Source organism: Embleya sp. NPDC001921 (genome assembly GCF_053594475.1).
In genome coordinates, this window is the sequence record NZ_JBSFEO010000052.1 from 1 (window position 1) to 83,924 (window position 83,924).

Below are 83,924 nucleotides of genomic sequence, written 5' to 3' on the forward strand. Positions count from 1 at the left end.
CTGGTAGATCGGCGGAACCACGGCCCCGGTCAACGGGTCGGGTTCCTGCCCGGCATGGATCGCCAGGGTCTCAAAGCCGTGCGATTGGGTCATGACCAAAACGTTAGCCGTCCCGACGGCCTCCGGCGCACTTCCAGCCCCCGGGCGGCACCCCGGACCGGGCCCGGGGGTGTCCGACCGCGCGGTGGCGGCGAGTTCCCCGGGCCGGGCCGGGCGCCCGATCAGGAGCGCAGCAGGCGGTCGAGCATCAGCCGGCCGGCCTGGCCGGCGCGGGTGCGTACTTCGGGAAGCCGGTCGGCGGTGGGGCCGCTGTAGTAGGAGGACATCACGACGGTGTCCTTGCGCAGGGTCAGCACGACGTACGGGTACGGTCCGCCGCCGGCCTTGGGGTACATCAGGCCCTCCTCGGCGAACACCTCGTCCGCCTCCGGGAACGCGGGCTGTGACGCGCCCGGGGTGTCCTTGGCCCGAGTGCCGTCCGGGTAGGTGCGGGTCGGGCAACGGTCCTTGACCTGGCGCGCGTTCTGCGCCTGCTCGCGCGCGCCGCGCACGTCCTTGTGCACGATCACGGTGGTGCTGCCGCTGGAGAGCTGCGCGGGTTGGCCGGGATCCGGCAGTTGCACCTGGCGTACCCACTGTCCGACGATGCTCGGCGCCAGGGGCACGGTCTGCTGCGTGCAGTCGGCGGCGTAGTCGGTCCAGGTCTCGCCGGCGAACTCGTACGTGCTCTGCCGGACGAAGCCGCTCCCCCAGTCCTCCGGGCCGAGCGCGAGCGAGGTGGCCAGCGCCTGTGCCTGTTCGGGGGTACGGCTCGGCGGCGCGGTGCCGGCGACCGGGCGGGTGGCGGAAGCGCTCGGGCGCGAGGGGGAACCGCTCGGCCCCGGGCCCTTGACCATCGGGTCGGCGCTGGTGGGCGCCGCCTCGGGAGCCACCGCGAACGGATCGTCACCACCGTCGGCGCAGCCCGCGAGCAACAGGGCGCCGAGTATCGGACCGACCGCGTGAACCGCCACTCTTGTGATGCCGTACATCCCGATGCCCCCCGTGTGCGTGAACCCCCATGGTATTCACCACGCTTGGCGGGGGTCAGCGCAGTTGCACCCGGGTGCGCGCGACCATCTTGGCGAGAGCGTCGACGGCCTGGTTCTTGGCCGACTCGAAGGTCTTGTCGCCCCGGTCGACGACGGCCGCGGTGAGCACCATCTGGCCCTGACGGGCCGTCACCCACACGTACTGGAACGGCGCGCCGCCGCGTCCGCCGACCCACTGGGCGCGTGCGACGTGCACCTCGTCGATGCCCTCGACGGTCAGGTCGAAGATCTGGATGCCGGTCAGCTTCTCGTCGCCGGCGAGCACCTGGTTCGGGCAGCGCCGCCCGTCGTCGATCCCGATCTTCATGTCGGTCCGGGCCGCCTCCGTACTGGCGTACACCGTCGCGGAGGAGGTCGCGAGCGTCTTGCTGAGGTTGTCCACGCTCGGCTGCCCGTCCGGGATGTACACGTAGCGCGCCATCGTCGCGAGTGCGCCCGGGGTGGTGCCCTGGACCACCTGCTTGCAGTCGGTGCCGGTGATCACCCGGTCCAGCGCGGCGTACTCGTAGTTGCGTTCCTGCGGGACGTAGGTCGGGCCCCAATCCTTGGGCACCAGTACGACCGCCGCGACCAGCGCCTGCGCCTGCGGGGTGGTGAGCGCGACGTCGGCACGCGTGGTCGCGGTCGGGCGCGGCGTGATGGACACCGGCGGTGCGGGGGTGACCGGATCCGACGAGGGCAGGGCCGGCGGCGGGGGCGGATCGGTGGGACCCCCCTGGCTCGCGCTCGCGGCGGGCGGGTCGCTCTTCAGGCCGAACGAACCCCCCTTGGACGAACCGCCCTGGCACCCGACCACGAGCGCGCCGCTCACGATCAGGGCCGCCCCCACAGCCACCACGCGCGTCATGGATCGCCCCCGCTTCCGAAACGTTCGCCTCGACAACCATTGAAGCCGGTGGCGACGCCTCGCGTGCGGGAACAGCGCTACTACGAGGGCCACTTCGACGCCACGGGCAGGCTCGCCACCGGCACCGCCCGAGCCCTGGCCCGGGTCTACGCGGGTTCCATGGGAATTCCATGTGAGTGCACACGCGAGGCGCCGACCCGCCCCGCGCACGCACTCCCTTCGACCGCTTCGTCCCGGTGCGAACGCCCACCACGAACACGGTCGAGTGAACGACTCGGCTTTCGACGAGTGAACCGAATCCAGTTCATAGCATCAACGCTATGAACTGGGGTACCGTTGAATTGGAACCGGACGTCCGGGTATGGCTCGAAGGTTTGCCGGTCGCGCATTTTGCGACTGCGGCCTTCTACATCGACCTGGTCGCCGCCCAGGGCCCGCTGCTCGGCGAGCCGTACACGCGGCAGCTGGACGGAAAGCTCCGTGAGCTGCGGTTTCACCTCGACGGCGACGCCATCCGAGTCACCTACTGGATCGCCTCGGGGCGGAGGATCATTCTGCTGACCGTCTTTCGCAAGACCCGGATGGTACAGACGCGCGAGGTCGAGCGCGCTCGGCGTGCGCTGCGACGGTGTGTCGAGCAGGCTCACACAGCCGACGATGACGAGGAGTAAGCGTATGAGCGGCCGCAGTGACTGGCAGGAGATCCGCTCGCGGCGAATGGCGGAAGCCGGCGCCGAAGAGGCCTACGAGGCGACTCGGATCGCGTTCGAGCTCGGGCGCAGCGTTCGGGAGATGCGCGAACGACACGGGCTCACGCAGGCCGTGCTCGCCGACGCCGCCGGGATGACCCAGTCGGCCGTGGCTCGCTTCGAGGCAGGTGGGACCGTGCCGACGATCCAGGTGCTGGAACGGCTGGCGAGGGCGTTGGACGCCGAGCTGATCGTGCGCCTGGCGCCGCACACGGCGGCCTGAGCGGGTGGTGGTGGGCCGCTCCGGGCAAGTCCGTGCCGACTCGTGTCTTGTCCGCGGCCGGATGCTGTGTCATATATGTCTAGACCAATTTGCTCTCCTGGAGAGAGGCATCGTGGCGCGACGAATGGCATGGATCGGCTTGCCCGGGTTGGCCGTTGCGCTGGTGGTGGCGGGGTGTTCCGAGGACGGGAAGGACACCTCGGCGCCCGCGGTGCCCGGCGAGGTCACCGCGCTCGCGTCGAGCTCGGTGTCGGTGCACGTGATGTGGCGCGCGGATCCGGACGTCGCGGTGTTCGAGGTGTACCGCGGGGACACGAAGGTGTTGGACGTGACCGGCGGGCGGCACATGGTCGACGTCGGCGGACTGACCCCCGGGACGGCGTACTCGTTCTCCGTGCGGGCGCGGGACAAGGCCGGGAACGTGTCGCCGGCCAGCGTGGTCGTGCCGGCCACGACCTTGTCCGTGGCCCGGGGCGAGCGCGTGCCGCCGACCGCGCCGCGGAACGTGCGGGGGCAGGCCCGGGGCTCCGGCGGTGCCACGCTGTCCTGGGAGGCCGCCACGGACGACGTGGGGGTGACCGCGTACGACGTGTGGCAGGCCGGTGTGCGGGTGCACAGCGTCGCGGGAGACCTGACCACGGCGGTGGTCAACGGGCTCCGGCCGGGCACCGAGTACAGCTTCACGGTCACCGCGCGCGACGCCGCGGACAACAAGTCGCCGGAGAGCAACGCCGTGGCGGTGCTCACCGAGCAGGGCACCGGCGACGGTCGCGACACCGCGCCGACCGGGCTGCGCGCGGTGCCCCGGGTCGCGGTGGACGGCACGTACGTCGACCTGAGCTGGACGCCGCCGGACGTGGACGGGGCGGTCGCGAGCTACGAGGTGTACCTGGACGGGAAGTTCCTGACCACGGTGATGTGGGGGGTGGCGCCGCCGTCCGGGACGGCGCAGTACAGCCTTCCGCTGGGTGATCAGCCGGTGGCCGGGCGGGTGCTGAAGATCCGGGGCCAGTTGCCCGACGGCAAGTGGGGCGCCTTCTCCGCCGACCTGACCCTCACGGACGCGCCGGCCGGCGGCACGGACCCGTCGGCGCCGTCGGCCGGCCCCTGAGCGCTTCGCCGGGGTGGATACCCGGGAGCCGGTCCCGGCCGGCCGGGACGGAGGCCGTCAGCGCGACCGCGACGCGCGGGTGGCGCGCGCGGACCTGGTGGAGCCCGTCGGCTTCTCCGGGATGGTCGGCATCGCCGAGCGCGGAGTGCGGGCCGCGCGACCGCTCGGCTTGGCGACCGGGCCGATCTCGCGGGTCAGCCACAGGCAGATCACGTTGACGACGTAGTTGAGCTCGGCCTTGTCGAGCTGCCGGCCCTGCGGGATCGCGTGCAGCTCCTCCAGGCAGCCTCGGCAGCACGTGCCCGTGGCGTGCTGGGCCACGAAGACCGGGTGGCCCCGGTACGGCGTCTGGCGGCCCTCCTTGCTGGGCCGCGCCGGGCCCAGGCGGCGCGCGACCAGGTCGTACGCGTACCAGCGCACGCCGGATTCGCCCAGCGTCTGGGCGACCGTACGCTCCCGGCCGGGCAGGTGGAACTTGGCGCGGGAGGGGAGCTTGCCGATCGCGTCCAGGCAGGCGTCGAGCGGCTCGGGCCTGGCGCCCTTGGAGGTCTTGGTTGTCATATCGCCTTCAACGGTAACCGGTCCCGGTCGGCCCGCTCACCTTCAGCCCTTCAGCCCAGTTGCTTGTGGAAGATCGTGGTGGACCGCAGCACGCCCGAGGGGTCCGCGGCGTAGGCCGGGATGGCGCCCGACTCGATCCAGCCGGCGCGCTTGTACAGGCGCTCCGCGCCGCTGCCGGTCGGAGCGTCCAGGGTGAGCAGGCTGCGCCCCGCGGCGGCGGCGAACCGCTCCGCGGTGGCCAGGAGTTCGCGGGCCAGCCCGTTGCCCCGGGCACGGCGGTGCACCAGCAGCCCGGCGACCGCGGCGCGATGCCGGCTGTCGGGCATGCCGGCCAGGCGCAGCCGGATGGTCCCGGTGACGCCCTCGTGGTCCGAGGTGACCCAGACGATGGTGCGGTTGCTGCGTATCTCGGCCCCCTGGGCCGCCCACCATTCGGCGGCCGCGTCGATCGGCAGCGGGGCGAGGAAGCCGACCCCGGCCCCGTCCTCGACCGCGTCCACGAGCAGCGCGGCCAGACCGGGGGTGTACGTGACGAGATCGATCGCGGAAAGCCGGACGGGCGTTGTCATACAACCATTCTCCCGCGCCCGCTCCACCCCTCGAACCGCCCCGGAATCCGGTCCCGAGCGCGCCGGAGCCGGGGCCGGCGGGAACGGCAAGTGGCGCGGGACCCGTGGTGGGGGGTCCCGCGCCGCTCGGTGAGGGGGCCTGGGGTCAGGCCAGGGCCGGCTCGCGTTCCTGGGTCGGGGAGGGCGACGTCGGCTCCGCCGGGGTGAACTGGTTCTCGCGGGCTCGCTTGGGGAGGAGGAAGCCCAGGGCGAAGGCAACCGCGGTCAGGCCGAAGGCCAGCAGGGTCGTGCGCTTGACCGCGTCGATCGAGGAGCGGGTGTGCGTCTCGGCGCCCGCCCTCGCGACCGGCTCGGCGGAGGCCGGGGTGACCGGGACGGTCGTGCAGCTCGCCGGCAGCCGGTCCGGGTCGGTCGCGTTCTCCCGGGCGTCCACGCACGCCCGCAGCCCGGCCACGATCGCGTCCTGCGTACCCACCGGCACGCCCGCCGCGGTCAGCTCCGTACGCAGCTTCGGTGCCGCGCTCTCGTCGAAGTTGTGCGTGGCCTGGGCCCCGATCACGCCGAAGAACACCGTGCCCAGGATCGCGATGCCCAGCGAGGCGCCCAACTGCTGGACGGATTCGAGCACACCGGAGGCCGAACCGACCTCGTGGTCCTCGACCTCGCCCATGATGATGTCGAACACCGGCACGAAGATCATCCCCATGCCGAGCCCGAACAGCCCGAGCGGCGCGAGCAGGTCGCCGGTGCCGATGTCCGCCCCGGCGTCCGCGAAGACCAGGTACATCCAGGCGATGCCGGCCGCCATCACGGCCAGCCCGATGTGCAGGATGCGCCGGCCCAGCTTGCCCATCACCGCGCCGCTGAGGCCGGAGCCGAGGAACGCGCCGAGCGCCCACGCGCCCATCGTCAGGCTGGCCCGGGTCGGGCTGTAGCCCAGGCCCAGTTGGAGGAACAGGCCGATCGCCATCGAGATCCCGACGATCGCGCCGAAGAAGACCATCACGAACCCGACGCCCGAGGCGTACGAGCGACGCCGGAACACGCCCAGCCTGATCAGCGGCACCTTGCCGGCCGCCTCGCGGCGCAACTGGTGCACCGCGAACGCCGCAAGCACCGGCAGCGACGCCGCGCACTCGACCAACGACCAGACCGGCCAACCCAGTTCGCGTCCCTGGACGAGCGGGTGCACGAGCATGAAGGTGCCGACACCGGCGAGCGCCATGCCCACCACGTCCAGCCGCCCGCCCGCCTCGCTCGGCGCCACGTCGGGCAACATCCGCCACCCCGTCAGCAGCGCGAACGCGCCCAGCGGGACGTTGATCAGGAAGATCATCCGCCACCCGGTGCCGAACAGGTCCCCGTCCACGAGCACACCCGCGACGATCGGCCCGAGCACCGTGGACAGTCCGATCGCCGGGCCGAACACCGCGAACGCCTTGCCGATCTCGGCCGGCGGGAACAGGTCCCGGATCAGGCCGAACGTCTGCGGGATCATCAGCGCGCCGACCAGCCCCTGGAGCACCCTCGCGATGATCAGCGTCTCCGGCGACCAGGCGATCGCGCAGGCCACCGAGAGCACCACGAAGCCGACCACGCCGACCATCAGCATGAACTTGCGGCCGTACATGTCGCCGAGCCGCGCGCCGGTGAGCAGGCCCACCGCGAGGGCGAGCGTGTAGCCGGCCGCGATCCACTGCAGGCTCGCGTAGCTCCCGCCCAGGTCGCCGCGGATCGCGGGCGCCGCGACGCCCACCACGCTGGAGTCGAGCAGGTTCATCAAGGTGGCGGCCAGCACCACCATAAGACCGAGCCAGCGCTGCCGCGGGCCTACCGGGGACTGGGACGTCGGGGTCGCGAGGGTCTTCTCGCCGCTGTTTTCCACAACCCCGAGACTAGATTCGAAACAGGCAATGTTCGTTCCTGTTTGATCGGCCCGGAGCCGGCAGACTTCGACGCATGCTGGAAACCTCCGCGCGACTCCTGCGCATGCTCTCGCTCATGCAGACGCGGCCCGACTGGACCGGCCCCGAACTCGCCGAACGGCTCGGCGTGAGCGGGCGGACGGTCCGCTACGACATCGAGCGGCTGCGCGGCCTGGGCTATCCGGTGCACGCGCGGCGCGGCGTGGTCGGCGGCTACCGCCTCGGCGCCGGCAAGGCGCTGCCGCCGCTCCTGCTGGACGACGAGGAGGCGGTGAGCATCGTGGTCGGACTGCGGATCGCCGCCGGCAGCGTGGTGGACGGCATGGACGAGGCGATGCTACGCGCCCTCACCAAGCTCGACCAGGTGTTGCCGTCCCGGCTGCATCGCCGGGTCAAGGCGCTGCAGAAGTACACCGTCCCGGTCCGCCAGACCGGTCCGGCCGTGGACATGGACGTGATGACCGTGTTGGCCGGCGCCTGCCGCGACCACGAGCAACTGCGCTTCCGGTACAGCTCGCACGACGGCAAGGAGACCTCGCGCGTGGTCGAGCCCTACCGGCTCGTGCACCGGATGGGCCGCTGGTACCTGGTCGCGTGGGACGTCAAGCGCGAGGACTGGCGCACCTTCCGGATGGACCGGATCACCCCGCGTCCGCCGCACGGCCCCCGCTTCACCCCGCGCGAACTGCCCGCCGACGGCGACGTGGCGGCCTTCGTGAACCAGGGCGTGCAGAGCGCGCGCGGGCAGTTCCGCGCCCGGGTGCTGGTGCGCGCCCCGATCGGCTCGGTCGCCGAAAAGGTGCCGCCCGCCTTCGGCGCGTTCGCGGTGGTCGACGACGACACCTGCGTGTTCGAGACGAGCGCGTCCAGCATCGAGAACCTGGCCGTCTACATCAGCCTGCTCGACGCCGACTTCGAGATCGAGGACCCGCCGGAACTGGTCGCCTACATCCGCCGGTTGGCCCGACGCTACGGCGGCGCGACCCCGATCGCCGACGCGGCGGACGCGGCGGCGCGTGCGGCGGCGGACGGAGCGGCGGCTGTCGCGGAGGGCACGACCGCGACGGAGGCGAGCGGCCCCGCGGTCACGGCCACCGCCGACATCCCCGGCCCCACCCCCGCGCCCGAGACCGAGACCGAGCCCGCCGAAGACACCCCCGCCCCTCCCCGCCGGTGAACGACAGCGCCCCCGATCCCTTCGGCACGAGGGGATCGGGGGCGCCGGTCGAGCGGGAGCGTCAGACCGAGACCGGTTCGCGCTCCGCCGTCTTCTGGAGCGGGACGTGCGGCGTGGCCGGCTCGTCGGGCGCTTCCAGATCACGCGGGTTGTTGTACTTCTCCAGATCCAGCGTCTTCTCCCGAGCGGAGACCAGGATCGGCACCACGACCTGCCCGGCCACGTTCGTGGCGGTGCGGATCATGTCCAGGATCGGGTCGATCGCCAGCAGCAGCGCGACGCCCGCCAGCGGCAGGTTCACCGTGCTGAGCGTGAGGGTCAGCATGATGATCGCGCCGGTGAGACCGGCGGTGGCCGCCGAGCCGATCACCGAGACGAACGCGATCAGCAGGTATTCCTTGATGCCCAGGTTCACACCGTAGACCTCGGCGACGAAGATCGCGGCGATCGCCGGGTAGATCGCGGCGCAACCGTCCATCTTCGTGGTGGCGCCGAACGGCACCGCGAACGAGGCGTAGTCCTTCGGGACGCCGAGGCGCTCGGTGACCTTCTGGGTGACCGGCATGGTGCCGACCGAGGAGCGCGAGACGAACGCGAGCTGGATGGCCGGCCACGCGCCCTTGAAGTAGTTCAGCGGGTTGACCTTGCCGACCAGCGCGAGCAGCAGCGGGTAGACCACGAACATCACCAGCGCGCAACCGATGTAGATGTCGGCGGTGAAGGTGCCCAGCGGCTTGATCAGGTCCCAGCCGTAGGTGGCGACCGAGGTGCCGATCAGGCCGAGCGTGCCCAGCGGGGACAGCTTGATCACCCACCACAGCGCCTTCTGGATGATCTCCAGGACCAGTTCGGCGCCCTTGACCAGCGGTTCGGCCTTGGCGCCGACCGACAGGATCGCGGAGCCGAGCACGACCGCCAGGAAGACGATCTGCAGGACCTTGACCTCGGAGAAGGCGGTGACGATGTTGGTCGGCACGATGCCGGTGATGAAGTCGAGCCAGTCACCGTTGGTCTTCGGCGCCTTGCCCGGGTCGGCCGGCAGCTTGAAGCCGTCGCCGGGGTTGGTGACCAGGCCGATGGTGAGGCCGATCGCGACCGCGATCAGCGACGTGATCAGGAACCACAGCAGCGTGCGCGCGGCCAGCCGCGCGGCGTTGTTGACGTTCCGCAGGTTGACGACGCTGACCAGGATCGCGGTGAACACCAGCGGCGGTACGGCCAGCTTGAGCAGCTGGACGAAGATCGTGCCGATCTGGTCGAGCGTCTGGGTCAGCCACGAGACGTTGTATTCCTTGGCGATGAAGCCGAAGGCCACACCGAGCACGAGGCCGGCGGCTATCTGGGCCCAGAAGGGAGTTCTCTTCAGGGTCTTGAGTGAATCGACTGCAGACAAGGCAGGGCTCCTGAACGGGCACCGTGGGGGACGGGGGTGGCGGTACGGAGCGGCCGTGAACCTGCGCATCAATAGGCACACGTGTGCCCGCAGGAAGGACTACGAGGAAGCGATACTTCGCGCAGAACGGCCGCGGAGGGCCGGCGTGCGGGCGGTCGGGGCGACGAGCGTGGAGACGTCAGCCCGGCAGGGGCACGGCGGCGGTCAGCCGCGACACAGCGCGGTGGCGCAACGGCCCAGGTCGACGTGCCGACGGGACACGAGCGGGAAACCCACCGCCGCGTCCGTCAACTGCGTGTCGCCTGCACCAATCATGGGAGTGAGGATAGCGACACTAAACCGATAAACGCAAAGAATTACGGAACGGACACCGCCGGACACCCACGGACACGGCCGGCCACACCTCGCTTAAGAGGCTTCCCCGACCGGAGGGGTCGCGTGCCGCCGGGTTCCCGACCGGGAGGCCGAGGAAGGCCAAGGGAGGCCGATGGTAGGTGAGGGAGGCCGAGGAAGGCTGCCTAGGAGGCTTCCTTGGCCTTGGCGATCCGGGTGATCGGAGCCACCGCCTCGTCCTCGGCGTGGTTGTCCTCGGCGATGCGCTGCTTGGCCCGCTGCATGCGCTCGTACAGGGCCTCGGACATCGCGTCCCGCTCCGCGTTCAGGAACTTGTAGCTGATCACCGCCGACGCCGCGGCCGCGATGGCGATCGCGATGAACACGTTCCCCCGACCGTCCAGGTCGAAGAACCCGAACACGACCATGACCACGCCGAACAACGCGGCGAAGATGCCGAGCCGGTAGAGCGAGTAACGCAGCGCGGGATTCGACATGGTCACCTTCGGTTTCCCTGGCCGGAGCAATTCGAGTGGCGGCGGGCGCGAGCCGGGCCGTCCCCTCCAGTCAAGCATCCCGTATTCGGGACGCCGAGCCGGGCCCCGACTCGGAACCCGACCGGCCGGATCACGGGCCGAGGCCGTTGATGCCGTCCAGGATCATGTACTCCCAGTAGCCTCCCGGCCGCGCCCACGCGAGCGGATCGACCGACGACAGCAGGTCGACCACGATCGGCTCCCACACGTCGTGGATGCCGATGCCGAACCGCTCGCCCTGCCGACGCATCCGCCCGATCACCCACATGGTGAAGGCGAGCGTGGACAGATCGGTGTTGAGCGTGTCCATCTCCGGCTCGTCGCCGCCGGTGTACCAGCGCCGGACCACGCCGGTACGGCCGTCCACGAGCAGGTCGCCGTCCTCGCTGACGTAGCCCAGGACGACCAGGTGCTCCGCGTCCGCCGGCGGCTCCGGTTCGTCGTCCCAGTCGGCCCGGCGCTCGGCGATCAGCTCGGCCAGGGTCGCCAGCGGCTTGTCGTCGCTGCGCATGTCCAGGTAGGCCCACGCGTCGATCAACCCGATGTCGAGCAGGAAGCGCCGGGTCGGCTCGTGCGTGATCGCGGCGGGCAACTGCCGCTCGTCGTAGCCGGAGAACTCGTTCTCGTACACCAGGTCCAGCATCGCGGGGGTGATCCGCACGGCCAGGCCCTCGCCCGGCACCGCCGCCCGGCGCAACTGCCACAGCGCGAAGGACGTGTGCCAGAACGAGTGCCTCGGATCCAACTCGGGTTCGGTCTCGCCGAGCAGGTCGATCAGTTCCTCGCCGGTGCGCACCGGTCCGCGACCGGCCCGGATCGCCTCCACCAGGCCCGCGTTGCGGACCAGGGTGGACACGTCCATCGACATCGGCGTCGGATCGCCGAAGCGCTGCTCGACGAACACCCGACCGGTCGTGCCGTCGAGCAGCACCGCGTACGACGGCGTGTGCGGCGAGCCGTACGTGCCGAGCACGATCAGCCGGCCCCGGGTGCCGCCCGGTTCGAACCGGATCAGCGCGGCCTCGCGCGGCAGACCCACCTCGGCCAGGAAGCGCCGGGTGGGCGCGTGCGCGATCTCCGGCAGATCGTGCCGGAGCACGTCGCCGAACCACTCCTCGACCTGCGCCCGGGTGAGCGGAATCCGCAGCGCGTCAGCCATCCGGCAGCCTTCCCGAGCGATCGTCGAACGCGTTCGGCCACGGCGGGCGGTCCGGGTCCGGACGCACCGGCCGGGCACGACACTCCCCCATACCCGGTCGTCGTCGCCGGCGCGAGGTCGAAGCTTCCTGGGCCGCGCCTCGGCCACCGGCGGCGGCCGGACCACGGCGTCGCCGGCGCGAGGTCAGAGCTTCATCGGCTGCGGCGTGTCGCGGCGGGCCGGGTCGGGGCCCTCGTACTCGCGCAGCGTCTCGTAGCGGGTGTTGCGCTCGACCGGGCGGAAGCCCGCGTCCCGGATCAGGTCGAGCAGGTCGTCGCGGGTCATCTTGTTCGGCGTGCCGAAGTCGTCCGCGTCGTGGGTGATCTTGTACTCCACGACCGAGCCGTCCAGGTCGTCCGCACCGTGGTTGAGCGCGAGTTGCGCGGTGGCCAGGCCGTGCATGACCCAGAAGCACTTCACGTGCGGGACGTTGTCGAACATCAGCCGGGAGACCGCGAACACCTTGAGCGCCTCGGCGCCGGTGGCCATGCTGGTCCGGGCCTGGAGCCGGTTGCGGACGATGCCGTCCTTGCTGTCGTGGAAGTCGTGCTGGTAGCGCAGCGGGATGAAGACCTGGAAACCGCCGGTCTCGTCCTGGAGTTCACGCAGTCGGATGACGTGGTCGACCCGGTGCCGGGGCTCCTCGATGTGGCCGTAGAGCATCGTGCTCGGGGTCTTGAGGCCCTTGGAGTGCGCGAGCCGGTGGATCCGCGACCAGTCCTCCCAGTGCGTGTCGTGGTCGACGATGTGCTGCCGGACCTCCCAGTCGAAGATCTCCGCGCCGCCGCCGGTGAGCGACTCCAGGCCCGCGTCCATCAACTCGTCGAGGATGTCCGACGCGGACAGGCCGGAGATCTTCTCGAACCAGTGGATCTCGGTCGCGGTGAACGCCTTGAGCGCGACGTTCGGCAGCACCTCCTTGAGCGCGCTGAGCGACCTCGGGTAGTAGCGCCACGGGAGGGTCGGGTGCAGGCCGTTGACGATGTGCAGTTCGGTGATCCCGTCCGGCTCCATCTCCTTCGCGAGCCGTACCGCCTCCTCGATCCGCATCGTGTACGCGTCCTTCTCGCCCGGCTTGCGCTGGAACGAGCAGTAGGCGCACGAGGCGTTGCACACGTTCGTCATGTTGAGGTGACGGTTGACGTTGAAGTGGACCTTGTCGCCGTTCTTCACCGTCCGCACGTGGTGCGCGAGCCCGCCGAGCCACGCCAGGTCGTCGCTCGCGTAGAGCGCGATGCCGTCCTCACGGCTCAGGCGCTCCCCGGCGAAAACCTTGTCCTCGATCTCCTTGCGCAGGCCCGCGTCCATGTGTCGGCACTCCCTCTAGGTCTTCTCGTCCGCCGCAGCACGGCTGCTACGAGGTTACGCCCGGCATGCCGGGCGCTCGCTCAGGCCATCACCTCGGCGTACAGCGCCGGGTCGACGTTGCCGCCGCTGACCACGGCGACGTGCTCGCGGCCGGCGGGCAGCGCGTCCTTGCGGAAGAGGTAGGCCGCGGTGGCCACCGCGCCCGAGGGCTCGGCGACCAGGCGCGCGCGCCGCCCCAGGAAGCGCATCGCCTCGCGGATCTGCTCCTCGGTCACCGTGACGATGTCGTCCACGTACGCCTGGATGTGCGCGAACGTCAGTACACCCACCGAGGTGGCGCGCAGGCCGTCGCCGATCGTGCGGTAGGTGTCGGTGGTGGACCACGTGGTGCGCACGCCGGTACGGAAGGACTCGGCCGCGTCGGCGGCCAGTTCGGGCTCGACGCCGATCACCTTGGTATGCGGGCTGGTCAGCTTGACCGCGGCGGCTATGCCGGAGATCAGGCCGCCGCCGCTGACCGGGACCAGTACGGTGTCCGCGGTGGGCAGGTCCTCGATGATCTCCAGGCCGGCGGTGCCCTGGCCGGCGATGATCCGCGCGTCGTCGTAGGGCGGCACGAACGCGTAGCCGTGCTCGGCGGACAACTCGCCGGCCGCGGTGTCCCGCCGCTCCGGGGTGACGAAGACCACCTCGGCGCCCAGCGCGCGGGTGGCCTCGATCTTGACGGTCGGCGTGGTGTCCGGCATCACGATCACCGCCCGGGCGCCGAACAGGCGGGCCGCGTAGGCCACCGCCTGCGCGTGGTTGCCGCTGGAGTGTGCGACGACCCCGCGCGAGCGCTCGGCCTCGGTCAGCCCCGCGATCGCGTTGTACGCGCCGCGGATCTTGAACGCGCCGATCACCTGGAGGCCCTCCGGCTTGAGCCAGAGGGGTCGGTCGGCGTCACCGTGCAGGGACGGCAGCAACGGGGTGCGTACGGCCGTGCCCGCGATCCGCTTCCGTGCGGCCTCGAGGTCTTCGAGAGTCACCAGGTTCGTCATGGCCGCCACCCTACGAGCAGGCGTGGGCGCGCCCGCCGATCTTTTCGCCGGCACGGCCGGCGCGGCCGCTCGGCGGGTCGGGCACGGCCGTGCGGGGTTCGGCGCGGCTATTCCGTGGGTTCGGGCAGTTCGGCCGCGCGGTACTCCCACTTGGTCGAGAGCACCACGGTGGTGCGGGTACGGGCCACCCCGCGGGTGCCGGAAAGGCGGCGGACCACGTTCTCCAAGCCCTCCATGTCCGAGACCCGGACCTTGAGCATGAACGAGTCGTCTCCGGCGATGAACCAGCAGTCCTCGATCTCGTCGAGATCGCGCAGCCGGCGGCTCACGTCGTCGTGGTCGGCCGCGTCGGAGAGCTGGATCCCGATCAGCGCGGTCACGCCCAGACCGAGCGAGACCGGGTCGACGGAGGCCCGGTAGCCGGTGATCACGCCGCCCTGTTCGAGCCGGTTGATGCGATCGGTGACGCTCGGCCCGGACAGGCCGACGAGTCGACCCAGCTCCGCGTACGACGCTCGCCCGTTGCCGCGCAGCGCCTGGATCAGCTTGCGGTCGACGGCATCCATGTCCGTTTCCTCCAGGTAATCGATGGTGTCCACCGGGGGGCGATCAGGGGTCTGCGACATGACAGGGGCGCAAACCCACGTGAGGCCTGTAATTCATTGGACGATTCTGATTCTAACCCTTAGAATCAAAGGCATCGGGAGCTACAAGCCTCCGATGACGATTCGTGGGGAGACAACACCGTGTACACCCTGGAGATGGCCCGCGCACACATGCAGGAACTGCATGCCATCGCGGAACGCTCACGTGCCACCCAGCCGTCCGGCACTCTCAAGCGTGTGAAGCGTCTGGTCGGCCGCCGCAAGTCCGGGCGCTGATCGCCCGGCAGATCCGGCAAGACCCTCAAGGCTCCCGTCACCGCGGGGGCCTTTTCGGTTCCCCGGCCGCCTCGCGTCGGGCGCCGCCCAGTTCGCCGTCCCAGCGCCGGTAGAGGGTGTGCGCGACGCCGAGCGAGTCCAGCGCCTTGCCCGCGACGAAGTCGACCAGGCGCCGCACGTCCTGGGCGCCCGCGTAGAAGGCCGGGGAGGCCGGCAGGATCACCGCGCCGGCGTCGTCGAGCCGGACCAGGTGGCGCAGCGTAGTGCCGGTGAGCGGCGTCTCGCGCGGCACCAGCACGAGCGGGCGACGCTCCTTGAGCGTGACGTCCGCGGCACGCTGGAGCAGGTCCTTGGACAGGCCGATGGCGATGCCCGCGACCGAGGCCGTGCTGGCCGGCACCACGACCATGCCCTTGGCCGGGTACGACCCGCTCGCGGGCCCCGCGCCCAGGTCGCCGGCCGCCCAGTAGCGGACCCGCGCCAGCGCGTCCGCGTCCAGCTCGGTCCACGCGGCCAGGTCGTCGCGCCAGTGCGCGTCGCGGAACGCGATCCCGGTCTCGTCGATCAGGGTCAGCCGGGCGGCCCGACTGACCACCAGGTCCACGTGCTCACCGGCGTCGAGCAGCCCGCGCAACACCGCCGCGGCGTACGGCGTGCCCGAGGCCCCCGAGACGCCGACGATCCACGGACGTCGTCCCGAACTGTCCCGCTCCTGGTCCATGGCTCCTATTGTGGCTTCGTAGCGGCGGCACCGGCCGCAGGGGAGGGGTGCGCATGTCCCGCATATCCGTGTCGGGGGTCCGCGACGCGGCCCTGATCACCGCAGTGCTGATCGGCGCCGTCTGGGTCGTCCAGCTCGTCAACTACACGAGCGACGACTCACTGCTCACGCACGGGATCACCCCCCGGCGGGCGGACGAACTGCCGGACATCCTCAGCGCGCCGTTCCTGCACTTCGGCACCGGACACATCGTCTCCAACACCTTCCCGCTGATGCTGCTCGGCTTCCTGGCCGCGCTGCGCGGGGTCGCCCGCTTCCTCGCCGTACTGCTCACCATCACCCTGATCGGCGGTCTCGGAGTGTGGCTGACCGCGCCGGACCGATCGAACACGGCGGGCGCGAGCATCCTGGTCTTCGGCCTGTTCGGTTATCTGATCGTGCGCGGGTTCGCCGACCGCCGGGTGCTGGACGTGCTCATCGGCTTCGCCGTATTGGGCCTGTACGGCAGCTCGTTCGCGATGGGGGTCACCCCGCTCGCGGAGGGAGTGTCGTGGCAGGGCCACCTGTTCGGCCTGATCGGCGGCGTGTTGGCGGCGCTGGCCTTCCGCCGCCGACGCGATGTGTCGCAGCTCTCGCCCGCGGACCTGCCCGTCGGGTAATGGGGTGGACATCGCTGCCTACCATTCGGGTAGGCACTCTTCGCCGTGCCATCGATCGTTTCTCGACCGGGAGTTCAACTGTGCGTTCGCTCCGGATATCCGCCGCGGCCCTGACCGTACCGCTGGTCCTGCTCGCCGCCGGCTGTGGCGAGTCGTCCTCGGGAGACCCCTTCAACAGCCTGGGCGGTGGCGGTGACGCCCTGGACCCCCAAGGCCCGTCGAACGAGGGACTGAGTGTCGAGGCGCTCTCCAAGCAGGCCGAGACCGGTTTCGACGACCTGACGAACCTGCGCATCCAGGGCACCGGGAAGATCTACGACACCCCGCTCGGCCTGGACGTCAAGATCGGCACCCCCGAGCAGGTCGAGGGCAAGATCACCCTCGGGGACAAGCCGGTGGACCTGATCGGGGTCGACAAGACCGTCTACGTGCGGATCGCGCCCGGCACCGTGCAGACCCTCGTGGACCTGGGCAAGCGGGCCGAGGCCGCGTCCGGTGAGGCCCCGTCCGCCGGCGACTCGGAGCTGGGCGACGAGTTCACCAAGATGTTCGTCGAGGGCGCCAAGCTGGTCGAGGGCAAGTACATCAAGCTCGGCGACGGGAGCGCGGGCAAGCTCGGCCAGGACCTGCTCAAGGGCGGCAAGAAGCCGTCGCTGGACGGGCTGTTCGGCGGGTCCGACGGCTCGCCGTTCGGCGGCTCGGGCAGCTCGCCGTTCGGGTCCGACTCGGACTCGGACTCGGGCGACTCCTCGGACTCGGGCGACAAGCCGAAGCTGACCAAGGGCGAGACCACCGAGATCAACGGGACCAAGGTGATCCCGCTGGTCTCCAAGGACGAGGACGGCGCGACCCTCACCATCTACATCGCGGCCAACGGCAAGCCGTTCCCGGTCCGCGTCACCGCCGACGACAAGAGCGACGGCACCAACGAGGTCACCCTCGACCTCAAGTACTCCAAGCTCTCCGGCGGCATCTCCCCCAAGGCCCCGCCGGCCGGCGACACGATCGACCTCAACGGCCTCCTGAAGTCCTTCGGCGGCGACGGCGGTCTGTTCGGCGAGAACAAGACGGCCTGACCGAAGGCGAATCCGCCCGCTCGGGCGTCGAAGGGCGAAGGCGGCAGCGCAGCTACCACCGTCGCCCGTACGAGCCCACCAGGGATCGGACCCTCCCGCCCGCGCCCCGCGTCGACCCCGGCTGCCGGAAGGCCCCTCACCCGAGGGGCCTTCCGTCTGCGCGGCGTGATCCGGCCGGTCGTTCGTGCACGTCGTGCGTGCGGCGGGCCACGTGTGGGCGCACCGTCGATGGGTCGCGCGGACGCCGGGCCGGTCGGTCAGCGGGCGCCGCGGACCAGGCGGCCCGGCCGCGCGCCGGTGTCGATGCCCGCTCGCCTGGTGACCTGGCCCGCGACGATCGTGGCCACGTAGCCGGTCGCGTTCTGGAGCATGCGGCCGCCGCCGGCCGGGAGGTCGTGGACCATGCGGGGGCGGTGCAGGGTGAGGGCGTCCAGGTCGATCACGTTCAGGTCGGCGCGCTTGCCCTGGGCCACCACGCCTCGGTCGGACAGGCCGTAGAGCGCGGCGGTGTCCATCGTCTGCTTGCGGATCAGGAACTCCAGCGGCAGGCGCTCGCCGCGGCTGCGGTCGCGGGCCCAGTGGGTGAGCAGGAAGGTCGGCTGCGAGGCGTCGCAGATCATCGAGCAGTGCGCGCCGCCGTCGGCCAGGCCGAAGACGCTCGCCGGGTGGGTGAGCATCTCCCGGATCGCCTCGTGGTCGCCGTCCGAGTAGTTGAACATCGGGACCATCAGCGTGGTCCGCGCGTCGTCCTCCAGTTGCAGGTCGTACAGCGTGGACAGCGGGTCCTCGCCGCGCGCCCGGGCGATCGCGGTCACCGTACGCTCCGGCAGCGGCTCGTAGTCCGGGACGGTGTCCATCGGGTACATCCGGTCCAGCATGAACTGCATCGCCAGGTTGACCGAGTCGCCCGGGACGGTCGGGTCGCTGGGCAGGTCGGTCTCGGCCAGGATCGCCGCCTTGACCTCGGGCCGGGCCAACTCGGCCGCGAACGCCGCGTCGTCCAGCTCGCCGGCCGCCCGCCGGTCGTCGATCGCCCGGAACGTCGGTCGTTTGCTGAACGCGTTGCGGGTGCCGAACCCGGTCAACATCCCGAACGGGCGGCCCGCGATCTGCGGATGCAGCCGCGCGCCCGCCTCGTTCGCGGCCTGCGACTCGGCCATCAACTCGCGCCACAACTCGGGCGCCGCGTTGACCTGGAGCAGCGCGAACGACACCGGCATGCCGATCTCGGCGGCGAGTCGACGCATCCAGGCCACCTCGGAGGCGGGCTTGACGATGTCCTCGCCGGACGAGCCGGTCGGGGCCAACTCGAAGACGGCCCGCCCGCCCGCGGCCATCGCCCGTCCCAGGCCGAAGAGTTCGTCCTCCGTGGCGAAGGTGCCGGGTACCGGCTCGCCGCCCATCGCCTTGTGCGCGACCGTGCGCGACGTGGAGAAGCCCAGCGCGCCGGCCTCGATCGCCTCCTTGACGATCACCGCCATCGCCTCGATGTCCTCGGCCGTGGCCGGCTCGTTGCGCGCGCCGCGGTCGCCCATCGCGTACGCGCGCACCGCGCCGTGCGCCACCTGGACACCGATGTCGGCGGCGAACGTGCGCTGTTCGAGGACGTCCAGGTACTCCGGGAAGGTCTCCCAGCCCCACGTCATGCCCTCGGCGAGGGCCGTTCCGGGGATGTCCTCGACACCCTCCATCAAAGCGATCAGCCAGTCCTCGCGGCCCGGCCGAACCGGCGCGAAGCCGACCCCGCAGTTCCCCGAGACCACCGTGGTCACGCCGTGCGACGTGGACGGGTCGAGCACCTCGTCCCAGGTGGCCTGGCCGTCGTAGTGGGTGTGGATGTCCACGAAACCCGGCGTGACCAGGTGACCGGTCGCGTCGATCGTCTCGACCGCGTCGCCGTCCAGGGCCGGATCCGGGCCGTCGTGCCGGCGGACCGCGACGATCAGGCCGTCCCGGACACCGATGTCACCGACGAACCGGTCCGCGCCGGTGCCGTCCACGATCGTGGCGTTGATGATCTTGAGGTCGTACATATGAGCCTCCCCGGTAACGTGGGCAGACCGTACGGCTGCGCATTGTGCGAGTCAAGATGCGCACTATGCGAAAAGATCCAGTAGGGTGCCGGCCATGGCCCCACGACCGTCCCCGCAGACCGACCGACTCGTCTCGCTGATCGACGCGATCGCCGAACGGCCGGCGGAGGGACTGACCCTGTCCGAGATCGCCCGGCATCTCGCGGTGACGCCCGCGACCTGCCATCCGATGCTCGCGAGCCTGACCTCGCTGGGCTGGTTGATCCGCCATCCGACCCGGCGCACCTACCGGCTCGGCCCGGCTCTGGTCGCGGTGGGCCGGGCCGCCGCGCGCGGGCTGGGCGTGCTCGACGTCGCGCGGCCGATCATGGCGCGGCTGCGCGACGAGACCGGCCTGTCCTGCTTCGCGATGACGCCCGGCGAACACCACGTGGCGATCGCCGAGGTGGTCCGCGCGCCGGGACCCGAATCGCACCGGCTGCGGGTCGGCGCCCAGGCGCCGATCACCCCGCCGCTGGGCATCGGCTACGTGCCCTGGGCGGACGAGCAGACGATCCGGCGCTGGCTCGACGAGGCGGACGGCCCGGCCGCGCGCGGGCGGATGGCGCGGGCGATCGACAACGCGCGGCGCCGGGGGTTCGCGATCGAACTGGTCACCGACGTGGAGACCCGGCTGGGCGAGACGCTCGGCGAACTGGACGAGCACCTGGAGGGGCTGGACACGCTCGGCGCGGGCGCGTCGGCGGCCCGGCTGCGCACACTCCTGGAGGAGATCGCGGCCGAGATCGGCGGCTCCGACGGCGGACAGATCGACGAGTTGGAACCGGACCGGGACTACCGGGTGGGCGCGATCAGCGCGCCGGTGCACGACCGGGACGGCGATCTGGTCCTGATCCTGAGCCTGCGCGGCTTCGCGCCCCGGACCGAGGGACGGACGCTGGAAAAGACCGGCCGGCTGCTCGCGGACGCGGCGGCGGAGGTGGCCGCGGCGACCTGAGCGGCCGAACGCCGCAGCCCGCACGCCGCAGCCCGCAGCCCGCCGCCCGCCGCCCGCCGCCCGCCACGAGTCGAACGGCCGCGCCGCGCGCACGACGCCGGACACCCGGACACACCCGGACATACCCAGGCACACAAAAGCCGGTCGGGCCGCGCTACGCGTCCCGACCGGCCGTGCGGCCGAAGCCCGGCTCAGTCCTTGTCCTTCGCGCGCCCTTCCGGGTTGTCCTGGTCGGGACTGCGCAGGTCGTCCTCGCGGTGCTTGAGGTCCTCTTCCCAGCGCTTGAGCATCTCGTCCTCGTCGCTGTTCGACGACGGGTCGCTCGGCTTGCGGTTGTCCTTGCTCAGGGACGACAGGAACTCCGGGTTGTCGTCCGGGGCGAGCTGCCGGCCCTGGTTCCGGCCGCCGAACCCGAAGCCGCCGGAGCCGCCGGGGGTGTACTCGCGCTTGGGGCGTCCGGCGGCGAACCAGCCGATCGGGCCGAGGAAGACCGGCCAGAAGAACAAGATGATGAAGACCCAGGCGATCTTGGGCAGGCTGCGGACCTTCTGCTCATCGGTGGTCAGACAGTCGATGAACGCGTAGATCCCGACGGCCAGGGGCAGCAGAAACAGCAGAACCCTGATCATGTGGCGGTCTCCCAGGCAGGTACTCGGCGCTTGGTACTCGGATGCGTCTCCTGTCCAGCGTAAACGGTCGGCTCCATGAACACCGGATCCCTCACAGCCCGGTGACCTTGCCCGACGCGTGCAGCTCGTACACGAGCGTGATCCGGCGCCGCTCGCCCGCCGTCAATCGCACGTCGTAGCGGACGATTCCCTGCTCGTCGACCGCGTCCGGCGCCGGTTCCGACAGGTCGCCGCGCACCTTGACCTCGACCGCCGACACCTCGGACACCGGCACCCGCTCGCGCAGCACCACCGTCCCGGGCGACTCGGCCCCCGGCGCGGCGATGTGCGAGAGGAAGACGGTCACCGTACGGGTGACCACCGTGCGTCCGGTGAGCGAGGCCGTCGTGCGCGACTCGGTCACCTCGCGTACCACCCGGAAGTCGTCCTCGCTGCCGAACGGCAACCGGACCTCCTCGCCCGGCGCGGCGAAGTCGAGTTGTCCGCGGCCGGTGTACCCGCTGCCGCGGACCAGTTCCACCGGGCCCGCGAGCAGCGCGTGACCGGCGTCGTTGGCGAAGCGCACCACCTGGCTCACGTACTGCGACAGCTCGGGCGCGCAGGCCGCCTCGGGCTCGCACGCCGCGGTGAACGTGGTCAGCCGGACCCGATGCGGGCGGCCGTCGGAGGGCACTTGCACCGGCGCGGGCGCGGCCAGCACCCGGACCTCGCCGCCGTCGTCCACCCCGGGCAGCTCGGTCGAGCCGCCCGCGACCCGGCCGACCGTGGCGATCTCCTCCTCGCGCAGGTCCACCTCGACCTGCTTCCTCTCCACCTGGGTGCGCTCGCGCAGGGTCAGCCGGTCCTCGACCAGGCTCGGCGGACGCGCGGCCAGGGTCGGACGCGCCGTGGACAGGGACAGCGCGACGCCGGACCAGTCCTCGCCGGTGCGCTGCCACACCACCGCGTCGCATTCGATCTCGATCGACCGGCGATCCGGCGCGAGCGTCGCGCGGTAGGCGGGCCGCCACAACGCGCACGGCACCAGGTGCACCACTCGCAGCTCGGCCGACCCGGTGCGCTCGGCCTCGATCACCACCTCGACGGTCGCGGTCAGCTCCGCGGGCTGCTGCTCGGCCACCTCGAGCGCCGCCCGCGCGTCGCGCAGCCGACGTTCCACCGAGGACTGCTCGTCGGCCAGGACGTGCAGTTCGGCGTGCCGGTCCTCGGCCTCGGCCGAGAGCCGGTCCAGCTCGGCGGCCCAGCGCTCGGGCTCGGCCGTACCGAAACCGGTGTGCTCGGCGATGTCGCGGCGCAGTTCGGTCCGGGCCTGCGCGATCAGCGTGAGCCGGGTGTGCAGCCGGTGCATGTGCCGGGACAGCGCGACGATCCGCTCGTCCAGGTCGTGCACGAGGCGGCGCAGCTCGGAGGCGTCCGGGCCGGGGCCGATCGCGGGCCTGGGTGTGTACACCCGCACCACACGCGCGTCGATCGCGGTCGCGGTGCCGTCGTCGGCGATCACCTCGACCCGCAGCGACCGGTCCACGGCGAGCGGGGTCACCGGGCCGACCAGCACCCGTTGTACGCCCTCGGCCACCTCGATCCGGCCGGATCGGGTCACCTGCGCCCGGTCCTCCAGACAGGTCACCGCCGTGATCGGCAGCGGTTCCGGCTTGCTCTCGGCCGGCGTGCTCCGCGCCGGCGTCGGCTGAGTCATCGTCAGACCCTCCTGTTCCCGCCGACCACGGCCTTGGCTGCCGGGATCCGGATCTCGTAGCCACCGGTCAGCTTCTTCCGCTCGCCAGGGGCGAGTTCGACGTGCCACACCCGCGCGCCCGGGACGTGCCGCCCGTCGCGCAGCTCGGTGTCCTCCACCCAGCGCGGCGCGCCGGCGTGCTCCTCGATCTTGACGTCCTTGTCGTCGGTGACCGGAACGCGCTCCAGGATGTCCAGCCGGATCGGCCGGGAGAGGTGGTTGACCGCCTCGATCTCGATCCGGTGGTCGAGCACGGCCGTACCGCCGCGCAGACCCGCCGTCGACTCGCGCATGTGCGCGTTCCGCGACACCTGCACACTCTCCACGACGCCCACGCCGACCCGTTCGCGCGCGCCGGGCGCGAGCGTCGGCAGCGGCACGGTCATCAGGAACTCGCCGGCCACCGAGACGTCCGCCGGACCGCGGAGCAGCGCGTGCGCCGACGCGTTGGCGAGCACGACCGTGCCGAACACCGCGTCGTCCAGGGCCGGTACGCAGACGAACTCGGGTTCGAGCGAGACCTCGATCTCGCACACCGGGATGGTGTGCCACACCCCGTCGGCGGCCACCTCGGCGGGCGCCGTGGTGTCGAAGCGATAGTCGTACGAACCGGCCGCGTCGCGCGGCGCGAGCGCGTGCTCGGGCAGCGTCAGCCGGGCCGGCTCGTCGGCGCGCCGGCGGTACTCCATCGCGACTCCGCCCGGACCGTGCGGCGCCGAGCGCAGTCGGCCGCGGGCCTGGGCGTCGTCCGCGCCGCGCAGTTGCAGAGCCGCGTAGTCGAGGAGGTCGCTGCCGGGCTCGGGCTGCGCCGGCGGGGCCGATTCGGCGCTCGGCGAGATCGGGTCCTCGTCGGCGGCCCCGTCGAAGCGGGCGAGTTCGAAGGCACCTCGGGGCGCGGAGCCTTCGGACGGGGCGCTTCGGGCCCGATGTGACTTCGCGGCGGGGGGACGCGGCGCGGGGGGCGGCGCGCCGAAGCCGCCGGCGGCCTGCATCGGCGGCGCCATGGCCGCCCCCGGGGCGGCCGGGGTGATCGGCGCGGGCATCGGCGCCGCCCGATACAGGATCCGGTCCTCGGCGGCGAGCGTCTCGGCCGCCGCCCCCGCGTACGCCGGTCGCGGCGCCGCCGGGCGCTTGGCCACACCCGCGTCGTAGCCCGCGAACAGCTCGGCCAGCCCGGCCGGTGGCTCGCGCCAGCCCGCGTGCGCGGGCGCGCTCTGCCGGCGGCCCAGGCGCAGCGACTTGAGCTCGGGCAGGTCGGTGCTCCGGGCCAGGTCGGCGGTGGACAGGCCGAGCCGCACGCCGGTCCAGTCCTCACCGGTGCGCTGCGCGACGCAGGCCCGCATGACCAGCGTGCCGCCGGTCATCGCCTCGTCCAGGCGCAACTGGTACATCGGCGCCCAGCGCGCGCCGGGCACGTGGTACTCCACGGCCAGCTCGACCGGGCCCGCCTCGCCGCTGTGCTCCAGGGTGACCACCGCGGTGCCGGACGCCTGGGCCCGTTCGGTGCGCTGCGCGCCGGACGCCGCGTTCAGCCGGGCCCGGAACAGCTCGGTGTCGCGGACCGCCTCGCGCAGTTCCGCGTCGCAGACGCCGATGCGCTCGTACAGCGCCTCGGCCCGCTCGTCCGTGAACGCGGCCAGCTCCAGCAGCGCGGACACCGGTGCGGGGCGCGGCGGATCACCGCGCCGCACGGACGGCCGTACCGCCTCCAGCCCGGTGATCTCGGCCAGTTCCTCGGCCAGCCGGGCGCTTTTCGCCTGCAGCGCCCGGACCCGGGACTCGGCCGCCTCCAGGTCGAGCAGCACGGCGGGCAGGTCCGTCTCCTCGACCACGTCGACGTCGACCACGGGCCGGATGTCGGTGACCCGCACCCCCGCGCCGCCGCCGATCACCCGCGCGCGCAGCCAGTCGCCGTACGCGGTGAGCGGGAATCCGGTCACCCGCACCCGGACCGGACCCGGTGGGCCGGCCGGCAGGTCCACCTCACAATTCCGCACGCACACCGCCCCCACGGCATGGACGACCACCGAACGCAATTCCGAAGCGACCGTGAGCATGTACCCCTCCTGCTCGGCACGAGGGACCAAGGTAGCCCGACCGGCCGGGTGCGCGTGCGGGTCCGGCGAGTCCGTATCGGATACTGGCACGCATGGCATACGGGACCTTGCGCGCTTTCCTGAAGGCACTGGAGAAGCGTGGTGAACTCAAGCGCGTACGCGCGGAGGTCGACCCGCGTCTGGAGGTCGGCGAGATCACCGATCGGGTGAACAAGGCCAAGGGTCCGGCGTTGCTGTTCGAGAACGTCAAGGGCAGTTCGATGCCGCTGGCGATGAACGTCTACGGCACCGACGAGCGCATGCTGATGGCGCTCGGGCTGAAGAGCTACGACGAGTTGTCGGAGAAGATCGGCGGCCTGCTCAGGCCGGAACTGCCGCAGGGGTTCACCGGGATCCGCGAGGCGTTCGGCAAGCTCGGTTCGGTCGCGCACATCCCGCCGAAGAAGATCAAGGACGCGCCCTGTCAGCAGGTCGTGCTCAAGGGCGACGACGTCGATCTGGACCGCATCCCGGCGCTGTTCACCTGGCCCGAGGACGGCGGATCGTTCTACAACCTGGGCCTGACCCACACCAAGGACCCCGACACGGGCGTGCGCAACCTGGGTCTGTACCGACTCCAGCGGCACGACAAGCGCACCATCGGGATGCACTGGCAGATCCACAAGGACAGCCGCAACCACTACCAGGTGGCCGCCAAGCGCGGTGAGCGGCTGCCGGTGGCGATCGCGTTCGGCTGCCCGCCGGCGGTGACGTACGCGTCGACCGCGCCGCTGCCCGGCGACATCGACGAGTACCTGTTCGCCGGCTTCATCGGCGGTCGGCGGATCGAGATGGTCGACTGCGTGAGCGTGCCGCTCCAGGTCCCGGCCGAGGCCGAGGTGGTCCTCGAAGGCTGGTTGACCCCGGGCGAGATGTTGCCGGAGGGGCCGTTCGGCGACCACACCGGCTTCTACACGCCGCAGGAGCCGTTCCCGGCGCTGACCATCGACTGCGTGACGATGCGGGAGAAGCCGCTGCTCCAGTCGATCGTGGTCGGCCGGCCGCCCACCGAGGACGGGCCGCTGGGCAAGGCCACCGAGCGGTTCTTCCTGCCGCTGCTCAAGATCATCGTGCCGGACATCGTCGACTACGACCTGCCCGAGGCGGGCGGCTTCCACAACTGCGCGATCGTCTCGATCGACAAGAAGTACCCCAAGCACGCGCAGAAGGTGATGAGCGCGATCTGGGGTGCGCACATGATGTCGCTGACCAAGCTGATCGTGGTGGTGGACGCCGACTGCGACGTGCACGACTACCACGAGGTCGCGTGGCGCGCGTTCGGCAACACCGACTACGCGCGCGACCTGTTGTTGACCGAGGGGCCCGTGGACCACCTCGATCACGCGTCGTATCAGCAGTTCTGGGGTGGCAAGGCGGGCATCGACGCGACCCGCAAGCTGCCCGAGGAGGGCTACACGCGCGACGGCGGCTGGCCGGAGATGGTCGTGTCGGATCCCGAGACCGCCGCCAAGGTGACCCGCCGATGGAAGGAATACGGACTGTGACGTCCGCCGCGCTACCCGCACCCGGGGCACCCTCGGAGGTGGGCCGGGTCAAGGCGTTCCTGCGCCTCGTGTTGATCGAGCACTCGGTCTTCGCGCTGCCGTTCGCCTATATCGCGGCCTTCACCGCGATGTACGAGAGCAACGAACGGCTGCACTACCGGGAGCTGTTCCTGGTCACCGTGGCGATGGTCGGCCTGCGCACCTTCGCGATGGCCTGCAACCGGATCATCGACCGCGAGATCGACGCGCGCAATCCGCGCACCGCGTCGCGCGAGTTGGTCACCGGCGCGGTGTCGGTGCGCACCGCGTGGATCGGCGCGCTGGTCGCGCTGTTCTTCTACCTGGTCGCCGCCGCGCTGCTGAACCCGCTGTGCCTGGCGCTCGCGCCGGTCGCGGTGATCCCGATGGTGATCTATCCGTACGGCAAGCGGTTCACCAACGTCCCGCACGCGATCCTGGGCATCGCGCAGGCGATCGGGCCGGTCGGCGCGTGGCTGGCGATCACCGGCGAGTGGTCGTGGCAGGCGGTCGTCCTGGGCCTGGCGGTGGGCACCTGGATCGGCGGCTTCGACCTGATCTTCGGCTGCCAGGACGTCGCGGCCGACCGCGCGCACGGCGTCAAGAGCGTGCCGGCCAAGTGGGGCATCGCCGCCGCGCTGAACGCCTCGAAGGTCACCCACGTGGTGACCACGCTGCTGTTCATCTGGTTCGGCGCGCTCACCGGCGCGGGCTTCTTCTGGTGGCTGGGCCTGCTGATCGTCGGCGCGGCGTTCGTGTACGAACACTCGCTGCTCAAGCCGGACGACCTGTCCAAGCTCAACCGGGCCTTCTTCACCACGAACGGTTTCATCGGCATCGCGCTGTTCGTGTGCGCGCTGTTGGACCTGGGAGTGCGCGGGCTGCGGCCGTAGGCCGCGGGGTGAGGGCATGCGGCGTGGGCGCCGCTGGGGCATCGGCGATCGACCCGCCGGGCGGATGCGGGGCCGATCGCCGGGCCGCCGATGTCCTACGAGACACTGCCGCCCGCGCTGAGCCTGCTCGCCGACCAACTCTCACCCCCGCCGATCTCGCCGTAGGGCGACGGCGAAGCCGGCCACGCAAATCCCCGTCGCACCGGTCGGAACAAGTGGCGGAACCGGGAGGTACTACAGGGACGCTTCGATTGCCTCGAAGATGTCAGAGCCGGTCTCCCGCTGCCGACCGGCAGTTCCGACCAATCGGCAATGTAGCCGGGCTTCGGACCCTCAAAGTGGTTGAACATCTGCGCCGTCCGGAGGCCACGACGGAGCAACCTTCTATCCACGCGTCAACCTGGCCGCATTCCTCGCACCGAGGCCCCGAAACCGACGGACCTGTTCATACACGGCGCCCGCCGCTTTGCGACACCGCCCTCGTTCAGACGTCCGCCCAGACGAATGGTGGATCGTTCCGGGCATCGTAGACCTTGATTACCTCCTCGACGAACCCTTCGAAAGTCACCACCTCGGCGGGCGTTGGACGCCGACCGAACGGCGGCTTGGGACGATCGACGTCGTAGAAGTCCACCTTCCCCCGGTCAGGCCCCGAGTGCTCGTACAGTGCGATGTAGAACTTCTCGAAGAGGTCAGCCGGCGCGTTGACATGGTTCCTACCTGCGCGGTTGCGGAAGTAGCGAACAGCCGCACCGAAGGATGACGGGGCGTCCTTGTCTCCACAGTCGTCGGCTGCGTCGTACGGGAGGAAGAGCACGCCGATCATGACGGCGTACGGCTGCCGCTCGTGGTAGTCCATGGCCTCGGAGCGAAGCTCGTTGTCGTTCCGGCTGTAGTTCTTGGTGTACCGCTTCGTCTTCGCGTCACGCTGGTGAATGTGCTTGAGAGAGACGCCCAGCCCCAGGCCAAGCTCGGGAGTGGAGTAGTTCACATCCAGCTTCTTGAACCCCTTGGCAGTTCGGGCCCGAGACTCCTGTCCGGTTCCATCGGCATGAGGCAGGATGCCGACGAACGTGCTCCGCAGACGGTCGGCAAAGAGCACTGCAAGCTTGTTGGCGAACTGTGTCGCGTACTTGGTACGGGTGCCCTGTGCCGCGTCCTCTGCCGGACGCGGTAGTGCATCTAATATGTCCGCGAAGGTTTTGAACTCTGACGTCATGCCCTTGCCCTCCTGGCGGGATGTGGACATGACCTTAGTGGATGCAGCCTGATAGCCCTTTCATGTCCATGCATCCCCGTATAGACCAACCCTCTGCAGGGGCCATGCGAGCGGTCTATCGGAGACGAGAACCAGGCCGGGTCGGTATGCCTTGCCTGGTTGGCTTTGGCCTCAGGCTGCGTTGGTCAAAGAGCGCCTAGGGCCGACCCTGCTCGGTTCGTCTGCGCCGCGGCAGCTTTCCGGGTCCATCGACTCGACATGCTGTTTCATGTCGATGAGGAAATTTTCATCGAACTTCAGTTTTGCCTTCTGGGTGCGCGAATAGAACCCAGCGGCGGCACGGTGGCTTAGCGGCGTGAGGCCACTGTGCTCGACCAGATCCATTAGGTGTGTGTACGGACGGTGCTGGGGCCACATCGTGGCGCAGGAGCGCCACTTCCTGCCCTTCCTGCCCCAAGCGGCCGTAGGCCACCGAGCACTGTCCGACAGCCTGTCGGCTTCGGACTCGTCGTACTCGCCTGGGTTCACCAGTCGCTCGCCCAGCCACTGCGAGACACCGACCGTGACCGCATTGCCGACCAGCTTCCAGCGGTCGCGGCCACCTTTCCTGTCAGCCGTCGCGTCGGTCAGGGTCCACCCCTCGGGGAAGCCCTGCAGCCGTTCGGCGTCCGTGATGGAAGGCGTCACGATCCTGCGACCCACAGGATTCCCGGGAACCCAAATCCCTGGCGGTGATGGGATGCTCAGAGCCGAACCACCCTTGACTGTCGGCACTGCATCCCGTGCCCAGCCCAGGCCACGGAGACCCTCGGTCCAATAGAAGCCGTGCGCATCCGTGGCCCGGTTGCTCTCATCGGGTTCGCCGGCGTCCTCAGCGAGGAGAACACCGCGCGGATCTTCGGTGAGGCTGGCGACGAAGAGTACGCGCTGGCGGCGCTGAGGCACGCCAGTGAATCGAGAGTCGACGAGTCGGTACGCCCAGGAGTAACCAAGGGCTTCAAGCTCCTGCACGAGGTGGAGCATCGCTTTGCCCTTGTCGAGCACGAGCATGTTCCGCACGTTCTCAAGAACAAGCCACCGTGGGTGATGCTTCTGGAGAAGCCGAAAGACGTGGGAGACGAGCCCAGACTGTTCGCCCCCGATGCCGGCGGTACGCCCGGCCTGTGAGAGGTCCTGGCAGGGAAACCCGGCGGTGACGACGTCCACGTCACCAGGAAGGGCCTTGAGATGCTGTACGTCGGACTCGAGTGGGGCGTCGGCAAACTGCTTGGCGAGAACAGCTTGGGCGGGTCCCCATACCTCACAGAGCATGGCCGTTTCGAGCCCAGCCCGCTTGAGGCCGAGTTCAAGCCCGCCGATGCCTGCGAATAGACCCGCGACTCGGAGGGGCATTTGGCTCCCGTCTTTCTGACTGCTCACGACGCGATCCTGTCATATAGGTCCGTCACAGCAGGACCGTACGCATCGGCCGTGCTATCCGATTGGTATCCCTCAAGCCCACCCACCCGGCACAACCTCGGCGGGCGAGATCAGCATCACATCGACCAAGCGCGCATGGGCCGCGCGTGTTCCCTACACGTTCCGTTGCGGCTGCCCAGGCGAGTTGCAATCCGCCGACCGACGGCTGGGCAGACGGCCGCACAAGAGATTCTTGTTCGAATCGGTGCTGTCCGCGGCCCCGTAGGGCTCTGGAGTGGCCCAGGGATGTACACGCTCTCGTATGAGCGGATGCTCAGTGCACCGCGCTCCAAGGTCATCAGCCGGTGCAGCCGCTCGGGGACTTCATCCAGGAGCCGCACCCACTCTCCGTCCTCCTGCGCGCGACGGGCGGTACGAACCCCAGGCTCGTGATCGGAGGGTCAAAGAGCGCTTCGACGACGGCCTGGTAGTCGGGCGTCGGCCAAGGCGGCTCCGCCGACTCCCACGTGCGAATTCGGCGGACGCTGACGCCGAGTCGGTAGCCGACCTCCAGCGCCTTGGCTTCGAACGCGTCGGCGAAGCGCTGCTGCGAGATGAGCCCCATAAGCTTCCGGGCGCCTACGAGTGCGGGGTTTACGGGCTGCGGTTTCGGACGTTGCATGAAGACCCCCGAGGTCTCTCGATCCCAGACAAGATCCCAGCCGAGGCCCGCCACAATCCAACGAAGCACCTAGCGACGAGGTGCGGAGGCGATGGCAGTGGCCACAGCAAGCGTCGGGATTCCGGAAGCATGGATGCATCGCTGTTCCCACGAAACGGGTCTGCCCCGTCGCCCCGCAAGGGCGACGGGGCAGACCCGTTCGATGCGAAGGAGCCGCAGCTCAGACGCCCGCGTACGAGTGCAACCCGTTCACGAAGATGTTGACGCCGTAGTAGTTGAACAGGAAGCAGGCGAAGGCGACCAGGGAGACGACCGCGGCCTTGGTGCCCTTCCAGCCGGCCGTGGCGCGGGCGTGGAGGTAGGCCGCGTAGGCGACCCAGGTGATGAAGGACCAGACCTCCTTGGGGTCCCAGCCCCAGTAGCGGCCCCACGCGTTCTCCGCCCAGATCGCGCCGCAGACGATGGCGAAGGTCCACAGCGGGAAGATGATCGCGTTGACGCGGTAGGCGGTCTTGTCCAGGGACGCCGCGCTCGGCAGCCGGGCCAGCTTCTCGTCGAAGCGGCCGAGCTTGTCGCCGCGGGCGATCCTGCCCTCGTACTTCTGCCGGAACAGGAACAGGATCGAGGCGAGCGCGCCGATGTGGAAGGCGCCGAACGAGACGATCGCGGACGCGACGTGGATCCACAGCCAGTACGAGTCCAGCGCCGGGACCAGTTGCTCGGAGTCGGTGTACAGGACCGTCACCGCGACGCCGAGCGTGGTGAGCACCGGCAGCGTGACGAACAGGCCCAGCCAGCGCACCGGGTACTTCCACAGCAGCACCAGGAAGGCCGCGACCACCACCAGCGAGACCGAGGTGGAGAACTCGTACATGTTGCCCCACGGCGCCCGCTCGACCGAGATGCCGCGCGCGAGCACGGAACCGGCGTGCAGCAGGAAGCCGAGCACGGTCAGCGAGACCGCGACCCGGCCGATCCGGTCGGCGCGTTCGTCGCCGCCGGCCACGTTGCCCTGGTCGTCGGCGCCGGCACCGTCGTGCCCGCCCTCGCGCAGCACCACGACCGGCCGCTCGGCCACCGCGACCCCGCCGGCCGCGCCGGCGTTCGCCGCCGGCTCCAGGACCTCGATCGACAGGTCGGCCGAGCGTTTGGCCACCGCACCGCTGCTGCCGAAGGTCCATTCCATGCAATAGGCGAAGAACGCCATCAGGTAGACGGCGATCGCCGAATACATCAGCACATTGCTGAATTGGGCGAGGTTCTCGTTGACGCCCACGCTCACTCCTTGACCTTGGTGCCGGGTGAGTTCGCCGGCGCGGCCTCGCGCAACGCGTCCACGAACTCCTGTACCTCATCGCCGAGGCCCCCACCCTCGGTGCGGGCGAGCCCGCCGACCTCGACGACCGTGTGGCCGTCGGGGCCCTCCACCGCGCGCACCCACATCCGGCGGCGGCGAACGAACAGTGACAGCACGAGGCCGACGATCGCGGCCACCACGCTGAAGAGCGCGAGCCCCTTGCCGGGCTCACTGGCGACCTGGAAGTTGGCCCAGGTCTTGACGCCGTCGAAGGTGATGGTGCCGGCGCCGTTGGGCAGTTCCACGGTGTCGCCGACCTTGAGCGCCTTGCGCCACACGTCGGAGCCGTTCATGAACTTCGACATCTTGTCGGCCTTGAGCGCGTAGATGTTCTGCGGGACGCCCGAATCCATGCCCAGGTCGCCCTCGTAGCCGCTGATCATCAGCCGGGGGTTGAGCAGCGAGGGGAACACCGAGATCGGACCGCGCTTGGGGTCGACCAGCAGGTTGCCGTCCTGGTCCATCGGCGCGCTCGGCAGGAACTGCGCGTCGAAGCCCAGTTGTTTGAGCCCGGCGCTGACGTCGGGGACCTTGATCACGCCGGTCGAGGTGCGGTTGCCGTCCTGGGGCAGGAACACGGTCGGGCCCTTGTAGGCGATCTTGCCCTTGGCGTCGCGTACGGTCACCTCCGGCGCGTAGCCGGTGGCGATCATGAACACCTTGGTGTCGCCCACCTCCAGCGGGTGGTTGACCTTGATCTTCCCGGCCTTGTCCTTGCCCTCGTGCCCGTACCAGGACTCGATGTTCGCGGTGAACGACCTGGGCTCGCCGCGCTTGGCGCCGGTCGGCTGGAACGTCTGCTCGACCGACTTGAGCCGGAACCCGAACGGCTCCAGGTTGTCCGCGTCCACGAGCGCGCCGAACTGGCGGTCGTCGTACTGGGTGAGCACGTTCGCGAAGCTGCCGCCCTCGACCACGATCTTGCCGCCCTTGACGCTGTACAGGCTGCCCAGGGCGAACGCGACCAGGATGCCGAACAGCGCGATGTGGAAGAGCAGGTTGCCGCTCTCCCGGGCGTAGCCCTTCTCCGCCGCGATCGAGTCGGTGCTCGGGTTCAGCCGGAAACGACGCTTCTTGAGCGCGACGCGCGCCGCGGCGAGCACCGCGTCCGGGTCCGCCGAGGTCTCCCAGCGCGCGTGCGCGGGCAGCCGGGTGAAGTTGCTCGGCGCCTGTGGAGGCTTGGCCCGCAACGTCTTGGCGTGCGCCCAGCAGCGCGGCACGATGCAGCCCGCGAGCGAGACGAACAGCAGGATGTAGATGGAGGCGAACCACCACGACGCGAACACGTCGAAGAGCTGGAACTTGTCCATGATCTTCGCGCGTTCGGGGTGGTCCCGGAAATACTGACCGACCTTGATCGGGCTGACCGGCCGCTGCGGGATCAGCGTCGGCGGCGTGGCCGCGACCGACAGCAGGAACAGCAGGATCAGCGCGACCCGCATCGAGGTCAGTTGCCGCCAGAGCCAGCGCAGCCAGCCGAGCACGCCCAACTGCGGTTGGCGGATCTCCTCGTCGCCGTCGTCCTGCGCGGGCGCGGTCGACATCCCGGCATCGGCCCTGGCCTCGGGCTTCGCGATCCCTTCGAGGTCGTCGTCGCGGGCGAGGTCGTCGTCGGTTCGGGTCTCCAGGCTCATCAGAATCCGATCGTGTATTGCCCGGCCCAGGACTGCATCTCACGCATCATCTGGTCCCACGCGCCGGTGAGCATCAGTACGCCGAGCAGCACGAGCATGCCGCCGCCCAGGCGCATCACCCAGACGTAGTGCTTCTTGACCCACCCGAACGCACCGAGCGCCTTGCGGAACGCGAGCGCGGTGACCAGGAAGGGCACGCCCAGACCCAGGCAGTAGGCCACGGTGAGCAGCGCGCCGCGATTGGCGCTCGCCTCGCTCACCGACAGGTTCAGCACCGCGGTCAGGGTCGGGCCGATGCACGGCGTCCAGCCGAGCCCGAACACCATGCCCAGCAGCGGCGCGCCGACCAGCCCTATGGCCGGCCGCTTGTGCACCCGGAACTCGCGCTGCATGCCCGGTAGCACGCCCATGAAGGACAGTCCGAGCACGATCGTGACCGCGCCGAAGACCTTGGTGATGGTCGCCTGGTGCGCCAGGAGCGTCTTGCCGAAGTAGCCGAACGCGGCGCCCATGGAAACGAACACGGCGGTGAAGCCGAGCACGAACAGCAGCGTGCCCAGGAAGAGCCGACCACGCCGGGCGTCCTTCAGGTCCGCCCCGGACACCCCGGTGACGTAGCTGACGTAGCCGGGGACCAGCGGCAACACGCACGGTGAGAAGAACGAGATCAGCCCCGCGAGCAGGGCGATCGGCAGGGCCGCGAACAACGACCCCGTGTAGACCGTGTTGTTCATCCCCTCGGCTGCGACGAGCACCTCGATCAGGCCTTCTCGTTCGGCACGGGCTCGTTCAGCACCGGGTCGATCATCGAGCGCAGTTCCTCGATGGTGACCGCCCGCAACACCCGGGCCGCGATCCGACCCTCACGGTCGATGATCAGCGTGCTGGGGATCGCGTTGGGGTTCAGGTTGCCGGTGAACTTGAGGATCTCGCGCGCGTCCGGGTCCCACAGGCTCGGGTAGGTGATGCCCTTGCTGTTGGTGAACGCGATCGCGTTGTCCTGGGTGGCGTCGCGGGTGTTGATGCCCAGGAACTGCACACCCTTGTCCGCGGTCTCGGTGTGTGCCTGCTGGAAGTCGGCGGCCTCGGCCCGGCACGGCGGGCACCACGAGCCCCACACGTTCAGCACCACGACCTTGCCCTTGAACTCGGCGAGGCTGATGTCCTTGCCCTCCAGCGTCTTGCCGGAGACCTTCGGAGCCGCGGTACGGTCGCCCGCCTTGGCCCGCACGATGCCGCTGTTGTCGCTGTCGACATAGCCCTTGCCGTCGCCGCTGCTCTTGCCGCCGGCGCTCATCCCGCCGCAGCCGGTGAGTGCGAGCAGGGCCGCGGCGGTGAGCAGCGCGGCACGACGAGGCAGGCGGCGTGTGAGCATGTGAAAAGTTTCGCATGCCTCCGCGACCGCTCCACGCGGGGTCCGTCGTGCCGCTGACACTGCTTCAGTTCATCCCGATTCGTCCTAAATAAATAGGGCACTATGCCCCGAATCCGCGGTTCTTCGTCACGCCCCGAAGCCGCGACTTCGCGTCACGCCCCGAAGCTCTTGTTCTGCGTCTTGCCCGCGAGCTTCGCCGGCAGCAGGTCCCGAGCCGGTTCGCTGTAGCCGACGGAGACGATCTTGTCCCCCTCGTAGGTGAACGTGGTGAGCGACGCGAGCGAGCACTGCCGGTTGCGCGGGTCGTGCCACAACCGCCGCCGCTCGACGAAGGAGCGGGTCACCCAGATCGGCAACTGGTGGCTCACGCACACCGCCTCGTGCCCGCGCGCGGCGTCCCGGGCGGCGCCGAGCGCGCCCATCATCCGCACCACCTGCTCGATGTACGGCTCGCCCCACGAGGGCTTGAACGGGTTGGTGAGGTGCTTCCAGTGCGTCGGGTTCTTCAGGGAACCGTCGCCGACCCCGAAGGTCTTGCCCTGGAAGATGTTCTCCGCCTCGATCAGTCGATCGTCGGTGGCGATCTCCAGACCGTGTCGACCGGCGATCGGCGCGGCGGTCTCCTGGGCGCGCTCCAGCGGCGAGGACACCACGTGCGTGATGTCGCGCTCGGCGAGGTGGTCGGCGACCCGCTCGGCCATCTTGTTGCCCAACTCCGACAGGTGGTAGTCGGGCAGGCGGCCGTACAGGATGCCGTGCGGATTGTGCACCTCGCCGTGGCGCATGAGGTGGACGATCGTCACGTCGCGGTTGGTCTGCGGCTTCTGAGCCATCGTCAGTTCTCCTGGGCACTCGCTGCGGCGCGGGCTGCGGCCGGCAGCGCGTCGAGGATACGGTTCACGGCCGCGTCGTCGTGGGCCGCGGACAGGAACCACGCCTCGAACGCGCTCGGCGGCAGGTACACGCCGGCGTCCAGCATCGCGTGGAAGAACGCGGAGAAGCGGAACACCTCCTGCGTGCGGGCCTGGTCGTAGTCGTGCACCGGGCCATCGGTGAAGAAGACCGAGAACATGTTCCCGGCCGTGGACACCGTGTGCGCGACGCCCTCCTTGGCCAGGGCCGCCGACACCTCGGTGCGCAGCGCGAGGGAGACCGCGTCCAGGTGCTTGTACACCGCGTCGGTGCAGTACCGCAGGGTGGTGACGCCGGCCGCGGTGGCCACCGGGTTCCCGGACAGCGTGCCGGCCTGGTAGACCGGGCCGAGCGGGGCCAGGTGCGACATCACGTCGGAGCGTCCGCCGAACGCGGCGGCCGGGAAGCCGCCGCCCATCACCTTGCCGAAGGTGAGCAGGTCGGGGACCACGCCCTCGAGGCCGAACCAGCCCGCCTTGGAGACCCGGAAGCCGGTCATCACCTCGTCCGAGACGAACAGCGCGCCGTGCCGCTCGCACAGCGCCTTGACGCCCGCGTTGAAGCCCGGACGCGGGGTGACCACGCCCATGTTTCCCGGCGCGGCCTCGGTGATCACGCACGCGATGTCGTCGCCGTGGACGGCGAACGCCGACTCGACGGCGGACAGGTCGTTGTACGGCAGCACGATCGTGTCGGCGGCCGAGGCCCCGGTGACCCCGGGCGTGTCCGGCAGCGCGAAGGTGGCCAGGCCGGAGCCGGCGGCGGCCAGCAGCGCGTCCACGTGACCGTGGTAACACCCGGCGAACTTCACCACCTTGGCCCGGCCGGTGAAGCCGCGCGCGAGCCGGATCGCGGACATGGTGGCCTCGGTGCCGGAGCTGACCAGGCGGACCTGTTCGACCGGGGCGACCCGGGAGACGATCTCCTCGGCGAGTTCCACCTCGCCGGCGCCGGGTGTGCCGAAGGAGGTGCCGCGCGCGACCGCCTCGCGCACGGCCTCCTGGACCGCGGGGTGCGCGTGGCCGAGGATCATCGGCCCCCAGGAGCACACCAGGTCCACATATTCACGGCCGTCCGCGTCGGTCAGGTAGGGGCCTCGGCCCGAGACCATGAAGCGCGGCGTGCCGCCGACCGCGCGGAAGGCGCGCACCGGCGAGTTGACCCCGCCGGGGGTGACGGCCCTCGCACGCGCGAACAGGGCGGCGGAGGCGGGTGCGGGGTTCTCGTTGACAGAGCTCACCCGGTCATGCTCTCAAACAAACCGGGCACACCCGTCGCCCGCGGCTCGCCCGTCGGGTGGACCAACCACATGGGCGCCGGGGAGGGTGTGCGCGGATTCGCGTTGGTTCCCGGGGATCCGCCAACCGAAACCGGGGGCGGGGAGCAGTATGATCGGGCGACCCGGACCCGTGCCCACGGGTGAGGCATGTCCGGCGGGGTGCAGCACGACGATCGGGGTGCGCGCGTGGCGGCGAGAACTCGTCGGGGTGGGCGGTCCGGGCGACACCACCGGATAGCCGGCGGTCTCGGACCGGTGCTGGCGACGCTGTTGGCGCTGGCCGGCACGGCCGCGTGCGGCGGCGGGGACTCGGACGACGACGGCAGGACCGGGCTGCGCGGCGCGCTGGATCGGGTGCGCGACGACGAATCCACCCGGGGCTGGTTCGAGTACGGCGACACGGCCGCGATCACCAAGGCCAACGGCGGCGGCGACTTCGCCGGACCCTACGGACCGCTGATCGGGACGGGCTACCCCGACCTGGCCGCGATGCGCGATCAGGTGGCGCCGGCCCTGGGCTTCGACCCGACCAGGGCGAGCGAGGCCTGGTCCGCCGGCCGACCGCCGTACCAGGGTGGGGTGTTCGTCGGCGGCTTCGACAAGGGCACCGTGCTCGGCAAGCTCCGTGAGCTGGGCGGCAGGCCGGACCCGGCCGAGCCGAGTGTGCAGCGGCTGCGTCCCGACAACGAACTGGGCCTGGACGACCCGCTGGCGCAGAAACTTCCGCTGGGCATCAACCACTTCAACGTGATTCGGGTCACCGACAAGCAGATCGGCTACGGCTCCACCGGGCGCGGCGCCGACCTCGGCCGGGGCGGCACGATGCTGGGCGCCGATCCCGTCGTGCGCGCGCTGGCGACCTGCCTGGACAAGCCGCTGGCCGCGGTGATCACCGATCGCGTCGCCGGCGGCGAGCGCGCGAACGGGCCCAGGATCGCGGTCGGGGTGACCGGCAACGCGGGCGTCCCGGGCACCGACGTGATGTGTGTGGCCACCGGTTCGGAGCCGGCCGCCCGGGCCGAGGCCGATCGGCTGCGCACGGTGTTCACCGGCGGCGGCAAAACCGCGCAGGGGGTGCCGTGGAGCACGGTGCTGGCCGACGTGCGGGCCGAGGTGGTCGAGACGAACGTGGTGAAGATCACCGCCCGTTCGGCCGGTTCGGTACGAACGGCGGTATTCGTCAAGGCATTGAACGACCTGTCGCTCGGGCAGACTTTCTCGGGCGGGCCGCCTGGCCGGGAGTCCTGACGCATGCCGGGGCGGGACCGGTTCCGAGTGGTGCACACCTGTTACTCAACCGCGGTACGGAATGCCCGGATGACCTGCGACGATCTTCAACGAGTCCCCTCGATCACCGACCAGACCGAGACAAGCGAGCAGGGAGCGATGGCGTCGGGCGCCACGGGTGTGCGCACGTGTCACGGAGCCGACCTCGGTCGGGAGGTGCACACGTGGGCGTGACATATGAGTACTTCGGCGCACCCGATCGCGCGACCGCGGCGCGGGTGCCTCCGCTGATCGATCCGACCGACACGGTGGAACGTCCCAGCAATTCCTATGTGTCGTTCGTGAAGCCGGAGACGGTCAGCGCGATGGTGCTGTCACTGCTGGGGGACACCCCGCAGGACGCGACGCCACCACTGGAGCTGGTCGTGCTGCATCCCGCGCACGCGGTGATGCAGTTGCCGCCGATGCTGATGGACGTGCTGCGCAACGCGACCGAGGAGGAACTGGGCGCGGCGGCCTTCATCTGGTCGACGTTCCCGGATCGGCGAGTGCCGCGCGACGCGTATCTGCTGTACCGGATGCTGCACGACTGGACCAAGTTCGCCCGCGAACTGCACCACGCCGGGCACCAGTTGTACTGCCTGATGCACTCGTGACGCGGCCGGACCCGGCACCCCGGAGTCGACCCCTCCTCGATTAACCCGCTTGAGTTATTAACCCAAGCGGTTTAACGTGCGATCCATGACAGGGACGCACGGCGCTGCGGCGTCGGACCGCGGTGCCGGCGCACGCCTTTTGATGATCGAGGCCGCGGAACGGCTGTTCGCCGAGCGCGGCATCAACGGGGTCTCGCTGCGCGAGATCGGCGCCCAGGCCGGGCAGCGCAACACCGCCGCCGCGCGCTACCACTTCGGGTCGAAGGAGGCCCTGGTGGACGCGGTCTTCCGGCACCGGATGGAGCCGGTGAACGCGCGGCGCCTGGCGATGCTGGACGAACTCGACCGAGCCGGGCGCGGGCACGACGCCCGGGGTCTGGTCGAGGCGTTCCTGTACCCGCTCGCCGACACCCTCGGCCGGGCCGGGAAACCCGGTTGGTACCTGCGATTCAGCATCCACGCCGCCTTCCTGGAGGGCACCGCGGTGCGCGACCTGGCCCGGGAGGAGTGGACGCGCGGCGTCTACACCGTGCGCGAGCGCATGCTCGGCCTGCTCGCCGACTTCCCCGCGCGCCTGCGCGGCGAACGCTGGGTGCTGGTGTCGTCCTATCTCACCCACGCCCTCGCCGACCGCGAGATGGCGCTGCACCACCCCGGCGGGCGCACCCTCACCGACCGGGAGGTCTTCCTGGCGGGCCTGACCGACACCGCCGTCGCCCTGTTGCTGGCCCCGGTCTCCGCCCGGACCGAGGCCGCGCTCGAACGATCCACACAGGTCCCGCCCACCCCGGGGCCTCGCTCCGATCCGGAGGTTCGGCCATGACGAGCACCATCGAACAGCCCACCTACGAGGACCCCACGCCCGCCGCGGCCGCCGCGCTCGGCCTGGAAGTCCGGCCGCTGGCCGGGAACATCGGCGCCGAGATCTTCGGCGTCGACCTGACCGAGCCGCTCACCGACGAGGTGGTCGCCGAGATCCGCGCGATCTGGTTGAAGTGGAAGGTGGTGTTCTTCCGCGACCAGCACCTGACCCAGGAACAGCACAAGGCGTTCGGCCTGCGCTTCGGCGAACTCGCCCCGGGACACCCGACGTTGCCCGCAGCCTTCCCCGAACACCCGGAGATCCTGCTGCTCGACAACGAGCAACTGGGCAAGGACGCCGGGGGCGGCTTCGTGGAGAGCCGCTGGCACACCGACGTGACCTTCATCCCCGACCCGCCGACCGCCTCGATCCTGCGCGGGGTGATCGTGCCGCCGTACGGCGGTGACACCCAGTGGGCCAACCTGGCCCTGGCCTACGAGCAACTCTCCGACCCGCTCAAGGACTTGATCGACGGGCTGCACGCGGTGCACCACAACACGCTGCCGATCAAGCGCGGCGAACTGCCGGGCGCACTCGCCAAGCGTTTCCTCGGCGACGGGCTGCGCGCGGTGCACCCGGTGGTGCGCGTGCACCCGGAGACCGGCGAGAAGGTGCTGTTCGTCAACCCGAACTTCACCAGCCACATCCTGGAACTGACCCGGCAGGAGGGCGCGCACATCCTGCAGATGCTCTACGCGCACATCGCCGACGCCGCGTTCAGCGTGCGCTTCCGCTGGCAGCCGGGCAGCATCGCGTTCTGGGACAACCGGGCAACGGTGCATCTGGTGCCCACGGACGTGCCGCCGGGCATGCGCCGCTCGATGCAGCGGGTGACCCTCCGGGGCGCCAACTCGGTCGGCCCGGACGGCGCCGAATCCTATGCCCTGAACACCTGAGCACCCCAAGGGACACCGATCGACCCCGCATGTGGGGATCCGACGCTCCGCCACCTGACGGGGCGTCGGATCTGCCGGTCGGACATCAGCGAGGGGGCTTGTCGGGTCGGCCGATTCGACGCGATGCTGTTCTCCGGGTGGCGTTTGTGCACCACCCGTTTTGCGCCCTCGCTAGATGCGAGATCGCTGCCGACAGCCTTGGGGGGCGGCCGATGCCGACACGGGACCCGATGTTCCAGGGGCGCAGGCTCCGAGCGTTTCTTCGCCAGACACGCGAGGCGTGCGGGTACATCCAGCGGGACGTGGCGCTGGAAATGGATTGGTCGCTCTCGAAGCTGATCCGGATCGAGACCGGCCAGGTGAACATCTCGACCACCGACCTGAAGGCGCTGCTCCAGCACTACGGCGTGGTCGAGCCCGCCCGGGTCGCCGAGTACATCGACATGGCCAGGGCCTCGAAGCAGCGCAGTTGGTGGTACCAGTACCGCAACCACATCACCAACGAGTTCAAGGTGCTGCTCGGCTACGAGTCCTCGGCCACCGTCATCCGCAACTTCGAACCGCTCCTGGTCCCCGGCCTGTTACAGACCGAGGAGTACGCGCGCGAGGTGCTGCGGATCATGTCCCCGCCGGACACCCCGGGCCTGGACGACCTGGTCGCGCTGCGGATGGAGCGGCAGGAGCGGCTGATCCGACCGGACGGCCCGGCCATGCACTTCATCGTGGACGAGAGCGTGATGCACCGCACCGTGGGCAACGCGGCGGTGATGCGCAACCAGATCCGGCGGATGCGCGACTTCGGGGAGTGGCCGAACATCACCCTGCGGGTGATCCCGTTCTCCGCCGGCCTCTACTCGCGGGCCCGGATCGCCTACCAGCTCCTGGAGTTCCCGGACATCGAGGACGAGGCGGTGCTGTTCATCGAGAACCCCTCGGGCGACATGATCATCCGCGAGGGCAACCAGGAGGATCCGCCGGCCGTCTCGCCGCTGTCCTATCTGGAAACGTTCTGGGGCATCGAGCAACTGGCCTCGCGCGACCTGGCGCCGGCCCTGCTGGACACCGCCCTCGAACGCTTCGGCCCCGCCGCGGGACACCCGCTCACCGGCACCGACGGCGGCGAGTAGACGATGTGCGGACGGCGTAGTGGCAGCAGGCCGGCTGCCTGCACGCGCGCTGCCAGGATGCGAGTTGAATACATCCCAAGAGCCACTTGGCTGATTGCGCGTTCCTGCGCATAATGACAAGAGGTATCCGTTGCTCGATGTCGATGAGCAGCACGGTTTCGCGGCGGCCACCGCGAAGCTCCGAACGAGTTGTTCCGAAGTCGGATTTCATGACTTTTCGGGGCAACTCGTTCTTTTTTGCATCGTCCCTCGCATAGCCGGATCGACTCACTCTGGCGGAAGCGGACATCCCCATGCACAATCACAGATGAGGGCATAATCGCCGTCCACCCCGCCCCTGCACGGTACACACCGTCGCCACGAAAGGACGCCTGATTAGGGAAAGGGGGTGAACTCGTGCAGGACGACTTCGAGAGGATGCTTCGCGTGATCTTTCTGCTGGTAGCCGTGGCCGCGGTGACAGCAGGAGCGCTCTATTACACGCTCCGGGCCGCCGGTCTGCTCACTCTCATCGGGTAACGGATACCAACCCACCGGGCCCTGTGCCCATGTCATTCGCGGCCTGCCGTTAAGGCAGGCCGCCTCGCATGTCCGGGCCCGACGTACCGAAGGCGATGGGCCGAACCCGGCCGGGTCGCGGCGTTCGGAGTTCAGACCGACGAGCGGCCGGCCTCGGCGAGGAAGGTCCCCCAGGACCGGGCCCCGAAGGCCAGGCGAGGCGTGGGCGCCTTCGAGTCCCTGACCTGGACCTCGTCGGCCAGCCTTGCCTCGACGCAGTTGCTCGTTGCGCTCGCGCTGCTCTTGCGCCACGCACGTCCCAGCGGATCGAACTCCGCCATGACTTGCCTCCGAATAGGGCCGATGGAAATAGGAAAGCCGCCGGTCGGATGATTCCGTGCAGGGTCGACACCTCTGCGGGTTGACCGACTTCGAGGGCGCGCGCATAGCTTAGCGCCCGACCTCGGCCGTGCGTGAAATCCGGCCACACCCATCCGTATGAAATCCGCGGTCGTCGCATGGCGAATTGCCAGGTGGCGGATTGCACCGTCGCTCACCCGTTCGCAGCATTCCCGACCCGCCCGGATATGACCGGGGAACGGGAGCGAGCGAAAGCCGTGAATTCGGAACATCAGGGTCCGGATCCGTTCTTTCCCAGTCGTTTCCGGAGGCTGTCGACCAATCGGAGGAACGGCTCCGCGGGCGGGACCCGGTCCGGGTTGATGACGGTCGTGTGGACCACCGCCACCACCGGACCGCTGCGCACGATGCCGTAGTCCACGTACTGGTCCTGGCTGTTCACCAGACCCTGGGTACGCCACACGCTGCCGTCCCGGTCCAGCGCCTTGATGTCGATGGTGCCGTCCGCGGTCGGGTTGGGCCGGTTGGTCGGACACGGGCCGGACAGGCCGCCGGTGAGGTCGGTCGCCGCCACCTCGGCGGTGCGCTCGTCCGGGTAGCGGACCAGGACGACCAGGCCCCCGCCCTGCCCGTCGTGCAGGTACAGCCGCTCCTGGGTCTGCACCGCGCCCAGTCCGGAGATGGTCCGGGTGGTGCACGGGCCCAGTTCGTCGGCCATCGCCTGCCGGGTCTCCACCACGTGCCAGTTCTCGTACGCCCCGGCCACCACCGGGAACTCCTGCGCGGTCGGATAGAAGGTGTCGGCCAGCTCCGCCTGCGTCGAGGTCACCGGGCTCGCCACCGGACGCGACGCGGCGGCCTGCCGGCTCCGGGGCCGGGTGTCGTCGGACCCGGTGCTCACCAGCGTCACCCCGCCCGCCAGCACCGCGAGCGAGGCGGCGCCGATCAGGACCCGGTTGCGCAGGCGCCGACGGCGGACCGCCTTGTGGATGCCCGCGACCGGCGGCAGCGGGACCTGCGGGGCGATCCGGACGACGAGTTCACGAAAACGCTCGTCGAGCCGCTCGACGTCGTGGTCGTCGTCCGCGTGCTCAGGGCTGTGCCGCATGTCCGAACTCGCCATTCCCCACTCGATCGGGCCTTACCGACCCGACAGGCCGTTCCGCATTCGACAGGTGTTCAGTTTGACGTATGGGCCGAGCGCGATGGTTCCCGGCCGCTCGGCCGCTCATCCCGCCGTGCGGGTCAGCGTGCCCCGCGACTCGCTGGTCCCCACACTGGCCGGCGCGACATAGGAGAGCGTGGTCGGGCTCTGCTCCTTGAGAATCACCCGGCCGTCCGCGCAGCCCTGGTTGCGGGTCAGGTGACTGGTCAGTTCGACGCCGGTGTCCGCGCCGACCGAGAGCAGCTCCAGGTCGGACTCGCAGTCGGCCTGCTCGCCGAACAGGCCGGTGGCGGTGAGCTTGCTGACCCCCACCTTCTTGTCGCCCACCTTCCCGCCCGTCAGTGTGACGGTGACCGTGGACACACTGCCGAGCTGCGATGTCATCGTCCCGGCCCAGGTGCCCTTGTAGACGCTCGGCAACGTGCCCGAGCCGGTCGGCGGGGCGGTGGCCGACGTGCCGCCGCTCGGCCGGTCGGAGGCCGGCGGCGGGGTCGAGGCGCCGGGCCCGCCCGGACCTCCCCGGGCGGTGGACGGGCCGTCCTCGTCCCCGGTCCACGGCCGCAGCAGCGCGAGCACCACGACGCCCGCGATCAGCACGGCGGCGAGCGTCACCAGCCACGGCCGGCGCCACCACGGACGCGGTGCGGCGGGCTGCGAAGCCGGTCGCAGCACATACATCTCGGGTACCGGCCCCGAAGGCGGCGGATCCGAGGCCGCCGAGCCCGGGGAGGCGAGGTCCGAGGGCGGCGAATGCGCGGGCGGGACCCGGGCGGGCGTCGCGGACGTGGCGTCCGGCAGGGCGTACGTCGCCGCGGCCGCCGTCTCCGGTGGGCGGTCGTCCCCCGTGGGCGCCCCGCTCCCGGTGGCCACGAACGTACCCGCGTCCGGCGCGCCGTCCTCGTCGAGTTCGAGCAGTTCGATCGCGCGCCGGGACAGCGCGGTGGTCAGGTCCGGCGGCAGCCAGTTGCCGGCCACCAGGTCGCGCGTCCCGTCCGGCGCGAGCGCCGCGAGCAGTTCCGCCGGGGTCGGCCGGGACGCGGCGTGCTTGGTCATGCACGCGGCGACGATCTCCCGCAGCGCGGCCGGCACCTCGTCCAGGCGCGGCTCCTGCGCGACGATCCGGTACATCAGGGCCTGACCGCTGCCCTCGCCGAACGGTCCCGCGCCGGTCGCGGCGAACACCAGCACCGAGCCGAGCGAGAAGACGTCGCTGGGCGGGCCGATGTCGCGCCCGTCGACCTGCTCGGGTGACATGAAGCCCGGCGACCCGACGGTGTGCCCGGTGCGGGTGAGCACCGACGCGTCCATCGCGCGCGAGATGCCGAAGTCGATCACGCGCGGCCCGTCCAGGGACAACAACACGTTCGACGGCTTGATGTCCCGGTGCACCAGGCCCGCCCCGTGCACCGCGACGAGCGCCTCGGCCAGGCCCGAGCCGAGGGTGCGCACGGTCTCCTCGGGCAGCGGCCCGCGCCCGGCAACCGCCTCGTACACGCTGGGGCCGGCCACGTAACCGGTGACCACCCACGGCGTCGTGGCCTCGGTGTCGGCGTCCAGCACCGGCGCCGTCCACGCGCCGCCGACCCGCCGCGCCGCGTCCACCTCGCGGCGGAAGCGCTCGCGGAATCCGGGATCGTCGGCCCACTCGGCACGAACCACCTTGATCGCGACGATCCGGCCGCCCCGATTGCGGCCGAGGTAGACCCGACCCATGCCGCCCGCCCCCAGTACGCGGAGCACCCGGTAGCCGCCGATCCGCCGCGGATCCTCGGGCTCCAGCGGTTTCACAGGACATCCCCCTCGTCGTCCGGCAGTTGGCCAGAGAATACGCGGCTGTCCGCATTTGGGGGGTCCCGGAAGGCCGGTCCGGGCCGGATCCGAGGTGCTTCCCTCGGGCCCGGGCCCGGACCGGCGGTCGGCTCAGAACTCGACGGGCAGCGCGATCAGGCCGCGGATGAAGGAGGAGGGGCCGTGCGCGAGGTCGGCGTCCGGGGCCAACCGCAGGTCCGGCAGCCGGCGCAGCAGCTCCTCGAAGGCGACCCGGATCTCCAGTCGGGCCAGCGAGGAGCCGAGGCAGAAGTGCGGGCCGGTGCCGAACGCGATGTGCTGGTTCGGCGTGCGGAAGGCGTCGAAGCGCTCGGGAGCGGTGAACACCTCGGCGTCCCGGTTGGCGGCCCCGTACAGCATCATCACGATCGAATCGGCCGGGATCACCGTCCCGTGCAGTTCCACGTCACGTGTCGTGTGCCGGGCCATGTTGACCACGGGAGACACCCAGCGCAGCGATTCCTCGACCGCGGACGGGATCAGCGTGGGGTCCTCGCGCAGCCGGGCGAGCTGGTCGGGGTTGGCCAGCAGCGCGGCGATCCCGCCGGAGATCACGTTGCGGGTGGTCTCGTTGCCGCCCACGAGCAGGAGCAGGGACTCGCCGATCAGCTCGTCGAAGGACAACTTCTCGCCGTCGATCTCGGCGCCGACCAGGATCCCGATCAGGTCGTCGGAGGGGGTCTTGCGGCGGTCCTCGATCACCTGCGTGGTGTAGGCGACGTACTCGGTGAACGCCTCGCCCGCCTTGTGGCTGAGCTCGCCGCCGTCGGAGAGCATCACCATCACGTCGGCCCAGTGCTGGAGCTGGTCGCGGTGCTCGGCACCGACCCCGAGCAGCTCGCCGATCAGTGTCATCGGCAACGGCGCGGAGAACTGCCGGACCAGGTCGGCGCCGGGCCCGGTCGCGATCATCGCGTCGATCAGCGAGGTCACGATGTCCCGGACGTGCTCCTCCATCGCGGCGATCTGCCGGGGGGTGAAGCCCTTGGAGACCAGCTTGCGGCGGCGGTAGTGGGTCGGGTCGTCGGAGTCGATCATCGACGGCTGCGGGTAGCCGATCGGGCGCGAGCCCTTGGCCGAGGAGAACAGCTCGGGGTTGCGCTCGGCCCAGGCCAGGTCGGCGTGCCGGCTCAGGCCCCAGACGCCGGCGCGCTCGCTGTAGTACACCGGCGCGTGTTCGCGCAGCCACGCGTAGTCGGCGAACGGGTCACCGGCGTACCAGTCCCGGTCGAGCAGGTGGATGTCGCGGATCGTGGGAGCCGTCATGGCAAGCCTCCGTGGTGATCACGTGTCGAGCGGAACGAAGAGTCGGACGGCGGTGCGCATCAGGTCCTGCACCTCGTCGAGCGCCCGGCCGCGGGCGGTGAGGCTGACCAGACCGGAGAGCAGCACGTGGCCGAGCACCACCTCGATGTCGCGCCGCCGGTCCCCCGCGGCGCCGTCCTCGGGGTCGGCCGGCTCACCGAACGCCAGGCCGGTGATCCGGTGGATGCTCTGGTGGAAGGTCTCCTGCGACTGACCGGAGGACGGGTCCGGGGCGGTCGCGGCCTGCACCACGGCCTCGGTCAGCAGCCGGTTCTCCGCGCTCACCTCGACGATCCGGCACAGCAGCGCGGCCAGCCGGCCGGCCGGGTCCGCGGGCAGCGGTCGGCCGGCGAGTTCGTCGGCGAGTTCGCCGATCCACAGCGCGGACACCTCGCTCAGCAGGTGGTTCTTCGAGGTGAAGTAGCGGTACACGGTGGCCCTGGCCACCCCCGCGCGATCCGCGACGTCGTGCATCGTCACGGCCGCGTATCCCCCCTCCAGCGCGAGGTCGCACGCGGCGCGCACCAGCCGCTCGCGCCGGGCCTGTTGGTCGCGGGTGAGCGACCTGGTGAGAGTGATCGTCGAGCTGGTGCGGGGTTCGGCCACGGGAGAGCCTGTCCTCTGGGGTCGTGCGTTCGGGGGTTGGTACCGCGGGCTTGGTACCGGGCCGGGTGCTCGGGACGACGCGACCGCGGGCGGTGCGCCGACTCGTTCCGCGGTGATCTTGCCTACGGATGAGACGGAAGTCTAGTCTGACGTCTCGTCAGATTTAGTGAGAACGTGTTTCCGTATTTGCCTCGACCGCACGCCCTTGGCCCCGACGAACGCTGGAGCTGCCGTGACCGCCAGACAAGGACCGCTCGCGGGCATCCGGGTGGTGGAGTTCGTCGGCCTGGGGCCGGGTCCGTTCTGCGGGATGTTGCTCGCCGACCTGGGCGCGGAGGTGCTGCGCGTGGATCGCGCGGACGAGGCGCGCAAGGGCTACGCGAAGCCGCCGCGCAATCCGATGAACCGGGGCAAGCACTCGATCGCGATCGACCTCAAGCACCCGGACGGGGTCGGGTTCGCGCTGCGGCTGCTGGCCGACGCCGACGCGCTGATCGAGCCGTTTCGGCCGGGCGTGATGGAGCGCCTGGGCCTGGGCCCGGACGTGGTCGCCGAGCGCAACCCTCGGCTGGTGTACGGCCGGCTCACCGGCTGGGGCCAGACCGGGCCGCTGGCCTCGGCCGCCGGACACGACATCGACTACATCGCGCTGGCCGGGATGCTGGAGCCGATCGGCCGGGCGGGGCAGCCGCCGAGCATTCCGCTGAACCTGATCGGCGACTTCGGCGGCGGCGGCCTGCTGCTCGCCTTCGGCCTGGTCGCCGCGCTGCTGGAGGCGGGCCGCTCGGGGCGGGGCCAGGTGGTGGACGCCGCGATGATCGACGGCGCCGCGACGCTGGGCGCGACCTGGTTCACCATGGGCGCCGCCGGGATGCTCGGCCCGCGCGGGACCAACATGCTCGACGGCGGCGCGCCGTTCTACGACGTGTACGAGACGCGGGACGGCCGGTACGTCGCGGTCGGCGCGATCGAACCCAGGTTCTGGGCCGAACTGATCCACCGACTCGGCCTGGCCGAGGACCCGGTGTTCGCCGACTTCGCCGCGCAGCACGACCCGGCGCACTGGCCGGCGATGAAGGCCCGCCTCGCCGAGGTGTTCGCGGGCCGCACCCGGGACGCGTGGTGCACGCTGCTGGAGGGCACCGAGACGTGCTTCGCCCCGGTGCTCTCGCCCGCCGAGGCGCCCGCGCACCGCCACCACGTCGAGCGCGGCACCTTCCTGCACGCCGACGGCCTGCCCGAGCCGGCGCCCGCGCCGCGCTTCTCCCGCACCCCCGCCGCCGAGCCGGCCCGGCCGGTGCACCCGGGCCCGGCCGCGACCGGCGGCGACACCGACGCCGCGTTGGCCGCGTGGGGTGTCGCCGCGGCCGACGTCGAGCGCCTGCGCGAGGCCGGCGCGGTCGTCTGAGGCCGCATCACCACCAGTACGGGCAACAGGTATCAGCTCAGGTATCAGGCAGGGGACCGCATGGAACTTCACGAAGCGCTGTACACCACGCGCGCGATGCGCAGGGTCGCGCCGGATCCGATCCCGCACGAGGTGCAGGCCCGCCTGCTGGACGCGGCGGTACGCGCGCCCAGCGGCGGCAACGCCCAGAACTGGCGTTTCCTGCTGGTGGACGACCCGGGCGTCAAGGGCCGGATCGGGCCGCTGTACCGGGACGCGATGGACTCCCTGTGGAAGACCGTCTACGCAGCGCGCGTGGCCGCCGCCGAGGCGGATCCGGACAGCGCGGAGAGCCGGTCCTTCGTCCGCACGCGGCGTTCGTCGCAGTGGCTCGCGGACAACTTCGAGCGCATCCCGCTGTTCATGTTCGGCTTCGTCCGACAGGACCCCACCGGCGGCTCGATCTTCCCGGCGGTGTGGAGCGCGATGCTGGCCGCGCGCGCCGAGGGCGTGGGCAGCGCGCTGACCGCGGTGCTCGGGATCGCGCACCGGGACGCGGTGTCGGAGGTGCTCGGGGTGCCGGCCGGCCAAGGCTGGCACATGGCCTGCTGCGTGTCCTTCGGCTATCCGACCGGCACGTGGGGTGTCGCGCCCAGGACTTCCCCGGACCAGGTGGCCTATCGCAACGGCTGGGGCGAGCCGATCGGGTTCGAGGTACCGGCACCGCTGTGGCCGGCCGACGGTGCGGCGTACGTGCCCACCACGTTCGAAGGAGATGCCCGGTGACACGTGCCGACCTGCCGCTGCGGGACACGGTGGCGCTGGTGACCGGCGGCGGGAGCGGGATCGGGCTGGGCTGCGCGCGGCGGTTCGCCGCCGACGGCGCGCACGTGCTGATCGCGGGCCGCAGCGAGGATCGACTGCGGGCCGCGGTGGCCGAGCTGGACAAGGACGCGGCGGCCGGCGTGCGGGTCGCGTACGCGGTGACCGATGTGACCGAAGAAGGCCAGGTCGAGGCGGCGGTGGCGAGCGCGGCCGAACTCGGTTCGCTGCGCGCCGTGGTCGCCTCGGCGGGCGGCAACTCCACGATGGGTCCGCTGACTTCGATCGACACCGGCAAGTGGCGCGAGACGGTCGAGCTGAACCTGACCGGCACGATGCTCGTGCTCAAGCACAGCGCCCGGTTGATGGCGGCGGCCGGCGGCGGTTCGTTCGTGGCGATCTCCTCGATCGCCTCCTCGACCACGCACCGCTGGTTCGGCGCGTACGGCGTGAGCAAGGCCGGCATCGACCACCTGGTCCGGCTCGCGGCCGACGAACTGGGCGCGAGCGGCGTCCGGGTGAACAGCATCCTGCCCGGCCTGGTGGCCACCGAGATGGTCGACGCGGTCACCCGGGGCGGCCCGGTGCTGGAGGACTACCTGGCCTGCACCCCGCTGGGTCGGGTCGGACAGGCCGACGACATCGCCGCGCTCGCGGCCTTCCTGGTCGGCCCCGAGTCGACCTGGATCACCGGCCAGAACATCAACGTGGACGGCGGCCACCACCTGCGTCGGGGCCCGGACTTCCGGGCCTTCCTGGAGCCGGTCTTCGGCGCGGACGGCCTGCGCGGCATCGTCGCGGAAGGGAACTGACAATGACCCAGCGGGTGTTCAACCTGGCGGACCTGTTCGAGGTCGTGGTGGACGCGTGTCCGGACCGGCTCGCGCTGGTCGCGGGCGAGGTCCGGCTGACCTACCGCGAGTTGGACGAGCGGGCCAACCGCGTCGCGCACGCGTTCGCCTCGGCGGGGCTGGCGGCCGGCGACCACATCGGCATCTACTCGCGCAACCGGGCCGAGTGGCTGGAGGCGATGATCGGCGCGTTCAAGGCGCGGATGGTGCCGATCAACATCAACTACCGCTATGTGGAAGAGGAACTGCGCTACATCGTCGACAACGCGGACCTGGCCGCACTGGTCGTCGAGCGCGGCTATCTGCCCAAGGTCGCGGCGGTGCGGGCGGACGCGCCAGCGCTCGCGCACGTGTTCGTGCTCGCGGACGAGTTCGACGACAAGCTCGACGACACCGTGGACTACGAAACGGCACTCGCCGCCGAGAGCGGTGCTCGCGACTTCGAGCAGCGCTCTCCCGACGACCGGTACATGGTCTACACCGGCGGCACCACCGGCTTCCCCAAGGGTGTCGAGTGGCGCTCGCACGACATCTTCTGCTCGGCGATGGGCGGCGGCAACTTCGGCGGCGAACCGATCGCCGACCCCGAACTGCTCGCCGGCAAGGCCCAGGGCGCTCCGCTCGTACAGATGTTGACCACACCGCTGATGCACGGCAACGGCCAGTGGGTCACCTGGATCACCCTGCTCAGCGCGGGCACCGCGGTGCTGTGGACCGGCCTGCGCTACGACCCGGCCGAGATCCTGCGGGCCGTCGAACGCGAGGGTTGCGTCACGATGATGCTGGTCGGCGACGCGATGGCGCGCCCGATCGCGGACGCGCTGGAGAGCGGCGGCCACAAGCTCGAGACGCTCAAGGTGATCGGCTCCGGCGGCGCGCTGCTGTCCCCGTCGGTCAAGGCCCAGCTCACCCGGCTGGTCCCCGGCCTGTACATCGCCGACAGCTTCGGCGCCTCGGAGTTCGGCGCGGGCAGTTCGCAGACCCCGGGCGGCCGATTCCCGCTCAAGCCGAAGACCGCGGTGCTCGGCGAGGACCTGCGCCCGGTCGGCGTGGGCGAGAGCGGCCGGATCGCCCGGACCGGGTACATCCCGATCGGCTACTACAAGGACCCGGTCAAGACCGCGGACACCTTCCACGTCGACCCCGACGGTGTGCGCTGGGTCATCCCCGGCGACTTCGCCCGGGTCGAGGACGACGGCGACGTGACGCTGCTCGGACGCGGCTCGGTGTGCATCAACACCGGCGGCGAGAAGGTCTTCCCCGAAGAGGTCGAGGGTGTGCTCAAGGCGCACCCGGCGATCTACGACACCGTCGTGGTCGGCGTCCCGGACGCCCGCTTCGGCGAACGGGTGGCCGCGGTCGTGTCGCTGCGCCCGGGTCACACGCTGACCACACAGGACCTGGCCGAGCACACCCGCGACCGGCTGGCCGGGTACAAGATCCCGCGCGACCTGGTCACGGTCGCCGAGGTGCCGCGCACGCCGGCCGGGAAACCGGACTATCGGTGGGCGAAGGAGACGGCCGTGGCGGCGCTGTCGGGCTGAGGTGGTCGAGGCGGCGGGGCGGCCGGGCGGCGCGACGGGTTCCGGGCGCGACGGGTTCGGGGCGCGACGGGTTCGGGGTGTGGCGCGTTCCGGGCGCGACGGGTTCCGGGTGTGGCGCGTTCCGGGCGCGGCGGCGGAGTCGCGGGCGCGGCAAAGGCGCGAGCGGGAGGTCCGGCGAGGGGGCGCGGGCACGGCGAGGCGGTTGTGCCGCGGGCGGGATCCCGCGGCGCGGCCCGCTTCACCTATCGTGGCTCCATGACCGTCCCCCACCAGCGCCCCGGACTGCTCGCGACCGGAATCCGCTGGAACGACGGTCGACCACACCTGGTGCTGACCGACCCGGCCGACGAGCAGACGCTGCACCCGCTCGCCCCCGGGACCACCGCCGGCTGGCGGCTGTCCGGTCCACGCACCTGTGTCGGCATCCGGCGCAAGACCGGTCGGCGGGTGGCGTGTCCCACCCTCGCGCCGCTGCCGCCCACGGCCGCCCGATCGCAGTGCGACGCGTGCGCGCTCGCCGATCCGGGTCGAAAGCTCGCGCGCGACCAGGCGATGGACGACCCGCGCCCGTTCTCGCTCTACCTCGCGTGGTTCGGCCCCGGCCTGGTCAAGGTCGGCCTCACCGCCACCGAACGCCGCGCGGCCCGGCTCGCCGACCAGGGCGCGCCGATGTTCACCTGGCTCGCGCACGGCCCGCTGGTGCCGATCCGCAGCACCGAGCGCAAGTGCTCGGCCACCGGCACGGTCCGCGAACGGATACCGCACCGGGCCAAGGCGGCGGCCTGGTGGCGGACCCGCACCCCCGGTCCGCCGACCGAACTCGCGCAGGCGCACGCGCGGTTGACCCCGCTGCTGCCGGACACACTGACCCCGGCCGAGTGCGACATCCAGGACCTGACCCGGTTCTACGGCCTGACCGACCCGCCTCCGCCGACCCGGGACCAGGTCGCCGCGCTCGCCCAGGACGCGGTGCTGCACGGCGAGTTCACCTGCGTCGCGGGTCACGACGCGCTGATCACCACGGACACCGGCCCGCTGTTCGTGGACCTGCGCCTGCTCACCGGCTGGCGGCTGACCCCCGATCGAGGCCGCACCTCCGGCGTCGCGGTCAAGCCTCTGGACACCGGGATGGCGCCGGACGGGTCGGTACAGGAAGGGCTGTTCTAGGGCGTGCCTTCAATCCCCCGCCGAGCTCCACGACGGGGGATTGCGGACACGCCCTAAAGCATTGCCGAACGACTTTCGCCCGGCTTCGGTTCCGGAGCACGGCGGGCCGACGCCTCAGATCCGCGACACCGCCGGGCACTCGTCCGGTTCGGCGTCGGCGTCGATCGGCTTGCTGCGGTCGTACGGGTCGATCGTCGCCGGGGCGTGGCTCGGGCCCTGGGGGTCGCCTTCGAACTCCGGGTGCACGAAGCCGTCCAGGCGGGTGCACGAGCTGTTCGCGATGTCGGCGTCGACGTTCCCCAAGGCGACCCGGCCGCGCGCGGTGGCCTGATACGGAGCCCGGTAGACCTTCGTCTCCATCATCCTGCGGACCACCGAGCGGGTGACACTCGCGCCGGAACCACTGCCCGCCTTGGCCACCGGGTAGACGAACGAGAAGTCGGCGTGCACCGTCAGGGTGCCCTCGCGATCGGTGTCGTAGGTCATGACACCGTTCACCTTGACCACCCGGCCGACCAACTCGACATCCTTGGGATCGAATCTGGTCAGCCACGACCGCGCGTTGTCGCCGTCCCATCGATTGGCGATCACCGCGTTCTCGATCCGCGCGGCGACCCCGTCGGCCGGATCCAGCAGGCCGAGGAAGGTGGTGGGTCGGCCGCCCGCGAGCACCTCGCGGTCCAGATTGCCCGCGATCAGCAGCCGGCGGGTCACGTCCAGCGCCTCGCCGACCTCGGCCGCCGAGTACCCGGGTACGGACTTGACCTCCGGCAGGCTCAGTCCCGCCTCGTTGTCGGCGTAGTTCACCGCCGGCGAGCCCGCGAACGGGTTCGTCCTGGTCGGCCGATTCGGGTCCACGCCCCGCCGATCCGCCGCCGTCGACGGCACGGAGGTGGCAACGCCGGTGACCGGCGGCTGCACCATCGGATCGTCCGCGGTGGCCGTGTTCGACCCGCTGAACCAGCCGTACACCCGGTCCGGGGCAGCGGCGAAGGCCACCACGGCGAGCACCGCGGCGAGTACCAGGATCGTGCGCAGCGGGCGCCGCCCACCGCGCCGTTTCGGCCCGTCGGCGCGCCAGGGCACATGCTCCGGCGGCTCCTCCGCCCACTTGCGAGCGAGCATCCGCGCCCGCGCGGACCCCTCGACCCGGGTCGCGCCCTTGACGAAATTCTCGTCGAACACATACCCCTCGAACGGGTCGTTCGCGTCGGCCCCACCCGACGCGTCACCCGCCTGACCGTCCGTCCGGTCGCGGCCATCGGCGGCGTCCCGGTCCCCCCTGCGTTCCGACACGCGAGCAAGATATCGACGCCAACCGACAGGTCCGATCACGGGTGGCGCAGATCACGTTTCCCTTCGAAAGCAGCGGTTCCCCGACACGGACCGTTTCCGTGCCGAACACGCCCGGTCTACCTACCCCCGAGTTCACGACAGCGCGCGTCTTGACTTCGAGTTCACTCCAACTCGTACGCTCCCGATCATGAACGACAACGCACCCGAGACCACCGACACGACCTCGGACACCCGCTACGAACGCGGCCTGGCCGTACTGCGACAGGTGGCCGGCACCGATCGGCCCGCCGTCCTCGACAGCCTCGCCGACATCGCCCCGGACCTGGCCCGGTACACCGTCGAGTTCGGCTACGGCGACATCTACTCGCGATCCGGACTCACGCTCCGACAGCGGCAGTTGGTCAACGTCGCGGCGCTGGCCGCACTCGGCCGCGCGGAACCGCAACTGCGCTTTCATCTGGCCGGCGCGCTCAACGTCGGGTGCACGCGGCGCGAGATCGTGGAGACACTGATCCACGTCTGCCTCTACGCCGGCTTCCCGGCCGCGCTCAGCGGACTCGGCGCGGCCCGCGAGGTCTTCGAGACCCACCCGGCGGCCGGGGAACCCACACCGGCCGAGCCCCCCGCGCCCGGCGAGACCACCGACGACCGCTACCGCCGGGGCCTGGCCGCGCTCTCCGAGATCGACGGCCACGCCGGCGAACAGGTGATCGCCTCGCTCCGCGACATCGCCCCCGATCTGGGCCGGTACCTGCTGGAGTTCGCGTTCGGCGACGTGTACGCGCGCACCGGCCTGGACCTGCACTCGCGCGAACTCGCCACGGTCGCGATGTGCACCGCGCTCGGCACGGCCGCGCCGCAGCTCGCGGTGCACATCCACGCCCTGCTCAACGTCGGCGGCACCGAGGAGGAGGTGGTCGAGACGATCACCCAGATGGCCGGCTACGCCGGTTTCCCGGCCGCGCTCAACGGCGTCGCCGTCGCCCGCACGGTCTTCGCCGAGCGAGCCGCGCACCCGGACCGGAGCTGGGGCGTGTCCGAGGGCGTGGCTGTGGGCCTGTCCGAGGGCGTGACTGTGGGCCTGTCCGAGGGCGTGGCTGTGGGCCTGTCCGAGGGCGTGACTGTGGGCGTGGCCGCGGGTGTGGCCGAGGACGCCTCCGCCGCGTCGTCCCGCGGCAGCACGTACGGGTCGCGACCCGGCCCCCGCCCCCACGCGATCGGCGCGAAGCGGCGGTAGAGGTTGAACACCGGTACGCAGTCCGGCCGCGGCCGCCGGGTCGACCCGCCGCGAGGCATCCGGCCGCCGCCGGTGGGTCAGACCTGGTAGCGGTTCGGGGCGAAGGCCCGGGGGTTGTCGCGGATCCAGGCGGACGTGCGGCGCAGTCCCTCGGCGAGGTCGACGCGGGGCTTCCAGCCGGCGAGTTCGCGAGCCTTGGTGTTGTCCGAGAGCAGGCGTTCGACCTCGCTGCCGGTCGGACGCAGGCGCGTGGGCTCGACCACGACCTCGGCGTCCCGGCCGGAGGCGAGGATCAGCGCCCGGGCGAGTTCACCGATCGAGACCTCGGTGCCGGTGCCCAGGTTGATCACCTCGCCCAGGGTGGCGTCGGCCAACGCCACCGCCAGGAACCCCTCGGCGGTGTCGGTCGCGTAGGTGAAGTCCCGGGTCGGGGTGAGCGAACCGAGCCGCACCTCGCGGCCGCCCGCGTGCAGTTGGGCCAGGATCGTCGGGATCACCGCACGGGCCGACTGGCGCGGACCGTAGGTGTTGAACGGCCGCACCACCGACACCGGCAGCTCGAACGCGTACCGATAGGACAGCGCCATCATGTCCGCGCCGATCTTCGACGCGGAGTACGGCGACTGCGGCTGGAGCGGGTGGGTCTCGGCGATCGGGGCGACCAGCGCGGTGCCGTACACCTCGCTCGTGGAGGTGTGCACGAGCCGGGCGCCGTGCCGCACACACGCCGCGGCGACGTTCTGCGTGCCGACCACGTTGGTCTGCACGTACGCCTCGGGTGCCTGGTAGCTGTACGGGATCCCGATCAGCGCGGCCAGGTGGAACACCGTGTCGCAACCCGCGACGGCGTCCAGGACACGATGCGCGTCGCGAACGTCGCCCGCGAGCATCTCCACCCGCCCGTCGGCCATATGGGCGGCGAGGTGGCCGCGTTCGGCGTACGGCTTGTAGTGCACGAGTGCGCGCACCCGGGCGCCGCGTTCGACCAGCAGGTCGACGAGCGTGCTGCCGATGAAGCCTTCGGCGCCGGTGACCAGCACGGTGCGGCCGGTCCAGTCGGCCGGGGCCGGGGCCGAAGTCGGGCTCGGGGTCGGGGTGTTCGGGTCGAGGCTGGTGGTCATGCGATCCTCCGGGATTCGTCGGTGTGCTGCGGAGCCGGTGCCGCGGACCGGCCGATCGTGCGCAGCACCGCGGCGGCCAGTCGGTCGGCGGCGTGCGCGTGGGTGTCCGGCTCGCTCGCGCGGGCCATCGCGGCCAGCCGCAACGAGTCGGCGAGCAGCGGTTCGAGTACCGCCGCCAGGTGCTCGCCGGTGCACGCGGCGTCCGGCACGAGCAACCCGGCGCCGGCGTCGCACAACACGCGGGCGTTGTGCGTCTGGTGGTCGTGCGGCGCGTACGGGTAGGGCACCAGCACGGCGGGCACGCCGATGGTGGCCAGTTCCGCGACGGTGGCCGAGCCCGCGCGGCAGACCACCAGGTCGGCGGCGGCGTACGCGAGGTCCATCCGGTCCAGGTAGGCGACCGCCTCGGCCACCGGGCTGCCCGCCACCGCGGCCCGGACCGCCTCGAACGCGGCCGGGCCGGTCTTGATCAGCAGTCGCACGTCGGCGCGCTCGCGCCAGCGCCCGGCCAGTGCGACGGCGGCCTCGGTCAGTCGCGAGGCGCCCAGGCTGCCGCCGTTGAACAGCACCAGGCGCGCACCGCGCGGCACCCCGAGCCGGGCCCGCGCCTCGGGGCGCAGCGCGGACCGGTCCAGCCCGGCCAACTCGCCGACCAGCGGCATGCCGACCGTCTCGGCGGCCAGGCCCGCGGGCAGGTGCTCGCGGGTGCGGTCGAAGGCGAGCGCGACGTTCGGGGTCAGCCGGGCCGCGAACCGGTTGGCCCGACCCGGTACCGCGTTGGACTCGTGCACCACGCTCGGCAGACCCGCGAGCCGCGCGCCGACGATCGCCGGCGCGCTGGGATAGCCGCCCATCCCGACCGCGACCTGCGCACCCTGGGCGCGCAGGATCTCCCGGCAGCGCAGCCCGGAGCGCAGCAGCGCCGCGGGCAGCAGGTAGCGGCGCAGCCCCAGCGCCGCGTCGAAGGGAATCATGTCCACGGTGTGCAGCCGGTAGCCCGCCGCCGGGATCAATCGGGTCTCCAGACCGCGATCGGTGCCCACGAACGAGATCACCGCTCTCGGATCGGCGCGCCGCAACGCGTCCGCGAGAGCCAGCCCGGGGTAGATGTGGCCGCCGGTGCCGCCGGCCCCGATCAGCACCGAGAGCGGCCGGTCGCCGGGCCCTTCGTCGAGGTGTTCCGCATGTCCTGAGCGCATGACACCGAAGCCTCACGGCCCGGGATAAGAGAGTTCTAAGCGTCCCTTTTGAGAGCCTTGGCCCCATGGGCAACGGACCGAGAGTGCTGGTCGTCGACGACGACCCGGAAGTACGCGCCGCCGTCGAGGACGGCCTCGCGGTCGAGGGCTACCTCGTGCGCGGCGCCGCCGACGGCCCGGCGGCGCTGAGCGAGGTGGCCGGTTGGCAACCGGACGCGATCGTGCTCGACATCCTGATGCCGGTCCTGGACGGCCTCGCGGTGTGCCGCCGACTGCGCGCCCTCGGCGACCGCACCCCGATCCTGGTGCTGACCGCGCGCGACTCGGTCAGTGACCGGGTGGACGGGCTGGACGCGGGCGCGGACGACTACCTGGTCAAGCCGTTCGCGCTGGACGAGCTGACCGCCCGCCTGCGCGCGCTGCTGCGCCGGGTGGCCCCCGAACCGGCCGAGGAGCGCGCCTACACCTACGGCGACCTGACCGTGGACCCGCGCACCCGCACCGGCAACCGGGGCGGCCGGCCACTGGAGTTCTCCCGGACCGAGTTCGCCCTGCTCGAACTGCTGCTCCGGCATCGGGGCCAGGTGTTGCCCCGCGAGGTGATCATGGACCGGGTGTGGGGCGCGGACTTCGGTCCCGACTCCAACTCGCTCGCGGTGTACATCGGCTACCTGCGCCGCAAGCTCGACGCGGGCGGCGAACCGCGCCTGGTGCACACCGTGTACGGGGTGGGCTACCGGCTGGACCGCGACCCGGACCGCGGGTGAGGGCGCACGCGCGGTGGCGCAGGCGTCGGCCGCTGCGCACCCGTCTCGCCCTCGCCTGCACCGGCGCGGTGGCCCTGGTCGCGCTCGGGGTGTGCGCGGCGGCGTACACGATCATCCGCTACGAGTTGGTCCATCAGCTCGAACTGAACCTGACCCAGCAGGCCACACAGGTTCGGCTCCAGCACCGCGCCGACCCGCCGGGCGTGCTCCAGGGCGAATGCGCCTACCTGGCCGCCCCGCCGTGCGCCCAGATCGTGCCGGCCGACCCCGGGGCCGACCCGTCCGCGCCGTATCTGCTGCCGGTGGGGTCCGCGACACGCGAGGTGGCGGCGCGCGAACGCCGGGCGTTCCACACCAAGGTCACCGTCGGCGGCCGGCCCGCCCGGATGCTGACCACCCAGGGTGGTCCGGGCAAGGCGATCCAGGTGGCGCTGCGCTCGGACGGGGTGGACAAGGGCGTCCGGCAGGTGGGCGAGCTGATGGCGGCGGTCGCGGCGGCGGGCGTGTTGCTCGCGGCCGGGCTGGGCTACGCGGTGGCCAGGACCGGCCTGGCCCCGGTGGCCCGACTGACCGCGACCGCGAAGCGGATCGCGGCGACCCGGGACGCGAGCCTGCGCATCGATGTGCCGCCGGGCCGACGTGAGGACGAACTCACCAGCCTGGCCGGGAGTTTCAACGCGATGCTCGGCGAGCTGGAGCAGTCGGTGACCGCGCAGCGACGGCTGGTCGCGGACGCCTCGCACGAGTTGCGCACCCCGCTGACCGCGCTCCGCACGAACGCGGAACTGCTGGGCCTGGCCGACCGGTTGACCGCGGATCAGCGCGAACGCGCGAGCGCCGGGCTGCAGCGTCAACTGCGCGAGGTGACCGGCCTGGTGAACGACCTGATCGAACTGGCCCGGGACGAGGAGCCGCAGCCGCTGGTCGAGCAGGTCCGGCCGAGCACGCTGGTCGGGCACTGTGTGCGGGCGGCCCGGGGCCATTGGCCGGCGGTGTCCTTCGAGTTCGTCGATCTCGCGGGCGAGCGCACGGTGCCGGGCGTACCCGCCCGGCTGGCCCGACTGGTGTCGAACCTGCTCGACAACGCGGCCAAGTTCAGCCCGGCCGGCGGCCCGGTCGAGGTGGTGCTCGGCGTCGACCTCGAACTCACCGTGCGCGACCACGGTCCCGGCATCGCGCCCGAGGACCTGCCGTACGTGTTCGACCGCTTCTACCGGGCCTCCGCCGCGCGGGCGCTGCCCGGTTCCGGGCTCGGGTTGGCGATGGCCCGACAGATCGCCAGGGCACACGGCGCCACGCTCACGGCCGAGTCCGCACCCGGCGGTGGCGCGCTGTTCCGATTGCGGTTCGCCGCCGCGCCTTCGGCCGCGGCACCCCCGGCGCCCCCGACGACCGCGCCACCGGCCGGCGGGCCGGCGAGCGGACCGGGCTGACCGACACGGGCGATTCGGGCGGGGCGGGCGGGGCGGGCGGGCCGGGCCGGGCCGGGCCGGGTCAGCCCCGGTCGGGGATCAGGTGCCGCGAGCCGTCGATGCCCACACCCTCGCGCCGCAGCGCCCGGGTGCGGTGCTCGCGCGGGCTCAGCCCCCGGACCCGCTTGAACGCCGTGCTGAGCGCGAACGCGTCGCCGTAGCCCACCTTCTCGGCGACCCCGCCGACCGTGGCCGTCGGCTCGCACAACAGGTCCGCGGCCAGCGCGAGGCGCCAGCCGGTGAGGAAGGTCATCGGCGGCTCGCCGATCACCTCGGCGAACCGGCGCGCCAGCGAGGCCCTGGACACTCCCGCCTCGGCGGCCAGCGACGCGACCGTCCACGGCTGCTCGGGGTTGTTGTAGATCAGGCTCAGCACGTGCCCGATCACCGGATCGCGGTAACCGCGGTACCAGCCCGGCGCGTCCGTGCCCGAGCGGGCGAACCACGTGCGCAGCATGGAGATCAGCAACAGGTCCAACAGCCGGTCCAGGACCGCGTCCTGCCCCGGCCCGTCCTTGACGATCTCGTCGGCGAGCAGCGGGATGACCGGGGAGTCCGACTCGTCCGCGCGGATCACCGCGAGCGTGGGCAACGATTCGAGCAGCGAACGGCTGACCTCGCCGGCCATCTGGTAGGTCCCGGTCAGCATGATCGTCTCGGCGTCCGCGCTGTTTCCCCACGAACGCACGCCCAGGGCCATCTCCTTGGCCAGGTCCCGCCCTTCCGGGGTCGAGCAGCGCTGGCCCGGATGGATGATGATCTGCGGCTGCGAACCCGGCTCGTCGGAGATCCGATAGTGGTCGGGGCCGCGTACGACGGCCACGTCGCCGGCGGTCAGCCGTACCGCGTCCCCCCGGTCGAGCGCGATCCACGCGTGCCCGCGCACCATCGCCACGATGGTCAGCGGCGCCTCGTCGTGGATCCGCATGGACCACGGCGGACTCAGCATCGAACGCAGCAGGAAGGCGCCTTGCGCCCGAGGCCCGTTGAGCAGACTCGCGAGAGCGTCCATGCCGAAATCTTAGACGATCAAACATGTAATTGGGCGCTTCAGCGATGTTAACTCTCACCGCCAGGGCCTTGAATAAAGCCATGACGACGAACGAGCAGCACACCGCGAACACCACCGACACCACCACGCTGGTCCTGGGCGGGACCGGCAAGACCGGCCGCCGGATCGCCGAGAAGCTCACCGCGCTCGGCCGTTCGGTCCGGCTCGGCTCCCGGTCGGCGCCCATCCCCTTCGACTGGGAGGACCGCACCACCTGGGCCCCGGCCCTGCGCGACATCGACAGCGTGTACGTCTCCTTCCAGCCCGACATCGCCGCCCCCGGCGGCGCGGACACGGTCGGCGCGCTCGCCGACCTCGCGGTCGAGAGCGGCGTCCGGCACCTGGTCCTGCTGTCCGGTCGGGGCGAGCCCGAGGCGCAGGACGCCGAGGCCCGGGTGCGCGCCTCCGGCGCCTACTGGACCGTCGTGCGGGCGAGTTTCTTCGCGCAGAACTTCGACGAGGGCGAGTTCTTCGGCCCGATCATGAGCGGCGACCTGGCGCTGCCGGTCGGCGACGTGGGCGAGCCGTTCATCGACGTGGAAGACATCGCCGACGTCGCGGTGGCCGCGCTCACCGAGGACGGGCACACCGGCCAGGTGTACGAGGTGACCGGTCCCAGGCTGCTGACCTTCGCCGACGCGGTCGCCGAGATCGCTCGCGCGTCCGGCCGGGAAATCACGTTCACGCAGGTCCCGTTGGAGGCATACTCGGCGGTCCTGGTCGAGCACCAGGTACCGGCGGAGGTCATCGACCTGCTGTCCTTCCTGTTCGGCGAGGTTCTCGACGGGCGCAACGCACACGTCTCCGACGGCGTGCGGCGGGCGCTCGGCCGGGCGCCTCGCGATTTCTCCGACTACGCACGTGACGCCGCCGCCCGCGGTGTCTGGAAGGTGTGACCATGAGCGGCCCCCTGTTCATCCTGACCCTCGTCGCGGCCCTGGGCTGCGCGAGCATGGGCGGAGTCTTCTTCGGCTTCTCCTCCTTCGTCATGGCGGGCCTCGGCCGGCTCCCGGCGGCTCAGGGGGCCGCGGCCATGCGGTCGATCAACGTCACGGCCGTGACCGCCCCCTTCATGGCCGGCCTGTTCGGTACCGCACTGCTGTGCGTGGGCCTGGGCATCGCGGCGATCGTCTCGTGGGGCGAGGCGTACGCGGTCTATCTGCTCGTCGGCGCGGCGCTCTACCTGGTCGGCACGATCGTGCTCACCGCCGGGTACCACGTGCCCCGCAACAACGCGCTCGCCGCCGTCGAGCCGAACTCCGCGGCGGAGGAGCGGCTGTGGGCCGGCTACCTCGCCGACTGGACGCGGGCGAACCACCTGCGCGCGCTCTCCGGCATCGCGGCGGCGGCCTTCCTCGTCATCGCCCTCACCCGCTGACCCCGGCTCCGCAACCACCCGAACACCGCAGCACCGCAGCACCGCAGCACCGCAGCACCGCAGCACCGCAGCACCGGCGACACGATCACCAACCACTCGACAACGGGGACCCCGGCATGAATCGGCAGCTCAATCCACCCGAAACCACTCCCTCGACCCGAACCGCCGCCATCCTCCTCGGCGCCACCCTGGTCACCACGGGCCTGGTCGCCGGTGTCTACTTCTGCTTCGCCGTAGCGATCATGCCGGGCCTGGGCCAGGTCGACGCCCGCACCTTCGTCGACGTCCTCCAGCAGGTCAACAAGCGGATCGAGAACCCGGTCTTCTTCGCCTGCTTTTTCGGCGCCCCGATCCTCGGCGCGATCTCGATCCACCGCATCCGCAAGCTGGGCAACGGCGAAACCACCCGCTGGGTCGTCGCCGGCGTCGTCCTCGCCTTCGTCGGCATGCTGATCACCATCGGCGGCAACATCCCGCTGAACAACAAGATCAAGGACGCCGGCGACCCGGCCCGGATCGCCGACCCCGAGAAGCTGCGCGACGACGTCGAGAACGCCTGGATCGCCTGGAACATAGCCCGCACCCTCGCCGCCACCGCCGCCCTGGCCGCCCTCACCCGAGCCATCCACCTCCTCCCCCGCACCACCCGCACCCCCTGACCGAACACGCAGGAAGACCCGCCTCGGTGAGCGATTGCTCGCCGGAGCGGGTCTCGGTGTGTTGGCGGTCGTCCACCGCGCGGTCCTCGGCGGACGCTGCTCCATTCCGGTGAACGATCGGCATTCGAGCGTCCTGCCCGGCAGCCGACTCGCACATTGGTGCGATGGACTTCATGGATCTGCGCCGTCCCGAGTACTCGTACATGTTCGGCTTCCTGCAAGCCGACGGTCACCTCTCCGCAGACTCCCGTCAACGCGGCCGACTGAGCCTGGAAGTAGGCGTCTGCGACCGTGAGTTGTTGGAGCGCTTCCAGCGCCTGTGCCCATACCCGAGTGCGATTCGCGAGCGCACGCGCACGACCAACTTCTCGGCCGAACACACTTCGGCGACCTGGTCCGTACACGCGCTGGAGGCCCGCGAGACTCTCCGAAGCCTGGGATTGCCCTACGGCAGAAAGTCCGCCTCGATCGGCCCGCCCGACAACGCTCATGTCGCGCGTGACTACGTACGCGGGCTCGTCGACGCGGACGGCGCGGTCGGCATGACGGCCAAGGGCTATCCGTTCCTGAGCCTGACCACGTCGAGCCGGCCCATCTCGGACTATTTCTGCGCATTCGGCCTGGCCATCAGCGGAGTACCGCGACACCCCGGCAGGAACGTTCGCGATGGTGTCTTCAACATCCTCTACACGAGCGATCCGGCCGTTGCGATCGCGCGCGAGCTGTACTACGACGACAGTCTCGCACTCGCGCGAAAGGCCGCGAAGGCCGAGAGTGTCAAGGCTTGGGAACGCCCGGCCCACATGCGAGCCCGATCGGCACCACGTCGCTGGAACGAAGCCGACGACACTGTCGTGCTGTCCCACCCGGCCGATATCGCCGCTGAATTGCTCGGCCGAACCGTCGCGAGCTGCGCCATCCGCCGATGGCGGCTTGCCAAAGCGGGGGAGCCGGTCGAACCGGCTCCCCCGCAGTTGACGCTGTTCTCGTGACGCCCCGTCAGCCCTTGACCGTGATCAGCGGCTTCAGGTGCGTGACGATCTCGACCAGATCGGACTGCTGGCGCATGACCCGATCCAGGTTCTTGTACGCACCCGGGATCTCGTCCACGACGCCCGCGTCCTTGCGGCACTCGACACCCTCGGTCTGCTCGACCAAGTCCTTCACGGTGAACCGCTTCTTCGCGGCGTTCCGGCTCATCTTCCGGCCCGCCCCGTGCGATGCCGAGTTGAACGCGTCGATGTTGCCGAGGCCGCGCACGATGTACGAACCGACCGCCATCGAACCCGGGATAATGCCGAGATCGCCACTGCCGGCCCGAATCGCGCCCTTACGGGTCACCAACAGATCCACGCCGTCGTAGGTCTCCTCCGAGACGTAGTTGTGGTGGCACGAGATGGCCCGATCGAAGGTGACCTGGCGCTTCGTGAAGTACTTGGACACGACCTCTCCGTACAACGCGAGCATCAGATCCCGGTTGAGCCGCGCGTACTCCTGCGCCCAGTACAGATCAGCGCGGTACGCCTCCATCTGCGGCGTGTGCGCGATGAACACCGCGAGGTCCCGGTCCACGAGATCCTGGTTGTGCGGCAGCGACTGCGCAACACCGATGTGGTGGTCGGCGAGTTCCTTGCCGATGTTGCGCGAACCAGAGTGCAGCTGGAGCCACACCCGGCCCTCGTTGTCGCTGTCCAGGGACAGGTAGTGGTTTCCACCGCCGAGCGTGCCCAGCTGGCTCGCCGCCCGATCCCGCCGGAAGTGCACCGCCGGAGCCAGCTCGTCGAACCGGCTCCACATGTCGTCCCAGCGCGCGACCGGGAACGCGTGCAGCTTCCGCACGTCCACCGGCTCCTTGTGGCCCATGTGCCCCACCGGCACATTCGCCTCGATCCGCGAACGCAGGTGTGCCAGGTCGTCCGGAAGGTCCTTGGTGGTGAGCGAGGTACGGATAGCGGACACGCCACAGCCGATGTCCACGCCCACCGCCGCCGGGCAGACGGCGTCGCGCATGGCGATCACCGAGCCGACCGTGGCACCGCGGCCGTAGTGCACGTCGGGCATCACGGCGAGGCCGTGCAGCCACGGGAGCGTGGTGATGTTGCGGAGCTGCTGCATGGCCTGACCCTCGACCGCGGCCGGGTCGGTCCACATGCGAATAGGTACCCGGGCGCCCGGGACCTCGGTGTACGACATATCTGGATTATTCTCCTGAATAGGTATGGCTGAACATGAGCGCGTCGGCTCGAAGTCTTGGTGGGCTGCCCCGGCGCACTCCGGGGAGTGAGTCCGGGTGCGGCACGGGGCAGCCGGTGGCGGGCGCCGCAGGGTTGGCGACTGCGGGACCCGCGGAGCGGGAGCGAAGCAGGGGTTACACGCGGCGGGCCGAGGCGCCTTGGACGGGGCATCGGCCGTTGTCACGGAACCGCACCGGCTCGCTCCTCTCCCTACGAGGACAGGACACACGGAAGGACCTGTCGTGGCTCGGCCTCCATCAAGCCACGGCAACGGCCCACCCCGCAAAGGATTTTCCGGGCCGGGGCGGGCCGGACCGGGGCGGGGACGGCCGACGCGCGCCCCGCGCGCACACCCGCGCGCCGCTGTGACAGCCAACCGGGTCGGGCGTACATTCCCGAGGCATGTTCGTCGTCGGGGTAGCCGCGTGGATCACCGCCGTAGCCTGTGTCGTCTTCGGGCGCGACCGCCATCGGCCCCGGGTGCGACCCGTGGTCCGCGACTTCGACGGCGACGGGCCCCGGGAGCGCACCGAGTTCCCCCGAGCCGCCCGGGCCGGATGGATCGCAGGTGTCGCCGCCGCCGCGGTGGGCTCGGCGGCGTTCGTGCTCAGCGTCAGGTGAGCCGAGCCGACCGCTCGCCCGGGTTGCCCAAGTAGCTCGGGGCACTCGGGGCACTCGCATCCGCCGGATCACCCGGGTCGCTCACGGCACTCGGGTCCGTCGAACCACTCGCGTCGCCCAGGCCGCCCAGGGCACTCGGGTCCGTCGAATCACCCGGGTCGCCCAGGCCGCCCGGGTCGCTCAGTTCGCCCGGGCCACCTCGGGTCACCCGGGCCACCCGGGTCACCCGGTTCGCTCAGGTGAAGACGACCGTGCGGGTCCCGTTGAGCAGCACCCGTCGCTCGGAGTGCCACTTGACCGCGCGCGACAGCGCCTGGCATTCGACGTCGCGGCCGACCGCGACCAGGCCGGCGGGGGTGACCGCGTGGTCCACCCGCTCGACCTCCTGCTCGATGATCGGGCCCTCGTCCAGGTCGCCCGTGACGTAGTGGGCGGTCGCGCCGATCAGCTTGACCCCGCGCGCGTGCGCCTGGTGGTAGGGCTTGGCGCCCTTGAAGCTCGGCAGGAACGAGTGGTGGATGTTGATCGCCCGGCCCTCGAGCTGCTTGCACAGGTCGTTCGACAACACCTGCATGTAGCGGGCCAGCACCACCAGTTCCACGTCGTTCTCGCGCACCAGCGCGAGCAGCCGCGCCTCGGCCTCCGGCTTGGTCTCCCGGGTGACCGGAATGTGGTGGAACGGCACGCCGTAGGAGCGGGAGAGCTCCTCGAAGTCGCGGTGGTTGGACACCACACCCACGATCTCGATCGGCAGCGCGCCGATGCTGCTGCGGAAGAGCAGGTCGTTCAGGCAGTGGCCGAACTTGCTGACCATCACGAACACGCGCATCCGCGCGTCCCCGTCGTGGATCTGCCAGTCCATGTGGAAGGACGCGCCGACCGCGGTGAAGCCGGCCCGCAGCGCGTCCAACTCGACGCCCTGCTCGGCGGTGAAGTGCACGCGCATGAAGAACAGGCCGGTGTCCCGGTCGCCGAACTGCTGGCTGTCCACGATGTTGCAGCCGGTCATCATCAGGAAGCTGGCGACCGCGTGCACGATGCCGCGCTTGTCCGGGCAGGACAGCGTCAGCACGTACTGGCTGCCGGTCGACACGTCACCGCTGCCGTCGACAGGCTGGGTCTGCTCGGTCATGGACGCGCCCTTCTTATCCATCTGCGGCATTGGTTTCGGCCTTCCGGATGCCCGATCCGCCGGCTGTTCGCGCGGCCCGATCCCGGACGGGACCCGGCCGGCCGGGCGGCCCGGCCGGTCGTACAGGATCCCACGTCCCGCGCGGGCTCAGCGCCCGCCGGTGCGGATGCGGAGCACGTCGAGCGAGTCGGGGGGCGCGTCCGGGTCGTCCTCGTCCGCCTTCGCCAGCGCGACGTGCGCGGCCCGCGAGGTGGCGACGACCTGCGGCCAGCGCGCGTGGGTGAGGTAGGCGGGCGCGGGCGCGTCCTCGCCGATGTCGTGCAGGACGGCGAGGATCTCCACCACCGCGGCGTCCACCAGCGCGGCCTCGTCCGCGTCGACGACCAGGCGCCCGATGTAGGTGGTCGCGGACCAGCGGTCCAGCCACGAGTCGCCGACCAGGCGATAGACGGCGTCGGTGATCGAGCCGTACTCCGGGCGGCCGGCCAGCCAGGACTCGCGCTGGAACGTCGGGTCGCCGAACATGTGCAGCGCGGAGCGGACCTGGGCCCGCCAACGCCACCACGGAACGGTGCTCTGGCGCATACGTGTCATCGTGGCGCCTCCTCCCCTGTCCCCGCTTCGGTTTCGCCGATCCGATCCCGTTTCGTTCCCGATCGGTTCCGGACGGGATGCTTTCGATCACCTCTAATTTCCACCGATCATGCCGCAGACCGGACCGATCCCGACAACCGGGCGGTCCGGTCGCGGGTCGGTCGGCCGCGCGGCTCGCTCAGTCGACGATCTTGATGGTGATCAGCCCGCGCTCGACGTCGTACACGCGCAGCGCGGCCACGTCGAAGCCCGGGTGGTCGCGGATCCAGTTCTGCGCCACGAGCAGGATCCGGGCCGCGGTGTTGAAGGTCTGCGCGGCCTCGGTCGAGTAGTCCCCCGGCAGGTGCGAGGACAGGTCGGTGTCGATCGCGACCTCGTACTTGCCCTTGTGGTCCAGCGTCAGCCGCACCTGCTGCAGACGCGTGCCCTCCGGGGTGGTGTGCAGCGCGGCCAGCATCGCGGAACCGTAGTCGTCCGCGGCCGGCTTGCGGTCGTCCCGCTCGGCGCCGAGCCGGAAGTCGATCGCGTCGCGGTCCGAGTCGAGGATCTCGATCCCGCCGACCCACAACGCCGGATGGTCCTCCGCCCACTGGGCGGTCTCGGTGAGCAGCTTGCCCGCACGGTCGCGGACGATCTCCTCGGCCCGCGTGTCCGAACCGTTGCCGCGGACCAGGTCCGTTTCGAGCGTGACCTTGTAGACCTTGTACGAGCTGGCCACCCGGACCTTGCTCACGTGTATCCCGTGCGGGGTCGTGCGCAGGTGGGTCAGCAGCTCGGTCCCGTAGGCACCCGATTCGGGAGTGTCGCCGGCGGCGGCGGGCGGGACCACCGGCGGCACCGAGCCGCTCGGCCGGTCCGCGGCGACGGGCTTGGGGCCCTCCGAGGTCAGGCGCGCCGAACTGGGCCCGGCGGTGGCGACCGTGCCGGCGACCCGGTCGGTGTCGGGCGATCCGGAGCACGCGGCGGCACCGGTGATGGTCGTGGCGAGCAGCACGACCGTCGACAGTCGTGTGCGCTTCCGTATGCGTATCAAGGTTCGTGTTCACCCCCTGTCACCCGCCCATGGTGCGGGTTGGCCCTCGGCTCCTACCAGGCGGGGGGTGGCGGGCCCTGGAAATATACCGCTTTGCCGGTACCCCGATCCTGGACCGGGACTTCGGGCTCGACGGGTCCGAAGAACCCGCGTCAGGGGTCGACGGCCAGGCGGTAGCCGCGTTTGGTGACCGTGCGGACCAGGCTCGCGTACGGGCCCAGCGCGGCGCGCAGTCGGGCGATCGCCGCCTCCACCGCGTGTTCGTCGGTGCGCGTGTCGGCCCACACCCGGCGCAACAACTCGGCCCGGCTGAGCACCCAGCCCGGCTTCTCGGCGAGCGCGCGCAGCACCGCGCCCGGTACCGGGGGCAGCCAGATGGTCCGACCGTCGACCAGCAGCGCGTTGCCCTGCAGGACCAGGCGCTCGGTGCCGGTGTCCAGTTCGCGGCGGGCCCGGGCGGGCAACGTCTCGGTGATCGTGCGCACCAGCGAGCCGAGCCGGCCGCGCTCGGGCCACACCGACTCGACGCCCTGCTCGGCCAGCGGCCGCGCGCACACCGGGCCGATGCACACCGGCAGCACGTCGGCTCGCAACGCGGCCAACACGTCGGCCCGGCGGCCGTGTTCGTCGGCGGTGTCCAGGAACGCGCCGATCGCGGGCGCGCTGGTGAAGGTGAGCGCGTGGAGCTCCCGGCGCGCGGTCTGCTCGACCAGGCGGCGCACCGCGCCCGGGTCGTCCGGCGGCCCCCAGCGATAGACCGGGATCTCCAGCACGTCCGCGCCGCGTTGGCGCAGCGCGTCGGCGAAGCCCTCCAGCGGCGCGCCGTGTTGCTGGACCGCGATCCGCCGCCCGCGCAGGTCGCGCGCGAGCAGCCAGGCAAGCACCTCGTCGCCGGCGTCCGAACCGGGCGAGTACACCTCGCGCAGGCCGCACGCGCGCACCGCGGTACCCGCCTTGGGCCCGCGGCTGACCACCACGGCGGCCCGGCACGCGGCGGTCAGCCGGGCGCCGCGCCCCCAGCCCTCGGCGGCGGCGAACCAGCCGCGCCAGCCCACGCCGGTGGTGGCCACCACGTAGTCCAGGCGACGGTCCAACGCCTGCTCGGTGGCCCGGCGCAGGATCGTGTCCTCGGCCGGCGGCACGATGCGCACGGTGGGCGCGTCGACCACCTTGGCGCCCAAGCCCTGGAGCAGGGCGACGAGTTCCTCGCGGCGCCGGGCCGCGGTGACGCCGATGGTGAACCCGATCAGCGGTTCGTCCCCCGTGCCTGTCTCCATGGGGTGAGACTCGCCGACGTGTGTTACGGCTCTGTTGCCGGACGGTCACGCGGGAGTTAGCGCGTGCGTCGAAAGCCGCCGGGGCCGGGGCGGGTCCGCCGGCCTCGCGTTCGCCGTCCGAACCGGACCGGGCGAGTCGGGGGCGCGGAACTCGTCGGCGACCGGTCCGGAGCGGTCCCGCCGGCCCGGAGTTCGCCGGCCGGCGGGACCGGCGCGGGTCCGGGGCTCAGAACTCGCCGGCGGTGCGCTTCTTGAGGTTGTGCTCGGTGGCGATCGGGTTCCACAGCCCGACCACCTTGTTCTTCGCGGTGGTGGCCCGGCCGCTCGCGCGGTCGGCGGCACGCTTGTGGTCGGTGTTCTCGGCGTGCTTGCCCTTGCAGCCGCCCTGGGCCATCTCGGTTCCCCAGGCCGCGAGTTCGCGGTCCGACTCGGCGGAGGCGGTCCACGCGTCGCGTAGGCCCGCGACCAGTTGGGCACCGCCGGTGAGCTTGTCGGTGGACAGCTTGGCCAGGCCGGCGAGTTGCTGGTCGCGCTGCCGGGCGGCCTCGTTCAGGGACTGCGCGCCGGCCGCGGGGTCGTCGCACTTCTGGATCCGCTGTACGGCCTGGGACACCACCTGGCGGGATCCGGCGCCGGCCTGGAGGAGCCGGTCCACGGCGGACGCCTGGGCGCCGGCCTCGTCGGCCTTGGCCGGCGGTGCGGTGGTCCCGGGCGTGCCGGTGCCCGACGGGTCCGGTTTCGCGGACGAGCCGGTCGCGGCGCCCTTGTCCGCGTTGTCGCTCTTGTCGTCGTCGCCGAACGCGCCGCTGGCGAACACGCCGATCGCGGCGACCACGACGAGCGCACCGACGCCGGCCGCGATCAGCGGGGTCCTGGGCCGCCCGGAGCCGGAGCCGCCGCGGCCGTCCGGCCCGGGCCCGTGCGGCGGGGCGCCCGGCGGCGCGTACTGCGGGGAGTACTGCTGCGCGGCGTATCCGGCGGGCACGGGCGGCCCCGCCTGGCCGGGGGCCGCGGGCTGCGCCGGGTAGGCGGGAGGCGCGGGCTGCGCCGAGTAGGCCGGCGGCAGCGGTTGTCCGGAGGTGCCCGCGGGGCCCGGTCCGGCCGGCGAGGCGCCGACGTCGTCCCGGAACAGTCCGGCCGGGAACACCTGGGTGGCGTCGGCCGGTCCGGCGGCGGGCGCCGGGCCGGAGCGGAACAGGTCCGGCCCGACCGCCGGACCGGCCGACGCGCCGGCGGCGCCGGGCGCCCCCGGGGGCGCGTGCATGGGGCGCGGCGGTACGTGCCCCGGCGCGGCGGGCGGCGCGAGCCCGGGCAGCGGCGCGAGGCGGGTGGCTCCGGGTTGCTCGGCCGGGCCTCCCGGTGCCTGCGGGTGGGGCGGGTTCGTCCGATACGGCTCGCTCGGCGGGTAGGGCGGGCCGCCGTACTGCTGCGCCGCGCCGTAGGGCTGCTGTGGCGCGCCGTACCCCTGTGGCGGGCCCTGGTCCGCGTAGTCCTCGAACCTCGGCAGCACCTCGGTCTCGTCGCGCGGGAGTTCGAGCGGACCGAACGGCGACGGCCCCGGCGGCTGCTCGCCGCCCCCGCCCCGTTCGCCCCCGCCGCCGTCCGCTCCACCGGATCCCATGCCATCCACCCGTTCGTCGCCTCGAGCCGTCGCGCCCGGCGGTCGCGCGACCGTCCGGTTCGCCCGGCGGCCGGTACCGCGTTTCGCCCGACGGTAACTCAGACGTTCGAGTGGCGAACAGCGGCGCACCCCCGGGCGCCCCGACCCCGCCGGCCACGATCGGCCGGCGGAACGCCTCTTCGCGCAGGTCGGCGGCCCGCGCGCGGCTCAGACCGGGACGGCGTGCGCGGCCTCGGCGAATTCGCGGACCACGTGCTCGTCGCGATACGGCTCCAGCCGGCGCTGGAAGTCCTTGAGGTATTCGAGGCCGCGCGCCGAGTGCAGCCGGCCCACCAGGTCCAGCGCCTGTGCGCCGACCGCGCACGCCTCGTCGAGCCGGTTCTGTTGCAGGTGCGCGGTGGCCAGCAGCAGGGTGTCCACGGCCCGCCGCCGGACCCGCGTGTCGGCGTGTCCGTCCAGGGCCGCGCGGGCCGCCGCCTCGGCCTGTCGGGGCCGGTCCAGGTCGCGGTAGCAGTGCGCGAACTCGTCGGCGAGGTACGCCTGGGAGAAGTGCCCTATCCACTGCGGATCCTCGTCCGGCGTCGCGACGTCCATCGCGGACTGGGCCCGGGACAACGACGCCTCGCACGCGCGCGCGTCGCCGAGCAGCGCGTGCCCGCGCGCCTCGGCGGCGTGGAACATCGCCTGGGTGGTGGGCGTGGCCTCCTGCTTGGCGCCCTCCTGCGCGGCGCGCGCGAGCTGGGTGATCTCGCGCGGGTTGCCCAGGCTGCCCGCGAGGTGGCTCATCCCGGCGGCGAGCACGTATCCGCCGTAGGCGCGGTCGCCCGCGGCCTGGGTCAGCCGCAGGGCCTGGATGTAGTAGCGCTGGGCGAGACCCGGCTGGCCGGTGTCCACGGCCATGTAACCGGCCAGCTCGGTGAGGCGGGCCACGGCCGCGAACAGGGCGCGGCCCGTCTCGTCGGAATAGGTCCCGTTGAGCAACTGGGTGACCACGCTGCCCAGGTAGTGCACGACGACCGGGCGGATGTGGCCGGCGCCGAACCGGTGGTCCAGCGCGGACAACATGTCCGTGGTCGCGCACACCGCCTCGATGTCGGAGGCGCCCACGCGCGGCCCGCCGATCCGGGCCACCTGCGCGTCCGGCTCGGTGATCAACCAGTCCCGGCTGGGCGCGACCAGTGCGGCCACCGCGACCGAGGAGTTGAGCAGGAAGTCGCGCCGGTTGACGTCGCTGCGCCACAACTCGGTGACCACCTCGACGGTGGCCGCCGGCGTGGCGGCGAACTGGAGGCCGACGTTGGTCGCCAGGCTGCGACCGTCGGCCATGCCGATCTCCTCGACGGTGACCGGCCGGCCGAGCTTGCGGCCGATCGCCTCGGCGATCAGGTTGGGCACCGCGCCGCGCGGCTGTTGACCGCGCAGCCAGCGGGCCACCGAGGTCTTGTCGTAGCGCAGGTCCATGCCGTGCTCGGCCCCGCACATGTTGACCCGGCGGGCGAGCCCGGCATTCGAACAGCCGGCCTCCTGGATCAGTGCCGTCAACCTTTCGTTGGGCTGCCTGCTCGCCTGCGTTCGCGCGGCCATCGGCGTTCCCTCCCCGACCCGTCGGTGCGGGCTTGTGGCATGCGGGATCGGCGCGACGGGGATCCTCCGGCCCCGTCGTGTCCTCGCCCTGATGCCTGATGAGTCCGTGATGCGTGTCCAGCGGACGTCATCCACCTGCCGAGATCCGGACCGGCCGGAATTGCCGATGTTGCCCGGCAGTCGTATGAAATGTCATCCGCGTACGGAGCGTAGTGACCCGTATAGAGCAGCGGATAGGGCACCCTTCATTGCGCCCCCTGGTCTGCACCCATGCGCCCCCCTTGCGCCGGATGGCCACCGATGATCCCGTCGCCCCTGATCACCCGGTTTCACCCACCCGGAGCGCGACGCTCCGGCGCGCGACCCCGCACCGTTCGGGGCCCGCCGTACGGGTGGCCACGAGTGCGGCGCCGGCCGGCCGTAACCATCCCGTGGTCCCACAGTTGTGCAGCACGTGGAAGACACCCTGGGGGCCCGGCAGCTCGCCCGCGACACGCTTGTAGAGTCCGCAATCCGTTACGCCGAGGACCGGCACTGGGACGTGGTTCCCGGCGCCTCGGTGATCGAGAACAGTGCGGGGCGTCGTTGCAGCTGCGGCCATCCCGGATGCGCCACCCCGGGCGCGCACCCCATCCTGCGCGACTGGGCGGTCCAGGCGGCCAGTTCGCCCGCGCTGGTGCGGCGCTGGTGGAGCGAGCACCCGGACGCGGCGATCCTGCTGCCCACCGGTCGCGGCTTCGACGTGATCGACGTCCCGGAACAGGCCGGCTGCCTCGCGCTGGCCCGCCTGGAACGCATGGGGCTGCCGCTCGGCCCGGTGATCGCGACCCCGACCCGGCGGCTGCAGTTCCTCGTGCTCCCCGGCGCCCGGGACAAGATGGGCGAGATGTTGCGCCGCATCGGTTGGGGCACCAGCGCGATCGACCTGATCCCCAAGGGCGAGGGCGACTGGGTGGTCGCCCCGCCGTCCCGGATGGGCAGCTCCGGCAGCGCCTCGTGGGCCCGCGAACCCACCGAGCTCAACCGCTGGCTTCCCGAAGCCCGTGAACTGGTGAGCCCGATCGCCTACGCCTGCGGCCGAGCACTGGTCGAGGCCAGGTAGCGAACACCCTGCCAAGTGGCCGCGAGGTCCCACCACGCCGCCGCATCGCGGTAACTCCGCAGCCATCCCACCCGAAGGCACGGGTGGGCGGGCGGGCGCAAAACCCCGATCCACCCAAGAGGCAACGCAAGGGCCCTCGCACCCGAACCGTCTCGGATACGAGGGCCCATCAACCCGCGCGCTACGCGCAACTACCGCGCGGCCACGAACACGTGCGACGCGACCTCCGGCGACAGCTCCGCGGCTTCGCCGCCGCTGCCCGCCATCACGCCGCCCGCGGACTCGTGCACACTCACGACCGCCCCGGGACGAATCCCGGCTCGGCGCAACGTGTACATCAGTTGGGCGTCGGTCTGCAGCGGCTCACCGAGCCGCCGCACCACGACGTTCTTGCCTTCCGGCCCCGCCGACTCGAGCAGCGTGACCAGCCCGCCTTCCTTGAAGGAGTCGGCGTGCAGCTCCTGGTCCAGCTCCTCCAGGCCCGGGATCGGGTTGCCGTACGGCGATTCCTTGGGATAGCGCAGCAGTTCGAGCAGGCGACGTTCCACCTGCTCACTGATCACGTGCTCCCAACGGCACGCCTCGGCGTGCACCTGTTCCCAGGGCAATCCGATGACGTCCACGAGCAGGCACTCGGCGAGCCGGTGCTTGCGCATGACCCGCGTCGCGATTCCCCGCCCTTCGGGCGTCAGTTCCAGGTGACGGTCACCTTCGACCGTCAACAACCCGTCCCGCTCCATCCGTGCCACGGTCTGGCTCACGGTCGGCCCGCTCTGCTCCAGCCGCTCCGCGATCCGCGCCCGCAGCGGGACCACGCCCTCCTCCTCCAGCTCGAAAATCGTCCGGAGGTACATCTCCGTGGTGTCGATGAGTCCACTCACGACCAGCGGCTCCGTTCTTGGTGGTCCTGCCGTCCAATTCTGACGCACCTGGACCGCCGACGCGGACGTCCGGACGATCGAGCCTCCGCGGCTTTCCCCGTCCGCGCCGTCCCGCGCGTGCCGCCGCGTCATCCGTACGTGTTTCCCGCCCGTGTGGGCCCACGCTGTGGGGTGCGTACGGTCATAACGTTCCGGTATGCCATTGCCATCCCGGAAGACCGCGGGATCCTCCGGATCCCCCGATCGTGTACATGTCCTCTGGTTCCGTCGCGATCTGCGGCTGGCCGATCATCCGGCACTGCACGCCGCGGCCGGAACCGGCTTTCCCGGCACCGGGGACGGCGAGCCCGCCCGAGTGCTGCCGCTGTTCGTCCTGGACCCGGTCCTGTGGGACGCCTCCGGGCCCGCGCGCCGGGCACACCTGATCCACTCGCTGCGCGCCCTGGACGCGGACCTGCGCGAGCTGGGCGGGCGCCTGGTGATCCGCGCGGGCGACCCGACCCGCGAGCTGCCCGCGCTCGTGCGCGCGGTCGGCGCCGCCGAGGTGCACGTCAGCGCCGACTTCGGGCCCTACGGGCGCACCCGCGACGCGGCCGTGGCGGCGGCTCTCGAGGTGCCGTTGCGGGCCACCGGATCGCCGTACGCGGTGGCCCCGGGGCGGGTGCGCAAGGCCGACGGGTCGCCCTACCGGGTGTTCACGCCGTTCCTGCGCGCGTGGCTCGAGCACGAATGGCGCGCCCCGCTGCCGCGCCCGACCGACCTCGCGTGGGCGCGGGCCGACTCGGTCGACTACCCGGCCGCCCCCGCGCCCGCCGGGGTACGACTGCCCGAGGCGGGCGAGCGGGTCGCGCTCGCGACCTGGGAAGCGTTCCGCGCGCACGGCCTGGACCGCTACCGCGAACTGCGCGACCGGGCCGACCTGGCCGGCACCTCGCGGCTGTCGGTGCACCTGAAGTTCGGCGAGATCCACCCGCGCACACTGCTGAGCGGGCGCGTCGACGAGACCTTCCGCGCCGAACTGGCCTGGCGCGAATTCTACGGCGACGTGCTGTGGCACCACCCGGAGACCGCGCGCGAGTACCTGAACCGGGACATGGCCGACATGCGCTACGACAGCGGCCCGGACGCCGACGCGCTGTTCGACGCGTGGCGCGCGGGCCGGACCGGCTTCCCGTTCGTGGACGCGGGCATGCGGCAACTGCTCGCCGAGGGCTGGATGCACAACCGGGTGCGCATGGTGGTCGCATCCTTCCTGGTCAAGGACCTGCACCAGGAGTGGACGCGCGGCGCGGCGCACTTCATGCGGCACCTCGTGGACGGCGACCTCGCCTCCAACAGCCACGGCTGGCAGTGGACCGCGGGCTGCGGCACGGACGCGTCGCCGTGGTTTCGGATCTTCAATCCGATCACCCAGGGCCGAAGGTTCGACCCCGACGGGGACTACGTCCGGCGCTACGTGCCCGAGTTGCGCGGCATCGCGGGCAAGGCGGTGCACGAGCCGTGGAGGATCGGCGTCGAGGGCTATCCCGACCCGGTCGTCGAGCACGCCGAGGAAAGGCGCGTCGCACTCGACCGCTACCGGGCGATCCGGCGGTAGGGTGCCGGATCCGCGTACGCACGGCGGATCCGTATACGAAGCTCGGAACACACCGAAACGAACGGGAGGACCGGGGATGGTCGAGCTGGGTGCGCGCTACCTCGACGCGGCGATCGCGCTGCTCGAGCGGCTTCGGGACGAAGAGTTGCCCACCGTCGACCGTGCCGCGGACCGGATCGCCGAGGCGTTGGCGGCCGGCGGCCGGCTGTTCGTGTTCGGCGGCGGCCACTCCGCGCTCGCCGCGCAGGACGTGATCTACCGCGCGGGCGGCCTGATCCTGGCCAACCCGCTGATCGCCCCCGGCAACGAACTCACCGTGCGCCCGATCACGGTCAGCACCGCGGTGGAAAAGCTCGCCGAACTCGCCGGCCCGGTCCTGGACGGCGCGGGCCTGCGCAAGGGCGACGCACTCGTGGTGATCTCGCTGTCCGGACGCAACGGGCTGCCCGTGGAGCTGGCCCGCCAGGCGCGCGAGCGCGGCGTGCTCGTGATCGGCGTCACCTCGATCGTGGCCAGCAGGGCCGAATCGCCCAGGCATCCGTCGGGTACGCGAGTCCTGGACAACTGCGACATCGTGCTGGACACCGCCATCGCGCCCGGCGACGCCGCGCTGGACGTGGACGGCGTACCGCAGCGGATCGGCCCCACCTCGGGTGTGGTGTGCTCGGCGGTGCTGCAGACGCTCATGGTCGGCGTGATCGGCCACCTGGTTTCCCGGGGAGTCGAACCCCCGGTGTTCATGTCCGCGAACGTCGAGGGCGGAGCCGCGTGGAACGAGCGGTTGCTGGCCGAACACGCGGACCGGATCTTCTACCTGAGGTGAACCCGGCAGTGCATCCCAACGCACGGTCCCAGTCCCCCGATCGGCGGACCTCGGACCGACGCTCTCCCGCCGCTCCGCCGCCGGCGGCCGAGCCGGTCGACGGGTCCGACCCGTACTCGGCCGCGATCGTGGTCCCGGCCCGCTTCAACGGGCCGCCGGGCATGGGCAACGGCGGCTATCTGGCCGGGCTGCTGGCCGCGCGGGCGACCGGCGGGACGGCGTCGGGGGTGACCGTGACGCTGCGCCGCGCGGTGCCGCTGGATCGGCCGCTGCCGGTCACCCGCGACGCCGCGACCGGCGGGCTGACCCTGGATCAGGAGGACGGGCCGATCGCGGAGGCGATCCCGGTCGACGCCGCGCTGCCGCTGCCCACGCCGATCGACGCGGTCACCCCGGCCGAGGCGCGCGAGGCGAGCCGGGCGTTCCCCGGCTTCGCGGCGTGGAACCCCTACACCGGGTGCTTCGTGTGCGGCACCAAGCGTGCCGAGGGCGACGGCCTGCGATTGTTCCCCGGCCTGCTCGCGGACCGTCCGGACACCAACGCGTGCGTGTGGACCCCGCACACCTCGCTGGTGGCGCCCGGTACCGAACAGATCGGGCCCGAGTTCGTCTGGGCCGCGCTCGACTGCCCCGGCGGCTGGACCGGGATGGACCGCGACACCGCGCTCCTGCTCGGCCGGATGACCGCGCACGTGTACGCGCTCCCCTATCCGGACGAACCGTGCGTCGTGCTCGGCCGCCGACTCGGCCGCGAGGGCCGCAAGGTGCGCACCGCGACGACGCTCTACGACGCCGAGGGCCGGGTGGCCGCGCACGCCGAACAGGTGTGGATCGCGCCGCGCACCTGACGCCCGCCGCACCAGCGGCGGGGGCCACGGCCGCGGATCACGCGCGTCGTGGCGCCGGGGAACCCGCGCAGCGGGTCAGGTCCGCGAGAACGGCTTCGGCGAGGCGTTTCGAGGCAGGGTGCACCCGCTTCGTCCAATCCCGATGCCCCCTGCATCTATTCCTGATTTCGATGTGGGATCGGGCACCCCGTAAATGCGTTGCACCCGCCCACGAGCGGATCTAACCTCACTGGCACACGGGAGAGGAGGTGGTCTGAAGTTGCATAGCATTCGGACGCGTGAGGTGGCTGCCCGCTAGCCGCCACTCCGGTTTACCGGCTCGGCAGGCCCCGTCGTGAGTGCACCGCGACGGACGCAGGCAGGCGGCCGGCAACACCAGGCAGACACCCGACCCGCAGGTCGCCGGGATCGTCCCCCGGCCTTCGTTCCACCTCACCGAGGTGGACGGAGAAGCGACCTGCGGGTCGCTGTCGTTCGCGGGCTTGATGACCGACTCGACGGCGGACCCGAGCGCGCCGACGCCGGCCTGAGCCGGCGGCCGGTTCGGGTCACGGGCTCAGTCGCTCGACCCGCCACCGCGACCCCTCGCCGCCCTCGACGCCCTCGCGCAGGTACAGCAGTCGGTCGTGCATCCGGTTCTCGCGCCCCTGCCAGAACTCCACCGCGTCCGGCCGGACCCGAAAGCCGCCCCAGAAGTCCGGCACCGGGATGTCGTCGATGGCCGCGAACCCGGCCTCGGCCTCGGCGTACCTCTTCTCCAACTGCTCGCGCCCGGACACCGGGGTGGACTGCTCGCTCGCCCAGGCACCGATCCGCGAGCCGCGCGGCCGGGAGCGGAAATACTCGGCGGTGGTCTCCCGCGCCACCCGTTCGGCCGAACCGGTCACCACTACCTGACGCGCGAGCGCGTGCCACGGGAAGAGCAGGCTCACCGCCGGGTTCGCGGCCAGTTCGACACCCTTGCGCGAGCCGTAGTTCGTATAGAAGACGAAGCCCCGCTCGTCGAACTCCTTGAGCAGGACGGTGCGGGTGCTGGGCCGTCCGTCCGGCGTCGCGGTGGCCACGACCATCGCGTTGGGCTCGGGCAGTTCGGCCGCCGCCACCTCGGCCAGCCAGGCGGTGAACAGCGGGAAGGGGGTCGGCGGCAAGGCGCCGACGTCGATGCCTTCGCCTCGGTACTGCCGGCGCATCGCGGCAAGCTCGGTGAACTCCACGGACAACGAGTACCACCAGTCGCCCGCACCCGGCACGATCACCCCCGACGAGTGCGGTTCGGGTGACCGACCCGGCCCGATTTGTGCCGGACCTCACTCGCCCGGGTGTGTTCCGGCGTAGGTCGTCTCGATATCAAGAGATATCCTGATCGACGGACTTCGATCGGCCCATACCTTCAGGCGAGGCACCATCCCCAGCCTCGCCCGGACCGAGCGGAACACCTCCCCGAATCACCGGCGGACCCCAGGTGCGGAGCTTGATCGGCACCATGCGCCCCGGCCTTTTCGGGGGAAGACACGGTGTGGTAATGCGGGGTATGAAAGACCCGGCCACAAGTCAGTCGAGATCGCATGAGGAGCCGCCTGATGTCCGAGTTCGTACCCGGGCTCGAAGGAGTCATAGCGTTCGAGACGGAGATCGCCGAACCCGACAAGGAGGGTGGCGCGCTCCGGTACCGAGGTGTGGACATCGAGGACCTCGTCGGCCACGTCTCGTTCGGCAATGTCTGGGGCCTGCTGGTGGATGGGGCGTTCAACCCCGGCCTGCCGCCGGCCGAACCGTTTCCGATCCCGATCCATTCGGGCGATGTCCGCGTGGACGTGCAGAGCGCGCTGGCCATGCTCGCCCCGGTGTGGGGTCTGAAACCGCTGCACGACATCGACGACACCCAGGCGCGGGACGACCTCGCCCGGGCCGCCGTGATGGCGCTGTCGTATGTCGCCCAGTCGGCCCGCGGCTTGGAGAAGCCGATGGTCCCGCAGAGCGAGATCGACAAGGCGCAGACCATCGTCGAGCGCTTCATGATCCGCTGGCGCGGCGAGCCGGACCCGCAGCACGTCAAGGCGGTCGACGCCTATTGGACGTCGGCGGCCGAGCACGGCATGAACGCCTCGACGTTCACCGCGCGGGTGATCGCCGGCACCGGTGCCGACGTCGCGGCGTGTCTGTCCGGCGCGGTCGGCGCGATGTCCGGCCCGCTGCACGGTGGTGCGCCCTCGCGCGTGCTGCACATGATCGAGGAGATCGAGCGCACCGGCGACGCCACGGCGTACGTCAAGGGCGTCCTCGACCGGGGCGAGCGCCTGATGGGTTTCGGCCACCGGGTGTACCGCGCCGAGGACCCTCGCGCGCGTGTGCTGCGACGGACGGCCAAGGAGCTGGGGGCGCCTCGCTACGAGGTGGCCGCGGCGCTGGAGAAGGCGGCGTTGGAGGAGCTCCAGGCTCGGCGACCCGACCGGATCCTGGCCACCAACGTGGAGTTCTGGGCCGCGGTGATGCTGGACTTCGCCCAGGTGCCGGCCCACATGTTCACCTCGATGTTCACCTGCGCCCGGACCGCCGGGTGGAGCGCGCACATCCTGGAGCACAAGCGCACGTCGCGCCTGGTGCGTCCGGCCGCCCTGTACGTCGGCCCGGGCACCCGCCCGATCACCGAGGTCCCGGGCTACGACGACACGGTCCGCAACCTGAAGCACTGAGCCTTCGACACCTTCGCCGCGCTCGACGCTCACCCGGAGCCCCGTTACCCGTCAGGGTGCGGGGTTCCGTCATGTCCGACGCGACCCGGGGTCCGCTCGGACGCGACGGATCCGGGTCAGGCGCGACCTTCCAGGATGGCCACCTGGCGCTCGTCGTCGGCGCGGGGACAGGTGCCGCACAGCGCGTCGGGCTCCAGCGTGTACCAGAGGCAGCACACGCTCTGGGTGCGGTTGCGGTGGGTGCGGCCCTCGGTGCCCCGGAGGGTACGGAATCCGGCGTCGCGCTTGAACCGGCCGGTGTCGCCGGGAAACAGTTCGCCGAGTTCGCGGACCGCGCGCTCGCCCTCGTCCGCGCCGAGCGAGCGGCCCAGGTACCAGACCGCGCTCACCACCTCGTCCGCCACCATCCCCCACACCACCCGCTCACCGCGCCGCAGATGTGGCCGGAACGCGGTGAGCAGCGGCTCCAGGTGCTCGGACACCGCGCGCAGCAGCACCGCGCGCAGGGCGTTCTCGTCGGCCACCACGCGCGCGCCGGGAGCACCCGCGTCCGGGTCGTCGGGCAGGCACGCGAAGGTGGTCGAGGTGACGGTGAGGCATTTGCTCGACCGTTCGGGCGAGGGGTCGAGCCATACGTCGTCCAGGTCCACCAACGGGACCCGGCGGCCCAGGAACCACGGCCCGGCGAACATCAGGCACGCGTACCACGCGTAGCCGTGCAGGGCCCACATCGCGATCGCGTCCGCGCGCGGCTCGGCGTCCACGGACGCGGTGATCCGCTGCCGCTCGGCGGTCAGCACACCCTCGAGCACCTCGGGGTCCTCGGCCACGCGCGCCACGCGCAGCAGACCCGCCCGCGGGTGCCCCGCCTCGACCGTGATCAGCGGACACGCCGCGCCGAGCCCGCGAAAGGTCTGCGCCAACGCGGGGCACGGCCCGGACTCCCGAAGATCGACCAACGTCATGGTCCGAAGGTAAGGCTTGCCTAACCCCGATGTCCACGCGAGTGATCGAGATGTCCCGCACATCACCCGAGTGCCGAGGGGCGTACGCCCTCGTCGCTCGCCGAGGAAGGACTACCGCGACCGCCCGCCCGCACTCACCCGAACGGCCGAACGGCCGCATGGCCCCGACTCGACGGGAATCGGAGCCACGCGGCGGGCGGGGGCTCGGCGGGCGAACGCATAGGGTCGTGCGTCATGGATACCGCCACGCCCGAACTGACCTACGGCGACATCAGGAACGCCGCCGAGCGCATCGTGGGCCAGACCCAGCCGGTCACCATGATGCCGATCCATCCGTCGCCGCACGTGTGGCTCGCGTTGGAGTACATCCAGCACACCGGGTCGTTCAAGGCGCGCGGCGCCGCGAACTTCACCACCGCGCACATCGAGGCGGGCACCATGCCCGAGGCCGGTGTGGTGATCGCCTCCGGCGGCAACGCGGGCCTGGCGTGCGCGTGGGCGGCGCGGAGCGCCGGGGTGCGCTCGACGGTGTTCCTGCCGGAGACGGCGCCGCGGATCAAGGTCGAGCGGCTGCGCACGTACGGCGCGGACGTGCTGCTCGTGGGCCGTGAGTACGCGGACGCGCTGGAGGCGTCGCGGCGGTTCGCCGAGGACACCGGCGCGCTGTTGTCGCACGCGTACGACAACCCGCTGATCGCGGCGGGCGCGGGGACGCTGGTGCCGGAGATGGTCGCCGGCGTGCCCGGCAAGCTGGACACGGTCATCGTCTCGGTCGGCGGCGGCGGGCTGTTCGCGGGCGTGGCGACCGCCGCCGAGGAGCACGGGATCCGCACGGTCGCGGTCGAACCGGAGAACTGCCGGGCGCTGAACGCCGCGCTGGAGGCGGGCGAGGTCGTGGACGTGCCGACCGACTCGATCGCCGCCGACTCCCTGGGCGCGCGCCGGGTCTCCGCCACGGCGCTGGCCACGGCGCGGCGCACCGGCGCGTTCTCGGTCCTGGTCTCCGACAAGGCCATCGTCGAGTCCCGCCAGGCCCTGTGGGACAACTTCCGCATCGTCGTCGAACACGCCGCCGCCACGGCCCTCGCCGCCCTCTCCACCGGCGCGTACACCCCGGCCCAGGGCGAAAAGGTCGCCGTCATACTGTGCGGCGCCAACACCGACCCGGGAAACCTGGTCTAGATCCAATACCAGTGACTTTGGTGGGGTTCGGTCGTTGGGTGGGTTGTGCCAAGGCCTGGGCAGGTGAAGTCGTCGACGGGAGAGCGGTTCTCGGATC

79 protein-coding genes are annotated in these 83,924 nt (G+C 71.3%); 34 read left to right on the forward strand and 45 right to left on the reverse strand.

Annotated features, from left to right (window positions below):
- Positions 1–221: 221 nt before the first annotated feature.
- Both ACWCPW_RS41780 and ACWCPW_RS41785 read right to left on the reverse strand, forming a co-directional pair.
- Entirely contained in the window at positions 222–1,013 is a 792-nt protein-coding gene (locus ACWCPW_RS41780; RefSeq protein ID WP_449766852.1) for a hypothetical protein, read from the reverse strand.
- Between the two features lie 73 nt (positions 1,014–1,086).
- The gene (locus tag ACWCPW_RS41785; RefSeq protein ID WP_449766853.1) at positions 1,087–1,938 is read right to left on the reverse strand and encodes a hypothetical protein; all 852 of its coding nucleotides are present in this window, start codon (positions 1,936–1,938) and stop codon (positions 1,087–1,089) included.
- A gap of 320 nt (positions 1,939–2,258) precedes the next feature.
- Between ACWCPW_RS41785 and ACWCPW_RS41790 the strand changes: the two genes are divergently transcribed.
- From ACWCPW_RS41790 to ACWCPW_RS41800, 3 genes are all read left to right on the forward strand, one after another.
- Positions 2,259–2,609 carry a type II toxin-antitoxin system RelE/ParE family toxin gene (locus ACWCPW_RS41790; RefSeq protein ID WP_449766854.1) on the forward strand — a complete coding sequence of 117 codons (351 nt, stop codon included), beginning with the start codon at positions 2,259–2,261 and terminating at the stop codon, positions 2,607–2,609.
- 4 nt (positions 2,610–2,613) lie between these two features.
- Positions 2,614–2,910, forward strand: a complete 297-nt coding sequence (locus ACWCPW_RS41795) for a helix-turn-helix domain-containing protein (RefSeq protein ID WP_449766855.1) — start codon at positions 2,614–2,616, stop codon at positions 2,908–2,910.
- A 124-nt stretch (positions 2,911–3,034) separates the two neighbouring features.
- Entirely contained in the window at positions 3,035–4,021 is a 987-nt protein-coding gene (locus tag ACWCPW_RS41800) for a fibronectin type III domain-containing protein (RefSeq protein ID WP_449766856.1), read from the forward strand.
- Positions 4,022–4,078: 57 nt separating this feature from the next.
- Here the strand turns inward: ACWCPW_RS41800 and ACWCPW_RS41805 are convergent, their stop codons facing one another.
- The 3 genes from ACWCPW_RS41805 to ACWCPW_RS41815 form a co-directional block, all read right to left on the reverse strand.
- The gene (locus ACWCPW_RS41805; RefSeq protein ID WP_449766857.1) at positions 4,079–4,582 is read right to left on the reverse strand and encodes a DUF4186 domain-containing protein; all 504 of its coding nucleotides are present in this window, start codon (positions 4,580–4,582) and stop codon (positions 4,079–4,081) included.
- Between the two features lie 50 nt (positions 4,583–4,632).
- Positions 4,633–5,151 carry a GNAT family N-acetyltransferase gene (locus tag ACWCPW_RS41810; RefSeq protein ID WP_395873312.1) on the reverse strand — a complete coding sequence of 173 codons (519 nt, stop codon included), beginning with the start codon at positions 5,149–5,151 and terminating at the stop codon, positions 4,633–4,635.
- A gap of 145 nt (positions 5,152–5,296) precedes the next feature.
- Complete coding sequence (locus ACWCPW_RS41815; RefSeq protein WP_449766858.1) at positions 5,297–7,036, reverse strand: MFS transporter; 1,740 nt, start codon at positions 7,034–7,036, stop codon at positions 5,297–5,299.
- 74 nt (positions 7,037–7,110) lie between these two features.
- Here ACWCPW_RS41815 and ACWCPW_RS41820 point away from each other — a divergent pair, with 74 nt between their 5' ends.
- Positions 7,111–8,253, forward strand: a complete 1,143-nt coding sequence (locus ACWCPW_RS41820; RefSeq protein ID WP_449766859.1) for a helix-turn-helix transcriptional regulator — start codon at positions 7,111–7,113, stop codon at positions 8,251–8,253.
- A gap of 61 nt (positions 8,254–8,314) precedes the next feature.
- On the opposite strand, the gene ACWCPW_RS41825 is transcribed toward ACWCPW_RS41820, so the two are convergent.
- The 6 genes from ACWCPW_RS41825 to ACWCPW_RS41850 form a co-directional block, all read right to left on the reverse strand.
- A complete protein-coding gene (locus ACWCPW_RS41825; protein WP_449766860.1) occupies positions 8,315–9,715 on the reverse strand; it encodes a dicarboxylate/amino acid:cation symporter in 1,401 nt (466 codons plus the stop codon).
- 449 nt (positions 9,716–10,164) lie between these two features.
- Positions 10,165–10,476 (reverse strand): DUF4229 domain-containing protein, encoded by a 312-nt coding sequence (locus tag ACWCPW_RS41830; protein ID WP_449766915.1) that lies wholly within the window; start codon positions 10,474–10,476, stop codon positions 10,165–10,167.
- Between the two features lie 130 nt (positions 10,477–10,606).
- Complete coding sequence (locus ACWCPW_RS41835; protein WP_449766861.1) at positions 10,607–11,674, reverse strand: SUKH-4 family immunity protein; 1,068 nt, start codon at positions 11,672–11,674, stop codon at positions 10,607–10,609.
- Positions 11,675–11,857: 183 nt separating this feature from the next.
- On the reverse strand, positions 11,858–13,021 hold the full coding sequence (gene mqnE / locus ACWCPW_RS41840; RefSeq protein WP_395873317.1) for an aminofutalosine synthase MqnE: 1,164 nt from the start codon (positions 13,019–13,021) through the stop codon (positions 11,858–11,860).
- An 80-nt stretch (positions 13,022–13,101) separates the two neighbouring features.
- Positions 13,102–14,061, reverse strand: a complete 960-nt coding sequence (locus ACWCPW_RS41845) for a threonine ammonia-lyase (protein WP_449766862.1) — start codon at positions 14,059–14,061, stop codon at positions 13,102–13,104.
- A 107-nt stretch (positions 14,062–14,168) separates the two neighbouring features.
- A complete protein-coding gene (locus ACWCPW_RS41850; protein ID WP_161358665.1) occupies positions 14,169–14,627 on the reverse strand; it encodes an Lrp/AsnC family transcriptional regulator in 459 nt (152 codons plus the stop codon).
- Between the two features lie 180 nt (positions 14,628–14,807).
- Here ACWCPW_RS41850 and ACWCPW_RS41855 point away from each other — a divergent pair, with 180 nt between their 5' ends.
- Positions 14,808–14,942 carry a hypothetical protein gene (locus ACWCPW_RS41855; protein ID WP_449766863.1) on the forward strand — a complete coding sequence of 45 codons (135 nt, stop codon included), beginning with the start codon at positions 14,808–14,810 and terminating at the stop codon, positions 14,940–14,942.
- A gap of 37 nt (positions 14,943–14,979) precedes the next feature.
- On the opposite strand, the gene ACWCPW_RS41860 is transcribed toward ACWCPW_RS41855, so the two are convergent.
- On the reverse strand, positions 14,980–15,663 hold the full coding sequence (locus ACWCPW_RS41860; RefSeq protein WP_449766864.1) for a UbiX family flavin prenyltransferase: 684 nt from the start codon (positions 15,661–15,663) through the stop codon (positions 14,980–14,982).
- 53 nt (positions 15,664–15,716) lie between these two features.
- Between ACWCPW_RS41860 and ACWCPW_RS41865 the strand changes: the two genes are divergently transcribed.
- Both ACWCPW_RS41865 and ACWCPW_RS41870 read left to right on the forward strand, forming a co-directional pair.
- On the forward strand, positions 15,717–16,322 hold the full coding sequence (locus ACWCPW_RS41865) for a rhomboid family intramembrane serine protease (protein ID WP_449766865.1): 606 nt from the start codon (positions 15,717–15,719) through the stop codon (positions 16,320–16,322).
- A gap of 80 nt (positions 16,323–16,402) precedes the next feature.
- Positions 16,403–17,398, forward strand: a complete 996-nt coding sequence (locus ACWCPW_RS41870) for a hypothetical protein (protein WP_449766866.1) — start codon at positions 16,403–16,405, stop codon at positions 17,396–17,398.
- Between the two features lie 257 nt (positions 17,399–17,655).
- On the opposite strand, the gene ACWCPW_RS41875 is transcribed toward ACWCPW_RS41870, so the two are convergent.
- Positions 17,656–19,431, reverse strand: a complete 1,776-nt coding sequence (locus tag ACWCPW_RS41875; protein WP_449766867.1) for an N-acyl-D-amino-acid deacylase family protein — start codon at positions 19,429–19,431, stop codon at positions 17,656–17,658.
- A gap of 94 nt (positions 19,432–19,525) precedes the next feature.
- Here ACWCPW_RS41875 and ACWCPW_RS41880 point away from each other — a divergent pair, with 94 nt between their 5' ends.
- Positions 19,526–20,428, forward strand: coding sequence for an IclR family transcriptional regulator (locus ACWCPW_RS41880; protein ID WP_449766868.1), 903 nt, complete (start codon positions 19,526–19,528; stop codon positions 20,426–20,428).
- A 191-nt stretch (positions 20,429–20,619) separates the two neighbouring features.
- On the opposite strand, the gene ACWCPW_RS41885 is transcribed toward ACWCPW_RS41880, so the two are convergent.
- The 3 genes from ACWCPW_RS41885 to ACWCPW_RS41895 form a co-directional block, all read right to left on the reverse strand.
- A complete protein-coding gene (locus ACWCPW_RS41885) occupies positions 20,620–21,057 on the reverse strand; it encodes a PLD nuclease N-terminal domain-containing protein (RefSeq protein WP_449766869.1) in 438 nt (145 codons plus the stop codon).
- 91 nt (positions 21,058–21,148) lie between these two features.
- Positions 21,149–22,753: a mucoidy inhibitor MuiA family protein gene (locus ACWCPW_RS41890; RefSeq protein ID WP_449766870.1), complete on the reverse strand. Its 1,605-nt coding sequence runs from the start codon at positions 22,751–22,753 to the stop codon at positions 21,149–21,151.
- Positions 22,754–22,755: 2 nt separating this feature from the next.
- Positions 22,756–24,849 (reverse strand): DUF4139 domain-containing protein, encoded by a 2,094-nt coding sequence (locus ACWCPW_RS41895; protein WP_449766871.1) that lies wholly within the window; start codon positions 24,847–24,849, stop codon positions 22,756–22,758.
- A 92-nt stretch (positions 24,850–24,941) separates the two neighbouring features.
- On the opposite strand from ACWCPW_RS41895, the gene ACWCPW_RS41900 reads away from it, so the two are divergent.
- Positions 24,942–26,393, forward strand: coding sequence for a menaquinone biosynthesis decarboxylase (locus ACWCPW_RS41900; RefSeq protein ID WP_449766872.1), 1,452 nt, complete (start codon positions 24,942–24,944; stop codon positions 26,391–26,393).
- The gene (gene mqnP, locus ACWCPW_RS41905) at positions 26,372–27,304 is read left to right on the forward strand and encodes a menaquinone biosynthesis prenyltransferase MqnP (protein WP_449766873.1); all 933 of its coding nucleotides are present in this window, start codon (positions 26,372–26,374) and stop codon (positions 27,302–27,304) included. The genes ACWCPW_RS41900 and mqnP overlap by 22 nt, the downstream gene beginning before the upstream one ends.
- Positions 27,305–27,788: 484 nt before the next feature.
- On the opposite strand, the gene ACWCPW_RS41910 is transcribed toward mqnP, so the two are convergent.
- The 9 genes from ACWCPW_RS41910 to hemL form a co-directional block, all read right to left on the reverse strand.
- A complete protein-coding gene (locus tag ACWCPW_RS41910; protein WP_449766874.1) occupies positions 27,789–28,523 on the reverse strand; it encodes a hypothetical protein in 735 nt (244 codons plus the stop codon).
- Positions 28,524–28,694: 171 nt separating this feature from the next.
- Positions 28,695–29,942, reverse strand: a complete 1,248-nt coding sequence (locus ACWCPW_RS41915; protein ID WP_449766875.1) for a DNA cytosine methyltransferase — start codon at positions 29,940–29,942, stop codon at positions 28,695–28,697.
- A 337-nt stretch (positions 29,943–30,279) separates the two neighbouring features.
- A complete protein-coding gene (locus ACWCPW_RS41920) occupies positions 30,280–30,546 on the reverse strand; it encodes a hypothetical protein (RefSeq protein WP_449766876.1) in 267 nt (88 codons plus the stop codon).
- Between the two features lie 277 nt (positions 30,547–30,823).
- On the reverse strand, positions 30,824–31,837 hold the full coding sequence (ccsB, locus tag ACWCPW_RS41925; RefSeq protein ID WP_449766916.1) for a c-type cytochrome biogenesis protein CcsB: 1,014 nt from the start codon (positions 31,835–31,837) through the stop codon (positions 30,824–30,826).
- Positions 31,838–31,881: 44 nt separating this feature from the next.
- Positions 31,882–33,594 (reverse strand): cytochrome c biogenesis protein ResB, encoded by a 1,713-nt coding sequence (gene resB, locus ACWCPW_RS41930; protein ID WP_449766877.1) that lies wholly within the window; start codon positions 33,592–33,594, stop codon positions 31,882–31,884.
- Positions 33,594–34,328 carry a cytochrome c biogenesis CcdA family protein gene (locus ACWCPW_RS41935; RefSeq protein WP_395873385.1) on the reverse strand — a complete coding sequence of 245 codons (735 nt, stop codon included), beginning with the start codon at positions 34,326–34,328 and terminating at the stop codon, positions 33,594–33,596. Before ACWCPW_RS41935 ends, resB begins: the two co-directional genes overlap by 1 nt.
- Positions 34,329–34,354: 26 nt before the next feature.
- On the reverse strand, positions 34,355–34,969 hold the full coding sequence (locus ACWCPW_RS41940) for a TlpA family protein disulfide reductase (protein ID WP_395873332.1): 615 nt from the start codon (positions 34,967–34,969) through the stop codon (positions 34,355–34,357).
- 152 nt (positions 34,970–35,121) lie between these two features.
- On the reverse strand, positions 35,122–35,802 hold the full coding sequence (locus ACWCPW_RS41945; RefSeq protein WP_449766878.1) for a histidine phosphatase family protein: 681 nt from the start codon (positions 35,800–35,802) through the stop codon (positions 35,122–35,124).
- A 2-nt stretch (positions 35,803–35,804) separates the two neighbouring features.
- The gene (hemL, locus tag ACWCPW_RS41950; protein WP_449766879.1) at positions 35,805–37,121 is read right to left on the reverse strand and encodes a glutamate-1-semialdehyde 2,1-aminomutase; all 1,317 of its coding nucleotides are present in this window, start codon (positions 37,119–37,121) and stop codon (positions 35,805–35,807) included.
- A gap of 294 nt (positions 37,122–37,415) precedes the next feature.
- Between hemL and ACWCPW_RS41955 the strand changes: the two genes are divergently transcribed.
- From ACWCPW_RS41955 to ACWCPW_RS41975, 5 genes are all read left to right on the forward strand, one after another.
- Positions 37,416–38,408 carry a hypothetical protein gene (locus ACWCPW_RS41955; protein ID WP_449766880.1) on the forward strand — a complete coding sequence of 331 codons (993 nt, stop codon included), beginning with the start codon at positions 37,416–37,418 and terminating at the stop codon, positions 38,406–38,408.
- A 203-nt stretch (positions 38,409–38,611) separates the two neighbouring features.
- Positions 38,612–39,043 carry a hypothetical protein gene (locus ACWCPW_RS41960; protein ID WP_020556484.1) on the forward strand — a complete coding sequence of 144 codons (432 nt, stop codon included), beginning with the start codon at positions 38,612–38,614 and terminating at the stop codon, positions 39,041–39,043.
- An 85-nt stretch (positions 39,044–39,128) separates the two neighbouring features.
- Positions 39,129–39,866: a TetR family transcriptional regulator gene (locus tag ACWCPW_RS41965; RefSeq protein WP_449766881.1), complete on the forward strand. Its 738-nt coding sequence runs from the start codon at positions 39,129–39,131 to the stop codon at positions 39,864–39,866.
- Positions 39,863–40,801, forward strand: a complete 939-nt coding sequence (locus ACWCPW_RS41970; RefSeq protein WP_449766882.1) for a TauD/TfdA dioxygenase family protein — start codon at positions 39,863–39,865, stop codon at positions 40,799–40,801. Before ACWCPW_RS41965 ends, ACWCPW_RS41970 begins: the two co-directional genes overlap by 4 nt.
- 230 nt (positions 40,802–41,031) lie before the next feature.
- Positions 41,032–41,928, forward strand: coding sequence for a helix-turn-helix domain-containing protein (locus ACWCPW_RS41975; protein WP_449766917.1), 897 nt, complete (start codon positions 41,032–41,034; stop codon positions 41,926–41,928).
- Positions 41,929–42,578: 650 nt separating this feature from the next.
- Here the strand turns inward: ACWCPW_RS41975 and ACWCPW_RS41980 are convergent.
- The 5 genes from ACWCPW_RS41980 to ACWCPW_RS42000 all read right to left on the reverse strand — a co-directional run bounded on the left by ACWCPW_RS41980 (position 42,579) and on the right by ACWCPW_RS42000 (position 47,689).
- Complete coding sequence (locus ACWCPW_RS41980) at positions 42,579–42,767, reverse strand: DUF397 domain-containing protein (protein ID WP_449766883.1); 189 nt, start codon at positions 42,765–42,767, stop codon at positions 42,579–42,581.
- Positions 42,768–43,057: 290 nt separating this feature from the next.
- Positions 43,058–43,894: a hypothetical protein gene (locus tag ACWCPW_RS41985; protein ID WP_449766884.1), complete on the reverse strand. Its 837-nt coding sequence runs from the start codon at positions 43,892–43,894 to the stop codon at positions 43,058–43,060.
- Positions 43,895–44,014: 120 nt separating this feature from the next.
- Positions 44,015–45,739: a protein kinase domain-containing protein gene (locus tag ACWCPW_RS41990; RefSeq protein ID WP_449766885.1), complete on the reverse strand. Its 1,725-nt coding sequence runs from the start codon at positions 45,737–45,739 to the stop codon at positions 44,015–44,017.
- A gap of 132 nt (positions 45,740–45,871) precedes the next feature.
- Positions 45,872–47,044, reverse strand: a complete 1,173-nt coding sequence (locus ACWCPW_RS41995) for a cytochrome P450 (RefSeq protein ID WP_449766886.1) — start codon at positions 47,042–47,044, stop codon at positions 45,872–45,874.
- 18 nt (positions 47,045–47,062) lie between these two features.
- Positions 47,063–47,689 carry a TetR/AcrR family transcriptional regulator gene (locus ACWCPW_RS42000; RefSeq protein WP_449766887.1) on the reverse strand — a complete coding sequence of 209 codons (627 nt, stop codon included), beginning with the start codon at positions 47,687–47,689 and terminating at the stop codon, positions 47,063–47,065.
- A 232-nt stretch (positions 47,690–47,921) separates the two neighbouring features.
- Here ACWCPW_RS42000 and ACWCPW_RS42005 point away from each other — a divergent pair, with 232 nt between their 5' ends.
- The 5 genes from ACWCPW_RS42005 (at position 47,922) to ACWCPW_RS42025 (ending at position 53,460) form a co-directional block, all read left to right on the forward strand.
- Positions 47,922–49,097: a CaiB/BaiF CoA transferase family protein gene (locus tag ACWCPW_RS42005; protein WP_449766888.1), complete on the forward strand. Its 1,176-nt coding sequence runs from the start codon at positions 47,922–47,924 to the stop codon at positions 49,095–49,097.
- Positions 49,098–49,157: 60 nt separating this feature from the next.
- Positions 49,158–49,862, forward strand: a complete 705-nt coding sequence (locus tag ACWCPW_RS42010; RefSeq protein ID WP_449766889.1) for a nitroreductase family protein — start codon at positions 49,158–49,160, stop codon at positions 49,860–49,862.
- The gene (locus ACWCPW_RS42015; RefSeq protein WP_449766890.1) at positions 49,859–50,710 is read left to right on the forward strand and encodes an SDR family oxidoreductase; all 852 of its coding nucleotides are present in this window, start codon (positions 49,859–49,861) and stop codon (positions 50,708–50,710) included. Before ACWCPW_RS42010 ends, ACWCPW_RS42015 begins: the two co-directional genes overlap by 4 nt.
- Before the next feature lie 2 nt (positions 50,711–50,712).
- Positions 50,713–52,293 (forward strand): acyl-CoA synthetase, encoded by a 1,581-nt coding sequence (locus ACWCPW_RS42020; protein WP_449766891.1) that lies wholly within the window; start codon positions 50,713–50,715, stop codon positions 52,291–52,293.
- Between the two features lie 255 nt (positions 52,294–52,548).
- The gene (locus tag ACWCPW_RS42025) at positions 52,549–53,460 is read left to right on the forward strand and encodes a DUF2797 domain-containing protein (protein WP_449766892.1); all 912 of its coding nucleotides are present in this window, start codon (positions 52,549–52,551) and stop codon (positions 53,458–53,460) included.
- 114 nt (positions 53,461–53,574) lie between these two features.
- Here ACWCPW_RS42025 and ACWCPW_RS42030 read toward each other — a convergent pair whose 3' ends face one another.
- Complete coding sequence (locus tag ACWCPW_RS42030; RefSeq protein ID WP_449766893.1) at positions 53,575–54,756, reverse strand: SCO2583/SCO2584 N-terminal domain-containing protein; 1,182 nt, start codon at positions 54,754–54,756, stop codon at positions 53,575–53,577.
- A gap of 187 nt (positions 54,757–54,943) precedes the next feature.
- Between ACWCPW_RS42030 and ACWCPW_RS42035 the strand changes: the two genes are divergently transcribed.
- Positions 54,944–55,993: a carboxymuconolactone decarboxylase family protein gene (locus tag ACWCPW_RS42035; RefSeq protein WP_449766894.1), complete on the forward strand. Its 1,050-nt coding sequence runs from the start codon at positions 54,944–54,946 to the stop codon at positions 55,991–55,993.
- 77 nt (positions 55,994–56,070) lie between these two features.
- Here the strand turns inward: ACWCPW_RS42035 and ACWCPW_RS42040 are convergent, their stop codons facing one another.
- Positions 56,071–57,114, reverse strand: coding sequence for an SDR family NAD(P)-dependent oxidoreductase (locus tag ACWCPW_RS42040; protein WP_449766895.1), 1,044 nt, complete (start codon positions 57,112–57,114; stop codon positions 56,071–56,073).
- Positions 57,111–58,313, reverse strand: a complete 1,203-nt coding sequence (locus ACWCPW_RS42045) for a UDP-N-acetylglucosamine--N-acetylmuramyl-(pentapeptide) pyrophosphoryl-undecaprenol N-acetylglucosamine transferase (protein ID WP_449766896.1) — start codon at positions 58,311–58,313, stop codon at positions 57,111–57,113. The genes ACWCPW_RS42040 and ACWCPW_RS42045 overlap by 4 nt, the downstream gene beginning before the upstream one ends.
- Positions 58,314–58,378: 65 nt before the next feature.
- Here ACWCPW_RS42045 and ACWCPW_RS42050 point away from each other — a divergent pair, with 65 nt between their 5' ends.
- Together ACWCPW_RS42050 and ACWCPW_RS42055 are read left to right on the forward strand one after the other, a co-directional pair.
- Positions 58,379–59,080 carry a response regulator transcription factor gene (locus ACWCPW_RS42050; protein WP_449766897.1) on the forward strand — a complete coding sequence of 234 codons (702 nt, stop codon included), beginning with the start codon at positions 58,379–58,381 and terminating at the stop codon, positions 59,078–59,080.
- Positions 59,077–60,513 carry a HAMP domain-containing sensor histidine kinase gene (locus ACWCPW_RS42055; RefSeq protein ID WP_449766898.1) on the forward strand — a complete coding sequence of 479 codons (1,437 nt, stop codon included), beginning with the start codon at positions 59,077–59,079 and terminating at the stop codon, positions 60,511–60,513. The genes ACWCPW_RS42050 and ACWCPW_RS42055 overlap by 4 nt, the downstream gene beginning before the upstream one ends.
- A 61-nt stretch (positions 60,514–60,574) precedes the next feature.
- Here ACWCPW_RS42055 and ACWCPW_RS42060 read toward each other — a convergent pair whose 3' ends face one another.
- Positions 60,575–61,564 carry an AraC family transcriptional regulator gene (locus ACWCPW_RS42060; RefSeq protein WP_449766899.1) on the reverse strand — a complete coding sequence of 330 codons (990 nt, stop codon included), beginning with the start codon at positions 61,562–61,564 and terminating at the stop codon, positions 60,575–60,577.
- Positions 61,565–61,644: 80 nt separating this feature from the next.
- Here ACWCPW_RS42060 and ACWCPW_RS42065 point away from each other — a divergent pair, with 80 nt between their 5' ends.
- From ACWCPW_RS42065 to ACWCPW_RS42080, 4 genes are all read left to right on the forward strand, one after another.
- Positions 61,645–62,499, forward strand: coding sequence for an NAD(P)H-binding protein (locus ACWCPW_RS42065; protein ID WP_449766900.1), 855 nt, complete (start codon positions 61,645–61,647; stop codon positions 62,497–62,499).
- Positions 62,500–62,501: 2 nt separating this feature from the next.
- On the forward strand, positions 62,502–62,981 hold the full coding sequence (locus ACWCPW_RS42070; protein WP_406297143.1) for an anthrone oxygenase family protein: 480 nt from the start codon (positions 62,502–62,504) through the stop codon (positions 62,979–62,981).
- A 116-nt stretch (positions 62,982–63,097) separates the two neighbouring features.
- Positions 63,098–63,640, forward strand: a complete 543-nt coding sequence (locus ACWCPW_RS42075; RefSeq protein WP_449766901.1) for an anthrone oxygenase family protein — start codon at positions 63,098–63,100, stop codon at positions 63,638–63,640.
- A gap of 164 nt (positions 63,641–63,804) precedes the next feature.
- Positions 63,805–64,632 carry a hypothetical protein gene (locus ACWCPW_RS42080; RefSeq protein ID WP_449766902.1) on the forward strand — a complete coding sequence of 276 codons (828 nt, stop codon included), beginning with the start codon at positions 63,805–63,807 and terminating at the stop codon, positions 64,630–64,632.
- A 7-nt stretch (positions 64,633–64,639) separates the two neighbouring features.
- Here the strand turns inward: ACWCPW_RS42080 and ACWCPW_RS42085 are convergent, their stop codons facing one another.
- Positions 64,640–65,833, reverse strand: coding sequence for an RtcB family protein (locus ACWCPW_RS42085; protein ID WP_449766903.1), 1,194 nt, complete (start codon positions 65,831–65,833; stop codon positions 64,640–64,642).
- Between the two features lie 443 nt (positions 65,834–66,276).
- On the opposite strand from ACWCPW_RS42085, the gene ACWCPW_RS42090 reads away from it, so the two are divergent.
- Positions 66,277–66,495 (forward strand): hypothetical protein, encoded by a 219-nt coding sequence (locus ACWCPW_RS42090; RefSeq protein WP_402233823.1) that lies wholly within the window; start codon positions 66,277–66,279, stop codon positions 66,493–66,495.
- Here ACWCPW_RS42090 and ACWCPW_RS42095 read toward each other — a convergent pair.
- The 7 genes from ACWCPW_RS42095 to ACWCPW_RS42125 all read right to left on the reverse strand — a co-directional run bounded on the left by ACWCPW_RS42095 (position 66,488) and on the right by ACWCPW_RS42125 (position 73,736).
- Positions 66,488–66,703, reverse strand: coding sequence for a hypothetical protein (locus ACWCPW_RS42095; protein ID WP_449766904.1), 216 nt, complete (start codon positions 66,701–66,703; stop codon positions 66,488–66,490). The two genes, ACWCPW_RS42090 and ACWCPW_RS42095, sit on opposite strands and share 8 nt — an antisense overlap.
- A 27-nt stretch (positions 66,704–66,730) precedes the next feature.
- The gene (gene purU / locus ACWCPW_RS42100; protein WP_449766905.1) at positions 66,731–67,627 is read right to left on the reverse strand and encodes a formyltetrahydrofolate deformylase; all 897 of its coding nucleotides are present in this window, start codon (positions 67,625–67,627) and stop codon (positions 66,731–66,733) included.
- Positions 67,628–67,774: 147 nt separating this feature from the next.
- The gene (locus ACWCPW_RS42105) at positions 67,775–68,212 is read right to left on the reverse strand and encodes an SCO4402 family protein (RefSeq protein ID WP_449766918.1); all 438 of its coding nucleotides are present in this window, start codon (positions 68,210–68,212) and stop codon (positions 67,775–67,777) included.
- Between the two features lie 187 nt (positions 68,213–68,399).
- Entirely contained in the window at positions 68,400–69,254 is an 855-nt protein-coding gene (locus ACWCPW_RS42110; RefSeq protein WP_449766906.1) for a hypothetical protein, read from the reverse strand.
- Positions 69,255–69,406: 152 nt separating this feature from the next.
- Positions 69,407–70,531, reverse strand: a complete 1,125-nt coding sequence (locus ACWCPW_RS42115) for a uroporphyrinogen-III synthase (RefSeq protein WP_449766907.1) — start codon at positions 70,529–70,531, stop codon at positions 69,407–69,409.
- A gap of 226 nt (positions 70,532–70,757) precedes the next feature.
- Complete coding sequence (locus ACWCPW_RS42120) at positions 70,758–72,152, reverse strand: hypothetical protein (RefSeq protein WP_449766908.1); 1,395 nt, start codon at positions 72,150–72,152, stop codon at positions 70,758–70,760.
- Between the two features lie 207 nt (positions 72,153–72,359).
- A complete protein-coding gene (locus ACWCPW_RS42125; protein ID WP_449766909.1) occupies positions 72,360–73,736 on the reverse strand; it encodes a transcriptional regulator in 1,377 nt (458 codons plus the stop codon).
- Positions 73,737–74,181: 445 nt separating this feature from the next.
- Here ACWCPW_RS42125 and ACWCPW_RS42130 point away from each other — a divergent pair, with 445 nt between their 5' ends.
- Positions 74,182–74,838: a bifunctional DNA primase/polymerase gene (locus ACWCPW_RS42130; protein WP_449766910.1), complete on the forward strand. Its 657-nt coding sequence runs from the start codon at positions 74,182–74,184 to the stop codon at positions 74,836–74,838.
- Between the two features lie 191 nt (positions 74,839–75,029).
- Here ACWCPW_RS42130 and ACWCPW_RS42135 read toward each other — a convergent pair whose 3' ends face one another.
- Complete coding sequence (locus ACWCPW_RS42135) at positions 75,030–75,719, reverse strand: metal-dependent transcriptional regulator (RefSeq protein ID WP_355538171.1); 690 nt, start codon at positions 75,717–75,719, stop codon at positions 75,030–75,032.
- Positions 75,720–75,915: 196 nt separating this feature from the next.
- Between ACWCPW_RS42135 and ACWCPW_RS42140 the strand changes: the two genes are divergently transcribed.
- The 3 genes from ACWCPW_RS42140 (at position 75,916) to ACWCPW_RS42150 (ending at position 78,987) form a co-directional block, all read left to right on the forward strand.
- A complete protein-coding gene (locus ACWCPW_RS42140; protein ID WP_449766911.1) occupies positions 75,916–77,316 on the forward strand; it encodes a cryptochrome/photolyase family protein in 1,401 nt (466 codons plus the stop codon).
- A 76-nt stretch (positions 77,317–77,392) separates the two neighbouring features.
- Positions 77,393–78,139, forward strand: coding sequence for a sugar isomerase domain-containing protein (locus tag ACWCPW_RS42145; protein WP_406297155.1), 747 nt, complete (start codon positions 77,393–77,395; stop codon positions 78,137–78,139).
- An 8-nt stretch (positions 78,140–78,147) separates the two neighbouring features.
- On the forward strand, positions 78,148–78,987 hold the full coding sequence (locus ACWCPW_RS42150; protein WP_449766912.1) for a hypothetical protein: 840 nt from the start codon (positions 78,148–78,150) through the stop codon (positions 78,985–78,987).
- A gap of 548 nt (positions 78,988–79,535) precedes the next feature.
- Here the strand turns inward: ACWCPW_RS42150 and pdxH are convergent.
- Positions 79,536–80,177 carry a pyridoxamine 5'-phosphate oxidase gene (gene pdxH, locus ACWCPW_RS42155; protein WP_449766919.1) on the reverse strand — a complete coding sequence of 214 codons (642 nt, stop codon included), beginning with the start codon at positions 80,175–80,177 and terminating at the stop codon, positions 79,536–79,538.
- A gap of 390 nt (positions 80,178–80,567) precedes the next feature.
- Here pdxH and ACWCPW_RS42160 point away from each other — a divergent pair, with 390 nt between their 5' ends.
- Positions 80,568–81,680, forward strand: coding sequence for a citrate synthase 2 (locus ACWCPW_RS42160; protein ID WP_395873370.1), 1,113 nt, complete (start codon positions 80,568–80,570; stop codon positions 81,678–81,680).
- A gap of 116 nt (positions 81,681–81,796) precedes the next feature.
- Here ACWCPW_RS42160 and ACWCPW_RS42165 read toward each other — a convergent pair whose 3' ends face one another.
- Complete coding sequence (locus tag ACWCPW_RS42165; protein ID WP_449766913.1) at positions 81,797–82,645, reverse strand: (2Fe-2S)-binding protein; 849 nt, start codon at positions 82,643–82,645, stop codon at positions 81,797–81,799.
- A gap of 234 nt (positions 82,646–82,879) precedes the next feature.
- Between ACWCPW_RS42165 and ACWCPW_RS42170 the strand changes: the two genes are divergently transcribed.
- Positions 82,880–83,827, forward strand: coding sequence for a threonine/serine dehydratase (locus tag ACWCPW_RS42170; protein ID WP_449766914.1), 948 nt, complete (start codon positions 82,880–82,882; stop codon positions 83,825–83,827).
- Positions 83,828–83,924: the final 97 nt, after the last annotated feature.

What these genes read in the sequence shown, in the direction of transcription:
- ACWCPW_RS42165 (WP_449766913.1), bottom strand. Translation starts at nt 82,645, where the DNA reads ATGACGTTGGTCGATCTTCGGGAGTCCGGGCCGTGCCCCGCGTTGGCG.
- ACWCPW_RS41865 (WP_449766865.1), top strand. Translation starts at nt 15,717, where the DNA reads ATGTCCCGCATATCCGTGTCGGGGGTCCGCGACGCGGCCCTGATCACC.
- ACWCPW_RS42035 (WP_449766894.1), top strand. Translation starts at nt 54,944, where the DNA reads ATGAACGACAACGCACCCGAGACCACCGACACGACCTCGGACACCCGC.
- ACWCPW_RS42020 (WP_449766891.1), top strand. Translation starts at nt 50,713, where the DNA reads ATGACCCAGCGGGTGTTCAACCTGGCGGACCTGTTCGAGGTCGTGGTG.
- ACWCPW_RS42105 (WP_449766918.1), bottom strand. Translation starts at nt 68,212, where the DNA reads ATGCGCCAGAGCACCGTTCCGTGGTGGCGTTGGCGGGCCCAGGTCCGC.
- ACWCPW_RS41810 (WP_395873312.1), bottom strand. Translation starts at nt 5,151, where the DNA reads ATGACAACGCCCGTCCGGCTTTCCGCGATCGATCTCGTCACGTACACC.
- ACWCPW_RS42025 (WP_449766892.1), top strand. Translation starts at nt 52,549, where the DNA reads ATGACCGTCCCCCACCAGCGCCCCGGACTGCTCGCGACCGGAATCCGC.
- ACWCPW_RS41845 (WP_449766862.1), bottom strand. Translation starts at nt 14,061, where the DNA reads ATGACGAACCTGGTGACTCTCGAAGACCTCGAGGCCGCACGGAAGCGG.
- ACWCPW_RS41825 (WP_449766860.1), bottom strand. Translation starts at nt 9,715, where the DNA reads ATGCGCAGGTTCACGGCCGCTCCGTACCGCCACCCCCGTCCCCCACGG.
- ACWCPW_RS41970 (WP_449766882.1), top strand. Translation starts at nt 39,863, where the DNA reads ATGACGAGCACCATCGAACAGCCCACCTACGAGGACCCCACGCCCGCC.
- ACWCPW_RS42125 (WP_449766909.1), bottom strand. Translation starts at nt 73,736, where the DNA reads ATGGCCGCGCGAACGCAGGCGAGCAGGCAGCCCAACGAAAGGTTGACG.
- ACWCPW_RS41975 (WP_449766917.1), top strand. Translation starts at nt 41,032, where the DNA reads ATGTTCCAGGGGCGCAGGCTCCGAGCGTTTCTTCGCCAGACACGCGAG.
- ACWCPW_RS41940 (WP_395873332.1), bottom strand. Translation starts at nt 34,969, where the DNA reads ATGCTCACACGCCGCCTGCCTCGTCGTGCCGCGCTGCTCACCGCCGCG.
- ACWCPW_RS41800 (WP_449766856.1), top strand. Translation starts at nt 3,035, where the DNA reads ATGGCATGGATCGGCTTGCCCGGGTTGGCCGTTGCGCTGGTGGTGGCG.
- resB (WP_449766877.1), bottom strand. Translation starts at nt 33,594, where the DNA reads ATGAGCCTGGAGACCCGAACCGACGACGACCTCGCCCGCGACGACGAC.
- ACWCPW_RS41910 (WP_449766874.1), bottom strand. Translation starts at nt 28,523, where the DNA reads ATGACGTCAGAGTTCAAAACCTTCGCGGACATATTAGATGCACTACCG.
- ACWCPW_RS41860 (WP_449766864.1), bottom strand. Translation starts at nt 15,663, where the DNA reads ATGGACCAGGAGCGGGACAGTTCGGGACGACGTCCGTGGATCGTCGGC.
- ACWCPW_RS42045 (WP_449766896.1), bottom strand. Translation starts at nt 58,313, where the DNA reads ATGCGCTCAGGACATGCGGAACACCTCGACGAAGGGCCCGGCGACCGG.
- ACWCPW_RS41995 (WP_449766886.1), bottom strand. Translation starts at nt 47,044, where the DNA reads ATGACGGCTCCCACGATCCGCGACATCCACCTGCTCGACCGGGACTGG.
- ACWCPW_RS42065 (WP_449766900.1), top strand. Translation starts at nt 61,645, where the DNA reads ATGACGACGAACGAGCAGCACACCGCGAACACCACCGACACCACCACG.
- mqnP (WP_449766873.1), top strand. Translation starts at nt 26,372, where the DNA reads ATGGAAGGAATACGGACTGTGACGTCCGCCGCGCTACCCGCACCCGGG.
- mqnE (WP_395873317.1), bottom strand. Translation starts at nt 13,021, where the DNA reads ATGGACGCGGGCCTGCGCAAGGAGATCGAGGACAAGGTTTTCGCCGGG.
- ACWCPW_RS41965 (WP_449766881.1), top strand. Translation starts at nt 39,129, where the DNA reads ATGACAGGGACGCACGGCGCTGCGGCGTCGGACCGCGGTGCCGGCGCA.
- ACWCPW_RS41920 (WP_449766876.1), bottom strand. Translation starts at nt 30,546, where the DNA reads ATGGGGCTCATCTCGCAGCAGCGCTTCGCCGACGCGTTCGAAGCCAAG.
- ACWCPW_RS42075 (WP_449766901.1), top strand. Translation starts at nt 63,098, where the DNA reads ATGAATCGGCAGCTCAATCCACCCGAAACCACTCCCTCGACCCGAACC.
- ACWCPW_RS42085 (WP_449766903.1), bottom strand. Translation starts at nt 65,833, where the DNA reads ATGTCGTACACCGAGGTCCCGGGCGCCCGGGTACCTATTCGCATGTGG.
- ACWCPW_RS42170 (WP_449766914.1), top strand. Translation starts at nt 82,880, where the DNA reads ATGGATACCGCCACGCCCGAACTGACCTACGGCGACATCAGGAACGCC.
- ACWCPW_RS41890 (WP_449766870.1), bottom strand. Translation starts at nt 22,753, where the DNA reads ATGACTCAGCCGACGCCGGCGCGGAGCACGCCGGCCGAGAGCAAGCCG.
- ACWCPW_RS41985 (WP_449766884.1), bottom strand. Translation starts at nt 43,894, where the DNA reads ATGCGGCACAGCCCTGAGCACGCGGACGACGACCACGACGTCGAGCGG.
- ACWCPW_RS42080 (WP_449766902.1), top strand. Translation starts at nt 63,805, where the DNA reads ATGGACTTCATGGATCTGCGCCGTCCCGAGTACTCGTACATGTTCGGC.
- ACWCPW_RS41935 (WP_395873385.1), bottom strand. Translation starts at nt 34,328, where the DNA reads ATGAACAACACGGTCTACACGGGGTCGTTGTTCGCGGCCCTGCCGATC.
- ACWCPW_RS41785 (WP_449766853.1), bottom strand. Translation starts at nt 1,938, where the DNA reads ATGACGCGCGTGGTGGCTGTGGGGGCGGCCCTGATCGTGAGCGGCGCG.
- ACWCPW_RS41805 (WP_449766857.1), bottom strand. Translation starts at nt 4,582, where the DNA reads ATGACAACCAAGACCTCCAAGGGCGCCAGGCCCGAGCCGCTCGACGCC.
- ACWCPW_RS41945 (WP_449766878.1), bottom strand. Translation starts at nt 35,802, where the DNA reads ATGGCTCAGAAGCCGCAGACCAACCGCGACGTGACGATCGTCCACCTC.
- ACWCPW_RS42090 (WP_402233823.1), top strand. Translation starts at nt 66,277, where the DNA reads ATGTTCGTCGTCGGGGTAGCCGCGTGGATCACCGCCGTAGCCTGTGTC.
- ACWCPW_RS42115 (WP_449766907.1), bottom strand. Translation starts at nt 70,531, where the DNA reads ATGGAGACAGGCACGGGGGACGAACCGCTGATCGGGTTCACCATCGGC.
- ccsB (WP_449766916.1), bottom strand. Translation starts at nt 31,837, where the DNA reads ATGTATTCGGCGATCGCCGTCTACCTGATGGCGTTCTTCGCCTATTGC.
- ACWCPW_RS41900 (WP_449766872.1), top strand. Translation starts at nt 24,942, where the DNA reads ATGGCATACGGGACCTTGCGCGCTTTCCTGAAGGCACTGGAGAAGCGT.
- pdxH (WP_449766919.1), bottom strand. Translation starts at nt 80,177, where the DNA reads ATGCGCCGGCAGTACCGAGGCGAAGGCATCGACGTCGGCGCCTTGCCG.
- ACWCPW_RS42160 (WP_395873370.1), top strand. Translation starts at nt 80,568, where the DNA reads ATGTCCGAGTTCGTACCCGGGCTCGAAGGAGTCATAGCGTTCGAGACG.
- ACWCPW_RS41895 (WP_449766871.1), bottom strand. Translation starts at nt 24,849, where the DNA reads ATGCTCACGGTCGCTTCGGAATTGCGTTCGGTGGTCGTCCATGCCGTG.
- ACWCPW_RS41795 (WP_449766855.1), top strand. Translation starts at nt 2,614, where the DNA reads ATGAGCGGCCGCAGTGACTGGCAGGAGATCCGCTCGCGGCGAATGGCG.
- ACWCPW_RS42140 (WP_449766911.1), top strand. Translation starts at nt 75,916, where the DNA reads ATGCCATTGCCATCCCGGAAGACCGCGGGATCCTCCGGATCCCCCGAT.
- ACWCPW_RS42040 (WP_449766895.1), bottom strand. Translation starts at nt 57,114, where the DNA reads ATGACCACCAGCCTCGACCCGAACACCCCGACCCCGAGCCCGACTTCG.
- ACWCPW_RS42145 (WP_406297155.1), top strand. Translation starts at nt 77,393, where the DNA reads ATGGTCGAGCTGGGTGCGCGCTACCTCGACGCGGCGATCGCGCTGCTC.
- ACWCPW_RS42010 (WP_449766889.1), top strand. Translation starts at nt 49,158, where the DNA reads ATGGAACTTCACGAAGCGCTGTACACCACGCGCGCGATGCGCAGGGTC.
- ACWCPW_RS41980 (WP_449766883.1), bottom strand. Translation starts at nt 42,767, where the DNA reads ATGGCGGAGTTCGATCCGCTGGGACGTGCGTGGCGCAAGAGCAGCGCG.
- ACWCPW_RS42070 (WP_406297143.1), top strand. Translation starts at nt 62,502, where the DNA reads ATGAGCGGCCCCCTGTTCATCCTGACCCTCGTCGCGGCCCTGGGCTGC.
- ACWCPW_RS42060 (WP_449766899.1), bottom strand. Translation starts at nt 61,564, where the DNA reads ATGGACGCTCTCGCGAGTCTGCTCAACGGGCCTCGGGCGCAAGGCGCC.
- ACWCPW_RS41875 (WP_449766867.1), bottom strand. Translation starts at nt 19,431, where the DNA reads ATGTACGACCTCAAGATCATCAACGCCACGATCGTGGACGGCACCGGC.
- ACWCPW_RS41790 (WP_449766854.1), top strand. Translation starts at nt 2,259, where the DNA reads ATGAACTGGGGTACCGTTGAATTGGAACCGGACGTCCGGGTATGGCTC.
- purU (WP_449766905.1), bottom strand. Translation starts at nt 67,627, where the DNA reads ATGACCGAGCAGACCCAGCCTGTCGACGGCAGCGGTGACGTGTCGACC.
- ACWCPW_RS42050 (WP_449766897.1), top strand. Translation starts at nt 58,379, where the DNA reads ATGGGCAACGGACCGAGAGTGCTGGTCGTCGACGACGACCCGGAAGTA.
- ACWCPW_RS41820 (WP_449766859.1), top strand. Translation starts at nt 7,111, where the DNA reads ATGCTGGAAACCTCCGCGCGACTCCTGCGCATGCTCTCGCTCATGCAG.
- ACWCPW_RS41830 (WP_449766915.1), bottom strand. Translation starts at nt 10,476, where the DNA reads ATGTCGAATCCCGCGCTGCGTTACTCGCTCTACCGGCTCGGCATCTTC.
- ACWCPW_RS41885 (WP_449766869.1), bottom strand. Translation starts at nt 21,057, where the DNA reads ATGATCAGGGTTCTGCTGTTTCTGCTGCCCCTGGCCGTCGGGATCTAC.
- ACWCPW_RS41880 (WP_449766868.1), top strand. Translation starts at nt 19,526, where the DNA reads ATGGCCCCACGACCGTCCCCGCAGACCGACCGACTCGTCTCGCTGATC.
- ACWCPW_RS41835 (WP_449766861.1), bottom strand. Translation starts at nt 11,674, where the DNA reads ATGGCTGACGCGCTGCGGATTCCGCTCACCCGGGCGCAGGTCGAGGAG.
- ACWCPW_RS41850 (WP_161358665.1), bottom strand. Translation starts at nt 14,627, where the DNA reads ATGGATGCCGTCGACCGCAAGCTGATCCAGGCGCTGCGCGGCAACGGG.
- ACWCPW_RS42120 (WP_449766908.1), bottom strand. Translation starts at nt 72,152, where the DNA reads ATGGGATCCGGTGGAGCGGACGGCGGCGGGGGCGAACGGGGCGGGGGC.